Source organism: Corynebacterium felinum (assembly GCF_030408755.1).
In the GTDB taxonomy this organism is placed as follows: domain Bacteria; phylum Actinomycetota; class Actinomycetes; order Mycobacteriales; family Mycobacteriaceae; genus Corynebacterium; species Corynebacterium felinum.
The window spans coordinates 2,017,960-2,133,302 of the sequence record NZ_CP047209.1 but is presented as its reverse complement, the minus strand read 5'-3'; the positions used below and the strand labels follow the sequence as shown (position 1 = coordinate 2,133,302).

The window sequence follows — 115,343 nt, the reverse complement described above, 5'->3', positions numbered from 1 at the left end:
CAAGGCAGTCACTTATTCCCACCAATTCGGCTACGTGAGCAAACGGTAACACCCCCGCACCGGATACAAGATGAGAACAGCTAGCAACCCGTGGAATGTATGTGGTAGTCTTCACCTTGAAAGTGTTTCTTTCTGCCTAGATTATTGACTTCAAAACATCTCTATTCTAGCAGGTCAAGAAGCACTTTCTTTACTTTTTGCTCACCTTTTCACCCCACACCCATGAAAAATCCGGGCTAAGGAGAATAATAAACTTTTCGCCTGTATTGACGGAACGATTATCCGAACAGATCGCGTAGCGAGTAAGAACCCGAAAACCGCCATGACCTGATGCATTCCTCCAACGGACCTGACCCCCGTTTGGTAGACACCTGATTTCCCGCTTGTATGAGGTGGGAGGAAGGTACTGTAGTTTTATGCCAAGGTTTTATTCAGATGAGTTCAAGCGTGACGCTGTTGCGTTTTATGAGAACTCGGAACTGTCTCTAGCGAAGGCCGCTGCTGATTTGGGGATTAATCGGCAATCTCTGCATACGTGGGTCAAGGATTTGGGCACTGGTAAGCGTTCTCGTGTTGCGGTGCAAAAGCGGCAAGCTCAGGCAATTTCTGAAGCTGAACGTATCCGTGAGCTTGAGCGTGAGCTGCGTAAAATGACTGAAGAGCGTGATATTTTGCGTAAGGCTGTTAAATATTTCGCGGAAGAGACAAATTGGTGATCCGCTTCCAGTTTGTCGAAGACCATCGAACCGATTATTCGGTCAAGCGGATGTGTGAGGTGCTGAAACTTAATGCCTCATCGTTTTACAAGTGGCGCAAAGCTCGTGCTGTTCGTAACACTAAAACGTGCGAGGACTCGTTGTTGGCGGTGCGTATTCTTTCTGTGTTCAACCAGTTCAATGGCTGTTACGGGGCGAAACGTATCGCGGCTGAAATTTCCGATCAGTATGAGCCTGTTAATCATAAACGTGTTGCTAGGTTGATGGCATCGATGAATCTGCGTGGGTACAGCAAAAAACGCAAGGTCAAAACCACTATTTCCAGGAAAGATCGCAGTGTTTTCCCGGATCTGGTCACGCGTAATTTCACTGCTGATCGCCCGAATAAAGTGTATGTGGGTGATATCACCTACCTACCGATTAAAGGTGGTGGGAATATGTATCTGGCCACAGTTATTGATTGTTTCTCCCGTAAACTCACCGGGTTTGCGTTAGCTGATCACATGCGCACTGATCTTATTGGTGAAGCACTCGCCATGGCAAAAGACCAGCGTGGGTCACTAAAAGGTGCGATTTTCCATTCAGATCATGGAAGTGTGTACACCTCACAGGTTTTCCAACAGCAATGTAAATCTCTTGGAGTGACCCAGTCCATGGGTGGTGTTGGCACGAGTGCGGATAACGCGCTTGCAGAGTCGTTTAATGCCACATTAAAACGTGAAGTCCTTCAAGATCGGAAGGTCTTTGACACCATGCTCCAATGTCGAAAAGAAGTGTTTTCTTGGTGTGTCAGGTACAACACCACACGTCGGCACAGTTACTTGAAATACTGCGCCCCCAACACTTTTGAAGCGCAAGCATTTGCGCTAAAATCTATCTCAGCAATCACCGCTTAAATGTGTCTACTTTTCGGGGGTCGCGCCCAACATCGAAGAAAAACACCCCTGTACCAACTATCCTTAATCGACATCAGCCGGATCTCTACATGCCATCCTGGTTATTTGGCTAATCTCCTCATCTGAGTCGAACCCTCACACACAAACCAATAGACACTCTTTGTGGGTACCTCATGCATCCGATTCAGCGCTGAAGGGAGAAAAGGTCGAGTGACGAACTTTCCGAGCAGAGCTTAAGACTCATACTCCAAGGTGATAAGCGCTATGGGGATGTGAGGAAAAAGCTCACAAGAACCGCAAGCACAGCAGCACACACGCTCGCTGTGATCTCGTTAATAAAGCCACAAGTATCGCCATTGAGTCCCTCAAATCGCTTCACACAATGGCGGGCAAGAACCACAGCCACCCCCAAGCACACAAGCACGCACACAGCGAAAACACCCGCGCCGACCAGCACGGGAAACCCTGCGAGCGATGCAATGCCGGCACCAAGGCCAATTACCACCAGCGACCACAACACAATAGCTTTGGTCGGCACAGTACCGACCACCATCGCCGCAAAACCGGTAGGTTTCATTGGTGAAAAACGCACCGACCCGCCAACCATTGTGCACAACCGACCCACCACCGGAATGACAAAAACCACCACCGACACACCAGCTGCACTCAACTGAGCAATCGAGGCGATCTGTACCAGCATCACCAGCAACGCCGAAGCCATACCAATCAACCCCGCATGCGGATCTGCCAAAATCTCCCGCGCCCGCTCAGGGGGAGCATAGGACCCCAGCGCATCAGCGACGTCGGCAAGCCCATCGAGATGCATGAAACGTGTCAATAACTGCCACGCCACCACAACGAGCGTCCCACACAACAAACCGGCAGAACCCAGCAGTGACACGCACACAGCAAGCAACGCACCTACTGCCCCCAAAACCACCCCAACCACCGGCAAACTCATCATCACACGACCACCCGTCGTGCGATCAAACGCGGTAGCCCCTTTCAGTGGAAGCACCGTCAGCCAACTCAACGCAGTTGCAGGACCCTCCACCACAGCCGGGCCATGCTCACCTTCAACAAAAAACGCCTTATCGCTCACAACGCACCCTCAAAAAATCAACCCCCCACCTTCTTCAACTGCGAAAGTGGGGGAGTGCAGACACTAATCAGCGAAACGATCCTCAGGGACCGCATCCTTACCCGACACCGCAGCAGACTCAAACGTCGCCATATCATTCATAATGTTCGCAGCCATCACCAACAACGGATACGCAGCAGCAGCGCCAGAACCCTCACCCAAACGCATACCCAACTGCAGCAACGGCTTTAAACCCAAATACTCCAAAGCAAACTGATGTGCAGGCTCAGCCGACTGGTGACCAGCCACCATCCACTTACGCGCACCCGGGGCAAGCCGATCCGCCAACATCGCAGCAGCAGTAACCACAACACCATCCAAAATGATCGGGGTGCGACGAACCGCAGCCTGCGCCAAAAACGCTGCCATAGCCACCAGCTCAGGGGAAGTCACCTTGCGCATAATCGCTAAAATATCACCCTTATCGCCACGCGCACGGAACATCGCATCCCGAACCACAGCAACCTTCCGCTTCCAGCCCTCGTCATCCACACCAGAGCCGCGGCCAGTAACAACCACAGGCTCATTATTCGTCAACAACCCCACGATCACAGCAGAAGGCGAAGTATTACCAATACCCAAATCGCCAGCCATCAACACATCAGCGCCATTATCAATCTCCTGATCCGCAATACGCTTACCCACCTCAATCGCAGCAACCAACTGCTCAGGAGTCATCGCATCCTCAACATCAATACAACCCGAACCACGACACACCCGCTCCGGGCCAGAAACATCATGATCAAGCGAAATATCAGCAACCCGAATACCAATCCCCGACGCATTCGCAATAGCATTCACACCAGCGCCACCAGCATTAATATTCACCGCCATCTGAATAGACACTTCCTTCGGATACGGTGACACCCCCTTGATCGCAATACCATGATCGCCAGCAAAAACAACCAAACGAGGCTGCACCAACTTACGCGGCGGCACCTGCCGCTGACACGCGGAAAGCCACACCCCCACATCCTCCAAACGCGCAAGAGAACCCGTCGGCTTCGTCAACGTCAACTGCATCGCACGCGCAGCATCCGCCACCTGCTCATCAGGAGCCTGGACACGAGGGAAAAAATCAGCAGGTTGCATATCAGAAATCACTCAAAACCTTTCAACACAGATGCATCAAGCCCCACCAACACACAACGGAGCAGACACCATCAAGCGGAAAACAAACAACGAAAAACACACGCGCCCATGACATGCCAAGCAATAAAACACGCAGCAGAAGAACAGTGTTTAAACGTCCTTTAATACTAGCGCCTGACCAGCAATAACAAGGACAACTCGCTCACAAACATCAGCAAGCTGAGCATTCAACGCCCCCAACTCATCCCGAAACAACCGGCCAGAATAATGCTCAGGAATCACACCCAAACCAACCTCAGGGGTGACCAACACCAAATCCTGCGCATCCGGGAACCTATTAACGGCGTCGACAAGCGACGCGCACACAGGAGAAACAGACCCCCGCGGCAACTCCCACGCCTGCTCACGATCAATCACATGAGTCAACCACGTACCCACATCATCAACCATCACCGCGCCACCGGGCGGATCACGCAACAACTCAACCGCATCCACCGAATCCTCAGTCACCCAATGCGCCGGCCGCCTAGCAACATGATGCGAAATCCGCGCAGCAAAATCCTCATCACCCGGCCACGGACGCGCCGTAGCCACATACACACAAGGGCCAGGCCCAATAAGATCCTCCGCAAAAGCGGACTTACCCGACCTAGCCCCACCTAAAACCAGCGTGCGCACACAAACCTGACTTACGCGCTCACCTTGTCGCCAATACTGACCTTCGGCTTCGGAGTACGCCAACGATGCGGCTGAGTAGCACGACCAAAAGCGTAAAAACCAATCGCAGTACCCGACTCAGTAGTATTCGGGAACTTCGCACGAACCGCACGCGAAGCAGCACGACCCAACATAATGCCCTCAACCAAGAAACCAAGCATGACAACCATGGCAATCGTCGACACAATCGTCGAAGCCGTCGGGAAACGCGACGTAATTACCATGATCAACAACAAACCAAGAGCAAACGGCATCACAAAATTATTCAAATAGCGACGCGAATCAATGAAATCACGCACAAACGCACGCTCCGGGCCCTTATCGCGAGCCAACAAATAACGCTCATCGCCACTATCCATACCGCGCTGAGCAGCACGCTGACGCTCCCTACGGGCATCCTTCTGAGCCTTCTTATAGTCCTTCCACTCCTGTGGCGACATCGAAGCCTTCAGCTCCTTACGCTGCTTCCTCGTCTCACCCAACGTCGCCGCCGGACTATAACGAGCCTCAAACGTGCCAGGCTGCGCCTTCGCCTGCTTCAACGAAGGAGTCGGCCGCCCCTTCTTCGGGGTATAAGCCTTCGACTGCTTCTTTGGTTCCTCAATGTTTGAATTCACGAAAACCAGAGTACTAAGTTTTGTCAACGTTTACGAAAGTCACAGCCGAAGCAACCAGTGAAAAAATAAACCAACCAAAAAACAGGTTAATTACCTGCACAGTTAAGGCAGAACAAGGACTAATTGTGAACTTCGTCTAGCCAGAAGGGGGCACAAGCGTGCATAATGGGGCGAAGATAAAAATTTGAAAAACATCACATGCGCCCCGACAACGTTCGCACACGCACAACCGCACCAGCGGCAACGCGAAGCATACGACGTCGAAACGCAGACGATGCATGATCAACTTCCACATAAAAGGAGCACAACAACAGTGACTGCACCCGCATCCAACACTGGTGTCATTCTTACCGAAGCCGCAGCGGCGAAGGCTAAGGCACTTCTCGACCAAGAAGGCCGCGACGACCTCGCACTCCGGATTGCCGTACAGCCAGGCGGCTGCGCCGGTCTGCGCTACCAGCTTTACTTCGACGACCGCGCACTCGACGGCGACAAAGAAGACATCATCGGAGGCGTGCGCCTCGTTGTAGACAAGATGAGCGTGCCATACCTCTCCGGCGCAAAGATCGACTTCGCCGACACCATCGAATCCCAAGGCTTCACCATCGACAACCCCAACGCAGGCGGATCCTGCGCTTGCGGCGACTCCTTCAACTAAAAACGCCACACAGACGATGAACACGCACGGGTAAAAACACCTACCCAAACATCACGTGTGACATAAAGCCAGAACCATCAACGCACACCACGTGCACCGACAGTTCTGGCTTTTTGCGTTCCCACCACCAGTCAACGGATAACCGCACAAATACACCCATGCGTGCTGTTAAAGACCCTTGACAGCACAACACCGCCTCACACACAGCAGTGTGAAGCGGTGTTCTTATGCGCACAATGCACTAGGGGCGAGAAATACCTGAACCACCTCGAAGCGCTCGCTTAACTACGACACGAGGGCAGTGCTGGAAGATCGCGCAGGCGGGCATCCTCGCTACAAGTAGACAGGATAATCGCGCTGCTCAATACCTGGATCAATGCGCTTTTCCACGAAAATGCCATGCCAGACCATGAATGCCAACACCGTCCACAAACGACGAGAATGATCACTCACACCCTGACGATGCTCAACCAGCATCTCCATCACGGCCTTCTTATCAAAAATCTCATCAGTGCCGGAAGCCGAAATCGTATCCTGCGCCCAGCCATACAGCTCATCGCCAGCCAACCAATGACGCATCGGGACAGGGAAACCCAACTTCTTCCGGTGCAGCACATGCGGTGGAACAATCTGCTCCATGGCCTTACGCAACGCATACTTCGTGGTGTTATTCGCAATCTTCAAGTCATGCGGAATGGACTCGGCAACCTCGAACACGACCTTATCCAAGAACGGAACACGCAACTCCAACGAATGCGCCATATTAATCTTGTCCGCCTTGACCAAAATATCGCCACGCATCCACGTAAACAGATCCAAATGCTGCATCCGTGCCACAGGATCCATATGACCACTCTGCGCATAAATAGGTGCCGTCACCTCGCGGTGATCCCACTCTCGCTTCGCCCACGGAATAACCCGCTGCATCTGCGCGAAATTAAAGGAACGAGCATTACCGTAATAACGCTCTTCCATTGTCATCGAACCACGCTCAAGCAACGACTTGCCCTTCATGCCCTCAGGCAACACCTTCGACAACTGGCGCAAACCCTTACGCAAAGGCGAAGGAATCATTTCAAAAGGAGCAAGCGACAAAGGCTCCTTATAAATGGTGTAACCACCAAAAAGCTCATCTGCACCCTCACCGGAAAGTACAACCTTCACATGCTTACGAGCTTCCTGAGCAACGAAATACAACGGAACCAACGAAGGGTCAGCTACAGGATCATCGAGATACCACATGATCTTCGGAATAGCATTGGCATACTCTTCCGGAGAAACAATCTTGACAATATGCTCCACACCAATAGCAGCAGCCGACTCGGCAGCAACATCAACCTCAGAATAACCCTCACGCTCAAAACCAGTGGTAAAGGTGAGCAGATCAGGATTATGCCGCTTCGCTAAAGTCGCGATCGCAGTGGAATCAATGCCACCCGACAAGAAAGAGCCCACCGTGACATCAGCACGCATGTGCTTCTCAACACTGTCCTCCAAAGCGCGCGCAATCCGATTAAACAGATCCTGCTCTTGGCCAGCAGGAACCTTCTGGGCACGGAATTGCGGGCGGAAATACCGAGTCTGCTCAACCTTTCCGCCAGGGGAAACAAACGCAAAGCACCCCGATTCAAGACGACGAATCTCAGCGTGTAAGCTCTCAGGCTCAGGCACGTACTGCAAATCCACGTAATGCTCAATAGCTCTACGGTCAAGCTCTAAACCTAGACCAAGGTGCTCTGCCATCTCCAGAATGCACTTCTTCTCTGAAGAAAAAGCCGTACCGGCCGAAGTGGTCGCATAATACAGAGGCTTAATGCCAAACTGGTCACGCGCAAGGAACAAACGCTGCTCCTTGGTATCCCAAATGGCGATACCAAACATGCCACGCAGATGCTCCACCACATGTGCACCCCAATGGTGGAAACCAACAACAATTGGTTCGCCATCGCCAGAAGTGTTGAAGGTGTAACCCAGGGCGGACAGCTCCTCGCGAAGCTCAATGTAGTTATAGATCTCGCCATTAAAGGTCATGGCATAGCGATCCGGCTCGCCCTCAGGTCCCCAACGAAGCGGCTGGTGAGAATGCTCAAGGTCAATGATCGACAACCGGTTAAAGCCAAACACAGCATGCTCGTCATGCCACGAACCAGCCTCATCAGGTCCTCGGTGACGCATGCAGGGAAGTGCTTTTTCAATAGCAGAAACAAACTGCTTGCCTTGGGCGCCGGCAGTGAGCACGCCGAGAAGTCCACACATATTAAGGGTCAAGCCTCCTATATAAAGAGAAAATTCTTGAATAAGAATACTCCACAATACCGCCACGCACCGGTACAGACGTGAAGACAAAACCAAACGCACGTCATTAGTAAGCCAGCATGCGGGCAGACCCTACGCGCATTGTGGATCTCTCACAGACGTCGCAACGCAAAAAACGGCGTGTCCAGTAGTGGGGTGACGCCTGACGACGCCGCTAGTGTGAATCCGTGAAAGCTAAAGGTTCCCAGACTAGCGGGGGAGGGGTGCGAAGAACATCGCGTGCCAACGTTGTGGGAACAAAGCTGGTGCCCCCACCTCCCGGGTCATTCGAAAAAGAAAACACCATGTTCAAGGCCTTTCGGGGGCTCAATCTGCACCACACTGGCGGGGGTAAAAGGTCAGTGGGAGTGTGGGCATACGAAAGGATGATAACGCCCACCAGATTTGTGAAATGGGTAACAGACTACTGGCAGCTCACGCTTTAATAACGTGCAATAAGGCATGTACAGGCCAATAAACGGAAGAACCGGTAGAAAATGAGCGTGCGAAAGACAAAGCGCGAAAGTTCCTGAAAATGGCACGTTATGCGCTATCCTGCGAAGATAGACATGGGCGCACAACTGCGCATGCCCACACCGCTACAGAGCAAAAAGATACTGGAGTAGGTGAGGGGCGAATGTGCGCATGTAAATGTCGCCCGTTGAAGAGAACTAGTGTTTAAAGGAAGGCAGACGCGCGTGGAACAGCAGCACAAGCGTGGCTTTGGTCGCAAAGCATTGCTCGGCAGTGTTTTGGGTCTTGGTGGCCTCGCCCTAGCAGGATGTGACGTGGCAGCTCCAGAAGGAGCGCTGGGTTGGTTCCTAGGCATGGGCTGGCCGAAGGGTATTACCCCTGAAGCAACCGCAATGTATAACTTCTGGGTTTGGGTTTGGGTTTGTGCCTGGATCATTGGCTTCATCATGTGGGGCCTCTTTGTCTACGGCATGTTCGCTTGGTCTGCCAAGCGCGCAGAGAAGAATGGCAAGGGTGAATTCCCACGTCAGACCCAGTACAACATCCCGGTTGAGTTGGTTTTGACCATCGCTCCAATCTTGATCGTGATGGGTCTGTTCTTCTTCACTGTTCAGACTCAGGATAAGGTCACCGCTTTGGATAAGGATCCAAAGGTTGTCGTTGACGTCACCGCTTACCAGTGGAACTGGAAGTTTGGTTACCAGAAGGTTGCCGGCGAACTGACCAAGGATGGTAAGGACTACGACGGTATCGATAAGGAACGCCAGGATATCGCAGAGGCCTCCAAGATTGATCCAAACGGCAACAACCCAATCAATGGTCGTTCCAAGTCCGATGTTTCCTACTTGCACTTCAACAAGATCGAAACCCTCGGCACCACCGAAGAAATCCCAGTGTTGGTTCTTCCTTCGAACACAGCCATTGAGTTCCAGCTTGCATCTGCTGACGTAAGCCATGCGTTCTGGGTTCCAGAATTCCTATTCAAGCGCGATACCTACTCGCACCCAGAAGCTAACAAGCAGGAGCGTCGCTTCCAGATCGAAAAGATTGAAAAGGAAGGCGCATTCGTCGGCCGCTGTGCTGAAATGTGTGGCACCTACCACGCGATGATGAACTTCGAACTGCGCGTTGTTTCTCCAGAGAAGTTCGCTCAGTACCTAGAGTTCCGCAAGGCTAACCCACAGGCACAGAACTCCGAAGCTCTTGAGTCTATCGGTGAGGCTGGCTACGCTACTTCCACCGCACCATTCAACTCCGGTCGCGTTGACACTCGTGACGGCGCTAACGCCCGCGACAACCACGGCGCTTAAGAAAGAGGAAGGTAAAAGAACATGCGCGGAACCGCAAAAATCATGTACGGCATGACTGCCTTCTTAGGCATTATGTCTCTGATCTACTTCTTCTCCACCATGTACGTGGACGATTCGGGCAACCGTTTCATCGAAGGGGCTGGCTCTTACAACTTTGAGTGGGCTGGTGGCGTCTCCATGATCCTGGCCACCCTGTTGTCCCTGATGCTCGCCGGATACCTGCACTTCACTGACAACCGCATTGATATTCTTCCTGAAGACTGGGAAGAGGCGGAGATCTCTGACGGTGCTGGTACCTTGGGCTTCTTCTCCCCATTCTCGATCTGGCCAGCAGCTATGTCCGGTGCAGTCGCAGTACTCGGCTTCGGTATTGTGTTCATGCACTACTGGATGATCATTATTGGCGCTATCCTTCTCATTTACACCACGACCATGCTGAACCTGCAGTACGGTCTTCCGAAGGAAAAGCACTAGTCTTTCTTTGACACGAAGTTTCACACCACCTCCCTTTCCACCTTGGCAGCTACACAGCCGGCGGAGAGGGAGGTGGTTTTTGTCGTCGTATGAAGTTCCACAAAAGTTCCCAGAAGATTCCAAAATTTTTTTTGGGGGAGATTGCGGGGGTAATCAACCGATAAAACCGCAGGTAGTTGAGGGGCAAACTTAAGTATGAGAATTCTAGAAATTCTCGCTCAACGATGTGAGATAACTCTCAACAAATAGCAGTATGGATTTTGCCCAAAGAGTACATTTTTATGTTCAATAAAGTTTCTAGCTTTTCAAGACTGCGAAGAAAATAGCTTTTGACCTGCTTGTATTCTTCTAGCCACTTTTTTAAGGCAGGGGGGACGTGTAGGGAAGAATAATTTTCCCCCAATGGAACCGTTTTTAACAAAGATGACGCGGTCGAAAGTTCTTGGAAAAACCTAGGCGCGTGACGTGACTTTAGCAAGGCAAAAGGCCATACTAGATAGCGTGACGAGCGCAATTGGAAACCCAGATATGGCAGCAACACCACGTGTTGCGGCACTGAACCGCCCAAATATGGTCAGTGTCGGCACGATCGTGTTCCTGTCTCAGGAATTGATGTTCTTCGCCGGCCTGTTCGCGATGTACTTCACATCGCGAGCCAACGGTATCGGTAACGGCTCTTGGGAGCATGGGGCAGATCATCTGAACGTCCCTTACGCAATGGTTATTACAGCCATTCTGATCTCCTCCTCCGTTACTGCACAGTTCGGCGTCTTTGCTGCAGAGCGCGGTGATGTGTTCGGTCTGCGTCGTTGGTACGCAGCGACCATCCTGCTTGGCTCTATCTTCTTGCTTGGTCAGGCATACGAGTACTACCACCTGGTAGAGCACGGCCTCACCATTCCAGGCAGTGTCTACGGATCTACCTTCTACATCACCACCGGCTTCCACGCCGCACACGTGCTTGCAGGTGTGCTTGGTTTCGTAGTGGTACTCCTCAGGATTGCAAAGGCGAAGTTCACCCCGGCTCAGGCAACGGCGGCAATGGTTGTGTCTTATTACTGGCACTTCGTTGACGTTGTGTGGATCGGCTTGTTCATCACCATTTACTTCATTCAGTAGGCCGTATCGGCCACGAGACGTAGCTTCTTCCACACGGCGTTCAACACGCGGGGAAAGTCCCTATTTATAGCGTGTTGAATGCATGATGTGGGGGAGAGGACACGTCGGGAATATGGCCTACAGCCCTTCACTTTCCATGATCGAGACATAAGGAAAATGATGGATACCAACCCCCAGACCCCCGAGATGGTTGCAAAAACCACCTCGGCCAACGCAGCTAAGAAGGCGAAGTCGCGCCGTAAGGCACGCCGCACTCTAGCTGGCGCTATGGCACTTGCCCTAGGTCTGACTGGTACCGGCATTTTGGTTAATGCTGTTACCCCAGACGCGCAGGTTGCTACCGCTCAAGCTGACGAGCAGGCTCTTATCCAAGAGGGTAAAGACCTGTACGACGTCGCCTGCGTTACCTGCCACGGTGCAAACCTTCAAGGTGTTGCCGACCGCGGTCCATCCCTCATCGGCGTTGGCTCCGGCGCCGTTTACTTCCAGGTTCATTCTGGCCGTATGCCAATGCTTCGCAACGAAGCACAGGCTGCACGTAAGACTCCTCGATACACCGAGGCTCAGACTCTCGCTATTGCGGCATATGTTGCCGCCAACGGCGGTGGCCCTGAGATCGTGTACAACGAAGATGGTACCGTGGCGCAAGAATCCCTGCGTGGTCACCAGTTTGATGGAAAGATCAACCCAGCTGACGTAGCTCGTGGTTCCGATCTTTTCCGTCTAAACTGTGCATCTTGCCACAACTTCACTGGTCGTGGCGGCGCACTTTCCTCCGGTAAGTATGCGCCTTACTTGGATCCTGCTAACGAGCAGGAGATTTACCAGGCTATGTTGACTGGCCCTCAGAACATGCCGAAGTTCTCCGATCGTCAGCTTTCGGCTGATGAGAAGAAGGACATCATCGCCTTCATCAAGGCAGCTAAGGAAACTCCATCTCCTGGTGGTTGGAGCCTCGGCGGCCTCGGCCCAGTGGCTGAAGGTATGTTTATGTGGCTTGTTGGAATCGTGGTCCTCGTGGCCGCCGCTCTGTGGATTGGATCGCGCTCATGAGCAATAACAACGAAAAGAAATACACGGACAAAGAGTTGAACTCTATGTCGAACGAAGAGCTGGCTCGCCTCGGCACCCAGCTTGATGACGTCACCGTTGCATACCGCAAGGAACGTTTCCCAATCGCTAACGATCCTGCTGAGCAGCGTGCAGCTCTCGCAGTAGGTGTGTGGTTCGCTATCGGCATCATCGCAGCTATCGGCTTCTTGGCCGTTTACTTGGCTTGGCCTTGGCATTACAAGGGCCACGGTGATGACGGCCTGTGGATGTATACCCTATACACCCCACTGCTGGGTCTGACCGCTGGTTTGGCTATTCTCTCCTTGGGTATTGGTGTTGTTCTTTATGTCAAGACGATCATCCCTGAGGAAATTGCTGTTCAGCGCCGTCACGACGGTCCTTCTGAAGAAGTTGATCGCCGTACGATCGTTGCTTTGCTGAATGATTCTTGGGAAACCTCGACCTTGGGTCGCCGTAAGGTGTTGCAGGGTCTGATGGGCCTGGGCGGTGTATTGGCCGGTTTGGTTGTTATCGCTCCTCTTGGCGGTATGGTCAAAAACCCATGGAAGGCTGGCAAGCTCGGCATTCAGGGTGACGGCACCTTGTGGACCTCCGGCTGGACCTTGGCTAATGAAGGTGTCAAGCTGTACCTCGGTCGCGATACCGGCGCATTGGCTGTCAAGCACGCTTCTTCTGCAGGCGAGCACTACACCACTCAGGGTGTTACCCGATTGGTTCGTATGCGTCCTGAGGATCTGTCTGCAGCTGCTATGGAGACCGTATTCCCACTTCCAGCTGATGCTGTTAACGATGGGGATAAGTACGATCCACATGCTGAGGTTTACGAAACCCACATGCACTCGATCCACGGCCCACGTAACGCTGTGATGCTGATCCGTCTGCGTTCTTCTGACGCAGCGAAGGTTATTGAGCGTGTTGGCCAGGAAGAGTTCCACTACGGCGATTACTACGCCTACTCTAAGATCTGCACGCACATTGGTTGCCCTACCTCCCTCTATGAGGCTCAGACAAACCGCATTTTGTGCCCGTGCCACCAGTCGCAGTTCGACGCGCTGCACTACGGCAAGCCTGTCTTCGGCCCTGCCGCACGTGCTCTGCCACAGCTGCCGATCACCGTTGACGAAGAGGGATACCTCATCGCCGCAGGTAACTTCATTGAGCCTGTCGGCCCGGCATTCTGGGAGCGTAAGTCCTAATGAGCACTAAACTCGCTGAAATCGGCAATAACATTGACTCGCGATACACCGCCGCTGCGGGTATTCGCCGCCAGATTAACAAGGTCTTCCCAACGCACTGGTCGTTCATGCTTGGTGAGATCGCACTGTACAGCTTCATCATCTTGCTGCTGACCGGTGTTTACCTGACCTTGTTCTTCGATCCATCTATCACCAAAGTCATCTACGACGGTGCATACCTCCCACTGAACGGTGTGGAGATGTCCCGTGCGTACGAGACTGCTTTGAATATTTCCTTCGAAGTTCGCGGTGGCCTGTTCATCCGCCAGATGCACCACTGGGCTGCCTTGATGTTCATGGTCTCTATGACCGTGCACATGCTGCGTATCTTCTTCACCGGCGCTTTCCGTCGCCCACGTGAAGCCAACTGGATTATTGGTTGCGTGCTGCTGCTACTGGGTATGGCTGAAGGCTTTATGGGTTACTCCCTGCCTGATGACCTGCTTTCCGGTGTTGGTCTGCGTATTATGTCCGCGATCATCGTGGCACTGCCAATCATTGGTACGTGGCTGCACTGGCTGATCTTCGGTGGCGACTTCCCATCCGATTTGATGCTGGATCGCTTCTACGTTGCTCACGTGTTGATCATCCCAGGCATCATCCTTGGTCTGATCGCAGCTCACCTCGCGCTGGTGTGGTACCAGAAGCACACCCAGTTCCCTGGACCAGGTCGTGCTGAAAACAACGTTGTTGGCGTTCGTATTTTGCCACTGTTCGGTATCAAGGCTGCCGCATTCGGTTTGGTTACCGCTGGCGTTCTCGCCCTCATGGCGGGCCTGACCACCATCAACGCAATTTGGATGCTTGGCCCTTACAACCCTGCACAGGTTTCCGCTGGTTCCCAGCCTGACATCTACATGCTGTGGACTGACGGTTTGGCTCGTGTCATGCCAGCTTGGGAGCTCTACCTCGGTAACTACACTGTCCCTGGTGCATTCTGGGTAGCTTTGCTCTGTGGTCTGATGGTTGTTGTTCTGGTTGCTTACCCATTCATTGAGCAGAAGATCACCGGCGACACCGCTCACCACAACCTTCTGCAGCGCCCACGCGACGTACCAGTTCGTACCTCGCTTGGTGTCATGGGTATTGTCTTCTACTTCCTGGTCACCCTTTCTGGTGGTAACGACCTGTTTGCATACCACTTCCAGGTTTCCTTGAATGCAATGACCTGGGTCGGGCGTATTGGTTTGATCATCTTGCCTCCACTGGCTTACTTCGTCACCTACCGCATCTGCATTGGCCTGCAGCGTTCCGACCGTGAGGTTCTCGAGCACGGTATGGAAACCGGTGTTATTAAGCTCATGCCGAATGGTGCGTTCATTGAAGTTCACCAGCCACTTGGTCCGGTCGACGAGCATGGTCACCCAATCCCGCTGCCTTACGCCGGTGCTCCTGTTCCAAAGCAGATGAACCAGCTTGGCTTCTCTGGTGAACCTGGCCGTGGCTCTTTCTTCAAGCCTGATAGCGAAGAAATCGCTGCCAAGGCTGCGAAGATTGAAGAGGAAAACCACCACGAGCAGGTTGAGATGCTGGCTAACCTGAATAAGGCTAACCGCGCAGCCGATGAGGAAAACGGTCTCGTCTAACATTTTCCACTCTGCGCTCACCTAAAGGCGCCCTTCCACGCACGGAAGGGCGCCTTTTACGGTTCGCCCGACATGGGCATGTTCTTAAGGGTGTGAGTCCCTGATAGTGAAGGTGGTTTAACTATGTAGCTGATGGCAACTGCAGCATCGTGAGGTGTTGTGGGGAGGAAGCTTCAAGCGAAATCCTGCACCGAGGTATACGAATCACATATAAGGCGCGCTGATCTGGGTAAGGCTGCCGAAGAAGTCGAAGCCCGTTCCATCGAAGTGGTTAGTGTGTAGATGTGGCGGTTGTAGGAGGAAAGAGCATGTTCTTAATCGGGGAGGCCTGTCACAGACTGTGCCAAGTAGGTGTGGTAAGCCCTGTTGTGGGTTGGTGTGGTAGGAGTCAGCCGAGGTCATAGTACTCGTGGGAGACACCGCGGTCCGCGGTAGCCCTTATGGTGGGTGAGCGAGGAAGGACTGAACTTTACATTGTTGAGTATGGAACCTGGATTGTAGTTATGCATAACGGTGAAAGCTGCCAACCACGTGTGTGTGGGCATTATGGGGAGGATAGGGTGAATCCCGACGATAGCCATGGTGTGCCTAGTTGTGTGTCTGCCGATGTAGGGGAAGTGTCAACTGGTGCGGGTGCTGATCTGTGGGATCAAGTCTTTTCAGGTGGCAATCTCCGCACTGCATTAGAGCGGGTTAAGACGAATAAGGGTGCTGCTGGTGTGGACGGGGTAGGTGTTGAGGATATTGACGTTTATCTGCGCGAACACTGGAGTGGCATTCGTGAGCGTCTTGACGCGGGAACGTATAAGCCGTTGCCGGTTCGTGAGGTGATGATCCTAAAGCCTTCGGGTGGTTGGCGTATGCTTGGTGTTCCGACTGTTGTTGATCGTGTGATTTGTCAGGCGATCGCGCAGGTACTTACGCCTATCTTTGATGTGGGGTTTGTGCCTGTGTCTTTTGGTTTCAGGCCTCAACGTAGCGCACATATGGCGTTAAAGACCGCACGTGGGTTTCTTAACGAGGGGTATGTGTGGGTTGTTGAGGTTGATTTGTCGAAGTATTTCGACACGGTTAATCACGACATGTTGATGTCGAGGGTGGCTCGTAAGGTTGACGATAAGCGCGTGTTGAAGCTTATTCGGGCGTATTTAAACGCTGGGATTATGGCTGATGGTGTTGTTCGGTGTAGTGATGCAGGGACTCCGCAGGGGTCACCGTTATCGCCGTTGTTGAGCAATATCATGTTGGATGATTTTGATCATTATCTTGCATCTAAGGGCACGAAGTTTGTTCGTTATGCTGATGATATTCGGGTCTTTGTTCGTTCCAAGCGTGCTGCGCAGCGTGCGCTTGCCCAGTCTGGGAAGTTTCTGGAGGGGAAGTTAAAGCTGCGGGTTAATCAGGAGAAGTCCACTATTTGTCATGCGATTAAGGCGGAGCTTTTAGGCTATGGGTTCTATCTGGTTCGTGGTGATCAGTATCGGTTTCGACTTACTAAGGCCACGAAGGTGAGGGTTTTAGCCCGAGTGAAAGAGCTTACGGCAAGATCGTGGTCGGTGTCGATGGAGTATCGCATTGACCGGTTAAACAAATATTTGCGTGGATGGCTTGGTTATTTCGCGTTGGCGGATGCGAAGGTGTTTCTTAACCGGCTGGATGAGCATCTTCGTCGTCGACTGCGGATGTGCGTATGGAAGCAGTGGAAACGTATCCGAACGCGGATACGGAACCTCTGCCGCTTGGGTGTGGATAAACAAAAGGCCTATGAGTGGGCTAATACCAGTAAGTCCTACTGGCGTATCGCTGGCTCGTGGGTGCTTACAACCACGCTTACTAATGCGTATTGGAATGACCAGAACCTCGTATCAGCCGTGGCGTATTGGAACTATAAGCACAGTCAATACTCTGTATTGGTGTAAGGAACCGCCGTATGCGATGAACCGCACGTACGGTGGTGTGAGAGGGCTGCCGGGAAACCCGGCACCCTACTCGATTATGCAGAAACAAACGGTGTCAAACAGCACGCCAACGCCCATCGGCGGCACACAATAGCTGCAGCATTTGGCATGCATTAACAACCCGCATCGCTTATCGTTAACCACTTGATTAAACGCACGTTGTGGCTGCCTGAGGTCAAAGGTGCGTTTACCTGCCTACCAAGTCATCATGCTCATCGATAGTGCTTCATAGCTAATCCGAAGTTGCCTCCATCTAGTTTGATGGTGTTCTCTGTCTTAAAGCTGGAAATTTCATGTCACCTGTGCACATCTAAAGCCCCACAACACCGCCGCCAATACTTGTAGGACTTTGTATGAGGTGAGTGAGACAATAAAGGCCGCTAAAGGTTGCAGTCAACCACAATGGGGGTTTGTGCGAGTGGTTTTGGAGGGTGTGGTTTGGTTGGGTGCCGGCAGTGTTGCCGACGCAAGACTTGAGTACGTGGTTTCCGCGGTTGCTCTTCCTTATACCTATATATAAGGAGCGATATTTTTCACACGCAGTTATTCTCACACCCGAGTGTGTGAGAGCAAAACCGCTAACCTTCCCACTTTTAGCGTGGTTTAGAACGCGCAGGCACAAGTTTTTCGTGTGAAACTGCGAATGTGAATTTATGGGTGTGAGGTTCAAGTGCTTTGAACGGAACGTAGGTTTTTCATTCTTCCGGCTTGTGTTGTGCGCTTTTCACTAATGCATGGTTGGTGGGCAAGCGTTAGATCCAGTGCTGTAGTGAGGGGTGTCCATGAGATCTTTTTCGGTAGTGGGCTTAAGTTTGCAACGACTGTGGCTGAGGCTTCGCTCGGCCATGCTACCTACGTTTCGGCGCTGCGGGTGGCTGTGCGCCCCTTACGTCCATAAATCTGCGGTCTGGGGTCTTGTAAAGTCCTTGTGTGTTTAAGGGACGTGTATGGCGAATTAGGGCGTGCAGGGGCGTAGCTTTGAACCTGTGAGGTTGGAGAATTTCATGGGGATGGAGGGGGTGGCTGCGAGGATTGCAATCGGTTGGGGTCGTTGGATTGTGGCGTGTTGTGGTTCGCTCTGGTGACTGTCGTGGATGGTGTGAATTGGTGCAATCTGTGCGCATTTTTGGTGATTATGGGACGTAAATTAAGTAAAGTTAACTACTGTTACTAGTGGGATGAAGTTCTGACAGTGGTCAAGGTGGGTTCGGGCAACTGTTTGAGGGGTTGTTGAAACGACAGGGAAGGGGTGTCGGATGGGCAAAAGTGGCCGAAAATGCTCATATGTGAGCCAAATCACAAAAAATGATGTCGGGCTGCGAGTTGGCCTTGAAATGCCGATCACATTCACAACTTTGTAACGATTTGATAACGGAGCAAAGCGCAGGTTATGGGCCACTTTGGTAACAATTTGTTATAAACCTGACGTCAGATGAGTTGCGCGCAGCCGACCAGCGTTTAGGACGGAAACGGCTACCGATAAGGGGGGTAAAACCGAAAAAATTGGGTTAAAGAATGGACACGGTTTGTAATCATTTCGTAACCTGATTGAGACATTTGAAAAAGCCAGAAGCGAGACAACAGCTTCGCACGGTCTAGAAAATGCGAATCAATACGATCGCGTTGAAGGATCGTCAGACCGTCAGTGAATAGAAAGAGATCGCTGACACAAGGTCTGCAAAAACAAAGTATTGGAGAATCATTCGTGGCTAAGCACCGTCGTCAGTCCAGCACCGTCGCCCGCAATGCAGCGGCCGTCACTGCAGTTGCAGCAGTTACTACCGTGGTAGTACCAACCGCAGAGGCGGCACAGGTTGTCGTCCCCGGCACCGGCATTTCCGTCGAAGTTGCAGGCATCGAAAACGTTCAGGGTATTGCGAACGTACCTGGCATCGATCAGTGGATCCCTTCCCTTGCGGGCCAGGGTGGTGCAGCAAACTACTCCGCTCTCGTTGAGGCACCTAAGGTTGAAGAAGTAAAGACCCAGTCCGTGGGCGAGGCTGTTCTTGCAGCTGCTCGTTCGAAGATTGGCGCTCCTTACGTGTGGGGCGCGAAGGGTCCTAACGCATTCGACTGCTCCGGTCTGACCACTTGGGCATACGAGCAGGTTGGTAAGAAGATTCCACGCACTTCTTATGCTCAGGCGGCTCAGGGTCAGCGTGTGGCATATCAGGACTTGCAGCCTGGTGACATCGTGGTGTTCTACTCCGGCGCTTCCCATGTGGGTATCTACGCTGGTAACGGCCGTGTGGTTCATGCCGTGACTCAGGGCACTCCGTTGCAGGAGGCTCCAATGGGCAATATGCCTTTCCATTCTGCAGTTCGTTTCTAGTTCTGTTTTGCTTATCCTCGCCCCCGGACGTGTTCTGTAGGCGAGGATTTTGCGTATCGACGTCGTTTCAATGCTGGCGTGTGGTCAAGGCGTGAGCGTCGTTGCTTGTGCGCTGTTCATGTTTTTCATCAGGGGTGGCTGTCCGTGTTGGGTGGGGGAGCGCGCTGTGGAATAATCACAATTTCCACTTCAGTCACAACTTTCATGGAGGTGTCTTGTTCTATGATCTCCATGCTTTATAGTTGTTGTGGGACAAATTAGTTCACCCTGTCAACTTTTATTTTCACATTTATTTAGTGAGAGGTTTTTACTCGTGCGTGCCTTGCGGAAGAGTGCAGCGATTCTTTTCACCGTGTCGGTTGTGGCTACGGTTCCACTTGTATCGGCCCCAGCACAGGATATTGATGCGTTGATCGCCGAAATGGATCGTATTTCTGAAGATGCCACGGCGAAAAGTGAGCAGGTCAAGCAGTTAGAGGATGACTTGAAGGCTGCCGAGGAGGGGCTTGGTGCTATTGAGGACAATGCTCATCGGGCGACCGAAGCCGCTGATCAGGCGTTGGCTCGTCAGCGGGAGTATCAGGAGAATGTGAATCGAATTGCGCAGGCGAAGTATCGCGGTGTGGTGAAAGATCCTGTGAAGCAAGTGATCGGTTCGCATAATCCGCAGCATGCGATTGATCGTTCCGCGTATTTAACGACCTTGACGTTGAATACTGAGAAGACCGTTGGGGCGTTGATGGATTCGACGGCTGAGGCAAATGAGGCGCGTAACCATGCTCGTCAGTCTTTGGAAGAGGCGCGTTTCAAGCGTAATAATCTGATTGCTCAACAGCAGAAGCTGGAAAAAGAGCAGGAAGATTTGAAGGCTCGTATTGAAGAGATCAAGAATCGTGTTGATTCCTTGAGCCCGCAGGATCGTCAGCGGTGGGTTGAGAAGAACGGCCCGATTGAGTATTCCATTGCTGGTTTGTTGGGTTCGAATGAATCTGGCATGAGTGCGCTGCAGGCAGGTATGACAAAGATTGGTTCCCCTTATGGTTGGGGTTCTACTGGTCCGGATGCTTTTGACTGCTCGGGCCTGGTGGTGTGGTCGTATATGCAGCAAGGTAAGGTGCTTCCGCGTACGTCTCAAGCGCAGATGGCTGGCGGTGTGCCTGTTTCCCGTGCGGATTTGCAGCCTGGCGACGTCGTTGGTTTCTATCCGGGCGCCACACATGTCGGCATTTACGCTGGTAATAATATGATTTTGCATGCTTCGGATTATGGAATTCCTGTTCAGGTTGTGAGCATGGATTCCATGCCGTTCTACGGTGCGCGTCGTTACTGATGCGTGTTTTGTTGGTGACGAATGATTTTCCGCCCACTGTGGGCGGAATTCAGTCGTATTTACGGGATTTTATTGCCACACTTCCAGCGGAAGATGTGGTTGTTTTTGCGTCTACCCAAGATGCTGAGTTGGCTCAGTTGTGGGATAGCGCAGCGCCTTATCGGGTGTATCGGGCGAAGACGAGGGTGATGCTGCCAACGCCGCGGATTGCACGTCAGATGCAGGAGATTATTGCAACTGAGAATATTGATGTGGTGTGGTTCGGGGCTGCTGCGCCGTTGGCGGTGTTGGCACCGGCTGCGCGGCGTGCTGGTGCAAGTCGTGTGGTGGCTTCAACCCATGGCCATGAGGTGGGCTGGTCTATGATTCCTGGTGCTCGTCAGGTGCTGGGTTTTATCGGTCGGCATTGTGATGTGGTGACGTATATCTCGGAGTATACTTTGCGCCGATTTCGTCGGGCATTTGGTGATGTGGAGTTCGCGTGGTTGCCTTCTGGTGTGGATACGTCGCGTTTTCGCCTGATGGATGCTGCGCAGCGTGAGGTGGTTCGCCAGCGACTCGGTTGGGATTCTGACACGCGCTATGTGGTGTGTATTTCGCGTTTGGTGCCACGCAAGGGACAGGATGTGTTGATTCGTTCGTGGCCGAAGGTTGTTGAGCGCTTTCCGAATGCTGAATTGGTTTTTGTCGGTGGGGGTAGTTTTGAGACGCGGTTGCGGAAGCTCGCTGCTGGAGTTTCACGAGTGAGTTTTTGGGGCCGTGTTGATGAGTCCGTGATGGAGGATGCAGTGCATGGTGCTGATGTTTTTGCCATGCCGTGTCGCACTCGCGGTGGGGGGTTAGATGTTGAGGGTTTGGGCATTGTGTTTTTGGAGGCACAAAGCGCGGGCATTCCGGTGATTGCTGGTGATTCTGGTGGTGCGCCGGAGACGGTGACGCCCCAAAGTGGTTTTGTTGTTAATGGCCGCGATTGTGATGAGGTTGCTGATCGTGTGTGCGCGTTGTTGGCGGATGAATCGTTGCGTCATTCCATGGGGCAGGCTGGCCGTGAGCATGTGGAGAGTACGTGGGCATGGCCTTTAATGGCTTCACGTTTACGTGCTGTTTTAGGTTTTCGGCGGTAAGTGCTGCGTATAATCTCTTAGGTTTTAGAAATAGTTAACACTGGCTGGTGTATGTGAGAGCATGCACATTTTTGGGCGAAAAGGTAAAACTCCGTACATGTCGACAACTGTCACCGTTGGTTTTGATATTGGTGGGACCAATATGCGTGCTGGTGTGGTGAATGATCGGGGCGAAATTATTCATGCCTTGGCTGTTCCTGTGCCGGATTCCGCTGAAGGTCTTGAGCAAGGTATTGCTGATTTGGTGGCGTCTTTAGGGCGTGAGCACTCTATTGGTGCTGTGGGTTTCGCGATTGCTGGTTTTTTGGATCCTAAGTGTGAGGTGGTGCGTTTTGCGCCGCATTTGCCGTGGCGGGATTATCCAGCGAAGCGGAAGCTGGAAGAGTTGTTGCAGTTGCCTGTTCGTTTGGAGCATGATGCGAATTCAGCGGCGTGGGGTGAGTTCCGTTTTGGGGCTGCGCAGGGTAATCCCAATTGGGTGTTATTTGCGTTGGGTACTGGTATTGGTGCCACGTTGATGCATGAGGGGGAGATTTATCGGGGTGCGTTTGGTACGGCACCTGAGTTTGGGCATCTGACGGTGGTTCCTGGGGGGCGGGAGTGTGCGTGCGGTAAGTCGGGTTGTTTGGAGCGGTATTGTTCGGGTTCGGCTTTGGAGGAAACTGCGCGTGAGATGTTGGTGGCGCATCCTGATGTGGCTACGGCGCTGCGAGTGGATGATTGTTCGGGTAAGCGTGTGATGCGTTTGGCTGGCCTCGGTGATGCGTTGGCGTTGATGGTGGTTGAGGATTTTGCGTGTTGGCTGGGTTCTGCTTTGTCGATGGTGTGTGATGTTCTTGATCCTGGCGCGATTGTGATTGGTGGGGGTGTAAGTGGTGCTGCGGATTTGTATTTGGATCGTGCGAAAATGGTGATGGCGCAGCGGATTGTGGGTGCAGGTTTTCGGCCGCTTCCTACCGTTTCGTGTGCGCAGCTGGGTGGGGATGCGGGTATGATTGGCGTGGCAGACCTTGCACGAAAGTTGTTGTAAGGATTTGGGGATGACAAAGGAGCGGGCGAGTCGCTAATGAAAAATAAGTGGTATTGGGCGTTTAAGAATATTTTTTTCGGCCCGATCTTGCGGATTTATAATCGCCCGGTGATTGTCGGCGCGCAGAACATCCCGGAGTCGGGGGCTGCGGTGTTGGCGTCGAATCATCAGTCTGTGATGGATTCTTTTTTCTTGCCGTTGTTGTGTAAGCGTCAGATTACTTTCCCTGCGAAGCAGGAGTATTTTACGTCTCCTGGTGTTGTGGGGCGGCTGCAGAAGTGGTTTTTTACTGCTGTGGGGCAGATTCCTTTGGATCGTACGTCTTCGGATGCGTTGGAGGCGTTGACTAATGCTGCTTCTTCGGTGTTGGGGGCGGGGGAGTTGTTTGGTATTTACCCTGAGGGTACGCGTTCCCCAGATGGTCGGGTGTATCGCGGCAAGACGGGTATGGCGCGGGTTGCTTTGCTTTTCGACGCCCCCATCATCCCCGTTGCGATGGTCGGTGCCCGCGATGCGAACCCTATTGGTTCGTGGGTGATTCGCCCTAAGAAGGTTGAGGTGCGGATTGGTGCTGCTATTGATCCGGTGGCGTTTGTGGTGTCCCAAGGTCTGGAGCGGGAGAGCCATGAGGCTGCTCGTGTGTTGACTGATCATGTGATGCGGGTGTTGGCTGATTTGGCTGGCGAAGAGTATGTGGATGTGTACGCTTCTGAGGTGAAGAAGTCGTTGGAAGAGGGGAAGGGTTATCCGCCGGGAGCACAGCGTAATTAGCTAGGATTGAGTGTCGTGTGTAGTTCATGGGAATGTTGACAACTTCCTTTTGGGGCTAGTGAATTGTTAGGCTTAAAACTTTGATAGAAATTTCACGAGCATTCCATTCCCTTTCTGGTACACCAGTGGATTAGGAGGGGGTGTGTAGCACGACACCTTTGAAGGGATTGTATGCCTACCCCGCAGACGATGACTAAGCAGCGTATGGCGTGGCCGGATGTTGCGCGGGGTATTTCTATTCTTGGTGTGATGATTCTTCACGCCACGATGGAGATTCCTGGCGGCTTGGATACGCCTCTTGCGCGGGTCAATGATTTTATTGCGTCGTTGCGGATGCCGTTGTTTTTTATGGTGTCTGGTTTTTTCGCGGTGAAGGTTTTTGGTTTTAGTTTCAAGGATCTTCTGCTGCGCCGTTTGTGGTTTTTGGCGGTGCCGTATGTGCTGTGGAACCCGATCGAGGTGCTTGTAGCTTCGGTGCGGAATATGGTCATTGGCGGGGCGAGTATGCCTGGGGCACAGTTTGTGTTTGAGGCGATGTATACAGCGCAGAACATGTACTGGTTTTTGTATTTGTTGGTGCTTTTTACTGCGATTTTGTGGCTGACTAAGTGGTTGCCACAGTGGGTGCGTGTGCTGATTCCAGTGGTGGTGATTGTGTTGACACCGTGGATAATTCAGGTGCCTATTTTGGTGATGCCTCGTATTTTGGCGTATTTGCCTCCGTTTTTGTTGGGCGCGTATTTGCGTGACTGGATTGTGCAGTTTGCCCAGCAGGCAAATCGTTTTCCTGTTGTGGCGGTTTCTTTGGTGTTGGCTGCTGTGAGTTTTTGGCTGCATGCTCAGGATTTTGGTTATACCTATAAGCCGGTGCGCGATGTTGTTGTGAGTTTGATTTATTTGCCGTGCGCGATTGTGTGTGCGGTGTTGTTGGCGAAGGTACCGCTTGTAGGTGCTGGCGTGCAGAAGGTGGGGCGTAAGACGTTGGTGGTGTATTTGGGTCACCCGTTGGGTTTGAGTGTTGGTTTGGTTCTGATGCATTGGGCGGGGTTGTTGCAGTGGGATCAGCCGATGGTGTTGGTGGCTATGGCTTTGGGTTTTTGTGTTGCTGGGTCGGTTGTGATGTTTGCTGTGAGTAAGTCGCGTGTGTTGGGTTGGTCGATTTATCCGCCGGCGATTGCTCAGTATTTTTCGTCTCCTCGGTTGGTGGAAGTAGAATCAAGGTCCTGATGAAAACGAAGATTCTGCTCAGTGCGTTGCTGATTTGTGCGTATGTTGGTGCGGCGGCTTTCGATTTTTATCCGTCGTTTATTGCGCCTTTGGTGTGCCTCACGATTGCTGGGGTGTTCTTTTGGCCGTCTCGGAAAAAGTAGGAAGCGGTGTAAGGGTTTTGCGCTATTTTTATGACACTGAGTTTATTGAAGATGGTTCGACGATCGATTTAGTGTCGATTGGGATTGTTGCTGAGGATGGCCGTGAGTATTATGCGGTCTCGACTGATGCTGATCATTCGCGAGCAGGGGCGTGGGTGCGGGAGAATGTGTTGAGTCAGTTGCCGAATCCTTCGTCGCCGTTGTGGCGGAGTAATGAGCAGATTAAGTCTGAGATTGTTGCGTTTTTGCGTCAGGGTTCTTCTGCTGCTGAGTTGTGGGCGTGGGTGGGCGCGTATGATCATGTTGTGCTGGCGCAGTTGTGGGGTGATATGCGTGGGTTGCCGCGGGAGATTCCGCGTTTTACGCGCGAGTTGAAGCAGTATTGGGAGTTTGCTGGGTGTCCGGTGTTGCCGCCTGTTCCGGATGGTAATCATGATGCGCTTATCGACGCTCGGCACAACCTTGCGAAGTTTCGCGCATGTGAAGCTCAACTTCCGCTTGGAAAACGCAATAAAATATCTATCTAGGATTTAATGCAGCATTTGAATTGCTAACCTTGTCTTGCGGGGGCAATTGAGGATAAGTGGATTGGGGGCTGGTTGTTTCTCGTGCTAAACATATGGGTGTGAGTTGGACAGTTGATATTCCTAAAGAAGCCCTTCCGGACCTGCCACCATTGCCTGATGGTCTGCAGCAAAAGTTCGATGATGTTATTAGCCGTGATGCAAAGCAGCAGCCCACGTGGGACCCTGCTATTGCCGCGAATGTGCGCAAGATTTTGGAGTCGGTGCCCCCGATTGTTGTGGCGCCTGAGATACGTGAGCTTGAGCGCCACTTGGCGGATGTTGCTTTAGGTAAGGCATTTTTGCTGCAGGGCGGTGACTGTGCGGAGACTTTCGAGTCCAACACTGAGCCTCATATTCGCGCCAATATTAAGACGTTGCTGCAGATGGCTGTGGTGCTTACTTACGGTGCGTCTACCCCTGTGGTGAAGATGGCTCGTATTGCTGGCCAGTACGCGAAGCCTCGTTCCTCTGATCTGGACGGCAATGGTTTGCCTAATTACCGTGGCGATATTGTCAACGGTGTGGAGGCAACCCATGAGGCGCGTCGCCATGATCCTGCCCGTATGATTCGCGCGTACGCGAACTCTTCGGCGGCAATGAACTTGGTTCGGGCTTTGACCACTTCTGGTACTGCGGATTTGACTCGTTTGACGGAGTGGAACCGTGAGTTCGTGGCGCAGTCGCCTGCTGGTGCCCGCTACGAGGCTTTGGCTCAGGAAATTGAGCGCGGTCTGGATTTCATGAATGCCTGTGGTGTGAATGATGATTCGTTGCGTTCTGCTTCGATCTTCGCCTCCCATGAGGCTTTGTTGGTGGATTATGAGCGTGCGATGTTGCGTTTGGCTACCGATGAACAGGGCAATACAAAGCTTTATGATCTGTCTGCTCACCAGTTGTGGATCGGCGAGCGTACCCGTGGTTTGGATGATTTCCATGTGAATTTTGCGGCACTGATTGCCAACCCTGTGGGAATTAAGATTGGTCCGACGTGTACTCCTGAAGAGGCTGTTGCTTACGCTGATAAGTTGGATCCTGATTTTGTTCCTGGACGCCTGACTATGGTTGCGCGTATGGGCCACGATAAGGTTCGTACAGTTTTGCCTGCGATCATTGAGGCTGTGGAGGCTTCGGGGCATAAGGTTATTTGGCAGTCTGATCCGATGCATGGGAATACCTTCACCGCGTCTAATGGTTACAAGACGCGCCATTTTGACAAGGTTATTGATGAGGTTCAGGGCTTCTTTGAGGTCCACCGCTCTTTGGGCACTCACCCTGGTGGTATTCATATTGAGTTCACTGGCGAGAATGTGACGGAGTGCCTTGGTGGCGCTGAGGATATTACGGATGTGGATCTTCCTGGCCGCTACGAGTCGGCCTGTGATCCTCGCCTGAATACTCAGCAGTCGCTTGAGCTTGCGTTCCTTGTTGCGGAAATGCTGCGTAACTAGCGTTAATTGTATGCGTCAAAGCCCCTTTATCGTGGAATGCGATTCAGGGGCTTTGAGCATTTGTGTGTGCTGCTTCAGTGGTAGGTTGAGAAATCAGGTGACTTAAGCGAAACGCTAGTGACGTGCTGATAGGGTGTTGATGCGATTGTTTTCAACCGTGGAATATGCTCCAAGGTGGGTGGTTTGTGGATGAACAGCACAGACGATAATTACACACAGGGCGAATCCGACATCGTGGCTCCCTGCTAGTTGTTGCAGGAAAGTCCACTGAAGTTCGAGATGGTTGGAGTGGGGCAGGAGGTCATCGAGGTAGCTGAAGAGGGTACTGGTGCACACAGCCCAAATTGTAAGAACGTAGTGTTTGTGGGCGTAGAGGATTATGGTGCACGGAACAAGCCATACCCAGTGGTGTACCCAACTCACAGGTGAGACGGCAAGCAAGGCGAACGCGATGATGCAGAAGCTCATCTGAGCCTTGCAGTTGCGGGCGGCAAAATAGGCGAGTGCTGTGGTGATAATCGCGGCATAGGGCCAGTAGTTGCTGAGTCCGGCGCGGCTGAGGCTTGCTTTGAGGGAGTGATTTTCGGTGTAGTGTTCAGCACCGATACGTCCGGCGTCGAAAAGCACGTGGGTGAAGTAGTCAATGCTGGAGTCGGGGGCACACGCATACGCAACAAGGGTGGCGGCGCCGAAGCCGAGGCACATGCCGATGATAGCTGCGTAGTTGCGCCGAGCAAGAAAATAAAGGACGAAAAATCCTGGGGTGAGCTTGATTGCTGCGGCGATGCCGACGAGCACCCCGCCGATCAGGCGAGCGCGGGTGTGCGGTGCGCATCCGAGGCAGCCGTAGACAACAAAAAGCAGCAATACCAGGTTGATTTGCCCATACAGGAGTGTGCTGTGAACTGCGCCTGTGCACAGTGCGAGCACAAAGAGGCCGACTTTTCCCCACGGGTGGGTAAAGAGGGTTAGTGTGGGGTAGCTGCGTGCAACGATGCGGATGCTGGCATAGAGGCTAAGAAGGCTGACGCAGGTGAACAGGGGTGTAGCAATCGGCAGCCCAAGCCATGCCAGCGGGCTGAAAACAAGGGCGGCGAATGGGGGATAGGTAAACGGCAGGGGCGCTTCGAGGGTGCGGTAGACCTGATGGTAGAGGTTATCGCCATCAAGCAGGGCGTGTGCCCCGAGGCGGTAGACATCAAGATCGACCATGTAGCGGCCTGTAAGCACCCACGTGCAGCTGATGATGATCAGCGCAGGCACCCACATGGTGCTTATCGACGCCCCCACCCGACCCAGGTGACGCGCACTGTGTTGCTGTGGTTGGGGTTTAGAAGGTAGAGAGCTCAATGTCTGATCCTGGGACGGCGGAGCTAAACGAGCTAGGCGATTGGTAGTACACGCGGCTGCGCCCGGTGGCACCGGAGGGCAGTTTCACCTGGAAGCCGGCGTCGTGAAGAATCCGGCGGGCCTCAGACACTCGCTTGCCCACCACGTTGGGCACATCCACTTCCGCAACCAGGACGATGGTCACTGGCGTGGTGGAGCCGTCGATAAGCGTGCCAGGTGCAGGGATGACAGTGTGCACTTCGGAGGCGGATGCGCCGGAAATATTGGAGTCGCTTGCGCGGGTCACAGCCTCAACACGCACACCCGCTTCAGCTAATGCGCTGCGCGCCTCGGATTCGCTCATGCCCTCAACTTCAGGGATCACACTCGCTGTGGAGATCACAACGGTGACTGAGGAACCCTTCGGGTGCGCAGTACCAGCTTCAGGGGATGTTTCAATCGCACGATCGCCTTGAACCTGCTCGTCAAAACGATGCTGAATTTCAACCTTAAACCCGGCCTCTTCCAGCATCTGAACGGCCTCATCCGCATCCCTATCGCGCACGCTTGGAATATTGATCGGCTCGGGGCCCTTCGAACGGAACACAGTGACCTGAGTTTTCGTATTCACCTCAGTACCCACCGCAGGCTCTACTCTGACAATCTCGCCCACCGGAACGGTATCGGAGTATTCCTCACCCCCTTCAGCCGCTGTCAGCGAATGCTCAGCAAGAACAGAAGGATAATCCTTCACCTTTTCAAAGGCAGGAACCGTAGGCTTGCCCCTCGACACCAAAAGGGTGACAACGTCACCCTTTACTGTGCTACTCCCTGCTGAAGGATTCGTGCCTATCGCAGACTCCGCAGGAATCTCATCGTGATAAATTAACGAGACTTCCGAGGAAAACCCCGCCTCCTGTAATGCGGCTGTCGCAGCAGTTTTCTCCATCCCCAGCACTTGGGGAATCTCACCATAACGGCCCGAACCATACCACCACGCACCCACGGCAACACAGCAGGTGAGCACCATCGCCACAATAAGCCACAGCACCAAACCAACCTTGCCCCTATTGCTCACCTCAGGCTTTGTGTTTTCGACGGCTGCAGGCGCGAAATCAGGCATCGGCTCAACTGCACGATTGTGCACATCGGGGGTAATTCGTGGCTGCATCGCTGTCTCAGGACTCAAAGATGCCGCAGCTGCCCCAGCCCCAGCCGCAGCTCCTGCGGCAGGGGCGGTGGAACCAGCAGCGTGTGCACCCTGAGGATTCACTGGGAACCCGTGAGCATCCAAGACTCCCGTTTCCTCCGGAACGCTACCCGTACCCGCCACAGGTGGAGTTGGCGGGAAAACCGTGGTGGGCATTTCCAGCTGATCAGGATCTGTAATCACCTCAGTGACACCTTCCGCGGAAGGATCCTGCTTCGGAATAGCAGTGGTGAACATCTCCGTGTGATCATCAGTGCTGATCATTTCCGTCGCCGCCCGAAACGCGGCAGCATTCTGGGGTACGGGAACAGTGAAAGCGGGAAGGGCAAGCTCGTAGGCGACGTCGTCAAGCGCAGCAAGAAACTCAGTCGCATCCGCAAAACGCTCATTCGGATCAAAAGCACAGGCGGAAGCAACAAGCTCATCAATGAGCTTCGGAATGCCCGAAATCTTCGAACTTGGGGCAGGCACAGGGGAATCTAGACGCGCATACGCGTGCTCAATCTGATTCTCCCCACGAAACGGTGTCGAGCCCGTTAGCAGCTCGAAGAGCACAATGCCCGCCGAATACACATCAGAAGCCTCAGTAATATCATCCCCAGTCACCTGCTCCGGGGAGAGATACGATACCGTGCCAACAATCTGATTACTTGCCACAGTTGACGCGGAAGCAGCACGCACCAAACCAAAATCCGACAACTTCACCTGGTGCGTAGCCGAAATCAAAATATTGTCCGGCTTCAAATCACGGTGCACCATGTTTGCCTCATGCACCACACGCAAACCAGTCAACACCGCGCGCATCACAGCAACAGCAGCATGCGGCGGCATCGGCCCACGCTCAGCCAACAACTCGCGCAACGTACCGCCAGTAATCAGCTCCATGATGAGGAAAATATGCTCACCCTCAGAACTGAAATCGTACACACCCACCAAATTGGGGTGCGACAACCGCGCCATACTGCGCGCCTCACGGCGGAAACGCTGACGGAAGACGGGATCGTGAACATAACGAGCGTCCATGACCTTCGCAGCAACATGACGACCCAAGCGCGTATCTAGGCACCGATACACGGTCGACATGCCCCCGCGCGCAATCGGCGCCTCAATACGGTAACGCCCTTCGAGTAGTTCACCCATCTTCAACTGCATGCACACCAGTATTCCTGAAATTTTTGCGGACCGGTAACTGCGACTGGCGAAAAAGTCTTGCTATGTTAGCTAGTGTGAGTTCACAACAAGTACCTGCAAATGTTTTGCCCGAAGGAACCGAGCTGCTCAACGTACCCGAATACGCTGATCGCCTCGGGGTGCCCGTCACCCGCGTCTTTGACCTTCTTGGCGACCACAAACTGATCTGCGTTTTCGACGACGGGGTCAAGAAAATTCCCGCCGACTTCCTTTCCGCAAAAGGAACAACCAACAAATTCGTTCCCGGTGTCATCGCCTTGCTTGCCGACGGCGGCTACACCGACGAAGAAATCTTGCGCTTCCTCTTTACTGAGGATCAATCCCTGCCAGGGCGCCCCATCGACGCGCTGCACGGGCACCTTGCCCGCGAAGTCATGCGTCGGGCACAAGCAATGGCACTCTAACGTCTGCGCACGCAACACCAGTGCCTTAAGGCCGGCGCCATTCATCACTGAAAATATCAACCCCCACCACCTTTCCACGCGATTTCGAGGATACCTGTAACGGTAACCGACGTAGCATTCTAGGTGGCGGGGGTTTTCTATACCCTTGGCACCACATGTAATGACGTGTTGTCTCGTGGCATTGCCGTGGCAGACGCTATTGAGGGGGTGACAAGAAGGCAGTGGGGTAGTGCGCGGAGGATGAAACCCATCAAACAGGGAGCCTATTAATGTGTGGGGATTGATTGAAAATTAATAGTTAGAGTTTCAGTGCAGTGGGTAAAAATTGACCTGCGGTTTTCGGAAAAGCACTTGCTCTATCTCTAACTGTTAGCTCGTCCCCGTGATCCTGCGCCTGCCTGGTCTGTGGCTTTGAGTGGGTAAGTGTGGGCATTGTGGGATGGTCACTCGACCTTTATGCGAGGAGAGTGGTGAAACCGAAGGTGTAAGGATGTAAAAGTCGAGTTGGGGGAATAAGCCATTGGGATGGGACACGAAACCGTGCGCATCACAAGGCATGTGGTGCGGGGATAGTGGAGTGAAACGGCTGTGTATACAAACGAAAGTCGAGCACGATGAGAATAACCGTGCTCGACTATGAATTAACTCACGTGTTTCCAGGTGCGTGATGGCCCCTAGGAACCTGATGCCACACTAGGTGCTCAAGCAATAATTGTCAGACTACTTGTGAATGGTTTCTAGGAAGGATTCATGAGTATGGAAGTTCATGTTGTGGCTTCGTCGTTTACCCCCGCGCAGCAGCGTGAGATTGCGTTGCGTTATGTCAAGCTACGGCGGGGTGAGAAGACTCCTTATGCTGAAAGTTTAGGGCTGCGTCCGCATGTGATTCGGAAGTGGATTTCTGCGTTGGCTGATGGTGATCTCGACAATGAGCGTTTTCCCCGTAAGACTGGGAGTATGACAAAGCGTGATATTTCAGAGGTACAACGACTCCGAGAGCTTTTAGCCCAGCAGCAAGCCCAAGCCGAGCGGGAACAGGAAAAGTTGGTTCGTAAGCTTGCTGAACATAGCGCTCAAGCTGAGCGTGATCGGAAAGAATTTGCCCGCCAACTTGCATTAAAAGATGCTGAGGCTAGTAAGTGGGAAAAGGCTGCTGATGCGTTGGGAAAAGCTATTGCCGTCTTGCACGATCTTGGCGAGCCACACGGCAAGGCGGAAAAATCCTCACAGTAGAACAACAAGAACGTTTCGATGCGTTCGTAACCGAAGATCTTTCCTTGTTCTACGCTTTGGTTGATTTGACCATACCGAAAACACGATGCCACAAGCTTACTGGCTTGCGCCTTCTAGCCTGCATGAACGCCTTCATCCAGGCTATCGACGCAAGCACAACCCCACCCCGCATCGGTTGCGGCGTAAAGACGTGATGCTCACAGACCAGGAACGTACACTGATCTGCAAACAACTTGATGCCACACCAGAAGTACCCATCCAACAGGTGTACTACCAGCAGTGGGATCACGGGCAGGTCTTGGCAAGTTTAAGCAGCTACTACCGTATGTCAAAGACACCTACGTGTGTCAGCCGTGGACCTAAAACCACCGCTGTGCGTGTGAGTAAAACACCGCGGACAACCCCGCCACAGCTTGTTGCGACCAAACCGTATCAAACCCTGGTGTGGGATATCACCACACTGCCACTTCTTACACGAGGGCACAATACGTATCTGCACTGTGTTGTGGACCTGTATTCACGCGCCATCGTCGGATGGGGTATTGATGACCAGCCCAACACCACTGTCGCCGAAGAAATCTTCACCCAGATCATCGCCACTGCTACCAAACAAGGCCATCAGGTTGAAATGATCCATTCCGATAACGGGACTTCAATGAAATCAAGAAAAATGCAGCAATTCTGCCAAACCCATGGCATTGTTCGATCACATTCACGCCCACGCATCAGTGACGATAACCCCCACGTGGAATCATCCTTTGCCACCTTGAAAAACGATCCCACCTACCCGAAAGTTTTCGAGGATAAAAACCACGCCCGAAACTGGATACGCACCTGGGTAGACTACTACAACACCACACGCGCGCATTCAGCACTCGAGTTTTTCACCCCACACCAAATACTAACCAACACCTGGAAAGGAACCTGGGCAATACGCAACTCCGCCAAACAACGGCTCTACGAACAAAACCCCACACGATTTAGACACCAACGCCCACGCGTACGCACGCCTGAACCTGAGGTCTACTTCAATCTCACCAACACCCCCGAGCACCAAGGAAACACAACCCTCATCAACGAATTAATGCAATAACACACACCTACAAAACACCCCCAACTACCCCCAATTTTCACAAGTAATTGACAATAAGCGAGGCTGTGCGCCACTACTGTGTTCAGCCAATTCAGTGCCGCTAGTGGGGCGCGGGAAAAGCCATCGTGCGCCCACCCAACCAATTAGCGTGAATGTTGCCATCCATAAGGGGTTGTACAACTGGTGATTACCCGAACCTGTAAAAGCCAGCGCAACCACGACAGATGCAGCAACCACGAACTGCTTGACATAGCGCGATGAAGAAAAAGTACCCACCAGGCTCAGCACGCTGGCGTAATACCACGGCAAGGTCACGGCATTGAACGTAAACATCACCATATACATCACGGTGGTGCCAATGATTGGTCGAGAACGGAAAAACCACCAGCAGGCCACAAAACCACCGGCCATGACAAGCATGGACAGCTTCCTAGTCACCGCGACTACGTCGTTAAAGGGGAATGGGTTGAAAAAAATCTTGCCGAAATTTGCAATATGCCCAGCAACAAAAGAGGGGAATGACAAAGGATTAATGACTTTTGTATTACCCGTTAACGCCGCAATCCAACCCCAGGAAGCACCCGAGACCGATGTAATCAGGGCAACAATCGCCACCGTTAATACGGCACCGCCGATCGCAGCAACGAAAAACGCCACCCATTTCTGTGCTGGAGTTGGGGCTTTATTCACCCAAATCCACACCACAAAAGGTAAACAAAACGCAGCCGTAGCCTTCAAGGACATCGCAACTGCGATCAGCGCAATGCCGAAGAAGAATTCGCCTCCATTTCGCGAACGAAGAGCAAGCCACAGCCCGATCGAGACTAACCCCACCATCACTGATTCGTTGTGCATGCCGCCAACCATGTGAATGATCATCACGGGATTGGCTACCCCCAGCCACAGCGCGAAACCCGGATCGGCACCCAATTGCTGTGCAATCTTGGGCACCGCCCATATGATGGCGGCGAAACCGAGCAGACTGATCAGCTTGAATACGTATGTTCCGGCTAAGACGTTGTCGCCGACAACACGGGTGACCCCCTCACCGATCCACAGGTGAAGTGGCCCGTAGGGGGTAGTAGTGTTACGCCAATCGTGGGAAACCTCAAACAAAATAGCATTCGGGTTCGCTGAGGGTCCTTGGGTGTAAGCGTCAAAGCCGTCCCTGAGCAAACTTCCCTGCATGAGGTAGGAATACACGTCGCGCGACATCATGGGTGCGGCGGCGGCGAGCGGTGCAAGCCACCACGGCACAATTCGGCGCACCACGGCAACATCAGCGTGGGCTTTACCCAGCAGCAGCCACGCAATGACAAGGGTGGTTGTGCCCACCCATAACGTTACGTTCGACAACGCCGCACCGTGGCCGAAGCTTAAGAATTCAAGCCCGAACCATTCCAGGGCGCTGCCGCGTTTTTGCAGAGACCCCCCGCCGAAGGACCCTAAAAACATCAGAGTGGTCGCACATAACCCCAGCTTGAAGCTTATCGACGCCCAATCGCGGTCCCGAGAATCCACCGGCCGCGCACCATTACACTCAGTTACTACAGCCACCGGGCGGTCGCCTTCAACGCCAAACGTTCCAGCAGTGCATAAGTGTCGGAATCAATAGTCGCCCGAGACAAATGCTCCAGACCTGCTGCGGTTAAAGCAGAAATCTGCTCCTCAATAGCATCATGAGCACCCGTTGCGCGGATAGCAGCCGTAAGCTCAGCAATCTCTTGCGGATCTGTAACATTGCCCACCCCTTGGCGGATCAGCTGCGCAGTAGGGGCGTCGGCAAGCTTCAAAGCAGTCGAGAGCAATACCGTACGCTTGCCCTCCCGTAAATCATCACCCGCAGGTTTACCCGTGATGGCCGGATCACCGAAAACCCCCAACTGATCATCACGCAACTGAAACGCTACACCAATATCCGTGCCAAAAGCACGCAACGCAGAAATCAACTCCTCGTCAGCACCGCCTAACGCGGCACCAATATGCAACGGACGTTCAATCGTATACGCCGCCGTTTTAAAACGATTCACATTATGTGCCAACTCCACATCCTCACTACCGGAAGCCTCCAACGTGATATCCAGCAACTGCCCGCCAATAACCTCCGTGCGCATCCCGCGCCACGCCGGCAACGCCCGCTGAATACCAGCAGCAGAAATCCCAGAACCATGGAACAAATCATCAGCCCACACCAGAGCCAAATCGCCGACCAAAATCGCCACCGAATGACCAAAATGCCCACTATGGCCCATCCACTTGCGATCCACATGACGCGCCTCAGCAACCCTGTGCACAGTAGGATGACCGCGTCTGGTGTCAGAAGAATCAATAATGTCATCGTGAATCAGCGCGCAGGCCTGAATCAGCTCCAAAGACGACACAGCGCGCAACACCGCCTCAGAATCCTCTACACCCGAACGTTCACCCCCAGCGGCAATGAAACCAGCCCACGCAAACAACGGGCGGATTCGCTTCCCCCCGCTTAAAACATAATTCTCTAACAGCTCCACGGCGCGCGACACAGGAGCACCAATACGGGCAATATCATCACGCTGCGCAGAGAAAAACTCCTGCACATGCTGCTCAACCAGCGCTGGAATAGCTTCAGCCTGCAACGGTTTCGTCACTTTAAGACAAGTCCTCACACTCAAAAGGGAAAAAGGGGTGAAACAAAATACCCCAAGCTAGTCGGCCATATTCTGTCCACGAGGGAAAATAAATAGAAATTTCGGGGCACGAAAGTCCCAGAAACCTAACTCTAACTTCTAAGATACCTAGGCATGGCAGCAACACCTACCCCCGCACGATACCAACGAGCAATCACCGACGTAATCACCGCCCCCGCCCCCGGAAGAATCCCCTTCTCCGTCGAATTCATGCCCCCACGCACCGACGAAGCAGAAGCCCGCCTATGGAAAGCTGCCGAAGTATTCCACGACCTCGGCGCAGCATTCGTCTCCGTCACCTACGGTGCAGGCGGATCCTCTCGCGACCGCACCCTCCGTATTGCCCACGAACTCGCGCACCACCCACTGACCACCCTCGTCCACCTCACCCTCGTCGGACACACCGAAGCCGAACTCATCGAAATCCTCCAAGGCTACGCCTCAGCAGGACTCAGCAACCTGCTCGCTCTACGCGGCGACCCACCAGGAGGCGACCCACTCGGCGACTGGACCAAAATCGACGGCGGATACGAATACGCTGAACAGCTCATCCGACTGACCAAAAACCTCCCCGAAACGCAACACTTCCAAGTCGGCATCGCATCCTTCCCCGAAGGGCACTACCGCGCACCCACACTTGAAGCCGACACCGAATTCACCCTCAACAAGCTGCGCGCCGGGGCGGAATTTTCCATCACCCAAATGTTCTTCGACATCGACTACTACCTGCGACTGCGCGATAGGCTGGCCGCTGCCGACCCAGAACACGGCACCAAGCCAATCATCCCAGGTATTATGCCAATCACAAGCCTGCGTTCCGTACGCCGTCAAATCGAACTCTCCGGCGCGTACCTACCACCAGCACTCGAAGAACGCCTCGTGAAAGCCGCCGGTGGAAACGAAGAAGCCAACCGTGATGAAATCCGAAAAGTAGGCATTGAAGAATCCACCATCATGGCCGAACGCCTCATCGCCGAAGGTGTGCCCGACCTTCACTTCATGACGCTTAACTTCGCCCGCGCAACCCAAGAAGTCCTCCACAACCTCGGAATGGCCCCAGCCTGGGGGCCAGAACTCGGCCACGACGCCGTGCGCTAAAACAACGCTACAACCGCAATCGGAAAGCGCAACAAAGTTGAGAAAAACTCACGCCCTCAGCTGGTTACACGCAAGGACTATCCTGCTACCAGTTGGGGGCGTCGACAAGTATAAGGCAACTCAGCGCCCACGCCTATGGGCACGACGATGCAGTCGCGTGCAAAATAGCAAAAGGACGCTCATCGCCAGCAAACAACATTTGGCGAACAAAATCCTCAAAACCAAACCGACGATACAAACGAAACGCACCATTATCCTCCCCAGCAACCTCAGGGGTGGACAGCAAAATATGCTCCGACTGCGACTTCGCAATCAAGCTAGACAGTAGCTGAGTACCGATACCCTTGCCCTGCGCCTGCGGGCTGACATGAATCTCAGTCACTGAAAAATACTGACTCAAAATATTAAGCTGCCTCGGTGAAGCACCCCCCTGAAGTCGCAACGCACGCCGCACCTCCCGATCCCACCAATGCTCAGGCCTCCCCAGATAGCCATAAGCAACACCAAGAATATGCGTGTTGTTATGCGCAAGCACAGCGTGAAAATTCTTCTCCATCACCGCCGCGCGCCAAGCAGTAATCCGACTGTTTTTCATCGCAGGGTCGTAGCCCATCGCCTTGATATACACATCCACCAATGAAGGACACAGCACAGAAAACTCGTGGGGACTCAGGCTTTGGTAATAAACAGTCACATAAACAATCGAACCACGTTTAACCCGCGATTGCGAAGAGTAGCGCACAAAACACAAACGCACCCATCTCACACGTTCTGCACAAGGCCCACACTCGGAGCCGTTAAGGTGCCTATATTTGCTGGACAACCCCACAGCTTCAAACAACTGTTCTATAATAGGGGTAGGTCATGTTCGAGGCATTTTCTACACTTCACAACTAAAAAGCGACCAGGAAAACTACGCACCACATTCGGCACACGGTCAAGAGCACCAGCTCTGTGGACTACCCACGGTGCAGGCGCACAAATAGGAAAGAAAGGAGCGTCACATCATGAACACCGTTGTTTCTGCTACTACCCGTTTTGCCACCCGCAACAACGCAAGCGGCCAGTACATGCACCGCGCCCACTGGCTCATCGCGGAAGCCGTCACATACCGCAAACAACAACGCTACGATCTAGCACTCGATTCCGCCTATCAAGCAGCATTGCGTACAGCAGCCGCAGCTGTGGCACTGAGTCCTGTTGCGCGCCGGGTACGCAAACCAGCTTCGGCATGGGCGCAGCTGCGTCTCGTGGGCAAGGATGCTGCAGTGTGGGCGGATAAATGTGAGAAATATTCCAAACTTCGCTCCCACGCCCTTTCGGGGATTACAACAGATATAGATGTTGCACAGGTAGATGCACTGATCAACCTCGTTTCTGAGTTTATTGATGCAGTGGAGACACAGTCTGGCAGTTCCCCTGCCGCAGCCTAGGCTGATATTTTCTGCCCTCGTTGGTCAAGTGGGGAACTTTCCTACTACGCTTGACGTTAGATGAAGTAGAACAACCTTTTTCTAAGTGTGAAGTACCGTCACCAGCTGCAGAAGTGTTATATTTCGGCAGTGTTGTCACCCGCTAGTATTGTGTGGGTGGCGGTAATTTACGCCGACACTGTAGTTACGCGGATCCAGGGAGGAATAGTGGCACTTTCCGAACATGAGCAGAAGATGCTTCGGGAAATTGAGCAGTCGTTGCTGGCGGAAGACCCGCAGTTTGGCAAGTCTGTTGCGGCCGAAAGCTTCGGGGGCTCGCAAGGTGGTGTTACCTTGCGGGGGATTGCTGTTATTGTGATCGGCTTGGTTTTGCTCGTTGGCGGTGTGGCTATGAGCCAAATTTCGCTCTGGCTTGTCGCGGTCAGTGTCTTAGGTTTCATGGTGATGGTTGCTGGTGGCATGTGGATGCTGCGCAGTGGCGGTAAATCTCCAGTGTCCGTAACTAGCAGCCACCGTACAGGTTCGACTTCCCAAGGAAAGCTGGGGGAGCGGATGGAAGATAACTTCCGACGCCGTTTTGAAAACTAATCCTTAGACCAACATTTCCCCCATGCTTTCCATCATCTGAGGCGAAGAAAGTAGGGGGAAATAATAAAGGCACCGTAGATCTGCCGTGATTTACGGTGCCTTTATGTAATTGTGAATCGGGACGCTTGGCGTATCGCCTAACGTGGGCGACGCTCGCAGCCTACGCCGTCACCATCGCGATCGAGCCTGCTATGGAAACCAGCTTCGTGGCTACGAATCGGGCGGCCAAGTGCACGCCAGACCTCACGGCAATTACGGTAGTAAGCCTGAGGTGCAGGTTGCGGGGCAGGAGGTGGGGTGACCGCACGTGCCGCAGGTGCTGGCCGCGGTGCCGGTGGGGCAGGGGGAGCGGGTGGTGCAGGTGGCGCTGGGGGTGCTGGGGGTGCGGGTGGCGCTGGGGGCTGGAAAGGATTCGGGATCAGGCCGTGATGCATAGCCCACTGCACCGCGCCACCAATAGCGGCAATGGTTACTGCGATACCAGCGCCAATGCCAGCGATAGCCCAAGGACTCAGTCCTTGCTCCTGCTGGGCTTCAGTGGTGTCTTGGGCATTAGTGGTGGCATTGTTTTCTGACGTTGTGTGGTTTGCCGCCGTGGTTGTATCTGTGGTGGCAGTATCAGGAGATGCGCCTTGCTGGGAGTCGGTAGAAACAATCGTTGCGGTGGTGGAATCCTGGGCAAAACTGACAGGGGTACCGCTGAATGCGACTGCTAGTGCCGTGGTACATGCGAGGAGAGAAGAACGAACTTTCATCAACAATCCTTTTGGTGTTGCTGCTGATCAGCATGGAATTTTTGGAATGACTTCCTTGTAGAAGTACAGAAAAATTAACACAATATGAGTGCAGATTAGGGCAAAACTAAGTTTTGGTTGAAAATTACCTCATTTTGGGGTGTGTCTTCGGTGGATTTTCTACTGAAAAATCAGTTTTTCTGTGCTTTAAAGGGGGTAAGGCTCAAGAGTGCGGTGCGGTGATGCAGGGGGTTTGGTGGTTGAGTTGAGCACTTGGTGTGGGGGCGGGGGAGGTTTGTAGTGATGGTGGTGGTGAAGGAAATTTGGCGCCAGCGGGTATGGGGGTAAATGAGATGGAATTGCGCAAGCTGGGAGATGAAGAATGTCTGTCAGGGTTCATAGTCACATCCCCCACTTTCCCCCACTGGGGATTCCCCACTTTCCCCCACGGCCGAGAAGGGGGGTGTTGTTGTTATGTACATCTGTTGTGCTTATGAAAGTTGGCGGGGGTAAATAATCGTTTTATAAGCGCAGTTCTTAATGGGTTCCTACTGTGTGTAACCATTAGTGTGGGGCTAAGGAATTGAACAGGATTGGGAAAACTGGGACACAAGGGGTATGGGGGAACATCGGTAATAGAGTGAATAGTGGGGCTATTTTGAGGGAAATCTACTTCTGATGCAAAAAAATTCCCCACCAGAAAAGTGCAGCTTAAGCTATGTTTTTTGGACCAATGTTGGCAGATCTGCTTGGGTGGTGAGTTGAAAGTGGGGAAATGTGGGGTAATGTGGGGGGCGTAGAAAACGGAGGCGGTTGTTCGCTCAGCCGCTTCTGTATCTCACAGTCGTTAAGCAGTTTGAGGGAAGGTGGGTACCGTGACATGTTTCTTGGCACCTACACTCCCAAGCTTGATGACAAAGGTCGCCTAACCCTTCCCGCAAAGTTCCGCGAAGATCTTGCGGGTGGATTAATGGTGACAAAAGGGCAGGATCATTCCCTCGCTGTTTATCCCAAAGACGAGTTCATTCGGCGGGCACGCAAAGCTGCTGAAGTGTCTCGTACCAATCCGGAAGCCCGAGCTTTCATCCGTAACCTCGCTGCGAGTGCGGACGAACAGCGCCCCGACGGCCAAGGACGTATCACATTGTCGGCAGCACACCGTGAATATGCGGGGTTGACCAAAGAATGTGTGGTCATTGGTTCGATGGACTTCCTCGAAATTTGGGATGCTGCCGCGTGGGCGCGATACCAGGAAGAAACTGAAGCGGCTTTTGCAGCCGCCGACGATGACATTCTTGGAGGACTCCTTTAACGCACGGGTGGAGTGCGCGTAAGAACTCCACCGCTGAACCTACAACCGCATAAGAGAAAAGCTATTTAAAGACCACGCATTGTTCTGGTGTACTTCCCCGATATCAGAGCGGCGACCTTCCCAAGAAGCATCACGGTACTTGGTTTTCTTTTCATGCAACACAGGGTTAGTGGTGGGGCTCTATGCGCACTACGCAATTGGGCTATTGGGCTACTGGTGACCCAGCACCAGTAGGGAAGAAGTACATTACGCAATCGCTAAAGTGCGTGAACAACCAGTAAGGAAGAGGGGGACTTCATGGCAGAAAAGTCTTCACACCGGGCAGACCTTCAGGCCAACTTTGGTCATGTTCCCGTTTTACGCGACCGCGTCACCGAACTTTTGGCACCAGCGGTTGAAGAAATGGGCGACCAAGCCGTCATCATCGACGGAACCCTCGGCGCCGGCGGGCACTCTGAATTCTTCCTGAAAAGCTTTCCACAGGCCTACGTCATCGGCCTTGACCGCGATATCAACGCGCTGACCGCAGCACGTGAGCGACTAGCCCCCTTCGGCGATCGATTCGTCGGCTTGCACACCCGCTTCGACCAATTTCTGCCACTCATGCAGGAAGAAGCAGAAAAGGGAAACACTGCTTGCCGTATTGGCATCGAGGTTGGCATCACAGGTGCACTGTTTGATCTAGGTGTGTCGTCCATGCAGCTTGACCAAGTCGATCGTGGCTTTGCCTATCGCGTTGATGCGCCATTGGATATGCGCATGAACGACACCGAGGGGATCACTGCTGCCGATATCCTCAATACTTACTCCCATGGGGACATCGCGCGAATTTTGAAAACTTACGGAGATGAACGATTCGCAGGCAAGATCGCCAGCGCGATTGTGCGCGAGCGTGAGAAACAACCGTTTAGCACCTCCGCGCGTTTGGTCGAACTGCTCTACGCAAACATTCCTGCGGCAACACGCCGTACCGGTGGGCACCCAGCTAAACGCACATTCCAAGCATTGCGTGTGGAAGTCAACCGTGAGCTGGAAGCTATCGAAAATGTCATCCCGCTGATCACCGACCTGTTAGTGCCAGGTGGGCGCGCGGTGTTCATGTCGTACCAGTCTTTGGAAGACAAGATCGTGAAGAAGTTCTTCACTGAATTAACTACCTCGAAAACCCCTGCCGGGTTGCCGATGGATCTGCCCGAGTACGCAGCGAAATTCGAGCTGATTACACGCGGCGCAGAAAAAGCAAACGAGAAAGAAATCGAAGAAAACCCTCGATCAGCCCCCGTGCGGGTCAGGGCTATTCAGGCAAAGAAAGGAGCACGGTAACCCATGAATACAACGCAGCTGCCGCGCACCTATTCCTCCCGTGACTACAGTGGCGATCTGGATCGAAACACTACCCATCGCTCGAGCGTTATCGATGCCACCCGTACGCTACCTTCGCCTGAACGTGCCCGTACCGCAACCCCCACGCGACGAACTGTGGCGGCCCCGAAACGGCGCTTTCAGCACAAAGGTGGATCGAAACAGCAATTCACGTACCGTGGACGCAGGGTTGAACGCCCCAAAGCCGACCGCGGAAAGATTCGCTTCACCATTTTCATCAGCATCATCGTGATGCTCGGCGTGTGTGCAGCAACCCTGCTGTCTGGTGTCTCGACCGACCAGTCGTTCAAAATCTCCACTTTGAAGCACAACGAACAAATGTTGCGCAATCAATTGGAAACCCTCAATAGGGATCTGCAACAAGCATCTGCGACCGCTGAAATTGCACGTCGTGCGCAAGAAATGGGCATGGTTGTACCTGACCAGCCAGGGATCTTGGTGCGCAATGAAAACGGCGACATTGTCGAACAGCGCCCTGCAACCGACGCAACACGCCCTATAGTTGATGTCAATGGGCAACAGATTCGCCCGCGTCTTGTCACGAGCGATCCGAAGCTGACACAAGAAGTTGCGCCGAATCTCAACCCTGTACCGCAGGTGGTCCCCATGGTGCCCAATGTGGCCCCATACCCTGCAAATCACTAAGGCAACACCGGATGATGAGGGCATATTAAGGCCGTGAACCAGAGGAGATCCGACGGGCCGGGACGAGACGAGTACTCGTCCCGGATTCGTCGTAGGGAAGAAAGCTACAAGCAACAGCGCGTAGGACAACTCAAAGCCACCACCGTGCCCGCAGGATCGCCCGCATCACAGCGCAGAGCAGGTGGCGGCGTCGACAAGCCAGTGACGCAAAAAGAAATGATGGCGACAAGGCTGCGTGCAGTTCGCATCCTCGCCCTCTTTTTGTGCGCTGTTCTCATTGGACGCATGGCGTGGGTGCAGTTGGTGTGGGGGCCAGACCTTTCAGAAAAAGCCTCAGTGCAGCGCACCCGTATCTACACTGACCCTGCGCGGCGCGGCGAAATCGTCGACCGTCAAGGCCAGCAACTTGCATTCACCATGCAGGCGCGCTCACTGACAGTCTCGCCGAACGTGTTGCGCAAAGAGCTGCGCTATACCGCAGAAAACGATCTGATCGAAGCAGGCCAGTGGTCGGGAATTCCCGCCGATCAGCGGGAAAACGCGATTGATAAGAAGGTTGAGGGTTACCTAAAGCAGTACGCTGATGAAATCCCGAAAGTGATCGCGGATAAAGGGGCATCAGCGCACGAAGTCAATAGCAAAGACATTTTGGACAAGCTGGAAGCTGATTCCACGTATGCTGTGCTCGTGCGCAATGTTGACCCCGACGTGGCGGTAGAAATTTCGCGCACCTATCACGGCGTCGCCGCCGATCTACAGGACATTCGCCAGTACCCCAATGGTGCAGTTGCCTCAAACGTCATTGGAAAAATCAGCCAAGATGGGCAGGGCCAGTTCGGGTTTGAGGCGTCGAATGATTCCCTGCTTGCCGGTGTGAATGGTCGCTCCACCGCAGATGTATCCGCGTTGGGTCAAGTGATTCCAGGTACCTTGCGTGATCAGGTGCCCGCCACGCACGGCGCAAGCGTGACATTAACCTTGGATCTTGATTTGCAAACTTATGTGCAGCAGCAACTCGAGCAAGCCAAGAGTAATTCAGGGGCGAAACAAGCCAGCGCAGTTGTGCTGGATGTAAAAACTGGTCAGGTTCTTGCAATGGCCAACACCGACGCCATTGACCCCACCGGTGATATTCAACGCCAGCTCGACCGCGGTAAAGAATTTGGTAACCCAACAATTTCAGCCCCGTTTGAACCCGGTTCGGTGGCGAAAATTATCACCGCCGCTGGTGTCATTGAAGATGGCTTAACAACCCCTGACGAGGTGCTTACCGTACCAGGCAGCATTGACATGGCTGGGGTCAACGTGAAGGATGCATGGCCGCACGGCCCCACACCGTTTACCACAACCGGCGTTTTTGGTAAGTCGTCAAACGTGGGTACTTTGATGCTGGCCCAGCGCTTAGGCGAGGAACGTTTCGATCAATTGTTAACCGATTTCGGAGTGGGCCGCCCCACCGGAATTGAGCTCCCATCCGAGTCGGAGGGTTTGCGCCCACGATTCGAGCAATGGTCGGGCGGCACGTTCGCAAACTTGCCTATTGGCCAAGGCATGAGCCTTACCTTGATTCAAATGGCTGGAATTTACCAAGCGTTGGCCAATGGGGGAGAGCGGATTGAACCTCGCATTGTTGCCGAGATGAAAGATTCTACCGGTGAGGTCATTGAGCAGCCGGAGCCTCGCCGCGTCCGGGTGGTGAAGGAATCTACTGCACGGACGGTTATTGATATGTTCCGGGCGGTTGTCCAACAGGATCCTACTGGTGTGCAGCAAGGTACCGGTGCTGGTGCGGCGATTCCTGGTTATCAGATCTCAGGCAAGACGGGTACCGCACAACAGGTGGATCCCAATACTGGGGCGTATTCGCACTCTAATTACTGGATTACTTTTGCAGGCATCGCCCCTGCAGATAACCCACGCTATGCGGTGGCGTTGATGCTGGACCGCCCTGTGCGTGGTGTGCATGGGGAAGGTGGGCAATCGGCTGCGCCGTTGTTCCATGACATTGCTAGTTGGCTGTTGGATCGCGATAACGTTCCATTGAGCCCACCACAAGAAGGGCAACTTATCTTGGAACCGCGCTAAAAGTTTTTGTTTCCTCACTATAAACGCGCTCGTTCATGAGGAGAGTTGGCTGCGTTGCATCCGCGCGACGAGTGCGACGAGTGTGTGCAAAGCGAAGGAAAATGTGAGGGTGCTCATTGTTTGGTGCAGGATGCTTTGCCTGAACTTAACGCCGAGTACACTTCTCTTTTGGTGTGTGGCATTCTTCGTGCATCTTTGGTGTGCGTTGTGTGTTTGATTGTTCGTGTTGTTTCTGTAGTTTTGAGTGTTTCTTATCGCCTTGGAAAGGGGAGTCCTACATGTCCGAAAAAGATGTGGTTTCGAAGCCGAAGATTTCCGAGCTTGCTGCACTTGCGCAAGCAAGGGTTGTCAACGCAGATAGCTTTGATGGGCTGGACTGCTTGATTTCGGCAGTGAGTTTGGACTCCGCTTCCGTAGCACAGGGTGAACTGTTTGCGGCGTTGCCGGGCACTCGGGTGCATGGTGCGCAGTTTGCTGGGGCAACCCAGGCATCGGCAATTCTGACCGATGCGGCAGGTGAGTTGATCTTGGCTGAGGAAGGGGAAACTCGGCCTATTCTTGTGGTCGATAATGTTCGTGCGGTGTTGGGGCTTGTCTCTGCCCGTGTATACAACGATCCGTCGGCGCAGCTGACTGTGCTGGGAGTGACGGGCACGAGTGGCAAGACGACAACGAGCTATCTTCTTGAAGCTGGGCTTTTGGCTGCGGGGAAGTCGGTGGGTTTGATTGGCACGACTGGCACGCGGATTAATCGTCGCTCTATTCCGACGTCGTTGACTACTCCTGAGGCGCCGACGTTGCAGGCGTTGTTTGCTCAAATGGTGTCGGAGGGTGTGACGCATGTGGTGATGGAGGTTTCTTCGCATGCGTTGTCGTTGGGGCGTGTGCAGGGTGTGAAGTTTGATGTGGCTGGTTTTAGTAACTTGTCGCAGGACCATCTGGATTTCCATCCGACGATGGAGGAGTATTTTGAGGCGAAGGCTGCGTTTTTCCGCCCCGGGTCGCCGTTGGCTGCGAAGGCAGCAGTGGTGTGCACTGATGATCAGTGGGGTGTGAAGATGCTTAACGTTGCTGGGGCGGGGGCGAAGGAGTTGTCGACTAAGCATGAGGCTTTTTATGCGGCAACTGATGTGGTCACTGAGCCTACGGGGGCGCAGCGTTTCCGTTTTAATGGCATGACTGTAGCGTTGCCGTTGCCGGGTTTGTTTAATGTGGCGAATGCGTCGTTGGCGTTGGCGATGGCGGATTGTGTTGGCGTTGATCTTGAGTTGATGATTGCTGGGCTTGCCGACGTCGGTGTGCCCGGTCGTATGGAGCGCATCGATGCGGGCCAGGATTTCTTGGCTGTGGTGGATTATGCGCATAAGCCTGCTGCTGTTGCTGCGGTGTTGGATACGGTTCGGGCGCAGGTTCCTGGCCGGGTTGCTGTGGTGATTGGCTGCGGTGGTGACCGTGATGCGTCGAAGCGTCCGATTATGGGTGCTGAGGCTGCTCAGCGTGCTGATTTTGTGGTGGTCACTGATGATAATCCGCGTTCGGAGGATCCGGCTGCTATCCGCCAGGCGGTGTTGGAGGGGGCGCGGTCGCAGGATTCAGATGCCGAGGTGGTTGAGATTGGTGATCGTCGTGAGGCGATTCGTGCGGCGATTGCGTGGGCGAAGCGTGGCGACGTCGTGGTGGTTGCTGGCAAAGGTCATGAGGTTGGGCAGTTGATTGCTGGTGTGAATCATCATTTTGATGATCGCGAAGAGGTGCGGGCTGCTTTAGAGCAGCAAAAGGCACAAGATTAGAAGACGAAAACGAGAAGGTATCGAGCAATGATTGCATTGACGTTGGCGCAGGTCGCCCAAGCTGTGGGGGGTCGAGTTGACCATGGCACGGGTGATGAATTGATCACCGGTGGGGTTGAGTTTGATTCCCGTAAAGTTGGGCACGGGGATTTATTTGTTGCTATTCCTGGTGCTCGGGTGGATGGCCATGATTTTGCGCAGCGTGCTTGTGATCAGGGGGCGGTTGGTGTGCTGGCCGCGCGTCCTGTTGGTGTTCCTGCGGTGATTGTTCCGCCTGCGCCGGATGAGCTTGGTTCGGGGAATTCCTATGCTACGGAGCATGATTCGGATGGCAGTGTTGCGGCTGTAATTTTTGCTTTGGGTAGGCTGGCGCGTGCTGTGCTCGATCGTTTGGATGCACTGACTGTTATTGGTGTGACTGGTTCGGCGGGGAAGACCTCGACGAAGGATATTGTGGCAACGTTGTGTTCGCAGCAAGGGCCGACGATTGCACCGCCGGGGAGTTTTAATAACGAGATTGGTCATCCTTATACTGCGTTGCAGTGTGATGAGGAGACTGAGTTTTTAGTGGCGGAAATGAGTGCTCGTGGTATTGGTCATGTGGCACATTTGGCCACGATTGCGCCTCCGCAGATTGGTGTGGTGCTCAATGTGGGTACTGCCCATGTGGGGGAGTTTGGTTCGCAGGAAAATATTGCGGTGGCGAAGGGCGAGTTGGTGGAGGCTTTGCCTGCTTCTGGTGTGGCTGTGCTGAATGCCGATGATCCTTTTGTTGCGGCGATGGCTAGTCGTACGCGTGCTCGGGTGTGTCGTTTTTCTGCTCGCGGGCCTGCGGATGTGTGGGCGAGTGATATCAGTGTTGATGCGTTGTCGCGCCCGCGGTTTGTTCTTCATGCAGGTGAGCATGAGGCTGAGGTGCAGTTGCAGATTTTTGGTCTGCATCAGGTGTCTAATGCTGTGGCGGCTGCTGCTGCTGCGTTGGCTGCTGGTGTTGAGTTTTCTGATGCAGCTACGAGATTGTGTGAGCATCGTTCGGCGAGTGCGCATCGCATGGATGTGCGTACCCGTGAGCATGACCAGGTTGTTGTGATTGATGATTCGTATAATGCGAATCCGGAGTCGATGCGGGCGGGGCTGCGTTCGTTGGTGGCGATGAAAAAACCGGAAGCCCATGCGATTGCCGTGTTGGGGCCGATGAGTGAGCTGGGTGAGAATGCGGCGGAAGATCACGCCGAGATTGCTCGTTTTGCCCATGAGATCGGGGTGAGTTCGCTTATTGTGGTAGGGGACAACCCCAACAGTTTAGCGGTTGTTGAAGCAGCTTCGCAGTGTGGTGTGCCGACTTTTTCGGTGTCCGATACTACTGAGGCTGCGCGCATTGCCCAGCAGATTATTGAAGCTGGGGATGTGGTGTTGGTGAAAGCCTCGAATGCTTTCCGTTTGTGGACAGTAGCCGAGGCTGTTCTTGCTGGAAACCCCAGTGAGGAGAGGAAGTCGCACGCTGATGGTGCTGAGGGTGATTCTCAGTCGCTATCATGTGCGTGTGTTGGAGAAAAGACAGTGACGAATAGTTCTTTAAGCGGTAACCGAAAGCAGGATGCGTAAGCCATGACCCAGATGATTCTCGCCGGGGCAATTGGCCTTTTGGTATCCATTTTTATTACTCCTGTTTTGATTCGGAAGTTTAGTGCTGTCGGTTTAGGTCAGGAGATTCGTGAAGAGGGTTTGAAGTCGCACTTTAAAAAGCGTGGCACCCCAACGATGGGTGGCATTGCCATTCTTATTGCGATCACCGTGTCGTATGTTGCTACCTCGATTTATGGTGAGGTAACTAACTTGGGTGGTTTTACTGCCTCGGGTTTGTTGGTACTGGGTTTGACGCTTGGCTTGGGTGGTTTGGGCTTTGCCGATGACTTTATCAAGCTGTACATGGGTCGAAATTTGGGTCTGAATAAGAAGGCGAAGTTGATCGGCCAGTTGGCTATTTCTTTGGCTTTCGGCGGGTTGATCTTGTTGTTTCCCAATCAGGATGGCTTAACCCCTGGCTCGACTCATTTGAGTTTCTTGCGTGATCTTGACACCGTTGATCTTGCTTTTGGGGGTGGGGTTATTGGCATTATTTTGTTCCTGGTGTTCATGTACATCCTCATTTCGGCGTGGTCTAATGCGGTGAATTTGACTGATGGGCTTGATGGTTTGGCTGCCGGTGCGACTGCTTTTGTGTTGGGTGCTTATGGTGCGTTGGCGTTTTGGCAGTTTAGGAATTCCTGTACTCAGGTTGCTGTTCCAGGTTGTTACGATGTGCGTGATCCGCTGGATTTGGCTATTTTGTCGGCTGCTGGTTTGGGCGCGTGCGTGGGCTTTTTATGGTGGAATGCGGCTCCGGCGAAGATTTTTATGGGGGATACCGGTTCGCTTGCGCTGGGTGGTTTGGTTGCTGGTTTGTCGGTGGCAAGTCGCACTGAGCTGCTGATGGTTATTGTTGGTGCGCTGTTTGTGATCGAGGCTGCGTCTGTAGTAATTCAGGTGGCGGGTTATAAGGCGAAGAAGATTCGTATTTTCCGGATGGCTCCGTTCCATCACCACTTTGAGGCTGGGGGTTGGGCTGAGACGACGGTGGTTGTTCGTTTCTGGCTGATCGCAGGTGTTGCTGCGCTGTTGGGTGTGGCGATTTTCTATGGTGAGTGGCTGAGCTACGGAGGGATCTAGAGCTGATGAATCTTGAGGGAAAGATTCTGGTTGCCGGTGCTGGTATTTCCGGTGTGGGCGTTGCCCAGATGCTGGTTAATCTTGGCGCGGATGTCACCGTGGTTGATGGGAATGAAACAGCACTCGCGCGTGCCTGTGAGGTTACGGGTGCTCGTGGCATCTCGCTTGTCGACGCCATGGCAACGCTTGCTGATTTCTCACTGGTGGTTACCTCTCCTGGTTGGCGCCCGTCGACGCCGCTTCTAGTGGAAGCTGCTGCCTGTGGCATTGAGGTGGTTGGTGACGTTGAGTTGTGTTACCGCCTTGATTGCGCGGAGGTGTTTGGGCCGAAGCGTACGTGGATGGTCATTACCGGCACGAATGGTAAGACGACGACGACTGCGATGCTTGCGGCGATGATGGTGCAGTCTGGTGCGCAGGCGTTGGCGGTGGGCAATATTGGTGTGTCGGTGGCTGAGGCTTTGCAGCGTGGCACAAAGTGTTCGGGTGATCCGGATGATGCGTTGGATGCCGATACTCGTGTGGATGTGTTGGTGGCTGAGCTGTCGAGTTTCCAACTTCACTGGTCTTCGCAACTTCGCCCAGATGTGGGTGTATTGCTGAACCTTGCCGAGGATCATATTGATTGGCATGGGTCGATGGAGGAGTATGCCACGGCGAAGGCGAAGGTGCTGAAAGCCCCTATTGCTATTGCTGGGATTGACGATGAGTATGTGCGCCGTTTCCTCACGCCGGACACCATTAGTTTTACTCTGAATCCGCCGACGCAGGGTCAGCTGGGGATTTCTCAGGGCCATGTGGTTGATTGCGCGTTTGGCACTGACTATGTGTTGGCTTCGTGCGAGGGTATTCAACCTCCTGGTCCTGCGGGTCTGTATGATGCGTTGGCTGCGGCTGCTGCTGCGCGCGCGCAAGGGGTATCCGCTGAGGATATTGCTGCGGCGTTGGCGTCTTTTACGGTTGCTGGTCATCGCGGTCAGATTGTGGCGCAGGCGAATGGTGTGATTGCCATTGATAACTCTAAGGCGACGAATCCACATGCTGCTGATTCTGCGCTTGCTGGTCATGAATCGGTGGTGTGGGTTGCCGGTGGGCAGCTGAAAGGTGCCGAAGTATCGGACCTGGTGGCTAAGCATGCTCAGCGTCTCAAAGCTGTTGGTCTGCTTGGTGTTGATCGGGAGGTGATTGCTCGCGCCGTCGACAAGCATGCTCCTCATGCGAAGGTGATGGTCACAGACAGCACTGACCCAGTTGCTGCGATGGATGAAGTGTGTGCGTGGGCTGCCGCTGAGGCTGTGGCGGGGGATGCCATCGTTCTTGCGCCTGCTGCTGCTAGTTTGGATATGTATACCGGCATGGGGCAGCGTGGCGAGCTCTTCACCGAAGCAATATCCAAGTATCTTGGGTAAAAGATGCGCACTATCGGCGAGTGGTGCACAGTGCGCCTGTCGCGGGTAGCATCGCGGCAAGGTGTGTTCGCCTTCGCTGGTTTTGGGTTTGCGTCATGCGCCCTTGTGAATGTTCGACCAATGAGATGAGGATTAGACGATGACAGCGCGAACACCTGCAAGCGGACAACCTCAGTCTCGTAGTCTGCCGGAATCTCAGCTTCGCACGAAGAACACTCAGGGCAGTGGTGGCGGTGGTTTTTGGGATGCGCTTTCTGCGCGCCGGAAAGATATTTTCGCCCGCCCATATTTTGACTACTTCAACATTTTGATTGTGGTGTTCATGCTGGCCGCGTTCGGCGTGGTTATGGTGACCAGCGCGTCGATGTCGTGGTCGGTGACTGAAAATGGCAGTGTGTGGGCATTTCCTGTGCGCCAGGCCGTTTTAGTGTGTTTGGGTTTGGTGGCCATGTGGATGGCGATGCGGATGCGCCCCCAAACTGTGCGCAAACTCAGCTGGGCACTCCTTATTGTGTCGATTGTGCTGTTGATTGCGGTGCTGATTCCTGGTGTGGGTACAGGCATGGAGGAAAAAGGCTCGCAGTCGTGGATTGTGGTTGGCCCGCTTCGTCTCCAGCCATCTGAGATTGCTCGTGTCGCTATTGCGGTGTGGGGTTCGTCCCACCTCGCTGGTCATAAGCCTGAGTTTAAGAGTTGGAAATCTCCATTTTCTTCCTTCTGTCTCGTTGCTTTAACCATGACGTTGCTGATTCTGGCCGAAGCTGACGTGGGTATGGCGCTGACCTTCTTGATGGTTGTGATCTTCCTGCTGTTTTTCGCCGGCATTAATGTGCGCATCATCGGTCTTATCGCTGGTTGTATTACGGTGGGTTTGGCGTCGTTGATTTTTTCCGGCTCCTTCCGTTCGCACCGCTTTAGCGTGTATTTCGATGCACTATTTGGGCATTTTGAAGACACGAAAGACACTGCTTTCCAGTCGTATCAGGGTTTCCTTTCGCTTGCCGACGGGCACCTCACCGGTGTGGGCATTGGCCAGTCCCGCGCGAAGTGGTTCTATCTTCCTGAAGCAAAAAATGACTTTATTTTCGCTGTGATTGGTGAGGAACTTGGTCTTGTGGGTGGTGCGATCGTGATCGCTTTGTTCGCATGGCTAGGTTATGTCGGTTTCCGCGTGGCTATGCGCAGCGAAAATCAGTTCCTCGGTTTGCTTGCCGCGACTCTCACCTCAGGTATTGTGGTGCAGGCTTTTGTGAACATGGGCTATGTCATTGGTTTGCTTCCAGTCACTGGTATCCAGCTTCCACTGATTTCTTATGGTGGTACGTCTGCGGTGATTACGTTGGCGGCGATGGGCTTGTTGGCTAACTGTGCCCGCCACGAACCCGAGGCGATTTCGGCGATGCAGGCGTATGGTCGCCCAGCGTTTGAAACGCTGCTGTTGTTGCCGGAACCAACCTTGGAGGGGTTGGAATCTCCTGCGAAGGTGGGGCTGCGTCCGCGTCAGCGCAGCAATGAGGAGGCTCATGCGCGACCATCCACGGCTCGTGATGTACCTCCAGCATCCCCGCGGGGTGCGGATGCGTATCCTGAGCGTGAGGTCCGCCGTAGTTTGCCGGATCGGCCGAGGGCTGGATATGCGCCGCGGGCTTCACAGCCACGTGCACATGGTGGGTACCGTGGGGGACAGGGAAGTAGCCGGGGCGGTTATGATTCAGGTGGAGTCGACCCCCGTGATTCCCGTGGTGCGCGCGGGCTAGGGCGTAGTACCGGTGGTGAACAATTACCGCGTGGTGGCCAGCGTGGACGTCCCCCACTACGCAAGAAGGGGCCGCGGCGTCGACCGCATCGGCCTTTTTAACAGTGGCCCCACACCCAAGGTGTGGGGCTTGTTCTTCCTCCTACAGGGCGGATTCTTGTGGCGGGGTGGTGCACACATTGAGCTTGTGGGCACAGAAGCTTTTCCATCGATGTGTTGTCCAGGTTGGCTGTTTGTGTACTTTCCCAGATTCCCTGCGAGTTGTTTTTAGATTGTCCCAGCATATTCTCAAAGAATCATGGAATTATGAATGTTTGGGGATTGATTGATAATTACACTTAGAGTTTCAGCACAGCTGTTCAAAATTGACCTGCGGTTTTGTTGGTAGCATGTGCTCTATCTCTAACTGATAATTTGTTCGCTACCAACTCAGTCCGTGCTCAGGTGTTGGAAGTGGTAAAAGTGCTGGAGGGAAATGGGCTAGTCATTTAGGCTCTGTTGCGCGGGAAAGCGCCGCTAAAAGTTTGGGCCCGCCTAAGCGCCATTGCGGATGTGCGCAAGCCCTTTGAATTGGTGGAATCCACCTCGGAAGACAGTGCACAGGCAAGATTTTCCATTTCACTTGGTTGCCAAGACAAGGTGTGCCACTATCTGGGCGGAAGTTTTAGCTAGACTAATAGACACTATGACAAAAAACAGCTTAGACGTCGTTGTCGCTGGCGGCGGCACCGCAGGACATATCGAACCAGCACTTGCGGTAGCTGCTGAACTACGAAAGCGCGGCGCCAATGTGATTGCCCTCGGCACCGCCAAGGGCTTAGAAAAAGACATTGTTCCGGCCCGCGGCTTTGAACTTCAACTCATTAGCCCCGTCCCAGTTCCGCGAAAAATCAATCTTGACCTTTTCAAACTGCCGTTAAGGCTGATAAAAACTATCGGTGAAGCACGGCGGATTTTACGCAACCATAATGCCGATATCCTCATCGGTTTCGGCGGTTACGTATCAGCACCGGGTTATCTGGCGGCACGCAGTCTGGGTATTCCTTTTATTATCCATGAGGCGAATGCCCGCGCAGGTCTTGCCAATAAGCTGGGCGAAAAACTTGGGGGTTTAGGCTTAAATGCTGTTGCAGGTTCCGGTATGCCCGGCAAGGTGGTGGGTATACCGATCCGCACTGGATTGCATAGTGAAGCAGATAAGGCAGCTGCCCGCGAGCGTGGCTTTCAACTCTGGGGTCTTGATCCTAGCCGTCGTACCTTGGTGGTTACTGGTGGGTCCCAGGGAGCGCAGTCGCTGAATGTTGCGGTAGAAAAGAATGCGGACGCGCTGATTGCATCGGGGTGGCAGATCCTGCACGTGTATGGTCCGAAAAATACTGCGCCCACCCCGCGTGAACATCTTCATGCGGTGGCCTATGTGGATGATATGGCTGCTGCCTACCAGGTGGCTGATGTGATTGTGTGTCGTTCCGGCGCAATGACAGTTGCAGAAGTCACCCATGCAGCCGTACCCGCGGTGTATGTTCCGCTGCCGCACGGCAATGGTGAGCAGGGGCTGAATGCTTCAGCTGTGATCAAAGCTGGTGCAGCAGTGCTTGTCGACGACCGGAACATCGCCGACCAGCTTGTTGCGACCGTCGACACGCTCATAGCCGACGACCAGCAGCTAGGACGCATGCGCGAAGCCGCCCGAAACTCAGGAGTAGGCAACGCCGCCGAAACCATCGCCGACATTGTTTTTGACATCACCGACACACACCGAGCAGAAACGGACACACACTCATGAACACACCTTCAGTAGACCTTAGCCGCGTGCATTTGGTGGGCATCGGCGGCGCCGGAATGTCTGGTGTGGCCCGCATTCTTCTCAATCGTGGCGCAACCGTCTCCGGCTCGGATGTGAAAGATTCCCGCCCGCTTCTAGCATTGCGCTCTATGGGTGCGAAGATCGCGGTCGGGCATGCTGCTGAAAACCTGCAGATGACCGGGCAGCTGCCGACGGTAGTCGTCACCAGTTTTGCTGCCATCCCGAAAGATAACCCCGAACTCGTTGCCGCTGCTGAGCACAACATTCCTGTTATTCGCCGCTCCGACCTGCTCGGCGAGTTGATGCTGGGCAGTACCCAAGTACTGATCGCCGGAACGCACGGCAAAACCTCCACCACCTCCATGGCCGTGGTTGCCATGCAAGCTGCGGGAATGGACCCTAGTTTCGCCATTGGTGGGCAGCTGAACAAGGCGGGCACGAACGCTCACCAGGGAACCGGCGGCTGCTTTGTGGCAGAAGCCGACGAATCGGACGCCTCCCTGCTGCGCTACTGCCCAGATATTGCGGTGGTGACCAACATCGAGCCTGATCACCTTGATTTCTTTGAAACACCCGAAGCATATTTCCAAGTGTTCTCCGATTTCGCTGATCGTTTGAGTGAGACCGGCACGCTGATTGTCTGCCTTGATGATGCTAACGCCGCAACGCTCGGTGAGAAGAAGAAAGATCAGCTCAAGGTGCTTGGCTACGGCACTCAAGAGGCCTGCGCGAAGCACCCAGATATTGCCCATACTGTGGTCAGCGACGTGACAGTCGGCGATAAGTTCACCCACGCCACTGTGCAGGTGGGTGGGCATACGGTTCGCCTCGACCTGCACATTCCGGGCATGCACATGGTGCTCAACGCAGCTGCTGCAATTACCGCTGGCGTGGTTGCGGGCGGGGAACTGGATAAACTGGTCGAAGGTGTCTCCGATTTCTCCGGTGTGCGCCGACGCTTTGAATTCTACGGCGAGCATCGTGGCATCGAAGTGTACGACGATTATGCGCATCACCCCACCGAAGTGCAAGCTGTGCTGCGTGCGGCGCGCGAAAAAATCAACGCCCGCGGCACCGGTCGCGTGGTTGTGGTCTTCCAACCGCACCTGTACTCCCGCACCATTGAGTTCCAGCAAGAATTTGCTGATGCACTTTCGCTTGCCGACGCCTGCGTGGTGCTCGATATTTTCGGTGCGCGTGAGAAGCCGGTGGAGGGAGTTGATTCGCGCATCATCACGGAAAAGATGAGCATTGACGCGATCTACGAACCTAATTTCTCCGCTGTCCCTGAAACCGTGGTGGGTCTGGCACAACCTGGTGACCTCGTGCTCACGATGGGCGCTGGATCTGTGACTATGTTGGCGAGCGAAATCATGTTGGCGCTGACACACCACGATGCGAAAAACCAGTAGGCGCTCATGGCAAAAAAGATTGTCATTACCGCGCTGATTTGCGTGCTCGTGGGTGCAGCTGCCTTTGCTGGTGCTTACTTTTACCCGGTGTTGAAGGTTCAGGAAGTTGTTGCCACAGGGCAACAGTCCACCACTGAGGAAGAAATCAACGCTGTGACCGCTGAGCTTGAGGGACAAAACCTTCTGCGGGTCAACACTGAGGAAATCGCTCGTAAAACCAGCGCCCTTCCGTGGGTGGCCAAGGCGAAGGTGAGCACGAAACTGCCGAACCAAGTGGTGATTGACATTCAGGAACACCAGGCAGTGCTGTACGCGCCGCGCGAGGATGGGGATCATCTGATCGATACCAATGGCAAAGTTTTTGTCATTGATCAGCATCCTGAAGGTGCGGTGGCTGTGACCGGCACCCGTGAGGACGACGAACGGATGTATTCCGATATTATTTCTGTTCTTGCCGCCTTGGGGGATCACAATAGGGTCCACATCAAGGAGATCAAGGCGCAGAAAGCAGAAGCGCTTTCACTTGTTCTCCACGATGGCCGGGAAGTGTACTGGGGATCGAAAGAAAATAGTCACGATAAAGCTGTCGCCTTTGGTGTGGCTTTAAGCCGTGGTGAACAACGCCTCGATATTTCTGGGGCTCCTGTGATCGCGGTGCGCTAAGTATTCGATGTGTCATACTCACGCCTGAATACTTTCCTTACTATCCGGTAGGAAGGGTATGCAAGCGTGAGTATTCTTTTTTCTAAGATTGGGGAGGATTAAGGATTTTGCTGGGGGTTGCCGCAAGTTGAAGGAGCTTTCCTGAGAAATAGTGCGGTGCGCAAACAATGTGGGGGCTGAGATTGGTGTGAGTGTACAGCGGTTGTTGGCATGAGTTGGGGCTGGGCTGTGGTGGGCTCCTGTGGTGGGGTGGTTGATAGGGGGGGGGCTATCGTGCGGTTTCCCGGGTGGAGTTGAACTGTGGGGTTGGGTTTAAAGTGGGCGTGAGGGGAGTCGGGGGTAGCGCAACCGACACATGTACATAAGAGAAAACTGTGAAATTGGGCACGTTTTCTTAAGCGTTTGTGTTGGGGAAGGGGGCTATTCTCAGGTGCTGAGGGGTGGAAAAGGGGGGTTCGGGGGCATGAAATAAACGCACGTCAAAAGTCTAAAGTTGAGGTTTAGACTGCCGACACGCCGCCGAAAATGAACCAAAATTTTTCTCAACAGTCGGCCAATATGGAACGTACATAACTTTGAAACCAGTTCACCCCAGTAATCAACAAGGTGGTGTGGTTGCCGTCGCATGGGTTGAGCGGGTTTCAAGCACAAAGTTTTTGGCAAACCTCAAAACGTGGAAAGGCGAGTCTTTCTTTATGACTTCCCCAGATAACTACCTCGCCGTTATCAAGGTTGTAGGCGTCGGTGGTGGCGGCGTCAATGCTGTCAACCGAATGATCGAAGAAGGCCTCAAGGGCGTGGAGTTTATTGCGGTGAATACCGACTCCCAGGCTTTGATGTTCTCCGACGCCGACGTCAAGCTCGACATTGGACGTGAAGCAACCCGTGGCCTCGGCGCTGGCGCAAATCCTGAGGTGGGGCGCCAGTCGGCCGAAGACCACAAGAATGAGATCGAAGAAACCCTCAAGGGTGCCGACATGGTCTTTGTCACCGCAGGTGAAGGCGGTGGCACCGGCACCGGTGCTGCGCCAGTGGTTGCGTCCATTGCGAAGAAGCAAGGCGCACTGACCGTGGGTGTGGTCACTCGCCCATTCAAGTTTGAGGGTCAAAAGCGTACCCGTCAGGCGCTTGAGGGTATTGAAAAGCTGGCTGAGGTGTGCGATACCCTCATCGTGATCCCGAACGATCGCCTGCTGCAGCTCGACACTGACAACCTCACCATGATGGAGGCGTTCCGCGCCGCCGACCAAGTGCTACATAACGGTGTGCAGGGTATTACCGACCTGATCACCATCCCAGGTTTGATCAACGTTGACTTCGCAGACGTGCGCTCCGTCATGTCTGAAGCGGGCTCCGCTTTGATGGGTGTGGGTTCGGCTCGTGGCGAAAACCGTGTGATGGAAGCTGCTCAGCAGGCGATTAACTCCCCGCTGTTGGAGTCCACCATGGAAGGTGCGAAGGGTGTTCTGCTGTCGATTGCGGGTGGATCGGATCTTGGTTTGCATGAAGTGAACTTGGCCGCCTCCATGGTTGAGGAGAAGGCTGACCCTGAGGTGAACCTGATCTTCGGTACCATCTTCGACGATAACCTCGGTGACGAGGTGCGTGTGACTGTGATCGCCACCGGCTTCGATTCCAAGAGCGTTGCGGCTGCACGTCAAAACTCTGCTCCATCTACTCCTGTGGCGTCTGCCACATCGGCACCAACTCCTGCGCCTTCGCACGCGCAGGAAGTAACCCCGGCACCTGCACCTGAGTCTTCTTCCTTGTTCGGTCGCGAAACCGCTGAAGAGTACGATGCTCGTCACCGTCGCAGCGAGTTCCAGCCGAGCTACCGTGAGGAGCGCAACGGTGGGTTGTTTACAAACCGTGAGCAGACCCATCCGCAGCCACAGCAGCACACTCAGGCTCCTTCCGCGCCGCACACTCCTGCGCAGCCAGCAGGCCGCGGCGATGATGATCTGGATGTTCCTGATTTCATGCGCTTCTAGTCGCTGATTTTTCGTCTGTTCCGCTGCCCTGCGTCTTTATGGTGAGGGGAAGTCAACCTAAAAGTTCCAAGGGGAAGTGTGTGAATAGCGCAACTACTCAGTCTCATAACGGCTCGACTCGTCCTGTGCAGCAGGTATTTACCTCCCGCTCAGGCGGTGTGTCGCTGGCCCCCTATGAGTCATTCAATCTCGGCGATCATGTCGGCGATGACCCGGAAGCGGTCGCTAAAAATCGTGCGCGCTTGGCGCGGGTGTTGGGTCTTGACCCATCTCAGCTTGTGTGGATGGAACAGATTCATTCCAATACGGTGAAGGTGGTCGTCGACAAGCAGCAGGGGCCGGTGCCAGCCGCGGATGCGATTGTGACCACAACTCCCGGTTTGGCGTTGTGCGTGCTGGTTGCCGACTGCGTTCCCGTCTTGCTTTGCGACGTCGAAGCCAAGGTCGTTGCCGCCGTCCATGCTGGTCGCATGGGTGCCCGCAACGGGATTGTGCGCGCAACGGTCGAGAAAATGCGTGAACTTGGGGCCAAGCCCCAGTCCATCCATGCCCTGTTGGGTCCCGCAGCATCGGGCCGTCATTATGAGGTGCCGCGTGCCATGGCTGAGGATGTGGAAAAGCACCTTCCCGGTTCAATAACGACCACTGTCAAGGGGACTACGGGTGTTGATGTGCGTGCCGGCTTGGTGCGTCAATTGTTGTCTTTGGGGATTAACGCTATTGATGCTGATCCGCGTTGCACCATTGAAGATTCCACTTTCTTTTCCTACCGCCGCGAAGGCACTACGGGCCGCCAGGCTGGGGTTATTTGGCTCACCGAACAGTAGGAATAGTTTTCAGCTGCGCCGTGAGAAAAGCATAAATGTCTGAGGTAGCTCGGCGGCGGTGATGAACCACACGCCGCACTGCGATGAAACTTAGGTGCGAGTTATTCGCAGATCAGACAGATTGCCTCGTTACACACCAGGCGGATTACCTCGTTACGCACCAGGCGGATTGCCTTCTTACACATCAAGCGAGTGGAAATGACGCAGCGATGCGGTGGGGGTGCGGGTAGAGGGAGGGGAGTTTGAGCGTGTAATTCTGTTGTAGACACCTGGTGTGTAGGGGTAGGGGGTGGGCCGTGGGGTGAATCATTGTGGGGTTTGGATAGGCGTGCACACATCTGACAAACATCTCAGTGTTGGCCTATCAGAATTTTCGTATACTCACATCTTTATTTATTGCGTAGCGTGGCAGCTTAGATGCCACTAGCACTATTGCTTGCAGATACTTTGATCACTTTAGTTTCTGTGTTCAATGATGCACGGCTATTCAAAGTGCGGGGACAGTGAGCGGGTGTGGAAAAAAGACCTCTTTCCCTACAGCATTCGGTTGCATCGCTGGGATCGCGAGTGGGGGAGAAGCGGTGTGAAGGGGTTAGTGGTTTGTGTGCTTCGTTGCGGTCTTCGAGTGGCGGGGAAAGGTCGAAGGGGGAGCAGCAGGTGTGCCATTGTCGGCGTGTCGGGCTTAGATGAAGAAAAATTCATCAAAAATTTTGCACGCGGATTTTCACTAAAATCTTCGGGCAAAAATTGTACAAGTTGACCCTTGTTTTGGTAGCCTGAGCGTTGGTTTTGTTATCAACCTGTAATCTATAAGGGTAGCCTTGATTGTGGATTTCAACATGAAACTACACAAACAAAAACATCACCGTTGCTTCTTTTGGGCGTGTTTGTACGAAACCAACGAAAATCAAAACGATAGTCTGACTTTAGGAAGAGTTTCCCCCTCCCTTGCACAGCGGGTAGAGGAACGCAGTTTCATCTTCGTTCTTGGTGGCCCCACGCAAAGGATTACCGAAGTGTTTCTGAAATCCCCCCTCTATGTTGAAAGGTTTTAGCCTATGTCTTTAGTGAACAAGACCAAGCGATTCTTTGGCCTGGACTCCGAGGCCTATGCCTACGATCACGACGACGCATACTACGATGACGTACCACGCTACGAAGGTACCGCCGCTTATGCACCAGAGCGCTCCTACGAACCAGCGCCTAGCTACAGCGAATACCGTGAAGAGCGCCCAGTGCATCACGAAGCATCTATCGTGACCGTCAAAATTTTCCAAAACAACGATGCAGTCAAGATTGGTGAGCCTTTCCGCGACGGTGACGCAGTAGTCTTCGACCTCTCTGCGCTCCCAGCTGAAGGTGCCAAAGGTATCATCGACTTCGCGGCGGGTCTGTGTTACGCCTTGCGCGGACACATGGTGAAGCTCGACGGCCGCATCTTTGCAATCACTCCAGAAAACTCCGCACTGGAAATCGAACAACTGAAACACGCCGCTAACCTGTACTAATCGCCGACGAACCTTCGTCAACGTCTGCTACAAGTCGCTGCTTGAATACACAACGAAAGCAGCGGTACAGAACACACGAGCGTTCACCAAACAGATGAACACGAGGGTCTTGCACTAAGAGGGTAGATCAGGCGATGGGGATAGGCTTAGTGGGTCACCGTAACCAAGGATAAAGCGCACCGAACGTGCGCCTCCTTGAAAGGTTTCAGTGCGGTGACAAAATATGGAAACATACGGAAACTTTTTCAAACTCCGCTTCGTTGCACTAGTGTGACAGCGGAGTTTTCTTAATATCTAAACACTCAGTGTTAAGCGGAAGGCGTGAATATAAACAGTGGAAACCCTCAAAACCTTTCTAGTCATTGCAATCGATATCTACTTGCTGATCCTGATTGCGCGCATCTTGATCGAAATGATCGTCACTTTCTCCCGTAACTATCAAGCGCCTAGCTGGTTCAACCGACTTGCAGAGTCCATCTTTATCGTCACCGATCCGCCAGTAAAAGCGCTCAGGAAACTGATTCCACCTATTCGGTTGGGTGCGGTCGCGCTCGATGTGTCCATTCTGGTGTTGTTCTTTGCGCTCCAGTTTGGCCGTATCGCAATTATTAATATTCTCTAAGAATCCCCCTGGTGGGTTGGAAGAGCAACAAGTACGTACGCGACAAAAAGTGACATCGCAGAAGAAAAATTTGGTTCTGTCCCAAAAAATGGGGCAGAACTTTTTTTATTCAGGATTGGCGATAAGTCGGAAGCCGTGCACCCCGACTGGCAAAACTGAAAAATTACCCGTTAGGTGCACAAATGCTTCATTGTGAGGCGGTAGTAGACATGACAATTTATTGGTGAAACTACCGCAGTTGCGTGGTGTCAGATGTGCTGATTGTGGCCAAATTGTAACAATTTCGTGATTTTTCGGGTTTTTCCGTCTAGGGTTGTAAGCAATACAGCATCTGCAACCGATCGTTGGGGCACACGCCCTGTGTTAACGGTTGGTAAGAAAAGTGGGTTATTGTATTTTTTGAAAAGCTAGGCCTTGTGCGTTCGTGCGCGCGAGGGTCGTTCAAATCTCGAAGGGAAAACTCCATGCCGCTGACTCCAGCCGATGTGCACAACGTCGCATTCAGCAAGCCGCCAATTGGCAAGCGCGGCTACAATGAGGACGAGGTAGATCAGTTCCTGGATCTGGTTGAGGACACTCTCGCCGAAATTCAGGAAGAGAACGAAGATCTGCGCCAGCAGGTTGAGGAACTGAAGGCAGAACTTGCCCAGTCCCAGTCTCGTTCTACTCCGTCTTCTGCTCCTGCTGCTAAGGGCGTGAACGAAACCGCTATCCGTGCCGAAATTGAGCGCAAGATTAAGGCTGACTACGAGCGCAAGCTTAACGACGCCCGCGCAGATGCCGCTAAGGCTGATGCAGATGCCCGCGCTGCTAAGGCAGAAATCGAAGCAGTGAAGGCTGAGCTGAGCACCGCTAAGGCTGCCGCTTCTTCTGCTGCAGCAGGCCCTGTGGCTGCTGCTTCCGTGGCACCAAGCACTGCTGCTTCTGCTGATACTCATGTTCAGGCTGCTCGTGTTCTTGGTTTGGCGCAGGAAATGGCCGACCGCCTCACCAGCGAAGCGAAGGTTGATTCCAAGTCGATGCTTGATGATGCCCGCGCAGCTGCTGAGAAGCAGGTTGCCGATGCTGAAGCTTCCGCAAAGGCTGCCTTGGAGGATGCACGTGCTCGCGCCGCGAAGCAGGTTGCTGAGGCTTCCGCTACCGCTGACCGTCTGGTTAATGAGGCGAAGGCTAAGTCTGAGCAGACTTTGACCGATGCTCAGGTTCGTGCATCTGCCCAGATTAAGGCTGCTGAGGATAAGGCGAATGCCCTGCAGGCTGATGCTGAGCGTAAGCACACTGAGATCATGGCAACCGTCAAGCAGCAGCAGAATGCTCTTGAGGCTCGTATTGCTGAACTGCGCACCTTCGAGCGCGAGTACCGTACTCGCCTGAAGACTCTGCTGCAGTCCCAGCTCAATGAGTTGGAATCGCGCAGCTCTGCGCTTCCAACCGAAACTGACACCAAGTAATTCTTCACTTCTACTCACGCGCCGCCCTGATGTTTCAGGCGGCGTGTGGGTTATGTGCCAGTCAGGTGTGTTTATCGCGCCGGTCTGTGGCAGATACTGACGTTGTGTTGTGTACTCGTGTTGTATTGTGTGCTCCCCGTTGCGTGCGGGGAGTTTTTTTACATGATCCCCTGAGCAGCGCAAGGGGGTTGTGTGCGGGGGCTTCGAGGTTTCGACAATCCTTTATATGCTGCGCTATACTTTCAAATCACTATGGGCACAGATCCTAGCTATCACTAGGGGAGCCTTCCGGAAGAACGAGCGTGTGTTCATTATGTACAGGCTTTAGTAGAACTGGGCGGGTAAGACCGTTATCTCCTTTAAAAACGAAGAGGGGTGCATATGCACCCAAGCAGGGTGGTACCGCGCCTTTGTGGCGTCCCTGCACACGAACGCAGATTGTGATTGTTTTTAAAGGAGAATTTTTTTATGTCCGATATCGGAAAAGTCTATCCACGTGTGGATATGACTGGGGGTTCGTCGCGTTTCCCTGATATGGAACGTGAGGTTTTGAAGTTTTGGGCTAACGATAAGACGTTCCAGGCTTCGATCGATAATCGTGAAAACGCTGGCGAGTATGTTTTCTACGATGGCCCTCCGTTTGCTAATGGTTTGCCACACTACGGCCACCTGCTGACCGGTTATGTTAAGGACATCATTCCTCGCTACCGCACCATGAAGGGCGACCTTGTGGGTCGCGTTTTCGGTTGGGATTGCCACGGCCTGCCGGCTGAGCTGGAAGCTGAAAAGCAGCTTGGCATCAAAGATAAGGGCGAAATCGAATCGATGGGCTTGGAAAAGTTCAACGAATACTGTGGCACGTCCGTTTTGAAGTACACCGAAGAGTGGAAAGAGTATGTCACCCGCCAGGCACGCTGGGTGGATTTTGAAAACGGCTATAAGACCATGGATCTCAACTTCATGGAGTCTGTAATGTGGGCGTTTAAGACTTTGTACGACAAGGGCCTGATCTACCAGGGATTCAGGGTTTTGCCTTATTCCTGGGCAGAGCACACACCTTTGTCTAATCAGGAAACCCGCTTGGATGATTCTTATAAGATGCGCCAGGACCCAACCTTGACGGTGACCTTGCCAATCACTGGTGTGAAGGAAGGCTCGCAGGCTAACCCTGCGCTGGTTGGTGCTTCCGCTCTTGCGTGGACCACCACGCCGTGGACCTTGCCGTCGAACCTTGCGCTGGCAGTGAACCCTAGTGTGACGTACGCTCAGGTTGAGGTTGGCGAAGGTGGCGTTGAGGAATTTGTGGGCCAGCGTTTCCTGCTTGCTGAAAACCTCGTGCCTTCTTTTGCTAAAGAACTTGGCGAGTACACCGTTGTGTCCACTCACCTCGGTGCTGAGCTGGTTGGTTTGACCTATGAGCCAGTGTTTGGTTACTTCCGTGATCACCCTCATGCTTTCCAGATCTTGGGTGCCGAGTACGTGACCACTGAGGATGGTACCGGTATCGTGCACCAAGCTCCTGCTTTCGGTGAAGACGATATGTTTGTCTGTGAAGCTGCGGGCATCGAGGTCGTGATCCCCGTGGACATGGACGGCAAGTTCACCTCGCTTGTCCCTGAGTACGAAGGCCAGCTGGTTTTCGATGCAAACAAGGACATCATTCGCGATTTGAAGGCTGCGCATCGGGTAGTTCGCCACCAGACCATTGAACACTCCTACCCACACTCGTGGCGTTCCGGTGAGCCGTTGATCTACATGGCTTTGCCTTCGTGGTTCTTGGCGGTGACGAAGTTCCGCGATCGTATGGTTGAGCTGAACCGTGATGAGATCGAGTGGATGCCAGCGCATATTCGCGATGGCCAGTTTGGCAAGTGGCTAGAAGGTGCACGCGACTGGAATATTTCCCGTAACCGCTACTGGGGTTCCCCAATCCCTGTGTGGGTTTCGGACGATGAGAACTACCCACGCGTGGATGTGTACGGTTCTTTGGATGAGCTGGAGCGCGATTTCGGTGTTCGCCCCACCTCCTTGCACCGTCCGTTCATTGATGAGCTGGTGCGTCCGAATCCTGATGACCCAACGGGTAAGTCGATGATGCGTCGCGTGCCTGAGGTGTTGGACTGCTGGTTCGAGTCCGGTTCGATGCCTTTCGCCCAGAAGCACTACCCCTTTGAGAACAAGGAGTGGTTCGATACTCACTCCCCATCGGATTTCATTGTGGAGTACTCCGGCCAGACGCGTGGCTGGTTCTACACCCTGCATGTGCTGGCCACGGCACTGTTTGATCGCCCCGCATACAAGAAGGTTGTCGCGCACGGCATCGTTTTGGGTGATGATGGCCTGAAGATGAGTAAGTCGAAGGGCAACTACCCGAATGTTAATGAGGTTTTTGACCGTGACGGTTCGGATGCGATGCGCTGGTTCTTGATGTCGTCGCCGATTCTGCGTGGCGGTAACCTGATCGTGACTGAGCAGGGTATTCGCGAGGGTGTGCGCCAGGCTTTGCTGCCGATGTGGAATGCGTATTCCTTCCTGCAGCTGTATTCCTCGAAGCCTGCCCAGTGGTCGGTGGAGTCTACTGATGTGCTCGATCGCTACATTCTGGCGAAGCTGCATGATCTGGTTGCGAACACCAATGAGGCGCTGGATAACACCGATATTGCGCGTGCCTGCGATGAAGTGCGTTGGTTCTGTGATGTGCTGACGAACTGGTATGTGCGTCGTTCTCGTGAGCGTTTCTGGGCTGGCGATCAGCAGCATCCTGAGGCTTTCAATACTTTGTACACGGTTTTGGAGACGCTGACTCGTGTGACTGCACCGTTGCTTCCGATGGCTTCTGAGGTGATCTGGCGCGGCTTGACCGGTGAGCGTTCGGTGCACCTTGCTGATTTCCCTTCCGCAGATGCTTATCCTGCCGATGATGCGTTGGTGCGCACCATGGATGAGATTCGTGGTGTGTGTTCGGCGGCGTCGTCGGTACGCAAGGCGCATAAGCTGCGTAACCGTTTGCCGCTGCCGAAGCTGACTGTGGCGTTGCCGGAGTCGGCGCGTTTGGAGGAGTTTGCGGCGATCATTCGCGACGAGGTGAATGTGAAGGCCGTGGAGCTGACCGATGATGTTGATTCGGTGGGTCGTTTCGAGGCTGTTGTCAACGCTAAGGTTGCTGGCCCGCGTTTGGGTGGCGATGTGCAGCGCGTGATCAAGGCTGTGAAGATGGGCAATTACGAGCACACTTCGGCTGGCACTGTGCTTGCCGACGGCATTGAGCTGTTGGCGGGCGAGTTCAGCGAGCGTTTGGTTGCGGCTGATCCGAAGTCGACTGCCCAGATTGATGGTGTGGGCGGCTTGGTTGTTCTCGACATGAATGTGACTGAGGAGCTTGAGGCTGAGGGTTGGGCTGCGGATGTGGTTCGTGGAATCCAGGATGCTCGTAAGGCGAGTGGCTTTGAGGTTTCTGACCGCATTAGTGCAACGTTGTCGGTGCCTGCCGATAAGGTTGAGTGGGCACAGCGCCACAAGGACTTCATCGCAGGTGAGGTTTTGGCTACTTTGTTCAGCATCGTTGAGGGTGAAAACTTCGACCACGAAGTGGTCAAGGGTGTAAGCGTTTCGGTAGCGAAGGTCTAAACTCTCAGCACGAGTGGCCGGGTATGTATAACAGCCTGTCATCATCTTTCTCTGTGACTAGGGAAAGCTATGGTGGCAGGCTGTTTTTTTTAGGTGATGGATGGTGTGTATTGTGTGCTGTTCATCGTGCGGTTTCGCCCGTGGGTTTGCTCGGGGAGTCCACGGTGGCGTATACGCCGATGAAGGAGGAGGGAGATGTGGGAGAAAAAATCGCGCCTTGAGCACAGCACATTAAGCGCAGGCTTTGTGGTGCGTGTGTTTTAGGCGCGGTGTGTTTCTAGTGTGAGAGATTGCCGAGCACTGGTGCTGGTGGTGGAGGGGGAAGTGGTGGAAGTTGGAGCAGGCGCGGATCAAAGGGTGGGATTCTCAGATCGATGCGTGGGGGTGGGGTGTAGGTGTCGAGGTGGTGCAAGATGACATCAGCTTGGAACTTGGTGCCTGCTTCGTTGAGGTGGAGCGGGAGGTAGTCGTCGCGTTCGGGCGCGTCGAGCACAGTTTTGATGTAGCGCTGGTTATCGGGGGCGCAGGAGCCGTGGCCTTGGGAACCTGTGAATACATCCACGTATTCTGCGGTCATCAACGGTGCGGTGAGTTCCATGGCTCGGTTGAGTGCGATGTTGTAGGCGCGTTGGTTGCTCGCAGGGAATGCGATGCGTACGGGGAAGCCCCACCGGTTGGTGTCGACGAGGCAGTGCATGTCGTCAGAGCCTACCACTTCGGGGTATCCCACGAGCAGGATGCGGGCGTGAGGTGCCAGTGCTCGTACTCGTGCCATTGATGGGCTGAGCCGGCGGAAGTATTCATCGGGGGTGATGATCGCTGGTGAGCCAAGCAGCCCGTAGTCGCGATACCCGAGCCACGCTTCGTTGCCGCCGATAGTGATGGTCACTACTTTGGTGTTGGGGCCGAGTGCGCCTGCTTGCTCAGCGCGGTCGATGAGCATGGGCATGTTGGAGACGCGGGGTTTTTCGGTGCTGTCTTCGACGATGACGGCACCGGAGCAGGAGAAGTTGGCGAAAGATGTGAATCGTGAGGCTACGCGCACTGGGTAGGAATTGTCGCCGTGGCGGCAGCGTTCTTCTTCGCTGCGGGATTCAAACTGTTCCCTAGTGGTGGGGTTTCCGGCATAGGAGTCGCCTAGTGCCACGTATTCGGCGCCACCTCGTGGGATCTTGTGAATGGGTGGGTGTTGCGTACCCGGTTGAGGGGCTGCGGGTTGGGCAGTGGCATTGGGGAGGGTCACGCAGATCGAGAGTGTAACGGCGGTGGTGAGTGCGCCGATATATTTCTTCATGGATAGTGCGCTCATAAGTATATAAAGATAGCTTAAGTGAAAACCATTCGCCAATATGTATATGTGCAGGTGAAAGCTTTGATTACGGTGGGTTTATGGGTGTGCTTTGTGCAGTAAAGTCTCCTGGTGTGCATGCTTTGAATCTCAGGAGTTTACTTCTACCTCACCTGTATCACGGTGGTTGGGTGAAGGGGGTGTGCTTTATGGTTCATATGTGTGCTCCTCTATGATCACTTGTGTGACCAAGACCTCATCTGATCTGAGTAGATCCCCCCTGCTGCCTGCACTGATTACTGTTGGTTCGGGCTTAAGTTTGTATACCGGTGCAGCGATTGCAGTGGGGCTGTTTGCGGTGTTGCCCCCAGCTATTGTGGCGTGGCTGCGCGTGGCGTTCGCTGGGGCGATCATGGCCGTCTTGTTCCGGCCTAGTTGGGATACGTTTTTTGGTGACAAAATCACGCTCGCCGCTGCCTATGGCGCGTCCATGATTTTCATGAACATCTGCTTTTATAACGCAATCGAGTCGATCCCCTTGGGCACCGCGGTGGCGATCGAGTTTGTCGGCCCCATTGTGGTCGGCGCGCTGACGTCCAAAACACTCAAACACGCTGCGGCTTTGGTGCTTGCGGCTGTGGGGGTGTTGCTGATTTCAGGTGTGCAGTGGACTGATAATGCGGTCGGTGTGCTGTATGCGTTGGGCGCTGCTGCAGGTTGGGGTGTGTATATCTGGGTGGGGTTGAAGTTGTCGCGCCGGGTGGAAAGTCATAAGCAGACGCAGAAACTGTTGGCGGCGGGGTTGCTGTATGGTGCATTTTTCGCGCTGCCGGTGGTGTGGTGGGTGTTTCCCGATAAGGTGGCGATGGACCCAGCAATGGTGGTGGGTTTGGCTGCGGGGTTGGCGGTGTTGTCGACTGTGGTGCCTAGCTCGCTTGACATTATTGCTATGCGCTTGTCGACGCCGTCCCTCTACGCCGTTTTATCGGCACTGATGCCATTGGTGGCTACTGTCTGCGGTGCGGTGATCTTGGGTCAGTTCCTCACAGTGGTGGAGATGGTGGGGGTTGTGGCTGTAATTGTGGCGGTGTTGGTGCGTCGATAAGCGGGTGTAGTGTGTGCTGCGCACCGTCATGTTAGCTAGAATGTTCGATATGTCGAGGCGTTGGGTTTTGCATATTGATATGGATGCGTTTTTCGCATCTGTTGAGCAGCTGACCCGTCCCGCTTTGCGGGGACGCCCAGTTCTTGTGGGGGGAATTTCGGGCCGTGGTGTGGTCGCGGGCGCATCGTATGAGGCGAGGGCTTTGGGGGCGCGTTCAGCGATGCCCATGTTTCAGGCAAAAGCTTTGGTGGGGTTTTCCGGCGTGGTCGTTGCCCCGCGGCATGCGGTGTATGCTGCGGCCTCGCGGAAGGTGTTTGAGCTGGTCAAGCAGGAAGCTGGGGTGATTGAACAGCTCAGTATTGATGAGGCTTTTATGGAGCCTGCGGAGCTCGTTGGGGCCAGTGAGGATCAGGTGCGTGCGTGGGCACAACAGTTGCGTGCAAAGATTCGGCAGCATACCGGTTTGCCCAGTTCGATTGGTTGTGGTGGTGGGAAGCAGGCTGCAAAGATTGGTTCGGGTATGGCAAAACCTGATGGGGTGTACGTGATTCCACCTGAGCGTCAGGCAGAGATTTTAGGCCCATTGCCAGTGCGCAAGTTGTGGGGTGTGGGCCCAGTAGCTGAGGTTAAGCTCGCCCGCGTGGGAGTGGAGACGATTGCTGATTTCGCGGCCCTAGAGCCGCGGGAGGTCGAAAGCGTGCTGGGCAAGGCGGTGGGTGTGGCTTTGTGGGAGGTTGCGCGGGGGAATGATACAAGCCCGGTGATGCCCCGAGCGGAGGCAAAGTCGGTGGGTGCTGAGTACACCTATCCGAAGGATTTGGTGTCGAAGGCACACATGGATCAGGCGATTGAACGGGCGTTTGTCAAGGCGATTGCTCGGTTGCGACGTGATGGCCGGGGTGCGCGTACGGTGAGCGTGAAGCTGAAATTATCGGATTTTCACACGGAGTCGCGTAGTCACAGCTTTGTGTATCCCACGGAAGATGAGCAGGCGTTGCGCCATGCGGTGGGTTTGTTGGTGCGCTACCCCGATGAGGTGGGGCCGATTCGGCTGGTGGGTGTATCTTTTTCTAATTTGGAGTATCCCAGCCAAGAGATGCTGTTTCCGGAGCTGCTGCCGGTCAAACCGGTGGTGGTGAAGGAGGAGGATTATGAAACTGGTGTGCGTAGTGCGCAAACTAGTCATGCTGAGGTGACGGTGGTTGATGATGCAGTGGCGGAGTCGACGTCGTTGGGGCAGTGGTTTTCGACCCAAGATGTGTCCCATCCTGAGTTCGGGCATGGGTGGATTCAGGGCGCGGGGCATGGGATTGTCACGGTGCGTTTTGAAACCCGCGCCTCGGAAAAGAGTTTTATTAAAACGTTTCCGGTGGATGATCCGCTGCTGGAGCCTGCTGATCCTTTGGTAAGTTTGGATTGGCCGGAGGTTTTTGCCACTAGTGACCACGACGAGTAGATGCATTTGGCACAGTAGCTATCTGCAGTGTTGTTTCACACTTTAAGTGGTGTAGTGTATCCGTGTTGTTCGAGGATGCTGATGGTTGTATCACATCGCCCTGAATTGCGAAAAGGATGCGTGACTGTATGCGAACTGTGCCCTATTTCCAGCGAGATGACCTCCGTGTTGTCCTCAAGTGGTGGGATATTGTTATTCTCACCGTGATTTTCTTCGGCAGTGCGATTGTTTCATCGACTATGGCTTTTTTCTCAGCTGCGCCGGATGTTGGTGCTTCGGTGGAGGATTTTGATTCTGCAGCGAATTATTATGCGCTTGCGATCCAGAGTGTGCAGTTGCTCGTGGGAGTAGTGTATTTGTGGTTGCGGCGTTTCGATTTCCGTTTGTGGAAGCTGCATCCCACGTTGAAGGGCACGGTTGTTGCCGTGCTGTTGTTCTTTTTCTTGGGTGTGCTTTTCGACGTCGCCTATTGGTGCGTTGATGTTCTCAGCCGTGCTGAGCCCACAGCTGGGCACGGGATGATTGAACAATCAGGCGGAGTCTTCGGACACCTCGATGTCTCCTTGGTGATTTATTCTCTGTTCAATGGCCTGTATGAGGAATTGTTTTTCCTAGGCATCTGCCTCATGGTCACACCCCGATGGCGGACGGCAGCTTTTGTGTTTTCCCTCGTCATCAGGATTTCGTTCCACACTTATCGGGACTGTTTTCCGCGCTGTGTATTGGGCTCATTGTGGGTGTGGTGTACTTCGTCCTTTTTAACCGAAGCAAGGACAAAAACCTCTATCCCTTTGTCTTAAGCCACGCATTCGCCGACATGTTTGGCCTCGGAGCAGTGGGTTTTCTCGCATCCTTCTAAACCACTAGCGCACTTCTTATCTCCTCTACCCGAAAGCCAACTCGACTCTTTCCTCTCCACCAAACCTCCAAGCGGGGCTGAATGGAGAAAAGGTCGAGTATGCATACCCCAACACCACAACAGTGCTGGACGCAAAACTCTCCGCAGCTTCTCGACCTTTTCTCCCCACAGGCAGAAAACACGTATGCACAGAAGGAATCAGTCGAGTGATCTCTCGGCAGACAACCACCAGATACCTAGGCTCTTAAGCCACGCGCCAACCATCAACTCGACTCTTCTCACCCCAGGGAAGAAAACAAGGCGCGCCACAGCATAAAGGTCGAGTGGGCCCACCAGGAGGCTCTCGAATCCACACCAGGAGGATTCCGAATCAACGAACAACTCGACCTTTCCACCCATCGCGCCGGGGATTGCACGGCAACTGTGTGGAAAAGGTCGAGTTGGTACAACGGGCAGCCACAATCACGCTGTGGCGTGGAGATCTGAGATCACTACTCGACCTTTTCGCGCCAAGAGAAGCGAAATGCTTCGACGCAAGGTGTATCAGTCGAGTGACGGAAAATGAGTGGTGGAAAAGCAACGTGACCAGAAAAGCAAAGCAGGAGCTAAAAAGCTCATTCGATGGAGGGGAAGAAAGCACAAAAGCGCACCCTCGATTAAAGGTGCGCCGTGAAAAATACGAAGTGTTAGAACAACGTGAACGGGCTGATACCTGTTGCAATCGCAATCGCTAACAACACACGCGCCTGCGGAGCACGGAAATACGAAGAACCCACAGCCCCCTTCGACTGCAACGTCGCCCCGCCACCGGCACCACCATAGGTGCCAGACACATCGCCACGAGGAACACGAGTAGTAATCACCACAGGAATGCCCTGATCCAACGCCTTCCCCAAAGCAACAGCCATCGCAGTACCCACATTGCCAGAACCCATCGCCTCAACAACCAGTCCCTGAGCACCAGCGGCGAGGGCGGCGTCGACAAGCGTGCTGGGAGCACCCGGGTATGCGTGAATAATATCGACACGCACATCAGCCAGCGGAACCGGAGCAACAAAATCAGCACGCGTAGGCTCCTCAGGAGCATTCGTAGCAAAAGCCAACTCATCAGTCGTGTGCCACTTCGTTGCGCCACGAACAGGTAAAACCGCATGGCCAAACACAATGAGCACACCAATGTCGCGCGCCGAAGAATCAGCAGCAATCATGATCGCCTCAAACAAATTACCCGGGCCATCAGCCTCAGGATGATCGAAAGGTTTCTGCGAACCCGTAAACACCACAGGGCGGGAATCGCCGTGGAACGTATCCACAGCAATCGCAGACTCCTCCATCGAATCAGTGCCATGCGTGACCACCACTCCCAACACGGAAGGATCATCAAGCGCATCATGGCAAGCGGTGACAATCTCATCGATATCGGCAAACGTCATCGACGAAGAATCCAAACGATTTAATTCGCGGACCTCAATATCCATCTGCTCAAAACGGGGGCGAATAGCCGCAACCAACTCATCACCCGACACAGTAGGGATCAACATGTTCTGGGAGTCATGGGTGCATGAAATAGTTCCACCCGTAGTCAACACCACCACCTTCGGGCGGGCAGCAGAATCATCAGATGAAGGGCTTGCGGAAGAATGTAAGTCGAAAGTCACTGTTTAAGATTGCCACAGAACACCATCACGCACACCCTAAAACACCGAACCTGTCACCACAAAGCACACACGCCCCACATTGAGTAGCACAACTGACTGGAAAACGGGCGTCCATGGAACGCTCATGAGTGCACAAATTTCACGTATCTCAGGGCTCCTAATTTGCCTGAAAGTACAGTTCAGGAGATATGCGCAGGTGTGGTGATGGTGGTGCAGTGAACTGCATGGAATGCCTCAAACAGGACAGGGAGCAAGCAGGTACAGGAAGTGAGACAAAAAGCGCAAAAGTCGCATGTGTTCAAGAATTTGGAAGCATCGACGGAAGTGAACTACGGGTAGGAAAAGCATCGGTAGACAATTAGTGAATGCCAAAGCAAAGATGAAAGAAGGGGCAGAGACAAGTAGCATGGTGGACGAGACACACGGTGCCTATTTGTAGACGACCACGCGTTGCTCACGGTAGGATTGAACGTTCAGTTTGCACATCGTGATTTGTTCGCACACCCGATAGCGAATATTGATCAACGCAGAAACACATAAAAGGAGTAATTCCCTGTGAAGTTTTCCAAGCTGACCGCCACCACGGCAGCAGTTGCAGCAACCATCGTGCTGAGCGCATGCTCCAGCGACGGTGCAAACACCAGCAGCTCAGCAAGCAGCTCTGCAGCTTCTGCAACCCAATCTGCAAACGTTCCCTCGGCTTTGCCCACGGTTGAAGAACTCAACGCGATCCTTGCATTGGCTTCCGACCCTGCGGCACCGATCGAAGAAAAAACCCAAACGGTCCAAGGTGGCGAATCTGCCCCAGAGCTGTTTGAGGTCATGACCCACTCCAAGATCGAATCCGGCGCTAACTTCCAAGTAGTCCAGCCCATCCTGCCTGGCTACACCGCCGACTCGGTGCTGGCAACCGTGAACTTCATCCTCCCTGACCGGGAGGCACAGCCAGCAGAAAACGTGGAGTTTATCTTCGAAAACGGGCGTTGGAAGCTTTCACAGTCGTGGGCGTGTACGTTGATTACCAACACTGTTGCACCTGAGCAAGTTCCACCAATGTGTCACGCTGCACTGGGTAATGAGGTTCCGCCACCTGCTGATGCACCACCAGCAGACGCGCCACCGGCAGATGCTCCTCCGGCTGAAGCACCGCCAGCGGAAGCGCCTCCTGCGGATGCACCAACGCAGTAATGCGTCAGTAGAAGAAAAGTAATCTGCCCCTAGTAGCCACATAGTTTGTGATTACTAGGGGCAGATTGTTATTTCTAACATAGTGCTTTTGAAAATCACCGACTAGGCTATGGGGCATGAAACGATTCAGTGTTATCGCCCTCAGTACGATTGCTGTCCTCGGATTAAGCGCGTGCTCAGCAGATTCCGGTTCCAGCAGTGTTGAATCACAGGCGCCAGACTCCTCACAGGTATCCGCTTTTGTTGAAGAATGTGGAGTACAGCCAGATGGATTCGCGCCCGCACAAGAAGGGCTGCCCGAGGAAAAAGCGCAGAAGGATGTTACAGTTACGCTGAAAACAAATGCCGGTGATATTCCGCTGAATCTTCACGCGGAAAAAACACCCTGCACAACCGCGATCATTGCGCATTTGGCGAAGTCGGGTTTTTATGACAACACCGTATGCCACCGCATTACAACTGAAGGCATTTACGTTCTACAGTGTGGTGACCCCACCGGTACTGGCTCAGGTGGCCCAGGTTTCCGTTTTGCCGACGAATACCCTGTGGGTGAAAAGGCCGATAACCTGTACAAAGCTGGCACCCTAGCCATGGCTAATGCGGGCCCGAACACGAATGGTTCCCAGTTCTTCCTAAACTACAAGGACTCCCCACTGCCCCCGAACTACACTCTCTTTGGTGAGGTGTCGGAAGAAGGCATGGCTGTGTTGAAAGAAATCGGCGCAAAGGGCGCACAGAATAAAGCTGCTGATGGGCCACCACTCGACGAGGTTGTCATTCAAAGCGCCGAAGTGAAATAACAAAGTGAAGTAACAAAACAACCATAACCCCTTGGCAGCACCACGCGTGAAGGAATGAGTATCTTTTCATGCCCGATGCTGCAAGGGGTTTTCGGTGAGGGACTAGCGGAATTCCACGGTGAGGGTGGATTCTTGAACAACATCCACCTCAGAGCTCTCTTCGCCGTACACCACCTGAGTGCTGGTGGCAATCTTGCCGGAAACCGGCAGCGGGGACCCAAGATCCACTTTCAGTTCGCCCTCGGTCGCTGATTCGGTATGCACCACCTTCAGCTGCTTCCCATCAGCATCCAGTGCGCCCAGCGAGGGGCGCTGTGCCACATCCACACCCAACACAACGCTCGTGCTGTCGGCGTCGAAAGATTTCAGGGTGTAAGTAACGGTTTGAAGATAGGTTTGGGCAGCTGCCTGCACCCGCGATTCTACTGTCCACGACGCACCGACACCCACAGCAGCCTCAGGGAAGACCACAGGAAGGCCAGTGAGGGTGAGTAGGTGCTGTTCCACCAACGCCCGCGCATTGTCGGTGGCTTGGGTGGGGGCGGTGAAGTTCACGGAAGAAATCTCACCAGTATCAGAAGCGAACCAACCAAAACCGAAGCCGCGGGCAGTGGCAAGATCCTCATTCAGGCTTTCTTTAGTGGGGGTGACAAATTCTGGGGTGTTGAGCTGAACAAACACACTTCGCGTTGAGGTGGAATTCTCCGCCTTCTTCGTCACCACGGTGGCGGTACTGTGCAGCACCCGCGGTTCAACTGCTTCCGCCTTGAGCGGTGCTGGTGTGTGGCCGGAATCTTTTCTGCGCAGTTCCTGGCTAAACCCGTCGCCGATGAGCACCTCGACGGTGCGGCGATTGTCGATGTCTGCGAATCGAAGAGGAGTTTTCGCCCCTGTGCCTTCATTGATCACGGTGACACGAGGCTGGGCGATTTCTATACCCACCGCTTCCTCAACGGGCACCTGCGGGCTGGAATCATAGTTGCTGCAGCCCGAAAGTCCCAGCATAAGGCTCAAAGTGACGATGGGGATTAGTATGTGGCGGCGTCGAAAAGCGTGCGTGTGTGGCATGTTTTTCTACCTTACCTGCCTGAAGAAAACGGGGCGAGGTGGCGCAAAGGGGTGTTTCTTTGAAAAGATAGGGGACGTGACTGTAACAGACAGGAGAATTACACGAAGATTTGTCCCATTGATGGTGGCTGTCATCGCCGTGGTCGGAATCATCGACCAAGCAACGAAGGCACTCATGCTGAATCTGCTTCAAGACGGCAACATTATTTATGTGATCGGCGACTGGTTCCGCTTCCGGCTTTTGTTTAACCCGGGCGCGGCTTTTTCGATGGGGGAAAACGCAACCTGGCTGTTTACATGCTTCCAGATCGCTTTCTTAAGTGGAGTTTTAATTTATTCGCCGAAGGTGCGGGATCGTTTCACCGCGCTGTCGTTGGCGTTGATCGGTGGCGGGGCATTAGGCAACTTAATTGATAGGTTGTTCCGTGCTCCCGAGTTTTTCATCGGACACGTTGTCGATTTTATTTCTGTGGGCAATTTCGCTGTTTTCAATATTGCGGATGCGGCGATTACTACGGGTGTGGCGCTTTTTATTGTCAGTATGGTGGTTGAGGATTTGCTGCAGCGTCGTGCGCAGGCGAAGGCTGATATCACTGCGGTTTCGCCAGGGGGTGAGAAATGAGGCAGTCGCGGACATTGCCGGTCCCAGAGGGGTTGGCAGGTATGCGGGTGGATGCGGCAGTGTCGAAGCTGTTGGGTATTTCGCGCACGCTTGCAGCAGAGTTGGTTGCTGATGGGGATGTTACTGTCGACGGCCATGTTGTGGGCAAATCTGACAAGCTTGTCGACGGCGCGCTTCTCGACGTCGTCTTGCCCGAGCCGAAAAAGCCACCGATGCCGAAAGAAGAGCTCGTCGAAGGGCTCGACATCCTTTATTCTGACGAAGACGTTATCGCAGTAAACAAGCCTGTAGGTGTGGCAGCGCACCCCACTGTTGGGTGGGAAGGCCCTACTGTTGTCGGCGGGTTGGCGGCAGCTGGGTTTAGGATTTCCACCTCAGGCCCGCCGGAGCGTAAAGGTATTGTCCAGCGCCTGGATGTGGGCACCTCGGGTGTGATGGTGGTTGCGGCTTCTGAGCGCGGCTATTCTGTGCTTAAACGCGCTTTTAAGGAGCGTACGGTGTCTAAGACGTATCACGCCTTGGTGCAAGGGCACATGGATCCACTTCAGGGAACTATTGAGGCCCCTATTGGGCGGCATCCTTCTTCGGGGTGGAAGTTTGCAGTAACCAGTGAAGGCAAGCATGCCGTGACGCATTACGAAACCCTTGAGGCTTTCGCCGAGGCGTCATTGTTAAAGATTCACTTGGAAACTGGGCGTACTCACCAGATTCGTGTGCATACGTCGGCAATGAATCACCCGTGTTGTGGTGACCCAATGTATGGTTCCGATCCGGTGTTAGCTAAGCGTTTGGGTTTGACACGGCAGTGGCTTCATGCGGTGACTCTTGGTTTCCAGCACCCTGCGGATGGGCGTTGGATGGAGATCACCTCCCCGTATCCGCCTGACCTTCAGCACGCTTTGGATGTGCTTCGGCACGGTAATTGTTAAAAGGATGAGCTCGAAAGGGTGTGATGGAGCAGATTCGCAGCCTTTGAGGGGTTTTTCATGGTGAAAACAGCTACCATGTGCAAGTATGAAGACCAATGAAGGAACCATCGATCGCGTTGTGCGCATCGTTATTGCTGTTATCGCCGCCTATTTTGCTTATACCAACCAAGGTGCGTTGGCGATTGTTTTGTGGGTGGTAGCCGCCATTATGGCTATCACCGCAGTAGTCGGATTCTGCCCGCTGTACCGTATCTTTGGGGTGTCCACCTGTAAGCTCAAGCACTGATAAAGTCCACCTCCTCACATTCCCCCCTGCGCCCGATTAATCCACGGACAAGCTGTGGGGGGGAGTGGGATGTGGCTGTGCCACGAGACTATTGAATGCACTAGCGTAGGTCCGCATTATCTGGGGGAAGTGTTGCCCGAAGGGCTACACTAAACACCCATGGATAGTGTGGACCGTTGGCGTTACGGAATCAGTATTACCTCGCTCGTGATTATTTTCAGCGCGGTGGTGTACATGGGGGATAAGGATTACGTAGCCAAACCCATGGGCATAGGTTCCGATACTCTCGGCCCCGATAGCGATGAGACTTTTTCTGAGTACCACCAGCGTGCGGTGAGCACCGTCGCGACAGCGCTGGAAGAGCATCCGCATGACCACGCATATGGGTTGGTGTGTTTTAACCAGCAGCTCAGTGCCCCGGACGCGGCTGCCACAGTGGCGAAACTTCAGCGTATCAATGGGCTACAAATCGGCGGTTACCCCATCGTTGGCATTCCAGCCCCCGTCAACATTGGTCTGGCGCAGCACTTTGTGCAGCAAGCTGAACTCAAACAGCTCGACTCCAACGATATTCGTTGCGTTGTCGCCCACGATGAACCCACACAGTTTTCTGCACTCCAGTCCGATCCGCGGGTCGCCAGCATCGAGGTGCTCCCGCCGGATGCTGCGTGGGGAAGATTCAGCGTGAAGCCTGTGCTCGGCGCACATCACGACGCACCGTGAGCACGGCGTCGATACGCTAAAAATTTTTAGCGCGCCGTTTTTTCTTCCACGCCCCGCTGGCGATGATGACGCAACACATCCCACATGTACAGCGCCACTGCCACCCAAATAATGGTGAACCCAACCCAGCGCACCGGCTCAATCACCTCATCGACCACGTACACAGCCCACAGCATCTGCATCGTCGGCGTCATATACTGCAACATTCCCACCGTGGACAGCGGGATCAGGCGCGCACCCATGCCGAACAGCAACAACGGCACCGCAGTGACCACACCCGTAGCCACCAGCAGCAGCGCATTGCCCGTGCCCGCATGCCCAAACGTTGCCTCCCCAGTCCACTCTAAAAACACCAGGTAACCCAGCGCAAAAGGTATGAGCAACACAGTTTCAGCAGTCAGGGACACAGTTGCCGGCAGCTCCACCTTCTTCTTAATCAGCCCATAAAAACCAAAACTTAAGGCCAAACCCAACGCCATAATCGGCGGCTGACCCGCAAACACCGTCAGCACCACAACCGCCACCACCGCAAGCAGCACACTTACCGACTGTGTAAGGCGCATCCGTTCACCTAAAAATGCAATGCCCAACACCACGTTGACCAGCGGGTTAATGAAATAGCCGAGCGCCGCATCAGCAACGTGCCCCGAATTTACAGCAATCACGTAAATCAACCAATTAAGCGCAATGAGCACGCTTGCCAGCCCCAACCGCGCCCAGGTGCGCGCGGATAAACCTCTGAGCGCCGACCAGCTTTTCGACGCCGTGACAACGCCGACCATCAACACACCCGTCCACACAATGCGATGCGCAATAATCTCTGTTGGTGCGGCAGGCGCAAGCAACGGGAAAAAGGCGGGGAACAAACCCCATAACATATAAGCCAGCACCGCATAGATCATGATTGAACATTCTAGCTTCTAGCAGCACGTTTCGCGCATCTAAGAAATTTCTAGCCAAACTGCATAACCCGATTAAAGGGAAAGTGGGGGAGTAAGTAAAACAACAAAATCTCAAGTATTCACCTCTTCGCAGGTGGGCAGCCGAGTGTACAAGCCGATAGTTTCACCACCGTGAGTGCCACACACAAACCATTAGACACTCTCAAAAATAGAAGGGGAAACACACACGCCCAGTGTGAAGTCTTTATATATTGGGGCACAGAACTACCCACAGCACAACCCCACGGGAGGTTTAATGCGCACACGTATTTTCACAGCACTCGCCACCTGTTGCGCCGTGATACTTTCTGGCTGCGCGTCACCACAGGACACCCAATCTGCACACAGCACGACTACTGAAGAAACCTATCCCTTTGAAACGTGGGAGTCACCACCCAAACCCACCATGATCCCCCTGCCACCAGACAGGGAATACGTTGAGGCCTTCGACAAGTTTGACCCCAACAACACCCTGTACGATCTGTGCGACACCTTCAGCCCAGAAGAACTCGCAGACATCGGACTCGAAAAAGCAACTGTAACGAGTAGGGACTCGTCTCCGATGATTGATTGTGGAATGAGCGAGGTTCACACAACCGACGGTATTCACGGGGTGTTTAGTGTATCAACTCATTTTGCGCGCTATTCCTGGATGCGTGATCACGGGTTGATTATTGACGCGACATTCCCCGGCATTGATGAGCGCATCTACTTCAGCAACCTACCTCAAGAAGATGATGACAAATACTGTGATGCTGCTATCAGCACGAAACATGGGCGAATCAGTATCGCTTTTTCACACACTGGTAAAGCCACACCAACGAAGGATGAGTTGTGTTGGAAGGCTTATGAAACCCTTGAAAAACTACGCACCAAAGGCAACTTCACCTAAACACCCCAACCAACAACCACCACCATTTACCCCCGCATAGGGGAGGATAGTGTGGGTGGGAAAAAATTTTGGGAACGCAGACCCTGATTTTCCAGTCTTTATATATAGGGCACAAAACCCTAGGCCAACACATGTGTTTTAAGAGAGGACTTTATGCGTACACGTATTCTCACAGCACTCGTTGCTTGTGGTGTGGCGGTATCTGGCTGCGCACCACCACAGGACACCACCGAGGCTGCACACAGCACGACTACGGAAGAAACCTATCCCTTTGAAACGTGGGAGTCGCCACCCAAACCCAGCATGATCCCCCTGCCACCAGACAGGGAATATGTTGAGGCATTCGACAAGTTTGACCCCAACAACACACTCTACGATCTGTGCGACACACTCACCTCAGAAGAACTCGCAGAGATCGGACTAGAGAAAATTTCTATGACAAGGAAAGACTCATCTCCCTTCATCGATTGCGGCATGAGCGAAGTCCATACAACCGACGGCATCCATGGCTCTTTTAATGTGACTACTCATTTTGCGCGCTATTCCTGGATGCGTGATCACGGGTTGATTATTGACGCGACATTCCCCGGCATTGATGAGCGCATCTACTTCAGCAACCTGCCACAAGGAGATAAAAAAATCCATTGCGATGCTGCCATCAGCACTCCCCATGGGCGTATCAGCATCACCTTCGGGCACACAGGTAGAGCCACACCAACGAAGGATCAGTTGTGTTGGAAGGCGTATGAAGCACTTGAAAAACTACGTACCAAAGGCAACTTTACCTAAAACCCCAACCAGCCACCAACCACCACCTTTTACCCCCGCATAGGGGTGGAGAGTGTGGGAGGGAAAAGATTTGGGAACGCACAGCCTGATTTTCCAGTCTTTATATATAAGGGAACAAAACCCTACGCCAACACACATCTTTGGGAGGATTAATGCGCACACGTATTCTCACAGCACTCGTTGCTTGTTGTGGTGTGGCGGTATCTGGCTGCGCACCACCACAGGACACCGGGGCTGCCCACACCACTACTACAGAAGAAACCTATCCTTTTGAAACCTGGGAGTCACCACCCAAACCCAGCATGATCCCCCTGCCACCAGACAGGGAATATGTTGAGGCCTTCGACAAGTTTGACCCCAACAACACACTGTACGATCTGTGCGACACACTCACCCCAGAAGAACTCGCAGACATCGGACTAGAGAAAATCACCTCAACAATTAGAGAATCTAAACCTCTAATTGATTGTGGCATGCGCGAAGTCCATACAACCGACGGCATCCATGGGGCATTTAATGTGACTACTCATTTTGCTCAGTATTCATGGCTTCGCGATCACGGGTTGATTATTGATGCGACGTTCCCCGGTATTGATGAACGCATCTACTTCAGCAATGTTCCTCCTTTTGACACAACGGATCATTGTGATGCTGCTATCAGTACGCCCCATGGGCGCATCACGATCACTTTTTCACACACTGGTAAAGCCACACCAACGAAGGATGAGTTGTGTTGGAAGGCTTATGAAACCCTTGAAAAACTACGTACCAAAGGTAACTTCATCTAAAACCCTCAGCACCAACCACAAGCACCCCCAAATGAGGGTGCGCTTTCTGGGTGGGAAAAAATTTTGGGAACGCAAAGAACCTTTTCCCAGTCTTTATATATAAGGGCACAAAACCCTAGGCCAACACACATCTTTGGGAGGATTAATGCGGACACGTATTCTCACAGCACTCGTTGTCTGTGGTGTGGCGGTATCTGGCTGCGCACCACCACAGGACACCCAATCCGCGCACAGCACGACTACAGAAGAAACCTATCCCTTTGAAACCTGGGAATCGCCACCCAAACCCACCATGATCCCCTTGCCATCGGACAGGGACTACGTTGAAGCTTTTGACCAACATGATCGTACTCAACAACTGTACGAAATTTGCGATTCGCTATCACCTGAAGATCTAAACGCGATTGGGTTGGAAAAAACCGGCGAAACCAGAAGGGGGTCTAACCCAATTATCGATTGCGGAATTCGCGAATTACGTCCTAATGATGGGATTCATGGGGTTTTTAATTTCACCGCCGATTTTGTTCTTTTCGATTATTTACACAGTTTAGGGCTAATCATTAATGCGACTTTCACAGGCATTGATGAGCGAATCTTCTTCAGTCACCTGCCACAAGGAGACGAAGGGGATCACTGTGATGCGGCCATCAGCACACCGCATGGGCGAATCAGCGTCACCTTTACTCATACAGGTAAAGCCACACCAACGAAGGATGAGTTGTGTTGGAAGGCTTATGAAACTCTTGAAAAACTACGTACCAAAGGAGGATTCCAATGACCCTTTTCATGGATAAACAACAAATCATCGACAGCGTTCACACCCTTGAACAACTTAGCAACGACGCAAAAGTGGCGTCGCAGTATTCCCTCAAAGGTAATCTGCAGGGTTTTTCTTCGGTGAGTGGTTTAGACCAACTCGGGGAACAACACGGTCGGGTTCTTCATGGTGGGGCTGGTAGTGCTCACGCAATGTTGAAGGCGTTTGAACGTCAAGTGAAATGGTTGGAAGAAAACCTCTATGCCAACTACTACTCACTTTCAGGCATGAACCGGTTTGCCACCGATGAGTTCGACCGCATCCTGGAAGAAACCGGAGTCCCAATGTTTCCCAGGGTCTATTTCCCTACCCGCCCTGACCTAGGATTCGAAGGATTCAACTTCCCACCACCAGTAGTCCATCAAGCAGCAAGCTTAGAACAACTTGCTTCAGCTCTTGCTTCCACCAACAACGCAGCAGCGATAGAAGCAGCAGATATTTGGGGGAGTTTGGCACGTGATGCCACTGCGATCAGCGACCGGTTAAACAGCGTGGCCAGTGAACTGATCGCAGCAAACAAAGGCACCCCCTTTGAAAAAGCAAACACCGCTATTACTACCATGGCGCAATCAGGCATGAACTTTGCTCAGAATGCAGCACTGATGGCACAATCTACCACCGCGCTATCAGCAATCGCACCAGGGTTTGCCCCGCAGGTGACAGCAGCAGTTGCTAAAGTCAACGCACTCCGCGCCACCCAAGGAGGCATCGTTGTTGCCCAACAAGCAGAACAACTTTTCCTCCAAGGCTTCCGTACAGCCCTTGCAACCGCAGCAACCGCAGCAATGCCTGTAACACGCCACCTGATGGAACCTGCACCCGCAGGCGCAGGCGGGGGAAGCACAAACGAAGCAACCAGCACAATCTCCACCACCAACTGGGTACAGAATACCCAACAAGCAGCTAGAGAGCTTGACCTTGAACCCCACGAACTCGCCGAACGGGTGTTAGATCAGGTAGCAACCCAGCAATCCGCGCTAGGGCTGGACCCTACAACTATTAACCCACTTAATGCCCACCAACACCCAACCACACACAGCGGTGTTGGTAGCGGTACTACTTGGGGTGCAGGTGCAGGTGCAGGCTATGGTGGTGGTTCTTATGCTGGTGGCACAGCACAGTCACACATTACCGGTGGAAACACGCAGCATAATAGGGTGTCGCATACGATGCCGCACCAATCTGGTAGCAACCATGTTGGAGGAACCAACACCACCACCGGCACCGGTGGTGGCAGAGGCACAGGTACAGGTGCAGGTGGGTATGGTGCTGGTGTTGGTGGTTCTCATCGCCCGGGTGGCTCGCACACTGGTAGGGGACACAACCCAACCGGCTCTGGCGTCGGTTCCGGTTCGGGTTCGGGCTCTGGTTCGGGTGGTGGGTCCCATCGGGGTCACAGCCCCTACAACAATGGACAAGGCACAGGAAACAATTCCAATACTGGTGCTGGTACTGGTGGTGCTGGTGGTCGTGGATCAACGATGGCAGGCGGGGCACCCATGGGCGGTGCTGGTGCCGGTGCTGGTGGTGGGCAGCAGGCGAATAATCGCAAGCGTACAACCAACCGGACACGACGCACAGCGGTTAAAGGAGTACTCCAACAAGCAGAACGGGATAAAAACCTCCTCGACCTTCTAGGCGAAGCACCCAAAGTAGTCCCCCGCGTCATCGGCGCAGACGTATTCAAACCCCGCCACGAACGCGACAAATAACAACACAAAACGCCCCAGTTTTCCGTATAAGAAAACAGGGGCGTTTTTGGTGAAAAACTCACAACAGTTCCACCCAACAACTGCTGACATAGTCATGACGTCGGCAAGCAGCTTAAGCCCAGTACGCCCAAGCAAAAAGTCCCCAATTCTGTCAAAGAAAGTAAAGCTCGTGCACTCTTGGAGTCTGCACAACGCAGCAAAGCCATCTCAACTGGGCTAATGCAGGCATACACAAAACGCACTAGAATCACGCCCATGGCCAAAAAATCATCCTTCGTCCACCTGCACAATCACACCGAATACTCAATGCTCGATGGCATGGCGAAGGTTGACCTGCTGGCACAAGAAGTCAAACGCCTCGGCATGCCCGCCGTAGGCATGACCGACCACGGCAACATGTTCGGCTCCGACGCCTTCTATCATTCGATCACCAAAGCCGGCATCAAACCAATCATCGGCATCGAAGCCTACCTAGCACCAGGCAGCCGATTCGACATGAAACGCCAACGCTGGGGCGAAGAACACCAGAAATCCGACGACGTTTCCGCATCAGGCGCATACCTACACCAAACCATGATCGCCGAAACAGCCGAAGGGCTTCACAACCTGTTCTACCTATCCTCCATGGCCTCCTATGAAGGACAACTGGGCAAATGGCCCCGAATGGACGCCGAACTGATCGCCGAACACGCCACCGGCATCATCGCCACCACCGGATGCCCCTCCGGTGACGTGCAAACCCGATTACGCCTAGGCCAATTCGACAAAGCCCTTGAAGCCGCAGCCATGTGGCAAGACATCTACGGCCGCGACAACTACTTCCTCGAACTAATGGATCACGGCCTCGACATCGAAAATCGAGTGCGCAGCGAACTGCTGGAAATCGGCCGCAAACTCAACCTGCCACCACTAGTGACCAATGACTGCCACTACGTACTGGAATCGCAAGCCCATGCACACGAAGTGATGCTGTGCGTGCAAACCGGTAAAACCATGCAAGATCCGGACCGATTCAAATTCGACGGCACTGGCTACTACGTGAAAAGCGCAGAAGAAATGCGCGAACTATGGGACCACATGGTTCCTGATGCCTGCGACAACACCTTATGGATTGCCGAACGCGTCCAAGACTATTCCTCAGTATGGGAGCCCCACACACACGACCGCATGCCCATTGCAGACGTGCCCGAAGGACATACCCCCACATCGTGGTTACGCCACGAAGTGATGGCAGGTTTGCAAGAGCGTTTCCCCGGCAAGGAAGTTCCGCGCGAGTACATTGAGCGCGCCGAATTTGAAATCAACGTGATCGATATGAAGGGCTACCCTTCCTACTTCCTCATTGTCGCCGAACTGATCAAACATGCCCGCAGCATCGGCATTCGTGTGGGACCTGGTCGTGGTTCGGCCGCAGGCGCACTGGTGGCCTATGCGCTGACCATCACCAACATTGATCCCATCGTGCATGGTCTGCTGTTCGAGAGATTCCTCAACCCGGAACGTCCCTCGGCACCCGATATCGATATCGACTTCGACGACCGTCGCCGCGGCGAAATGATCAAGTACGCCACGGACCGTTGGGGTGAAGACAAGATTGCCCAGGTGATCACCTTCGGAACGGTGAAAACAAAACAGGCGATTAAAGACGCCGCCCGCGCACTCTATGGACAACCGGGCTACCAGATTGCCGACCGCATCACGAAAGTCCTACCGCCACCAATCATGGCGAAAGACATCCCGCTGGCGGGAATCATGGACCCTGAACACCCGCGCTACACCGAGGCAGGGGAGGTTCGTCAACTCATTGAAGTCGACCCTGACGTCAAGCGCATCTACGAAACCGCGCGAGGCCTCGAAGGCGTCGTCCGACAGGCTGGCGTACATGCGTGTGCGGTCATTATGGCCTCAGTCCCACTCCTGGATTGCATCCCAATGTGGAAGAGACCCGCTGACGGTGCCCTGATTACAGGCTGGCCGTATCCTGCCTGTGAAGCCATTGGTCTGCTCAAGATGGACTTCCTTGGTCTGCGTAACTTGACAGTTATTGGCGACGCATTGGAAAACATCAAACTCAACCGCAATGAAGATATCGACCTAGAAACACTCGACACCGACAACCCAGCAGTGTATGAGTTGCTGTCACGCGGTGACACTCTAGGCGTGTTCCAGCTGGACTCCGGCGGCATGCAGGAACTGCTCAAGCGCATGCAGCCAACCGGCTTTAACGACATCGTGGCATCCCTAGCGCTCTATCGACCAGGTCCGATGGGCGTGGGCGCGCACCTAGATTATGCCGACCGCAAAAACGGACGCAAACCAATTACGCCGATCCACCCTGAACTGGCGGACGCATTGAAAGACATCCTGGATGAAACCTATGGTCTGATCGTGTATCAGGAGCAGATCATGGAGATTTCTCGTAAGCTCGCCAACTACACTGCTGGTGAAGCAGACGGTTTCCGTAAAGCAATGGGTAAGAAGAAACCTGAGGTGTTGGCGGCAGAATACGAGAAATTCTTTGCCGGATGTTCCGCGAACGGTTTCTCCAAGGACGCAGTGGATGCACTGTGGGGTGTTATCGAGCCGTTCGCAGCGTACGCGTTTAACAAGTCGCACGCTGCAGGCTACGGGCTGGTGTCGTACTGGACTGCGTATTTGAAGGCAAACTACGCAGCCGAATACATGGCCGCATTGCTCACCTCGGTTGCCGATAAGAAAGACAAGATGGCGATTTACCTCGCGGACTGTCGCCACCAAGGTATTTCGGTGCTGTCGCCAGATGTGAACGAGTCGCGCTTTAACTTCATGCCAGTGGGTACAGATAATATCCGCTTTGGTTTGGGCGCGGTACGAAACGTGGGTGAAGATGTCGTTGCATCGATTGTGAAAGAACGCAAAGCCAAAGGCTTATATTCAGATTTCTCCGACTATCTGGACAAGATTGAGCTGACCGCCTGCAATAAGCGTGTGACAGAATCGCTGATCAAAGCGGGTGCCTTCGACTCGATGGGTCATTCCCGAAAGGGATTGATGATGATCTTCGAGGACGCAGTCGATGCGGCTATTGGCCCGAAGAAAGCGATGGACAAAGGCCAGTTCGACCTGTTTTCAGCCTTCGGCGATGCTCCCGAGGAAGTAACAAATGCCTTTAGCATCCAAGTGCCGGATGATGCCTGGGACAAAAAGCACCAATTAGCGCTAGAGCGCGAAATGCTGGGCTTGTACGTGTCTGGCCACCCGCTGGATGGTTTCGAAGAGGCGTTGGAAGCCCAAGTGAATACGCCACTGTCGTTGATCGCCTCGGGTGAAGTATCACATGGGCAGGAAGTTGAAATAGGCGGCATTATTTCGTCTGTGGATCGCCGCATGTCGAAAAAGGATGGTTCACCGTGGGCGATTGTCACGATTGAGGATCATCACGGCGTTCAGGTTGAGCTGTTGGTGTTCAACAAGATCTATGCGATTGTGGGTCCGCAGATTGTTGAGGACAACATTGTGTTGGTCAAAGCGCATGTAACGATTCGCGACGAACGCATTGGTGTGTTCTGTGATGATCTGAAGATTCCTGAACTCGGCCCCGGCAACGGCGCAGGGTTACCCTTGCGATTGACGATGCGCACCGAGCAGTGCACGATGGACAATATTGCCCGGTTGAAGAGTGTGCTCGTAGCCAACGCGGGTGATTCAGATGTGTACTTGAATTTGGTCGATGGCGATGAGTCACATGTAATGATTCTGGGCGATCATCTGCGCGTGAAGCGTACAGCTAGTTTGATGGGTGATTTGAAGGCAACCTTAGGACCCGGCATTTTGGGTTAGAGTTTACAAAAAGCGCCCGCTGTTGCTGAAAACCTAGCAACGAAGGGCGCTTGTGGTCCTAGAGGGTGTGTAGCCACACACGAAAATAAAAAGGGGCCTGAAGAAAAAATTTTGAGACCCCAACACTGTGAATGTGAAAATGATAATTAACGTGCGCGGTTGAGTATCTCGAAAAGTTCAGAGCTGCCAAAAGCAACCTCAAGCGTCTTGCGAACACTTTCAATCCCGCCACGGTAGAACTTGTACGCCAACATGCCGACAAAGCCCACGGCACCAAGAATGACGAACACGTCAATTGGGGTGCTGCCAGTTAACGATGAACCCTTATGCTTATCGGAATTTCCGGGAACAGGAGGCTTTGAACGCGGTGTGCTCACAGTGCCACTGGTGACAGTTGATTTCTCATCTGTCGTAGAGGTCGAGTAATCAGAAGTATCGGACGAAGCACTGGTTTCCGATTTCGTCGCAGTTGCGGCGATTTCAGTGGGGCTGGCGAAAGCTGGAGTCGAAGAAAAAGCGACAGCAGTGGCTATGCAGAGTGATAAAACGCGACGATTCATTACTTTAAACGCACGCCCATCTGAGCCAGAATGGAGCGGACAGTATCACGCATGCCAGGAACGAACTTCACCACAGCCAAAAATAAGGTCACGGCAGGACCCAATACACCGATAATCGCGCTCACCAAGCTCAAGTGATCGGTGGTCATCGACCCCAGACGTTCCAATCCACCTTTCTTATTAAAAGAAGAGAACTTGTTCTTATCCTTGTCTTCGTCAGGATTGGAATTGTTGTTTTTATCAGCAGGCTTCGAGCTTGACCCCGACTGATCCTTAGAACCAGCGGCGTCCTTGTCACTGGTATCGGAATCCTTGGAAGCATCAGTAGGATCTTCAGGGGCCGTTTCCTTCGAAGCCCCAGAACCTGAGGTCGTTGCACCAGCCGAAGAATCAGAAGCAGGTGCGTCGGCGGCAAAGGCAGGTGCGGTGGAAAGCGAAAGTACGCAAGCCGTGGCGGTGGCAATGCTCAATGTGCGGAAAGTACGCAAGTCAAAACTCCTAGGACATGAATTAAGGAAAGTTAAGCATGAAGTGGACACGCGTTTGAACCCAAACGCACTATAGGAGTCCACACTAGCAGCTAGACTATCGACTCGAAACCCTTTCTCGTTTCAACCCAAAAACTTCGCAACCGCAATGCCATCCCATTAAACCCAAACCCCCCATTTTTTCGTGTACCCACCACGGGTCTAAGCTTAGTGGCTATGAACAAAACAGTAGAAACTCGGCTCTTGGCATCCCCAGCAGAAATCCATGCTGCTGACATTCAACTCGCCCAAGCGCGAATTTCTGCAACCATTGCGCCCACCCCACTGCAATACTGCCCACGCCTGTCCCAAATCACAGGCGCAGAAGTGTACCTCAAGCGCGAAGACCTCCAAGACGTACGCTCCTATAAAATCCGCGGCGCAGTCAACTCGATCAGCCAGCTATCTGACACGCAACGCGAGGCTGGCATCGTCGCAGCTTCCGCAGGAAACCACGCACAAGGTGTGGCTTTCGCCTGCCGCAGCATGGGAATCAAAGGCCGCATCTTCGTCCCAGCCGCAACCCCGAAGCAAAAACGCGACCGCATTCTCATCCACGGCGGTGAAATGGTCGAATTGGTCGTCACCGGCGCGAACTTCGATGAAGCAAACCAAGCGGCACATGAATACGCCGAAGCAACTGGTGCAACAATCGTGGAGCCTTTCGCTGCGCGCGATACTGTGATCGGCCAAGGTACCGTCGCCGCCGAGATCCTCTCCCAGCTGTCTACGATGGGTAAAAATCCGGACACTGTTGTCGTTCCCGTCGGTGGGGGTGGGCTGATCTCCGGTATCTTAAGCTACCTTGCGGAGCTTTCCCCACGTACTGCTGTTGTGGGTGTCGAACCGGAAGGTGCGGCAAGTCTTGCCGCAGCCTTGAAGGCAGAAAAGCCAGTCACCCTTGAAACTGTTGATCCTTTCGTTGACGGTGCCGCTGTCAAACGCATCGGTGATATTAACTACGAGATCATCGATGCAAACCTTGGTCGCCTCCATCCCATGACTGTGAGTGAAGGTGCGGTGTGCACCGAAATGATCGAGCTGTACCAAAATGAAGGCATTATTGCTGAACCAGCTGGAGCATTGTCCGCAACCGCGCTCCACGACCTTAAACTCACCCCCGGTGAAGTAGTAGTGTGTATCATCTCCGGTGGCAACAACGACGTGTTGCGCTATGCCGAGGTAGTGGAGCGCTCGCTGGTGCACCGTGGTCTCAAGCACTACTTCTTGGTCAACTTCCCTCAAGAACCAGGGCAGTTACGCAGCTTCCTTAATGACATCCTCGGCCCAGACGACGACATCACCTTGTTCGAATACCTCAAGCGCAACAACCGTGAGACAGGTACAGCACTGGTAGGTCTGCAATTGGGTAAAGCCTCCGATTTCGATGGCCTCAAGCAACGCATGAATGCTTCCCGCATCGATTGTCGCCACCTTGAGCCAGGAACGCCAGAATACGAATTCGTGGTTAGTTAACGATCACCTCACCAAAGGTGCTGCACCACTCAAAAGCATAAGGTGCACAGGATCGTCCAGTGTCTGGATGGACTAAGTTTGTAGTGCTCATATTCGCGCGGATAAAGCCCTGATCTCCTCGCAGCACCAGCCAGCCATCCTCCACCATCACGCTCGTAGCGTTGATGGGGTGGGTGCGCTTGGCGCGGATGATCGCCCGGTAGCCATCCCACACTTGCTGGGAGTGCGGTGTTTTGTCGACGTCGAAAAGCAAAGCAGCTGACTCGAACGTTGACTTCGCCAACGGATCAGGCGCGGGGGTGAAAAAGCCGCGATCTTTGAGCATTTTCGCACGGCCAGCTCGAGTGTGTTGCCGCGTGCTCTCGTCTTGGTGATCACAGAAGAACGGAAATGGTGTGTCAGCGGCATATTCTTCCCCCATAAACAGCATCACGGGCGCATCAAGAGCAGCGATAAGTGCAAAAGCACAGAGCAAGGCAGGGGCATCAAGGCGCATGCTCGGGCGATCGCCAAGCGGACGGTTACCCACACTATCGTGGGTTGATGTGTACACCACGCTGGGATAGCGCAACCGAAGTTCCTGTACTAACTCATCCACGCTGCCGCCATGCTCTACACATCGGCCAAGAGCAAGCATCAGTTCATCATTCCACTGGCACGTGACAGGAAGATCAGCACGATCGCGCAAATCTTCCGCACAAATCCAGCCATCCAGCAAGGCGAAATCAGTCAATAATTCCTCCTCAGCAAAGGTGTGAGTGGCGTCAAGCCGCAGCCCATCAACCCCCAAATCCAACCATTGGCGTGCTGCATCAAGGATGAAAGAACGCACTTTGGGGTTACGCACATTAATCTGTGCACCCCACGGTGTGCGTTTTTTCAACGTGTACGGCCCGAACGTGTCGGTATAGTTGCCCTCCGGACCGAAGTGGTTGTACACCACATCGAGAATCACAGCGATTTGGCGTTCATGCGCTGCGTCGATGAGTCTGCACAGCCCTGCCATGCCCCCGTAACCTTCGTGCACCGCGAACCAGGACACGCCATCATAACCCCAGTTAAAGTTGCCGGAAAAAGGCTGGATTGGCATGAGCTCGATTGCGCTGACCCCTAGCGCGCAAAGGTAGTCGAGGCGGGCAATCACCCCGTCGAAATCACCGGCGAAAGCCCCCACATGAAGTTCGTAAATCACATCAAAACAAGGCTGTGCAAGCTGGTTGTACGCACGCGAACGAGTCGTGATCAGGCTGGGATCAACCACCGCGCTCAGCCCGTGCACGCCGTCGGGTTGTGCTTGCGAGCGCGGGTCAGGCAGCACCGCTGCGCCATCCACGCTGAAACCGTAGCGGCTTCCGGCAGGAGGCTGAGGTAGACGAATGTGAAAACTGTCGCCGAAGCGCTGCATTGGGTAGTCGCTGCCATCAAGATGCAGGGTGCAGGTGGATGCGTTTGGTGCCCAGAGGCTTAAGAGTTTCATCCTTCCTAGATTAAACTGTGTGATCATGTATTGTCGCCCAGTTGCTGACGTGGAATTTTTCAATGAACTTGAAATCAAGCGCAGCAAATTCTTAACTTTTATCCGTCGGGTCGAAAATGAGTCCGATGCGCGCGCGTTTATTGCTGAGCTCAAATCGCGTTATCCGGATGCCCGGCACCATTGCAGTGCCTACATTTATCACGTTGAGGGCGCTCATCCTGTCGAGCGTTCCTCCGACGATGGGGAACCATCCGGCACTGCGGGAACTCCGATGCTCGATGTGTTGCGCGGAAGTGGTCTGTTAGATATTGCCGCGGTGACGGTGCGCTATTTTGGTGGGGTGAAATTAGGCGCAGGCGGGCTGGTGCACGCATATTCAGATTCCGTTTCCGCATGCCTTAAGCGTGTCGACGCCGTCACCCGCACCCAAAAAGAACTCAACGTTGTCTCCTTCCCCCACGCCGATGCGGGCCGATGGGAGTCAGAACTGCGTGCACGTGGAGTAGATATTCGTGACGTATCCTATGGGGCTGAAGTGACCTACACCTTGGCTTGCCCTATGGGCGGAAGCGCCATGCTCAATGACATGCTCGCTGCCCTCACTCAAGGAACAGTGGTGGCTCAGTCGGTGGGCACCGACTGGGTAGAATAGTAACCATGACTTTAACTCCTCGTCCACGAAACCCTATTGAACAGCGCAAACAGGATGTTCGTAAGTATTCGCGCAATGCGGTTGTCTCCGTCGCTGGTGGAATCGGCGGTGGCATTGTCGCCGCTCTAGTTTTTTCCAGCAGCTTCTGGCTGATCCTTGGCCTGATTGTGGCTGTGGTCGGGGGAGTAGTGAATTACAACAAAGTGAAGCAGATCATCAACCACAAGGATAATTTCTGATGGACGCAGTCAGGATCGACTCGTGGGTCTGGGCAGTACGCCTGATCAAAACCCGATCCTTAGCTGCGGAGGCGTGCAAAGCGGGGCATGTCAAACTCAACGGCAACTCAGTCAAGCCTTCCCAGCAGGTTGTACCAGGTGATATGGTCAGCGTGTGGAGCGATCACCGGCTGAAAAAAGTTGAGGTGGTCACTACACTGAAAAAGCGGGTAGGCGCGGAGATCGCCCGCACCTGCTACGTGGACCACTCGCCACCCCCGCCCCCGAAAGAAATCATTGCATCCATGCCTAAGCGCGATCGGGGAGCAGGACGACCCACCAAAAAAGAACGTCGAGATATTGATCGCCTCTTAGGGCGCGGATAACTTTTGACACACCTTGAGCCCCTGGGAAACAGGATAAGGGAATCCTGTTTCGCAGGGGCTCAAGTAGAGTGTGTGCCTTTGGTGCGTCACACACTAGGCGCAGTGATGATTGTGTGTTGCCCTAACGCTTCGGGAAAGTGCCCCACGATGCTGGTGGGAAATCTACATTGAATCCCCGGAAGAAATCGGCAATGGCAAGAGCCCACACATGGATGAAATCGAAAAACACACGCTCTCCTTAGAATATGTGTAAAAAAAACTAGTGTCTTAACCCTAACTGAGAAACACAGTCACAGACGACTACAAAACACCTTTCAACGCCTCAAGATTGCTGCGCAGTCGCTGCTCTCGTTTCCCAGTCGTGGCAGTCCGCTCAATATGCTGCTCACCAAACTTTGCAAGCAACAAATCATCAAGAATGCGAACCTGCCCCGGTTGGAAACGATACCGCAACGCACGCCGAACTTTCTCAATATTGCGATCCGTTAATAGATCCTTCAACTGGCCAGCCGTGCGAATCCCATGCGCATGCAACAACTCCTCCAACCACTGGTAGCTGGAAATCCGCGACTGCGGAATCCTATTGCCCTGAATCATGGCAATAATGCCAGGCAGTGTCTCAGCACTAAACTCCACATCCAAATCAGTACTTAAAGCATTCGGCTCCTCGAGCGCTGCAATCTGATCAAACTGCTGATCCGCCAACTCAATCAAACCAGCAGCCAACGTAAAGGCACGATCCACCTCCGGCGGAAGCGTCCCCTCACGCCGCTTATAGCGAATATCATGCTCAAACTCCGCCCACGCATGCTGCAGCACAGTGCGAATCTGAACCTCAAACTCCACCCCCTCGTAAGCGGCAAGCGACGCCGCACGGGCGTCGACACGCAAAATCAAATGATGCGAACCGTAACCAAAGGACCCAGACACCCGCGTCTGCGCCGCCTTATCCACACTCCGCAACACCTCAAACTCATCCTGCAACGCATCAATAATCTGCGGAATCTCCGTCGAATGATACGTAGTAATCCGCACCCCCACCACATCATGAATATCATTCCACGGATCCGGATACAGCAACTGCCCATCAGCACGCTTCTTCTTCGCCTTCGCCCGCAACGACCGCCACTGCTTAATCCGAACACTCACCTGATCAAAGGCCAAACCCGCATCGTTCAACACATCTTCGACCGCATCAGCAAAATCCATGACTGCCGACGGATGGGCAGCAACAAATTCCTGATAGCGATTATGTAAATCCGAAAGAGTAGACACAGACGCTATTTTAGGAGCAACGCAAGAATTCCTGCATACTCACCTTTTCCACAGCCGGCTTTTCCGCAACCGCACACGGCGGCTTTTCCGAAGGAAAACCCTGCGCAAAATACACCGCAGAACCCACCAACTCCACCGGTTGCGACCAACACTGCATCAAACGATGCACCGAATGCGTCCCCACTGCGAACAACACCAACGACGTCGGCGCAAAGTAACACACATCCATCCCCGCCAAATCACACAAATGATAATGCAACACACTAAACGTGCGCGGGTGCGCTAACCACGCTGGGGCAGGGGAATGGCGAAAAGCAACCTGCAAACCAGGCGAATCCACCCCCGTCAATACCCTTGAAGGGCGCGTGCGCACCGCAACCCCCGGCGATTCCAACTCCGCTGCAATCATCGAATCTGCCGCACGATTCCACACCTGCCGCAAACTCAAACCCATCGCACTGATCTGGTCATAAGACAACGGAGCCTCATTGATCACCAATCCCGCCCGTAACGTCGCACTCAAGGCGATAGGCGCACGCGCTGAAGGCGAATCACACGATTCCAAATGCAGCCGTAACACTAGCTTTTCACTCCCAACCTACAGAACACTTTGATCAAGACAATGAAGGAAGAACCCTCATAAAATAAGACTCAAAAAACGTCCCATGCGTTCCCAAACAGGGGCGAAAACACTACTACCCCCGTTCATAAGCGGGGGTAGTAGGCATATTTTAGCGGGTGCTAAAACGGGGGTTGGAGATCAACGTCAAGACCCAAAACCTCAAACAGCTTCGTCGACTCCCACATCTGAATCGACTGGCCTTGCGTTATTAATTCTTCAGCACGCTTTTGCTTCGACGTCACCGAATCCCACGGCCCCATCACCAACAGGGTGGTTTTCTTGGTCACATTCTTTGCCACAGTAGCGCCTGCATCCGCCATCTTCTGCCACAACAAGCCCTTATCAAAAGGCTCAAAATCACCCGTCAGCACCGCGATATGACCAAACAACGGGTGGGTGGGATCAGCATCCGGATTCGTCTCTGGAATCACTTCAGGAGCAGCAGCTTTCGACCACTTCGCCGAACGCGCAGCAGTTTTCTTCGCCGGAGCTTCCTTCGCTTTCGCTGCAGGAGCGTGGGAAAGAACCACTGACGGTGGCTGCGACAGCACCGGATACACCCGAGCCTGCTCAAGAGTACCCAGATCAAAACCTAGAGCAGCAAATACTGAACGAATATCCCCATGCACGTGCGCGCGCTGTGCAAGAGCAACAAGAATCTCCGCACAGGCACGAGCATCGGAGCAAGCATCATGGTGCTTCTCTAGATGCGCACCCACATGCTGTGCCACTACATTCAGCCGATGCGATGAAATGCCCAACTTGGCAGCCCGAGACGCTGCAAGAGAGCAAGCAAAACGCCACTTCGGCGCGTGTACACCAGCGGCTGTACAGGCCCGCAAAAAAGCGGTCATATCAAATTGGGCATTATGTGCGACCACGACATTCTGGCCAACAACCTCAACGACCTCGGTGAGAACCTCAGCAAAAGTTGGCGCAGTGGCCACATCAGCCTCCACGATCCCGTGGATCTGCGTATTAATCTCGGCAAACCCTGGAATTGGGGGCTGGCACAGCCACGAATGAGTGTCCACAACCCGCCCATCTTTGACCACAGCCACACCCACCTGACAGATGGAGCCCCAATCATCGTTGGCGGTTTCAACATCGATGCCGCAAAAGTCAAGGCCCATCACCGCAGGGGATTCGCCCCGCAGTGCGGCCTGAACAGCAGCCACAAACGCCTCAGCAGCCTCAGCGTGGTTAGGCGGGAACTCCACCACGTGCTCACCCACCTGAACCACGCCAGGTACAACAGCGGTCGGCAGGCGCAACAGCTGTGGTTGCGCCAGCGGAATGCTGCGCTCCTGGCCGTACAGGGCAGCATGAAGGGGGGAATGCGAAATGCGGATAGCAACAGGGGAAACATCTGCCACCCCGCCTAGAAGCGAAATAGTCAATTTACATCTTTTCGTAAGGTTTATGCGGCGTGTATTCGTCCGCAGGGCTTAAGGGCAGGGGCGTAGAGGCTGACGTGCTCTCACCGCAATGGCAATCCTGATCATCATCACAATGAACAGGGGGGTCTACCTGACGGAAGATACTAATCGAACGCGAAGGAACCGTAAAAGTAGCACCCGAAGCAATAACCGTGTCCTCCACTGGGTAACCCGTGGGCTCTGCAGTATCCACGATAAGCTTCCAGCTCGCCCCAAACTGCTTAGAGGGCAGGGTGAACTCGATGTCATCGTAGTGGGCGTTGAACATCAGGAGGAAAGAATCATCAACGATCTTTTGCCCTCGGCGATCCGGCTCCGTAATCGAACGGCCATTCAGATACACCATCAGCGACTTACCGAAAGCAAACTCCCAGTCGCCTTGGGTCATCAACTTACCCGAGGGTACCAGCCACGCAATATCGCGATCGGGGGCATCTGATCCAAGCGGGCCACCGGCAAGGAACTGGCGTCGCCTAAATACCGGATGATTGCTACGAATCCGGATCAAACGTTTGGTGAACTCCACCAGCTCTTTGTTTTCGTCGACCAGTGACCAATCCATCCAGCCGAGCTCATTATCTTGGCAGTACACATTGTTATTGCCATGCTGGGTGCGGGCACACTCATCACCGTGGGCGATCATCGGCGTGCCCTGACTGAGCAACAATGTGGTGAGGAAGTTGCGGCGCTGCTGAGCACGCAGTCGGCAAATGGACATATCCTCAGTGGGACCCTCGACACCGCAGTTCCACGAGCGGTTGTGGGATTCACCATCGCGATTATCCTCACCGTTTGCCATGTTGTGCTTGGAGTTGTAGCTGACGAGATCGTTCAGGGTGAAGCCGTCGTGGGCGGTAACAAAGTTGATGGAGGCGGTCGGGCGTCGCCCATTGTGGGCGTACAAATCCGACGAACCTGTGATCCGGGATGCGAACTCGCCCAAAGTCGAGGGCTCGCCGCGCCAGAAATCACGCACCGTGTCGCGGTACTTACCGTTCCATTCCGTCCAAATAGCGGGGAAGTTACCCACCTGGTAGCCGCCTTCGCCGACGTCCCACGGTTCCGCAATGAGTTTCACGCGGGAGACAACCGGATCTTGCTGCACCAGATCGAAGAAGGTAGCCAGCTTATCGACGTCGTGAAGCTCGCGCGCTAAGGTCGAGGCAAGGTCGAAGCGGAAGCCATCGACATGCATCTCTGTGACCCAGTAGCGCAGCGAATCCATAATCAGCTGCAAGGAATGCGGATCGCGCACATTTAAGGAATTGCCGGTGCCTGTGTAATCCATGTAGTGCGCCTTATCACCATCAACAAGGCGGTAATAGGCTTCGTTATCAATGCCGCGGAAGGCGATGGTCGGGCCTAAGTGATTACCCTCCGCGGTGTGGTTGTACACCACGTCAAGGATGACTTCGATGCCCGCCTCGTGGAACGCGCGCACCATGCTCTTAAACTCCCGAACTGCGCCACCAGGTTCCTTATCTGCCGCATAGTCTTGGTGGGGTGCGAAAAAGCCGAAAGTGTTATATCCCCAGTAATTGCGTAGCCCAAGCTCACGCAAGCGATCGTCTTGCAAAAACTGGTGTACCGGAAGGAGCTCAATTGCGGTGATGCCGAGTTTTTTCAAATAACCAATGATCGCAGGGTGCGCCAAACCCGCGTACGTGCCCCGCAGTTCTTTGGGAACATCGGGGTGCAGCATTGTCATGCCTTTGACATGCGCCTCGTAAATAACCGTGTCCTGATAAGGGGTTTTCGGGGCACGGTCATTACCCCAATCGAAGAACGGGCTGCACACCACAGAAAGCATGGTGTGGCCGAGTGAATCCTCAGTGTTTCGGGAGTTGATGTCATAAGGCTTGGTGATGTCGTAACTAAACAACGAAGGGTGACCATCAAATTCACCCTCGAAAGCCCGCGCGTAGGGGTCAACGAGTAATTTGTTGGGATCGCAACGTTTGCCCTGGGCCGGATCGTAAGGGCCATACACTCGGTAACCATAGCGTTGGCCGGGCAAAACACCAGGAAGATAGCAATGCCAAATATGGGCATCGACTTCTTCTAAAGGTATGCGTTCCTCAGCGCCGTTGGCATCAATCAGGCAGAGTTCTACCTTTTCTGCCACGAAAGAAAACAGCGCAAAATTGGTGCCCGCACCATCGTACTTCGAACCTAAGGGGTAGGCATCGCCTGGCCAGATTTTTCGTGCCGATTCAATCATGGGGAAATATTTTAGCCCTTTGAGTATTCAATTCCAGTGGTGATCAACGCCAAACCGGCCAAAAATTCTTCCTCCATGCCAATAGTCTTGTGCTGTTGAATTTCAGACTGCTCCAAAACGGTGGCGCCCATCACAAAATGAAGGGCGGTGGCCGCCGCCATGCGGGGTGCATTTTCGCCTAAGGAAGTTGAGAGAATGCCGGTGACTTCTTCGCGAAGTTGCGGGTCGATCAGTGCTGCAGAAATTAATTCCGCCCCATCCCGGATCGACAACATTGCTGCACGCAGGGAGGAGCATGCTGCATCAAAAGAGGGAGGGGAGGAAAGCAAGAAGTCGGAAAGGATTTCCCGCGCGGTGGCGTCGATAAGCGCTTGCTTGTTTTTGAAATGCCAGTATAAAGCCCCTGGGGCGACGTTGAGTTGCGTGGCCACGCGACGCATCGTCATGTCGGCGAGGCCGAAGTTGCTCAAGATGGATAAGCTGGCGGTAATGATGGAATTCTTGCTTAGTTGCACCTAGTCCATCCTAGTCCAGAACTGGCGATATTACGTGTAGCAATCGCAGGTGAGTGAAAAAACACGCTGCTTGGGGGCTTGCTGGGAAGTTTCTGGAAAAAGCCTGTGAAGCATCGGGATTCTGAAAAATGGGTGTTATGCTTGGGACTCGAAACTTTCATGAATAATTTTTTAAGGAGTAGTGCTCTCGTGAAAACCCTCTACAAGAAGACTGCTGTTGCGGTCATTGCAGCAAGCGCTTTGGTATTGGCCGCCTGTGGTTCTGAGGACGCAACGTCTTCCACTCCTTCTACCAAGGCTGCTGCCGCAGCAAAGCCTACCGGTGCTACGTCCAAGGATGAGAAGCCAACCGAGTCGCCTGCTGAGGTCACCAAGACCGAAGACCCAGCCCCAAGCGAAAACGCTGAGCAGCCACCTGCACCAGCCCCTGAGGTTCCAATCGAACCACCATCACCACTGCCAGTGGCAACCCACCAGCCGGTGGCCGGCGGTGGCCCAGCATCCCCTGAAGATGCAGCTGCCATCGAAGGTTTGATCCGCGGTATTGATAACCAGCACACCCTGCGTGGCTACATGAAGTACATTCCGGACAACACCTGTCGTCGCGTGATTGACGCTAACGGTGGCCAAGCTGCGCTGACCTTTGACCAGATCCCTGATCTGCCACTGGAGCAGTACCCTGGCTTCGCGACCGCCAAGGCTCGTATTGATAACGTGGCAGAGATCAAGGTCGACGGCGAAGCTGCCTCCGCATTAGTGACCGCTTCTGCAAGTGGCGAGACCAACACTGCTGTTCAGCGTTTCGTCCGCGAGGATGGCCGCTGGTTGTTCTGCGACTAATTTTTTCTACTCCGATATATATAAGGAGTAGCAGCCGTGTGAGATGTGTTCATACGGCGGTGTGAACACGGGAATCCATAGGGTTCCCGTTTTTACTATTCGGTGACCTAGCAGTGATCTTTGTGAAAATAAGGGGGGTGTCAAGGCTTGTGTCACGCGCTGCCTTTCGGTGAATATATGCGGGTGCTGATAGCCTTGGATAATTATGCAGCGAATTTCTCCTAAAGTCGGGGCTTTTGCCCGCGTTGTGGTGATTTTTTGTATCAGCTATGCCCTTGCGGGTGGCGTGTGGGCGTGGTTGCGCCCGCACTATACGGCAACTGTGATTAATGATGCTCAAGTGGAGTTGAGCCATACTCCGAGTGTGGAATTCGCGAACCATTTTTGGTTACTTGGTGGTTGCATTGTATTGGCGCTGATCCTCGCTGGGCGCATGTATTCACGCACCTATGAATACCGTGGTATTGCGATGATGCTGTGGTGTGGTGTGTGGGCTGCGGTGGGCAGTGGAGTATTTATCGCGGTGGGGTTATGGGTTACTCCGCTCATTCATAATGTGGTGTCGATTGACAATGCTGTGGTGGGGCAGGAGTACTTTTATGTTCCTGCTTTGGATGTCCACCCTGTTGTGTTTGTGGTGCCGGCATTAGTTGCGATGTCGCGTTATTGGTTGGCGGAGTTTATTTATGGGGATATCTTAGGGCCATCCGACGGCGCAGTTGCCGGAGATTTCGGTACTGATGTGGTCGATTCCGTTGAGGATGTGGTGGATCGCAAGTTGGAGGTTGAACACTAGCTGCGCTTGGGTCAGTCCAGCGTCGGCGTGCGCAATATATTCCACGCGGATTTGGAGTCCGTCGGCATCAATGTGGCAAAAAGCTTTGGTTTCGGGGTGGTCTTCGTTCCATTTGTTGCACACGAGTGCGGCGCGAATGTAGTCCTTGTCGGGGTTGAGGTTGGCTTCCCAGTGGCCCTTGATGAGCATGCTGGGGCCGGGTTCGACGAATGCTCCGATGAGGATTTCGTTGATCCATGCGAGGATCATGTTGTCGCCGTCGTGTGTTTTTTCGATGCCGATGTCACTGAGCCCGTCGCGGATGCGTTCGAGGGTGATGTCGCTGGGGTAGTGGTTTTCGAGTAGTTCTGGGAATTCGGTGGTGAAGTTTTCCACAGCTAGGAGGGTGGATTCGGCGGCGGTGCGGATGAAGCCAACGAGTTGGTTTTTTGATGCTCGGCAGGCTGTGGCGAGGCTGGTGCCGAGTTTGATGTGGATGGTGGCGTCGTCGCTGATGCTGATGTAGGCGGTGGGTCCGACGCGTTCGGAGTTCCATGCGTCGACGGCTTTGGTGAGTGTGTTGATGTCGGACAGGTCGAGGTTGCCGTCGATGGTTGCTTCGGCGATGAGGTAGCGCGGGTGGTCGGCGCTGAATGTGAGCATGAGTGTGTGGTTTGGCCAGTGCATGCTGGCGATGCGCGTGGGTTGGTCCTCTGAGCGCGGCGTAGGGTCGGGTTCGGCTGCGTGGCGTGCGTGGCGCGGTGTGCTTGTCGACGTCGGCGCGGGGTCGGGGAGAAGAATGTAGTCGTATCCTGCTTCTTCGAGGGCGTCGATGACAAGTTCGGCGCTCACGTCGTGCGGGAGGTTGGGGTTCACGTCTATCCTTCTGTGTGGCTTCGGGGGGTGCCCGAAGGTTTGTCCGTTAGGGGGTGACGATGAGTTTTTTGAAAACTTATCGCATATAATTTCTTAAACTGCATACCATACTCTCAAAGATTTGGGGTTTGAAGAAAGTGCTCAACGTCATCGACCTTCGTGGCCGTGTCCCTTCTCCTGCGCTTCTGCGTCGCGTGTTGCCTCGCGGTGGAACTGATATCAATGCGGTGTTGCCTGTGGTGTCTCCGATTGTTGACGAGATCCGCCGTCGAGGGGCCGAAGCTGCGCTTGAATATGGTGAGAAGTTCGATTCTAGTCGCCCAGACAGCATTCGTGTGCCTCAGGAGGTGATTGCGCAGGCTTTGGAGCAGTTGGATCCGGCTGTGCGTGAGGCTTTGGAGGAGTCGATTCGTAGGGTTCGTACGGTGCATGCTGATCAGAAGCCGCAGTCGCATACGACGGTGTTGCACCCGACTGGTTCGGTTACTGAGGTGTTTATTCCGGTGGCTCGGGTTGGTTTGTATGTGCCTGGTGGTAATGCTGTGTACCCGTCGTCGGTGATTATGAATGTTGTTCCGGCTCAGGAGGCTGGGGTGGGTTCGTTGGTGGTGGCGTCGCCTCCGCAGGCGGCTTTTGGTCATTGGCCGCATCCGACGATTTTGGCTGCGTGTGCACTTTTGGGTGTTGATGAAGTGTGGGCTGTGGGTGGTGCTCAGGCTGTGGCGTTGCTGGCGTATGGTGATGAGCAGTTGGATCCGGTGGATTTGATTACTGGCCCTGGCAATATTTATGTCACTGCTGCGAAGCGTTTGGTTCGTGGTGTTGTGGGTATTGATTCAGAGGCGGGGCCGACGGAGATTGCGGTGTTGGCTGATGCTTCGGCGAATCCGACGTGGGTTGCTTACGATTTGATTAGTCAGGCGGAGCATGATGTGTTGGCTGCTTCGGTGTTGATTACTAATTGTGCTGAGTTGGCTGATGCGGTGAATGCTGAGGTGGCTGCCCGCTATGAGGTGACGTTGAATGCGGATCGGGTGAAGCAGGCTTTAACGGGGCAGCAGTCGGGTATTGTGCTTGTCGACGACCTTGAGACGGCCATCATTGTTGCTGACGCGTATGCCGCTGAGCATTTGGAAGTGCATACGGAAAATGCCCGTGAGGTTTCTGAGCGCATTACGAATGCGGGCGCGATTTTTGTTGGTGGTTATAGTCCGGTGCCGTTGGGTGATTATTCGGCTGGCTCGAATCATGTGTTGCCCACCAGTGGTTCGGCGCGTTTTAGCGCTGGGCTATCGACGCATACTTTCTTGCGGCCGGTGAATTTGATTGATTATGATGCTGCGGCTTTGGAGGAGATTTCTTCAACGGTGATCACTCTTGCCAATGCTGAGGCTTTGCCAGCTCACGGGGAGGCTATTCGTGCTCGTTTTGTGTCTGTGGAGGGTGATTCCTAATGGTTTCTTTGGCTGATTTGCCGTTGCGTGAGGAGCTTCGTTCGGAGAAGGCTTATGGTGCCCCGCAGTTGGTGGTGCCGGTGCGGTTGAATACGAATGAGAATCCGTATCCTCCTTCTTTCGCGTTGATTGAGGAGCTTGCTCATGAGATTGCTCAGTCGGCGGGGGAGTTGAATCGCTACCCGGATCGGGATTGTGTTCAGTTGCGCCAGGCGTTAGCTGAGTATGTTTCTCAGCAGACTGGTGTGTCGGTGACACAAGATAATGTGTGGGCGGCGAATGGTTCGAATGAGGTGCTGCAGCAGTTGTTGCAGGCTTTTGGCGGTCCGGGCCGTAAGGCTTTGGGTTTTGACCCGAGCTATTCGATGCATCCTATTTTGTCGAAGAGTACGCAAACTGAGTTTGTGTCCTTGCCGCGTGATCCCAACTTTGACATTGATATTGATGCTGCGGTTGCTGGGATACAGGAGCATGCACCTTCGGTGGTGTTTGTCACCTCGCCCAATAACCCCACAGGTGGGGTGACGCCGTTGGCGGATATTGAGCGGATTATTGAGGCCACGCCTGGCATTGTGATTGTTGATGAGGCGTATGCGGAGTTTTCTAATTCCCCTTCGGCTTGTGAGTTGTTGGCGAAGTATCCGTCGAAGCTTGTGGTGTCGCGTACGATGAGTAAGGCCTTTGACTTTGCTGGTGGTCGTTTGGGCTATTTTGTGGCTGATCCTGCTTTTGTTGAGGCTGTGATGTTGGTTCGTTTGCCGTATCACTTGTCTACTCTTTCGCAGGTGGCTGCGATTGTGGCTTTGCGTCATTCGAAGGATACGTTGGCTACGGTTGCTGCGATTGTGGATGAGCGTAAGCGTGTGCAGAAGGCTTTGGAGGATCTGGGCTTTTTGGTGGTTGAGAGCGAGTCGAATTTCTTGTTCTTTGGTACTTTTGCCGATCAGCATGGGGCGTGGGAGAAGTTTTTGGATCAAGGTGTGTTGATTCGTGATGTGGGGGTTGCGGGTTATTTGCGGGCTACGATTGGTGTGCCTGAAGAAAATGATGCGTTTTTGGCGGCGGCTGCTGTTGTTGCTGCGGATGTGATTGGGACAGGAGTGGAAGGTTAAAGTGGCTGATCGTGTTGGGTCTGCGTCGCGGACGACGAGCGAGTCGGATATTTCGGTAACGATTAATTTAGATGGTTCCGGCCAGGTGAAAGTGGATACTGGCTTGCCGTTTTTTGATCACATGTTGACAGCTTTTGGTGTGCATGGTGCGTTTGACTTGCAGGTGCATGCGAAGGGTGATGTGCATATTGATGCTCACCATACGGTTGAGGACACTGCGATTGTGTTGGGTCGCGCTTTGGCTGATGCTGTTGGTGATAAGCGGGGTATTCGTCGTTTTGGTTCGTTCCTGCTTCCGATGGACGAGACGCTCGTTGAGGCGGTGGTTGATTTTTCCGGTCGTCCGTATTTTGTGATGAATGGTGAGCCAGAGCAGATGATTACTTCAGTGATTGGTGGGCATTATGCGACTGTGATTAATGAGCACTTTTTTGAGTCGTTGGCCCTGAATTCTGCGATTACGCTGCATGTGAATTGCCGGTATGGTCGTGATCCGCATCATATTACGGAGGCGGAGTTTAAGGCTGTTGCTCGTGCAATCCGTGAAGCAGTGGAGCCTGATCCTCGTTTGACGGGTATCCCTTCGACGAAGGGTGCGCTGTAGAATTTTCGAAGCGTAAGTGGTGTGAGTGCCTGAGTGGTGCTCGCACCATTTCTTTTTGCCATCCACATTGTTGGGATTATCGTGCGCTGAGCTCATTCGACTAATCCATGGATGACCTTTGAGTTTTGCGCTCTTTAACATGCGAAGATCGAGTTTCAGCAGAGCCCTGCTTTCGTGTGGCGCTGCTCTAGTGTGGTTACTCGACTGATTCGTGTGTGGGTCTTTGGATTGGCACCCCTGGGAGGGTAAGAGTCGAGTTCCCTTGTTTCTGGTGGGGCGGATTGGAGTTTGCTGGGGTAGTCCGGGAGTGGTTACTCGACCTTTACGTGTGAGCCCTTGGGTTTTAGGGGTGTTGTGAATGTAAAGGTCGAGTTTCTGCAGAGCCCTGCTTTCGTGTGGCGCTGCCCTAGTGTGGTTACTCGACTGATTCGTGTGTGAGCCTATGATTTGGCACCTTTGGGAGCGTAAGAGTCGAGTAACCCCGTATCCGAGAGCTGTAACCCTGGGGTGGGCGTTAGCCTGAACGAGGCAACTCGACTCATGTGCTTGCAACCCGTCGGAAAGACCCCATGGGAAGAAGAAAAGTCGAGTAGCCCTCAAAGTGCGTTGGCAAGCGGGATTTACAAAAGGAAAGGAAGCTTCTGTAGTTATCTGTCGTGGGCGTACGGAGCTGTCATTTTTCGCGGTTGGGGTTTTGTAGTTTGCCACGACAATACGCACCAACCTGCACAAACGCGCAGCGTGATGTGTATCAGGGGGTAAGGAATGTGTGGGCTGTGGTTGTTAGGTGTTAGTGTTTTGTTAAGTGAATACACTTCGGCAGGTCAATGGTTTTATACCCACGCTTATTGCTGTTGCGGCGGCTTTTGGTAGCTGGTCTTTGCTGCTACCGGTGGTGCCTTTGGCGGTGTTGGAGTCCGGGGGATCGGCAGTGCTCGCGGGTGCGACGACTGGTGTTTTTATGGGGGCGACGGTGGTCACGCAGGTGTTTACACCGCGGGCGCTTCGTCGGGTGGGCTATACCCCAGTGATGATTTTTTCTGCCGTGATGCTCGGCATTCCAGCGTTATGGTACTTGCTCAGTGTTGATCCGGTGTCGCTGCTTGTGGTGGCGGCGTTGCGTGGTGTGGGGTTTGGGGCGTTGACTGTGGCGCAGTCGGCGTTGATCGCGGAAATTGTTCCAATGAGTCATTTGGGGCAGGCGACAGGTGCGATGGGTTTTACGATTGGTTTCGCGGAATTGGTGCTGCTTCCCTTCGGTGTGTTTCAGGCGCAGCGCTGGAGTTTTGAGTCCGTGTACGTCACTGCTGCCTGTGTGGCTATGGTGTCGGCGTTGATGTGTGCGTTTATTCCGCGGGTGATAGCGGCGCAGGTGTCGGCGTCGACAAGGACTGTTGCGTGGGTGCGTCTTGTGGCGCCGGCGGTGGCGATTAGTGTTGTGGCGATGGGTTTTGGTGCGATTTCATCGTTTTTACCTGGGGCGATGGAAGCGACGGTGGCGTGGTCGGCGGCTATGTTGGCGGTGCTGGGTGGTGCGCAGATGCTGACGCGTTATCTTGTGGGCATTGTTGCGGATCGCCGTGGGGAGGCGGGTACTGTACTCATTTTTGCGCTGTGCCTTTCCACAGCTGGGCTGACACTAATTGCGGTGACGCTTGTATTTAGTTTGCCGAATATTCTGCATATTGTTGCGGCGGGGCTGTTTGGTGCAGGGTTTGGTGCGGTGCAGAATGAGGCGATGCTGATGATGTTTCAGCGAGTGCCCAAGGAGCGGATTGCGCATGCTTCCGCTGTGTGGAATATGAGTTTTGATGGGGGTACTGGGACGGGTTCGTTGGGGTTGGGTGTCATTGCTGTGTGTTGTGGGTTTTCGTCGGTGTTTTTCGCGGCGGGGCTACTGATCGTATTCGGGCTGGTTATTGCGGTTGCTGACCGTGTTAGGCTGGGGTAGATGAACACTGCAGCTAATGATAATTACTGGCTTGTGTACTTGATGTTTATGTTCGCGGGGCTGCTCGTGGGCGGGACGTGGAGTGCGTATAAGCAAAACAACACGATGATGACCGTGATTCTGGGTGGGCTGGCGGTGCTGGCTGCGGGCGCGGGTATTGCGTGGGCGATTGGATGATCAGGGGTTTCCTTCCGCTTTCTTGTGCTACTGCTGCCGCTTTTGGTGCGCTTGCGTTGATGTTGCCGGTGATCCCGCTTGCGGTGATTGCGCAATCGGGCAATGAGACGTTGGCGGGTGCGTCGACCACTGTGTTTATGGCGGCAACTGTGCTGACTCAGTTGTGTACGAATGCGGTGATTGCCAAAGTTGGTTATCGTGCGGTGATGATTGCGGCTTCGCTGTTGTTGGGGCTGCCCACGTTGGCGTATATCGTGAGCATGGATCCGGTGGTGTTGATGTCGGTTGCTGCTGTGCGCGGGGTGGGGTTTGGTTCGTTGTGTGTGGCGCAGTTTGCACTGATCGGACATTTGAGTCCGCCGGGCATGCTGGGCAAGGTGTCGGGGATGATTGGCTTTTTTACTGGTGGGGCGCAGATGGTGGCTGTTCCCGCCGGGCTGTGGCTTGTCGACGTCACCAAGGGGTACACCCTCGTGTTCAGCGTGGGTGCTGCGATTGCGCTTGCAGCGGCGGCGTTGGCGTTTTTCATTCCGTCGCCGAGCCCGGACGAGTTGAACGAAGAGGTGGAGTTCAATGATGATCCACGCATTTACCGGCGTCCGCGCCCGAACAGTCTTGTGGTCACTATTGTTCCGGCTATTGCAATCGCGAGCGTGTCTATGGGCTATGGTGCGGTTTCGAGCTTCTTGCCTGCGACGCTGAGGGAAGTCGATTCCGTATCGGGTGCTACTTTTGCCGGTGTGTTGCTTGCTGTCGGTGGTGGGGCCCAGATGATTTTCCGCTACCTTTCGGGTGTTCTTGCTGATAAGCGCTCAAGCCCGGGGGCGACGATGATCCCTGGGCAGATCATGGCAATCTGTGGCTTTGTGGGCTTTGTTGTTGTGGTGGAATCTGGGTGGTCGCTGTGGTGGCTGTTTATTCCCGCGTTTTTATTTGGTGCAGGTTTTGGGCTTGTGGCTAATGAGGCATTGTTGGAAATGTTTATGCGCGTGCCGCGGGCAAAGGTGGGGCAGGCGTCAACGGTGTGGAATGCTTCCTTTGATACCGGCACTGGTGTGGGTGCGGTGACATTGGGGTATGTGGCGAGTGTGCAGGGGTATTCGGGGGCATATGTGGTGGCTGCGGGACTGGTGGTTTTTGGCGTGTTTGCTGAAATTGCTGATCGTGTTCACAACCCTGAGCACCGCTAGGGTAGTTTAAATTTCATTATGAAAAAGACAGTTGCACTTTTAGATTACGGTTCTGGCAATCTGCGCTCCGCGCAACGGGCAGTGGAAAGGGTGGGGGCACAGGTGACTGTGACCTCTGACCCTGAGGTGGTTTTGGCTGCTGATGGCCTTCTGGTTCCGGGTGTGGGGGCTTATGATGCCTGTATGGAAGGGCTGAAAAAGGTGCAGGGCCCGCGCATGATTGGGCAGCGTTTGGCAGGTTCGTGCCCAGTGATGGGTATTTGTGTGGGGATGCAGATCATGTTCGACAAGGGGGTGGAACATGGGGTGCAGTCGCAAGGGTGTGGACAGTGGCCCGGCACCGTGGAAAAACTGGATGCTAGGGTTTTGCCGCACATTGGTTGGAACACGGTTGAGGCGGGGGCTGGTTCGGAAATGTTTGCTGGTTTAGATGAGGCGACCCGATTCTATTTCGTGCACTCTTATGGGGTTTCACGCTGGGAATTTGTCCCTGATGGTTTGACCACTCCACCATTGGTGTCGTGGTCGACGTACGAGCAGTGCCGCTTTGTGGCGGCTGTGGAGAATGGTCCGTTGTGGGCGACGCAGTTCCACCCTGAGAAGTCTGGTGATGCGGGCGCGCAGTTGTTGGAAAATTGGGTGAAGTCGCTGTAGCGAAAATGCTCGCGACAATATTGCTAGACTTTGTTGCATGACTTTTACCCTCCTTCCCGCGGTTGATGTTGTTGGTGGTCAGGCGGTTCGCCTCGACCAAGGTGAAGCTGGAACTGAGAAATCTTATGGTTCGCCTTTAGAATCGGCTCTGCGCTGGCAGGAGCAGGGTGCAACATGGTTGCATTTTGTGGATTTGGATGCGGCGTTTAACCGTGGTTCGAATCATGATCTGATGGCTGAGATCACCAAGGCGTTGGATATTAAGGTGGAGCTCACTGGCGGTATTCGCGATGATGCTTCCCTTGAGCGGGCGCTGGCAACGGGGGCAAGCAGGGTTAATATTGGTACGGCTGCGCTGGAGAACCCTGAGTGGATTGCCAAAGTGCTGGCTAAGTACGGGGATAAGGTTGCTGTAGATATTGCTGTGAAGCTTATCGACGGCGAATGGCGCACCCGCGGTAACGGCTGGGTCTCCGATGGCGGGGATTTATGGGAGGTTCTTGAGCGTTTGGATGCACAAGGCTGCCAGCGCTTCGTGGTCACGGATGTGAGTAAAGATGGAACCTTAACTGGGCCTAATATTGATCTGTTGCGTGATGTCGCTGCCGCCACTGATGCGAAAATTGTGGCCTCGGGTGGAATTTCATGCCTTGATGATGTTCTTACTCTTGCCAAATATCAGGACGAGGGTATTGATTCCGCCATTATTGGCAAAGCCTTGTATGAGGGGCGCATTAATCTTGCGGAAGCTTTGAGTGCCCTATGATCGACATCCCGGGCCTGTACCGGATTGCTGTGGAAGTAGCCCAGCAGGCAGAACAGGCGTTCATCAATGGCATTGGGGCTAGGCCCGCCCTGTTGAAAGACGCAGGCGATTTTGCCACCGATGTGGATTTGGAAATCGAACAGCTCGTGCGCACCAAGCTGGTGGAATTGACCGGCATCCCCGTGTATGGGGAGGAATATGGGGCGTTGGATTGCACCCTTGACCAGCCTATGTGGGTGGTTGATCCGGTGGATGGGACGGCTAATTTTGCGGCCGGAAATCCCATGTGCTCCATTTTGATGAGCTTGGTGGTTAACCGTCGTCCCGTTGTGGGTATTACGAGCCTGCCCTTGACTAGGCAGCGTTTTGGGGCCTATGACTCATCGCCGCTGTTTATCAATGACCAACCCCAACCTGCATTGGTTGAGCGCCCAGAAATTGCGTGCCACGTGGGGTTCTCCTCGGTATCCTCGCGGAGTAATTCGCAATTCCCAGGTCTTATGCGCCATGGTTTTTTGGCGGAACTGACCAAAACCTACCTGCGCCCGAGGATTACGGGTTCCGTTGGAGTGGATCTCGGTTTCACAGCAGCGGGAATTTTCGCAGGTGCTGTGAGTTTTAGCCCGCATCTATGGGATAACGCGGCGGGTGTGGTCTTAGCGCAGGCAGCTGGGGCTTTGGTGACGGATCTTCACGGTGACCCCTGGCAGATTGATGCACCTGGGGTTGTGCTGGGAACACCACGTGCACATGCCACAATTCTTGAGACGATGCATACCGTGCGCACACAATTTACGCATGAGGATCTCAGCCAAGAATTCGATACCTAAGAATACGCAGCTGCCACGACGTGGCGTGTGGCACTAGAGTTAGTCCAACAAGAACAACAAACAAATTTTTTTCACTAAGGGTGTGAACAAATCCGTGGGCGTAGCAATTCGAGTAATTCCGTGTCTGGATGTGGACCAAGGGCGAGTGGTCAAGGGTGTGAACTTCCAGGGCCTGAAAGATGCCGGTGACCCCGTCGAACTTGCCGCTCGTTACGATGCCGAAGGCGCAGACGAACTGACTTTCCTCGATGTGTCCGCATCCAAGCACGGCCGAGGAACCATGCTTGACGTTGTACGCCGCACAGCCGAGCAGGTCTTTATCCCTTTGACTGTAGGCGGGGGAGTGCGCAGCGTAGACGACGTCGACGAGCTCCTGCGTGCCGGTGCGGACAAAGTCAGTGTGAATACCTCCGCGATCGCACGCCCAGAATTGCTGCGCGAACTCTCGCACCGCTTCGGTGCCCAATGCGTGGTCTTAAGTGTGGATGCGCGCCGCAACCCTAAGATGCCTTCGGGATTTGAAGTCACCACCCACGGCGGCACCAAGAGCGCGGGATTAGACGCCATTGAATGGGCGCGCACTGGCGAAGATATGGGGGTGGGAGAAATCCTGCTCAACTCCATGGACGGCGACGGCACCAAAGCAGGCTTCGACATCGAACTAATTGAAAAAGTTCGCGCAGCCGTGTCCATCCCCGTCATCGCCTCCGGCGGGGCAGGCAAAGCAGAACATTTCCCACCAGCAATCGCAGCAGGTGCCAATGCGGTGCTTGCAGCCTCCATCTTCCACTTCCAAGAAGTCTCCATCGGTGAGGTCAAAAAAGCAATCGCACAGGCAGGTTACGAGGTGCGCAATGCCTAAACCAGAAGAATGCCAGCTCGATCCCGCCATTAAAGATCGGGTACGCTTCAACGCCGAAGGATTAGTGCCCGCAGTGGTGCAGGCGTCGACAAGCAAAGAAGTGCTGATGATGGCATGGATGGACGAGCACGCCCTCGCCCACACACTCGCAACCCGCCAAGGAACCTATTTTTCACGATCCCGCAACGAATACTGGATCAAAGGCCTCACCAGCGGAAACACCCAAAAAGTGGAAGCCGTGCGCCTCGACTGCGACGGCGACACCCTGCTGATTCTCGTCGAGCAAACAGGAGGAGCCTGCCACACAGGTGATCGCACCTGCTTCGACGCCGACGAACTGCTGGGAGAAAACTAAACCATGAAAAAGTCAGTAGCAGCCAGCCTCAGCATCGGTGCCGCAGCGCTCATCCTCTGGGCAACATCCCGCATGACCTGGATCAACGTCGAAGCCTTCGATGATAAATCCGGAGCGAAAAGCCTCACCCTGCTCGGGGCGCAATGGGCAAGCGAAACCGTGATTCTCTCCTTCGTGCTCGGCGCAGCCTGCCTCGCTGGTCTTAGCCTCAAAACTCTCGGGCGACGCATCGTCGGCGTGATCACCACACTCGTGTGCGTGTTAGCCAGCTACTCGATTCTTCAACACCTCATCACCACCCCCGATGCCGCGCGCGCCCTCAATATTTTAAGCGCCCCCTCGGCAAACACCGCGCAACCCACCCAGCTTGCCACCTGGGCGGAAATCACCGCAATCAGCAGCAACCCACTGCCTGCCAGCATCGCGCTGATCGCCATGGCTGTGGGCATCGTCTCAGGTGTTGTCCTCGCACTGAAACCAGGGGTAGCAAAAACCAGTAGCGCCTACGAACGCAAGTCACAACGTGAACAACGAATCGTCCACGACCTCGACACCGACCCCGACTCAGGGCGCGTGCAATGGGATGCACTCGACGCCGATATCGACCCGACCGACCGCGAGTGAGGGCACCCCTCAATTTGTACACCCCCCATTAGGGGCGATAGCCTTGAACAAACGTTTTGAGTTTCAACACACGTAGGGATAACAGTTGTGACTTCCGTCTTCGACACAATAATCGCTGGCGTCAAGGAAGACGTTGCAGCGCGCGAAGCCGTGGTCTCCTTTCGTGAAATCAAAGAGTGCTCCCGCACACACGCACCCCCACCCAGAGACGTCATGAAAGCGCTGCGCGGGCCAGGGTGCAAACTCATCGCTGAAATCAAACACGCAGCACCCCACGTGGGCATCATCGCCCACTTTGACCCAGTGCATCTCGCCCACGAATTTGAAAAAGGTGGGGCGGCATTAATCGCCTGCCACACAGAACAACGAAACTTCAAAGGCTCTTTAGAAGAAATGGCGCTGGTGCGCAGCAACGTCACCGTGCCGATACTGTGCCGCGATTTCATCATCGACCCCTATCAAATTCATGAAGCACGCTGTTTCGGCGCGGACATGATCCCCCTGCGCGTCGGAGCCTTAGAACAATCACATCTTATTTCCCTCCTTGATCGGGTGGAATCCCTCGGAATGACCGCACTGGTCGAAGTGCGCACCGTCGATGAAGCAACTCGCGCCCTCGAAGCAGGCGCACAAGTCATTGGGGTCAACGCCCGCGATTTTGAAACGATGCAGCTGAACCGGAAAGCGTTCGGCGAAATCGCGCCTGGGCTTCCGCATTCGGTGATCAAGATCGCGCTCTCTGGTGTGCGCAGCCCCGCCGAACTCTACGACTATGCAGCCTCCGGTGCCGACGCCGTGGTCATGGGACAGTCGTTGGTGACTGCCGACTCCCCAGGGGCGTTTACCCGCGCCCTTGTGTGTGCTGGTCTGCACCCAGCCTGCCCCGGACGGGGACAGCAGTAAAGCGTGGGGATCTTGTACCGCTCAGTGTGATCTGATGCGGATTCTAGTGCCGCCAACGATGGCCTCAAGGTGCTTGCTCAGCAACTGAATGGCAACAGGGTATCCTGTGTCAAGGCACCGTGGACTCTGACCGAACTGCACCCACTGAGTGTGGTTACTAACGCATGAACCCTAGGGAACCTCGGGTGGTGCTGTGGTTATGCCATATCCACAGCGTGTCAGCGGTGAGCACACAGTGCGTTGGTTCGGTTAGGCGGAAAGTACACAAAGTTAATGAAAGCAACTCATTGGAGCGTGACGTGATTATATCCACCTTGGCCCAAATACCCTCACCCCCACAAGGCGTGTGGTACTTAGGACCCATCCCTTTACGAGGCTATGCCTTAAGCATTATTTGCGGAATTATTATCGCCCTGTGGGTGGGGCGTAAACGCTACGCAGCTCGTGGCGGCAACCCCGATGTAGTTTTAGATGCCGCAATTGTTGCCGTGCCTGCGGGCATTATCGGCGGGCGTTTGTACCACGTGATCACCGATAACCATAAGTATTTCTGTTCAGACTGTAACCCTATTGATGCGCTGAAAATTACCAACGGTGGATTAGGTATTTGGGGTGCAGTAATTGTGGGCACGCTTGCGGTGTGGGGCTATTTGCGTTTCAAGAAAGTTCCTTTTGCACCTTTTGCTGATGCCCTAGCCCCTGGGGTGGTGCTCGCCCAAGGTATTGGGCGCTTGGGTAACTGGTTTAATCAGGAGCTTTATGGTGCTGAAACCACCGTTTGGTGGGGCTTGGAAATCTACTACCGTGTGGATGAAGCAGGAAACTATGCGCCGATGACGGGTCGTTCGACCGGTGAGGTGATTGCCACCGTGCATCCAACGTTCTTGTATGAGTTGGTGTGGAATGTTGCGGTGTTTGTGTTCCTGATCTGGATGGATCGAAAGTTTAAGCTG

At 53.8% G+C, this 115,343-nt stretch carries 102 protein-coding genes (2 of these 102 only partly in view); 77 read left to right on the top strand and 25 right to left on the bottom strand.

All coding sequences use genetic code 11. The annotated features are described in order from the left end of the window. Positions 1–115, bottom strand: the beginning of a protein-coding gene (locus tag CFELI_RS09080) for an IS1380 family transposase (protein WP_290258967.1). 1,439 nt of this gene lie to the left of the window's left edge; only the first 115 of its 1,554 coding nucleotides appear in the window; it begins with the start codon at positions 113–115; its stop codon lies off the left edge, out of view. A 301-nt stretch (positions 116–416) separates the two neighbouring features. Here CFELI_RS09080 and CFELI_RS09075 point away from each other — a divergent pair. Continuing rightward, positions 417–1,612 (top strand): IS3 family transposase gene (locus CFELI_RS09075; protein WP_374724700.1). Its coding sequence is split into 2 segments (ribosomal slippage): positions 417–702 and positions 702–1,612, totalling 1,197 coding nucleotides; the frame shifts between segments, so codons are not numbered across the junction. Between the two features lie 262 nt (positions 1,613–1,874). On the opposite strand, the gene CFELI_RS09070 is transcribed toward CFELI_RS09075, so the two are convergent. The 4 genes from CFELI_RS09070 to CFELI_RS09055 all read right to left on the bottom strand — a co-directional run bounded on the left by CFELI_RS09070 (position 1,875) and on the right by CFELI_RS09055 (position 5,179). Continuing rightward, on the bottom strand, positions 1,875–2,714 hold the full coding sequence (locus tag CFELI_RS09070; protein WP_277104076.1) for an adenosylcobinamide-GDP ribazoletransferase: 840 nt from the start codon (positions 2,712–2,714) through the stop codon (positions 1,875–1,877). 63 nt (positions 2,715–2,777) lie between these two features. Beyond that, on the bottom strand, positions 2,778–3,845 hold the full coding sequence (gene cobT, locus CFELI_RS09065; protein WP_277104077.1) for a nicotinate-nucleotide--dimethylbenzimidazole phosphoribosyltransferase: 1,068 nt from the start codon (positions 3,843–3,845) through the stop codon (positions 2,778–2,780). A gap of 150 nt (positions 3,846–3,995) precedes the next feature. Then, positions 3,996–4,523, bottom strand: a complete 528-nt coding sequence (locus tag CFELI_RS09060; RefSeq protein ID WP_277104075.1) for a bifunctional adenosylcobinamide kinase/adenosylcobinamide-phosphate guanylyltransferase — start codon at positions 4,521–4,523, stop codon at positions 3,996–3,998. A gap of 11 nt (positions 4,524–4,534) precedes the next feature. Continuing rightward, positions 4,535–5,179, bottom strand: a complete 645-nt coding sequence (locus tag CFELI_RS09055; RefSeq protein ID WP_277104074.1) for a DUF3043 domain-containing protein — start codon at positions 5,177–5,179, stop codon at positions 4,535–4,537. 313 nt (positions 5,180–5,492) lie between these two features. Between CFELI_RS09055 and CFELI_RS09050 the strand changes: the two genes are divergently transcribed. Continuing rightward, positions 5,493–5,837: a HesB/IscA family protein gene (locus tag CFELI_RS09050; protein ID WP_277104073.1), complete on the top strand. Its 345-nt coding sequence runs from the start codon at positions 5,493–5,495 to the stop codon at positions 5,835–5,837. 333 nt (positions 5,838–6,170) lie between these two features. Here CFELI_RS09050 and asnB read toward each other — a convergent pair whose 3' ends face one another. Beyond that, positions 6,171–8,093: an asparagine synthase (glutamine-hydrolyzing) gene (asnB, locus tag CFELI_RS09045; RefSeq protein WP_277104072.1), complete on the bottom strand. Its 1,923-nt coding sequence runs from the start codon at positions 8,091–8,093 to the stop codon at positions 6,171–6,173. 737 nt (positions 8,094–8,830) lie between these two features. Here asnB and ctaC point away from each other — a divergent pair. From ctaC to CFELI_RS08965, 16 genes are all read left to right on the top strand, one after another. Then, on the top strand, positions 8,831–9,916 hold the full coding sequence (gene ctaC, locus CFELI_RS09040; RefSeq protein ID WP_277104071.1) for an aa3-type cytochrome oxidase subunit II: 1,086 nt from the start codon (positions 8,831–8,833) through the stop codon (positions 9,914–9,916). A gap of 21 nt (positions 9,917–9,937) precedes the next feature. After that, complete coding sequence (gene ctaF, locus CFELI_RS09035) at positions 9,938–10,390, top strand: aa3-type cytochrome oxidase subunit IV (protein WP_277104070.1); 453 nt, start codon at positions 9,938–9,940, stop codon at positions 10,388–10,390. Positions 10,391–10,891: 501 nt separating this feature from the next. Then, positions 10,892–11,509 carry an aa3-type cytochrome oxidase subunit III gene (ctaE, locus tag CFELI_RS09030; protein ID WP_277104069.1) on the top strand — a complete coding sequence of 206 codons (618 nt, stop codon included), beginning with the start codon at positions 10,892–10,894 and terminating at the stop codon, positions 11,507–11,509. Positions 11,510–11,665: 156 nt separating this feature from the next. After that, on the top strand, positions 11,666–12,562 hold the full coding sequence (gene qcrC / locus CFELI_RS09025) for a cytochrome bc1 complex diheme cytochrome c subunit (protein ID WP_277104068.1): 897 nt from the start codon (positions 11,666–11,668) through the stop codon (positions 12,560–12,562). Further along, a complete protein-coding gene (gene qcrA / locus CFELI_RS09020; protein WP_277104067.1) occupies positions 12,559–13,779 on the top strand; it encodes a cytochrome bc1 complex Rieske iron-sulfur subunit in 1,221 nt (406 codons plus the stop codon). The genes qcrC and qcrA overlap by 4 nt, the downstream gene beginning before the upstream one ends. After that, positions 13,779–15,404: a cytochrome bc1 complex cytochrome b subunit gene (gene qcrB / locus CFELI_RS09015; protein WP_277104066.1), complete on the top strand. Its 1,626-nt coding sequence runs from the start codon at positions 13,779–13,781 to the stop codon at positions 15,402–15,404. The genes qcrA and qcrB overlap by 1 nt, the downstream gene beginning before the upstream one ends. Before the next feature lie 596 nt (positions 15,405–16,000). Beyond that, positions 16,001–17,323 (top strand): group II intron reverse transcriptase/maturase, encoded by a 1,323-nt coding sequence (ltrA, locus tag CFELI_RS09010; protein WP_290258975.1) that lies wholly within the window; start codon positions 16,001–16,003, stop codon positions 17,321–17,323. Between the two features lie 1,744 nt (positions 17,324–19,067). Next, entirely contained in the window at positions 19,068–19,694 is a 627-nt protein-coding gene (locus CFELI_RS09005) for a C40 family peptidase (protein ID WP_277104981.1), read from the top strand. A 313-nt stretch (positions 19,695–20,007) separates the two neighbouring features. Further along, positions 20,008–21,024 (top strand): C40 family peptidase, encoded by a 1,017-nt coding sequence (locus CFELI_RS09000; RefSeq protein ID WP_290258974.1) that lies wholly within the window; start codon positions 20,008–20,010, stop codon positions 21,022–21,024. Continuing rightward, a complete protein-coding gene (locus CFELI_RS08995; protein WP_374724740.1) occupies positions 21,024–22,148 on the top strand; it encodes a glycosyltransferase family 4 protein in 1,125 nt (374 codons plus the stop codon). Before CFELI_RS09000 ends, CFELI_RS08995 begins: the two co-directional genes overlap by 1 nt. Before the next feature lie 97 nt (positions 22,149–22,245). Beyond that, positions 22,246–23,178, top strand: a complete 933-nt coding sequence (locus tag CFELI_RS08990; protein WP_277104983.1) for an ROK family protein — start codon at positions 22,246–22,248, stop codon at positions 23,176–23,178. 36 nt (positions 23,179–23,214) lie between these two features. After that, positions 23,215–23,949, top strand: a complete 735-nt coding sequence (locus tag CFELI_RS08985; protein WP_277104984.1) for a lysophospholipid acyltransferase family protein — start codon at positions 23,215–23,217, stop codon at positions 23,947–23,949. Between the two features lie 171 nt (positions 23,950–24,120). After that, positions 24,121–25,176, top strand: coding sequence for an acyltransferase family protein (locus CFELI_RS08980; RefSeq protein ID WP_277104985.1), 1,056 nt, complete (start codon positions 24,121–24,123; stop codon positions 25,174–25,176). Next, positions 25,176–25,319 carry a hypothetical protein gene (locus tag CFELI_RS08975; protein WP_277104986.1) on the top strand — a complete coding sequence of 48 codons (144 nt, stop codon included), beginning with the start codon at positions 25,176–25,178 and terminating at the stop codon, positions 25,317–25,319. Before CFELI_RS08980 ends, CFELI_RS08975 begins: the two co-directional genes overlap by 1 nt. A gap of 17 nt (positions 25,320–25,336) precedes the next feature. After that, positions 25,337–25,846 (top strand): polyadenylate-specific 3'-exoribonuclease AS, encoded by a 510-nt coding sequence (locus tag CFELI_RS08970; protein WP_277104987.1) that lies wholly within the window; start codon positions 25,337–25,339, stop codon positions 25,844–25,846. A gap of 98 nt (positions 25,847–25,944) precedes the next feature. After that, positions 25,945–27,333: a class II 3-deoxy-7-phosphoheptulonate synthase gene (locus CFELI_RS08965; RefSeq protein WP_277104988.1), complete on the top strand. Its 1,389-nt coding sequence runs from the start codon at positions 25,945–25,947 to the stop codon at positions 27,331–27,333. A 114-nt stretch (positions 27,334–27,447) separates the two neighbouring features. Here CFELI_RS08965 and CFELI_RS08960 read toward each other — a convergent pair whose 3' ends face one another. Beyond that, positions 27,448–28,683: a glycosyltransferase 87 family protein gene (locus tag CFELI_RS08960; protein WP_277104989.1), complete on the bottom strand. Its 1,236-nt coding sequence runs from the start codon at positions 28,681–28,683 to the stop codon at positions 27,448–27,450. Beyond that, the gene (locus CFELI_RS08955) at positions 28,664–31,024 is read right to left on the bottom strand and encodes a protein kinase domain-containing protein (protein WP_277104990.1); all 2,361 of its coding nucleotides are present in this window, start codon (positions 31,022–31,024) and stop codon (positions 28,664–28,666) included. Before CFELI_RS08955 ends, CFELI_RS08960 begins: the two co-directional genes overlap by 20 nt. A gap of 62 nt (positions 31,025–31,086) precedes the next feature. Between CFELI_RS08955 and CFELI_RS08950 the strand changes: the two genes are divergently transcribed. The 3 genes from CFELI_RS08950 (at position 31,087) to CFELI_RS08940 (ending at position 33,793) form a co-directional block, all read left to right on the top strand. After that, complete coding sequence (locus CFELI_RS08950; protein WP_277104991.1) at positions 31,087–31,467, top strand: Rv2175c family DNA-binding protein; 381 nt, start codon at positions 31,087–31,089, stop codon at positions 31,465–31,467. Between the two features lie 750 nt (positions 31,468–32,217). Beyond that, positions 32,218–32,700 (top strand): hypothetical protein, encoded by a 483-nt coding sequence (locus CFELI_RS08945; protein ID WP_290258973.1) that lies wholly within the window; start codon positions 32,218–32,220, stop codon positions 32,698–32,700. A gap of 85 nt (positions 32,701–32,785) precedes the next feature. After that, positions 32,786–33,793 carry a DDE-type integrase/transposase/recombinase gene (locus tag CFELI_RS08940; protein WP_290258972.1) on the top strand — a complete coding sequence of 336 codons (1,008 nt, stop codon included), beginning with the start codon at positions 32,786–32,788 and terminating at the stop codon, positions 33,791–33,793. A gap of 24 nt (positions 33,794–33,817) precedes the next feature. On the opposite strand, the gene CFELI_RS08935 is transcribed toward CFELI_RS08940, so the two are convergent. Together CFELI_RS08935 and CFELI_RS08930 are read right to left on the bottom strand one after the other, a co-directional pair. After that, entirely contained in the window at positions 33,818–35,314 is a 1,497-nt protein-coding gene (locus CFELI_RS08935) for an alpha-(1->6)-mannopyranosyltransferase A (RefSeq protein WP_277104612.1), read from the bottom strand. Between the two features lie 26 nt (positions 35,315–35,340). Continuing rightward, positions 35,341–36,420 carry a polyprenyl synthetase family protein gene (locus tag CFELI_RS08930; RefSeq protein ID WP_374724739.1) on the bottom strand — a complete coding sequence of 360 codons (1,080 nt, stop codon included), beginning with the start codon at positions 36,418–36,420 and terminating at the stop codon, positions 35,341–35,343. Positions 36,421–36,573: 153 nt separating this feature from the next. On the opposite strand from CFELI_RS08930, the gene CFELI_RS08925 reads away from it, so the two are divergent. Further along, positions 36,574–37,557: a methylenetetrahydrofolate reductase gene (locus tag CFELI_RS08925; protein ID WP_277104574.1), complete on the top strand. Its 984-nt coding sequence runs from the start codon at positions 36,574–36,576 to the stop codon at positions 37,555–37,557. Between the two features lie 133 nt (positions 37,558–37,690). On the opposite strand, the gene CFELI_RS08920 is transcribed toward CFELI_RS08925, so the two are convergent. Continuing rightward, positions 37,691–38,251, bottom strand: a complete 561-nt coding sequence (locus CFELI_RS08920; protein ID WP_277104575.1) for a GNAT family N-acetyltransferase — start codon at positions 38,249–38,251, stop codon at positions 37,691–37,693. A gap of 313 nt (positions 38,252–38,564) precedes the next feature. Between CFELI_RS08920 and CFELI_RS08915 the strand changes: the two genes are divergently transcribed. Next, on the top strand, positions 38,565–38,990 hold the full coding sequence (locus CFELI_RS08915) for an SAV_6107 family HEPN domain-containing protein (RefSeq protein WP_277104576.1): 426 nt from the start codon (positions 38,565–38,567) through the stop codon (positions 38,988–38,990). A 207-nt stretch (positions 38,991–39,197) separates the two neighbouring features. Continuing rightward, positions 39,198–39,578, top strand: a complete 381-nt coding sequence (locus CFELI_RS08910) for a DUF3040 domain-containing protein (protein ID WP_277104577.1) — start codon at positions 39,198–39,200, stop codon at positions 39,576–39,578. A gap of 137 nt (positions 39,579–39,715) precedes the next feature. On the opposite strand, the gene CFELI_RS08905 is transcribed toward CFELI_RS08910, so the two are convergent. Beyond that, a complete protein-coding gene (locus CFELI_RS08905) occupies positions 39,716–40,333 on the bottom strand; it encodes an excalibur calcium-binding domain-containing protein (protein ID WP_277104578.1) in 618 nt (205 codons plus the stop codon). Between the two features lie 859 nt (positions 40,334–41,192). On the opposite strand from CFELI_RS08905, the gene mraZ reads away from it, so the two are divergent. The 18 genes from mraZ to ileS all read left to right on the top strand — a co-directional run bounded on the left by mraZ (position 41,193) and on the right by ileS (position 67,309). Next, entirely contained in the window at positions 41,193–41,624 is a 432-nt protein-coding gene (gene mraZ / locus CFELI_RS08900; protein WP_277104579.1) for a division/cell wall cluster transcriptional repressor MraZ, read from the top strand. Positions 41,625–41,921: 297 nt separating this feature from the next. Continuing rightward, positions 41,922–42,947: a 16S rRNA (cytosine(1402)-N(4))-methyltransferase RsmH gene (gene rsmH, locus CFELI_RS08895; protein ID WP_277104580.1), complete on the top strand. Its 1,026-nt coding sequence runs from the start codon at positions 41,922–41,924 to the stop codon at positions 42,945–42,947. A gap of 3 nt (positions 42,948–42,950) precedes the next feature. Then, positions 42,951–43,652 carry a cell division protein FtsL gene (gene ftsL / locus CFELI_RS08890; RefSeq protein WP_277104581.1) on the top strand — a complete coding sequence of 234 codons (702 nt, stop codon included), beginning with the start codon at positions 42,951–42,953 and terminating at the stop codon, positions 43,650–43,652. Between the two features lie 219 nt (positions 43,653–43,871). Beyond that, the gene (locus CFELI_RS08885) at positions 43,872–45,737 is read left to right on the top strand and encodes a peptidoglycan D,D-transpeptidase FtsI family protein (RefSeq protein WP_277104614.1); all 1,866 of its coding nucleotides are present in this window, start codon (positions 43,872–43,874) and stop codon (positions 45,735–45,737) included. A 278-nt stretch (positions 45,738–46,015) separates the two neighbouring features. Beyond that, complete coding sequence (locus CFELI_RS08880; RefSeq protein WP_277104582.1) at positions 46,016–47,527, top strand: UDP-N-acetylmuramoyl-L-alanyl-D-glutamate--2,6-diaminopimelate ligase; 1,512 nt, start codon at positions 46,016–46,018, stop codon at positions 47,525–47,527. 27 nt (positions 47,528–47,554) lie between these two features. Next, positions 47,555–49,132, top strand: a complete 1,578-nt coding sequence (locus tag CFELI_RS08875; RefSeq protein ID WP_277104583.1) for a UDP-N-acetylmuramoyl-tripeptide--D-alanyl-D-alanine ligase — start codon at positions 47,555–47,557, stop codon at positions 49,130–49,132. A gap of 3 nt (positions 49,133–49,135) precedes the next feature. Further along, entirely contained in the window at positions 49,136–50,236 is a 1,101-nt protein-coding gene (mraY, locus tag CFELI_RS08870) for a phospho-N-acetylmuramoyl-pentapeptide-transferase (RefSeq protein ID WP_277104584.1), read from the top strand. 5 nt (positions 50,237–50,241) lie between these two features. After that, complete coding sequence (gene murD / locus CFELI_RS08865) at positions 50,242–51,645, top strand: UDP-N-acetylmuramoyl-L-alanine--D-glutamate ligase (protein WP_277104585.1); 1,404 nt, start codon at positions 50,242–50,244, stop codon at positions 51,643–51,645. Between the two features lie 139 nt (positions 51,646–51,784). Next, positions 51,785–53,503, top strand: a complete 1,719-nt coding sequence (gene ftsW / locus CFELI_RS08860) for a putative lipid II flippase FtsW (protein WP_277104586.1) — start codon at positions 51,785–51,787, stop codon at positions 53,501–53,503. A 583-nt stretch (positions 53,504–54,086) separates the two neighbouring features. Beyond that, positions 54,087–55,187: an undecaprenyldiphospho-muramoylpentapeptide beta-N-acetylglucosaminyltransferase gene (gene murG / locus CFELI_RS08855; protein ID WP_277104587.1), complete on the top strand. Its 1,101-nt coding sequence runs from the start codon at positions 54,087–54,089 to the stop codon at positions 55,185–55,187. After that, positions 55,184–56,620, top strand: a complete 1,437-nt coding sequence (gene murC, locus CFELI_RS08850; protein ID WP_277104588.1) for a UDP-N-acetylmuramate--L-alanine ligase — start codon at positions 55,184–55,186, stop codon at positions 56,618–56,620. The genes murG and murC overlap by 4 nt, the downstream gene beginning before the upstream one ends. 6 nt (positions 56,621–56,626) lie before the next feature. Continuing rightward, positions 56,627–57,283 carry a cell division protein FtsQ/DivIB gene (locus CFELI_RS08845; protein WP_277104589.1) on the top strand — a complete coding sequence of 219 codons (657 nt, stop codon included), beginning with the start codon at positions 56,627–56,629 and terminating at the stop codon, positions 57,281–57,283. Positions 57,284–57,978: 695 nt separating this feature from the next. Then, complete coding sequence (gene ftsZ / locus CFELI_RS08840; protein WP_277104590.1) at positions 57,979–59,274, top strand: cell division protein FtsZ; 1,296 nt, start codon at positions 57,979–57,981, stop codon at positions 59,272–59,274. 38 nt (positions 59,275–59,312) lie between these two features. Next, positions 59,313–60,101, top strand: a complete 789-nt coding sequence (pgeF, locus tag CFELI_RS08835) for a peptidoglycan editing factor PgeF (protein ID WP_374724738.1) — start codon at positions 59,313–59,315, stop codon at positions 60,099–60,101. 1,058 nt (positions 60,102–61,159) lie between these two features. Continuing rightward, on the top strand, positions 61,160–61,609 hold the full coding sequence (locus CFELI_RS08830; RefSeq protein ID WP_277104592.1) for a cell division protein SepF: 450 nt from the start codon (positions 61,160–61,162) through the stop codon (positions 61,607–61,609). Positions 61,610–61,943: 334 nt separating this feature from the next. After that, positions 61,944–62,231, top strand: a complete 288-nt coding sequence (locus tag CFELI_RS08825) for a YggT family protein (RefSeq protein ID WP_277104593.1) — start codon at positions 61,944–61,946, stop codon at positions 62,229–62,231. Between the two features lie 464 nt (positions 62,232–62,695). Continuing rightward, the gene (locus tag CFELI_RS08820) at positions 62,696–63,682 is read left to right on the top strand and encodes a DivIVA domain-containing protein (protein ID WP_277104594.1); all 987 of its coding nucleotides are present in this window, start codon (positions 62,696–62,698) and stop codon (positions 63,680–63,682) included. Positions 63,683–64,150: 468 nt separating this feature from the next. After that, a complete protein-coding gene (ileS, locus tag CFELI_RS08815) occupies positions 64,151–67,309 on the top strand; it encodes an isoleucine--tRNA ligase (protein WP_277104595.1) in 3,159 nt (1,052 codons plus the stop codon). A gap of 277 nt (positions 67,310–67,586) precedes the next feature. On the opposite strand, the gene CFELI_RS08810 is transcribed toward ileS, so the two are convergent. Next, positions 67,587–68,603, bottom strand: a complete 1,017-nt coding sequence (locus CFELI_RS08810) for an SGNH/GDSL hydrolase family protein (protein ID WP_277104596.1) — start codon at positions 68,601–68,603, stop codon at positions 67,587–67,589. Positions 68,604–68,841: 238 nt separating this feature from the next. Between CFELI_RS08810 and CFELI_RS08805 the strand changes: the two genes are divergently transcribed. The 3 genes from CFELI_RS08805 to CFELI_RS08795 all read left to right on the top strand — a co-directional run bounded on the left by CFELI_RS08805 (position 68,842) and on the right by CFELI_RS08795 (position 71,958). Beyond that, positions 68,842–69,702, top strand: a complete 861-nt coding sequence (locus CFELI_RS08805) for an EamA family transporter (RefSeq protein WP_277104597.1) — start codon at positions 68,842–68,844, stop codon at positions 69,700–69,702. A gap of 40 nt (positions 69,703–69,742) precedes the next feature. Further along, positions 69,743–71,158 (top strand): DNA polymerase IV, encoded by a 1,416-nt coding sequence (locus tag CFELI_RS08800; RefSeq protein ID WP_277104615.1) that lies wholly within the window; start codon positions 69,743–69,745, stop codon positions 71,156–71,158. 128 nt (positions 71,159–71,286) lie between these two features. Continuing rightward, complete coding sequence (locus tag CFELI_RS08795; protein ID WP_277104598.1) at positions 71,287–71,958, top strand: hypothetical protein; 672 nt, start codon at positions 71,287–71,289, stop codon at positions 71,956–71,958. 745 nt (positions 71,959–72,703) lie between these two features. On the opposite strand, the gene CFELI_RS08790 is transcribed toward CFELI_RS08795, so the two are convergent. After that, complete coding sequence (locus CFELI_RS08790) at positions 72,704–73,675, bottom strand: asparaginase (RefSeq protein WP_277104599.1); 972 nt, start codon at positions 73,673–73,675, stop codon at positions 72,704–72,706. Between the two features lie 555 nt (positions 73,676–74,230). Here CFELI_RS08790 and CFELI_RS08785 point away from each other — a divergent pair. Both CFELI_RS08785 and CFELI_RS08780 read left to right on the top strand, forming a co-directional pair. After that, positions 74,231–74,863 carry a WKL family lipoprotein gene (locus tag CFELI_RS08785; RefSeq protein ID WP_277104600.1) on the top strand — a complete coding sequence of 211 codons (633 nt, stop codon included), beginning with the start codon at positions 74,231–74,233 and terminating at the stop codon, positions 74,861–74,863. Between the two features lie 116 nt (positions 74,864–74,979). Continuing rightward, the gene (locus CFELI_RS08780; protein ID WP_277104601.1) at positions 74,980–75,663 is read left to right on the top strand and encodes a peptidylprolyl isomerase; all 684 of its coding nucleotides are present in this window, start codon (positions 74,980–74,982) and stop codon (positions 75,661–75,663) included. A gap of 102 nt (positions 75,664–75,765) precedes the next feature. Here CFELI_RS08780 and CFELI_RS08775 read toward each other — a convergent pair whose 3' ends face one another. Then, complete coding sequence (locus CFELI_RS08775; protein WP_277104602.1) at positions 75,766–76,731, bottom strand: hypothetical protein; 966 nt, start codon at positions 76,729–76,731, stop codon at positions 75,766–75,768. 76 nt (positions 76,732–76,807) lie between these two features. Here CFELI_RS08775 and lspA point away from each other — a divergent pair, with 76 nt between their 5' ends. From lspA to CFELI_RS08755, 4 genes are all read left to right on the top strand, one after another. After that, complete coding sequence (gene lspA, locus CFELI_RS08770) at positions 76,808–77,353, top strand: signal peptidase II (protein ID WP_277104603.1); 546 nt, start codon at positions 76,808–76,810, stop codon at positions 77,351–77,353. Then, entirely contained in the window at positions 77,350–78,282 is a 933-nt protein-coding gene (locus CFELI_RS08765; protein ID WP_277104604.1) for an RluA family pseudouridine synthase, read from the top strand. Before lspA ends, CFELI_RS08765 begins: the two co-directional genes overlap by 4 nt. Before the next feature lie 85 nt (positions 78,283–78,367). Continuing rightward, positions 78,368–78,568 carry a YgaP family membrane protein gene (locus tag CFELI_RS08760; protein WP_277104605.1) on the top strand — a complete coding sequence of 67 codons (201 nt, stop codon included), beginning with the start codon at positions 78,368–78,370 and terminating at the stop codon, positions 78,566–78,568. 159 nt (positions 78,569–78,727) lie between these two features. Continuing rightward, a complete protein-coding gene (locus CFELI_RS08755) occupies positions 78,728–79,291 on the top strand; it encodes a hypothetical protein (RefSeq protein ID WP_277104606.1) in 564 nt (187 codons plus the stop codon). Between the two features lie 26 nt (positions 79,292–79,317). Here CFELI_RS08755 and rarD read toward each other — a convergent pair whose 3' ends face one another. Then, the gene (gene rarD, locus CFELI_RS08750; protein WP_277104607.1) at positions 79,318–80,193 is read right to left on the bottom strand and encodes an EamA family transporter RarD; all 876 of its coding nucleotides are present in this window, start codon (positions 80,191–80,193) and stop codon (positions 79,318–79,320) included. Between the two features lie 295 nt (positions 80,194–80,488). Between rarD and CFELI_RS08745 the strand changes: the two genes are divergently transcribed. The 6 genes from CFELI_RS08745 to dnaE all read left to right on the top strand — a co-directional run bounded on the left by CFELI_RS08745 (position 80,489) and on the right by dnaE (position 89,049). After that, positions 80,489–81,124, top strand: coding sequence for a hypothetical protein (locus CFELI_RS08745; RefSeq protein WP_277104608.1), 636 nt, complete (start codon positions 80,489–80,491; stop codon positions 81,122–81,124). Positions 81,125–81,277: 153 nt separating this feature from the next. Next, on the top strand, positions 81,278–81,913 hold the full coding sequence (locus CFELI_RS08740) for a DUF3558 domain-containing protein (protein ID WP_277104609.1): 636 nt from the start codon (positions 81,278–81,280) through the stop codon (positions 81,911–81,913). Positions 81,914–82,065: 152 nt separating this feature from the next. Further along, positions 82,066–82,701, top strand: coding sequence for a hypothetical protein (locus tag CFELI_RS08735; protein ID WP_277104610.1), 636 nt, complete (start codon positions 82,066–82,068; stop codon positions 82,699–82,701). Between the two features lie 145 nt (positions 82,702–82,846). Next, complete coding sequence (locus CFELI_RS08730) at positions 82,847–83,479, top strand: hypothetical protein (protein WP_277104611.1); 633 nt, start codon at positions 82,847–82,849, stop codon at positions 83,477–83,479. Next, the gene (locus CFELI_RS08725; protein ID WP_290258971.1) at positions 83,476–85,230 is read left to right on the top strand and encodes a hypothetical protein; all 1,755 of its coding nucleotides are present in this window, start codon (positions 83,476–83,478) and stop codon (positions 85,228–85,230) included. The genes CFELI_RS08730 and CFELI_RS08725 overlap by 4 nt, the downstream gene beginning before the upstream one ends. Positions 85,231–85,485: 255 nt before the next feature. Then, a complete protein-coding gene (dnaE, locus tag CFELI_RS08720) occupies positions 85,486–89,049 on the top strand; it encodes a DNA polymerase III subunit alpha (protein ID WP_277103198.1) in 3,564 nt (1,187 codons plus the stop codon). A 146-nt stretch (positions 89,050–89,195) separates the two neighbouring features. Here dnaE and CFELI_RS08715 read toward each other — a convergent pair whose 3' ends face one another. Together CFELI_RS08715 and CFELI_RS08710 are read right to left on the bottom strand one after the other, a co-directional pair. Continuing rightward, positions 89,196–89,609, bottom strand: coding sequence for a hypothetical protein (locus CFELI_RS08715; RefSeq protein WP_277103199.1), 414 nt, complete (start codon positions 89,607–89,609; stop codon positions 89,196–89,198). Further along, positions 89,609–90,097 (bottom strand): hypothetical protein, encoded by a 489-nt coding sequence (locus CFELI_RS08710; RefSeq protein ID WP_277103200.1) that lies wholly within the window; start codon positions 90,095–90,097, stop codon positions 89,609–89,611. The genes CFELI_RS08715 and CFELI_RS08710 overlap by 1 nt, the downstream gene beginning before the upstream one ends. 216 nt (positions 90,098–90,313) lie before the next feature. Here CFELI_RS08710 and ilvA point away from each other — a divergent pair, with 216 nt between their 5' ends. After that, positions 90,314–91,612 (top strand): threonine ammonia-lyase IlvA, encoded by a 1,299-nt coding sequence (gene ilvA, locus CFELI_RS08705; RefSeq protein ID WP_277103201.1) that lies wholly within the window; start codon positions 90,314–90,316, stop codon positions 91,610–91,612. Here the strand turns inward: ilvA and CFELI_RS08700 are convergent. After that, positions 91,605–93,116: an alpha-amylase family glycosyl hydrolase gene (locus CFELI_RS08700; RefSeq protein ID WP_290258970.1), complete on the bottom strand. Its 1,512-nt coding sequence runs from the start codon at positions 93,114–93,116 to the stop codon at positions 91,605–91,607. The two genes, ilvA and CFELI_RS08700, sit on opposite strands and share 8 nt — an antisense overlap. On the opposite strand from CFELI_RS08700, the gene CFELI_RS08695 reads away from it, so the two are divergent. From CFELI_RS08695 to CFELI_RS08685, 3 genes are read left to right on the top strand one after another with little or no spacing between them, the layout of a single operon-like run. After that, entirely contained in the window at positions 93,115–93,741 is a 627-nt protein-coding gene (locus tag CFELI_RS08695) for an IMPACT family protein (RefSeq protein ID WP_277103203.1), read from the top strand. The two genes, CFELI_RS08700 and CFELI_RS08695, sit on opposite strands and share 2 nt — an antisense overlap. A 5-nt stretch (positions 93,742–93,746) precedes the next feature. Continuing rightward, complete coding sequence (locus CFELI_RS08690) at positions 93,747–93,980, top strand: hypothetical protein (protein ID WP_277103204.1); 234 nt, start codon at positions 93,747–93,749, stop codon at positions 93,978–93,980. Further along, a complete protein-coding gene (locus CFELI_RS08685) occupies positions 93,980–94,345 on the top strand; it encodes an RNA-binding S4 domain-containing protein (RefSeq protein ID WP_277103205.1) in 366 nt (121 codons plus the stop codon). The genes CFELI_RS08690 and CFELI_RS08685 overlap by 1 nt, the downstream gene beginning before the upstream one ends. 300 nt (positions 94,346–94,645) lie before the next feature. Here CFELI_RS08685 and CFELI_RS08680 read toward each other — a convergent pair whose 3' ends face one another. The 5 genes from CFELI_RS08680 to CFELI_RS08660 form a co-directional block, all read right to left on the bottom strand. Then, on the bottom strand, positions 94,646–95,620 hold the full coding sequence (locus tag CFELI_RS08680) for a GTP pyrophosphokinase (RefSeq protein ID WP_277103206.1): 975 nt from the start codon (positions 95,618–95,620) through the stop codon (positions 94,646–94,648). Between the two features lie 10 nt (positions 95,621–95,630). Further along, entirely contained in the window at positions 95,631–96,185 is a 555-nt protein-coding gene (locus CFELI_RS08675; protein ID WP_290258969.1) for a hypothetical protein, read from the bottom strand. A 176-nt stretch (positions 96,186–96,361) separates the two neighbouring features. Continuing rightward, positions 96,362–97,642: an exonuclease domain-containing protein gene (locus CFELI_RS08670; RefSeq protein WP_277103208.1), complete on the bottom strand. Its 1,281-nt coding sequence runs from the start codon at positions 97,640–97,642 to the stop codon at positions 96,362–96,364. A gap of 1 nt (position 97,643) precedes the next feature. Continuing rightward, a complete protein-coding gene (glgX, locus tag CFELI_RS08665) occupies positions 97,644–99,902 on the bottom strand; it encodes a glycogen debranching protein GlgX (RefSeq protein WP_277103209.1) in 2,259 nt (752 codons plus the stop codon). An 11-nt stretch (positions 99,903–99,913) separates the two neighbouring features. Continuing rightward, on the bottom strand, positions 99,914–100,417 hold the full coding sequence (locus tag CFELI_RS08660; protein ID WP_277103210.1) for a TetR family transcriptional regulator: 504 nt from the start codon (positions 100,415–100,417) through the stop codon (positions 99,914–99,916). A gap of 189 nt (positions 100,418–100,606) precedes the next feature. On the opposite strand from CFELI_RS08660, the gene CFELI_RS08655 reads away from it, so the two are divergent. Beyond that, positions 100,607–101,257 carry a hypothetical protein gene (locus tag CFELI_RS08655; RefSeq protein ID WP_277103211.1) on the top strand — a complete coding sequence of 217 codons (651 nt, stop codon included), beginning with the start codon at positions 100,607–100,609 and terminating at the stop codon, positions 101,255–101,257. Between the two features lie 205 nt (positions 101,258–101,462). Continuing rightward, positions 101,463–102,053, top strand: a complete 591-nt coding sequence (locus CFELI_RS08650; protein WP_277103212.1) for a hypothetical protein — start codon at positions 101,463–101,465, stop codon at positions 102,051–102,053. Here the strand turns inward: CFELI_RS08650 and CFELI_RS08645 are convergent. Next, on the bottom strand, positions 101,955–102,908 hold the full coding sequence (locus tag CFELI_RS08645; RefSeq protein WP_277103213.1) for a YbjN domain-containing protein: 954 nt from the start codon (positions 102,906–102,908) through the stop codon (positions 101,955–101,957). The two genes, CFELI_RS08650 and CFELI_RS08645, sit on opposite strands and share 99 nt — an antisense overlap. Positions 102,909–103,045: 137 nt before the next feature. Here CFELI_RS08645 and hisD point away from each other — a divergent pair, with 137 nt between their 5' ends. The 14 genes from hisD to lgt all read left to right on the top strand — a co-directional run. After that, on the top strand, positions 103,046–104,362 hold the full coding sequence (gene hisD / locus CFELI_RS08640; RefSeq protein ID WP_277103227.1) for a histidinol dehydrogenase: 1,317 nt from the start codon (positions 103,046–103,048) through the stop codon (positions 104,360–104,362). Next, on the top strand, positions 104,362–105,474 hold the full coding sequence (locus CFELI_RS08635) for a histidinol-phosphate transaminase (RefSeq protein ID WP_277103214.1): 1,113 nt from the start codon (positions 104,362–104,364) through the stop codon (positions 105,472–105,474). Before hisD ends, CFELI_RS08635 begins: the two co-directional genes overlap by 1 nt. A 1-nt stretch (position 105,475) precedes the next feature. Further along, positions 105,476–106,078 carry an imidazoleglycerol-phosphate dehydratase HisB gene (hisB, locus tag CFELI_RS08630; RefSeq protein WP_374724737.1) on the top strand — a complete coding sequence of 201 codons (603 nt, stop codon included), beginning with the start codon at positions 105,476–105,478 and terminating at the stop codon, positions 106,076–106,078. An 805-nt stretch (positions 106,079–106,883) separates the two neighbouring features. Continuing rightward, positions 106,884–108,029, top strand: coding sequence for an MFS transporter (locus CFELI_RS08625; RefSeq protein WP_277103216.1), 1,146 nt, complete (start codon positions 106,884–106,886; stop codon positions 108,027–108,029). Beyond that, positions 108,030–108,206: a hypothetical protein gene (locus CFELI_RS08620; protein ID WP_277103217.1), complete on the top strand. Its 177-nt coding sequence runs from the start codon at positions 108,030–108,032 to the stop codon at positions 108,204–108,206. Beyond that, on the top strand, positions 108,203–109,396 hold the full coding sequence (locus CFELI_RS08615; protein WP_277103218.1) for an MFS transporter: 1,194 nt from the start codon (positions 108,203–108,205) through the stop codon (positions 109,394–109,396). The genes CFELI_RS08620 and CFELI_RS08615 overlap by 4 nt, the downstream gene beginning before the upstream one ends. An 18-nt stretch (positions 109,397–109,414) precedes the next feature. Continuing rightward, positions 109,415–110,050: an imidazole glycerol phosphate synthase subunit HisH gene (hisH, locus tag CFELI_RS08610; RefSeq protein WP_277103219.1), complete on the top strand. Its 636-nt coding sequence runs from the start codon at positions 109,415–109,417 to the stop codon at positions 110,048–110,050. 37 nt (positions 110,051–110,087) lie between these two features. Next, a complete protein-coding gene (gene priA / locus CFELI_RS08605; protein WP_277103220.1) occupies positions 110,088–110,816 on the top strand; it encodes a bifunctional 1-(5-phosphoribosyl)-5-((5-phosphoribosylamino)methylideneamino)imidazole-4-carboxamide isomerase/phosphoribosylanthranilate isomerase PriA in 729 nt (242 codons plus the stop codon). Continuing rightward, positions 110,813–111,646 (top strand): inositol monophosphatase family protein, encoded by an 834-nt coding sequence (locus CFELI_RS08600; protein WP_277103221.1) that lies wholly within the window; start codon positions 110,813–110,815, stop codon positions 111,644–111,646. Before priA ends, CFELI_RS08600 begins: the two co-directional genes overlap by 4 nt. 94 nt (positions 111,647–111,740) lie before the next feature. Further along, positions 111,741–112,508 carry an imidazole glycerol phosphate synthase subunit HisF gene (hisF, locus tag CFELI_RS08595; RefSeq protein WP_277103228.1) on the top strand — a complete coding sequence of 256 codons (768 nt, stop codon included), beginning with the start codon at positions 111,741–111,743 and terminating at the stop codon, positions 112,506–112,508. Continuing rightward, a complete protein-coding gene (gene hisI / locus CFELI_RS08590; protein ID WP_277103222.1) occupies positions 112,501–112,863 on the top strand; it encodes a phosphoribosyl-AMP cyclohydrolase in 363 nt (120 codons plus the stop codon). Before hisF ends, hisI begins: the two co-directional genes overlap by 8 nt. Before the next feature lie 3 nt (positions 112,864–112,866). Beyond that, positions 112,867–113,487: a TIGR02234 family membrane protein gene (locus tag CFELI_RS08585; RefSeq protein WP_277103223.1), complete on the top strand. Its 621-nt coding sequence runs from the start codon at positions 112,867–112,869 to the stop codon at positions 113,485–113,487. An 87-nt stretch (positions 113,488–113,574) separates the two neighbouring features. Continuing rightward, positions 113,575–114,390 carry an indole-3-glycerol phosphate synthase TrpC gene (gene trpC / locus CFELI_RS08580; RefSeq protein WP_277103224.1) on the top strand — a complete coding sequence of 272 codons (816 nt, stop codon included), beginning with the start codon at positions 113,575–113,577 and terminating at the stop codon, positions 114,388–114,390. A 299-nt stretch (positions 114,391–114,689) separates the two neighbouring features. Further along, positions 114,690–115,343: the 5' portion of a prolipoprotein diacylglyceryl transferase gene (lgt, locus tag CFELI_RS08575; RefSeq protein ID WP_277103229.1), read on the top strand. Its footprint extends 300 nt past the window's final position; only the first 654 of its 954 coding nucleotides appear in the window; it begins with the start codon at positions 114,690–114,692; its stop codon lies off the right edge, out of view.

Bases quoted from the DNA above. Each gene is read 5' to 3' on its own strand.
- cobT (WP_277104077.1), bottom strand. From the start codon at position 3,845: ATGCAACCTGCTGATTTTTTCCCTCGTGTCCAGGCTCCTGATGAGCAG.
- asnB (WP_277104072.1), bottom strand. From the start codon at position 8,093: ATGTGTGGACTTCTCGGCGTGCTCACTGCCGGCGCCCAAGGCAAGCAG.
- ctaF (WP_277104070.1), top strand. From the start codon at position 9,938: ATGCGCGGAACCGCAAAAATCATGTACGGCATGACTGCCTTCTTAGGC.
- qcrC (WP_277104068.1), top strand. From the start codon at position 11,666: ATGATGGATACCAACCCCCAGACCCCCGAGATGGTTGCAAAAACCACC.
- qcrA (WP_277104067.1), top strand. From the start codon at position 12,559: ATGAGCAATAACAACGAAAAGAAATACACGGACAAAGAGTTGAACTCT.
- qcrB (WP_277104066.1), top strand. From the start codon at position 13,779: ATGAGCACTAAACTCGCTGAAATCGGCAATAACATTGACTCGCGATAC.
- CFELI_RS08995 (WP_374724740.1), top strand. From the start codon at position 21,024: ATGCGTGTTTTGTTGGTGACGAATGATTTTCCGCCCACTGTGGGCGGA.
- CFELI_RS08990 (WP_277104983.1), top strand. From the start codon at position 22,246: ATGTCGACAACTGTCACCGTTGGTTTTGATATTGGTGGGACCAATATG.
- CFELI_RS08985 (WP_277104984.1), top strand. From the start codon at position 23,215: ATGAAAAATAAGTGGTATTGGGCGTTTAAGAATATTTTTTTCGGCCCG.
- CFELI_RS08980 (WP_277104985.1), top strand. From the start codon at position 24,121: ATGCCTACCCCGCAGACGATGACTAAGCAGCGTATGGCGTGGCCGGAT.
- CFELI_RS08975 (WP_277104986.1), top strand. From the start codon at position 25,176: ATGAAAACGAAGATTCTGCTCAGTGCGTTGCTGATTTGTGCGTATGTT.
- CFELI_RS08955 (WP_277104990.1), bottom strand. From the start codon at position 31,024: ATGCAGTTGAAGATGGGTGAACTACTCGAAGGGCGTTACCGTATTGAG.
- CFELI_RS08950 (WP_277104991.1), top strand. From the start codon at position 31,087: ATGTTAGCTAGTGTGAGTTCACAACAAGTACCTGCAAATGTTTTGCCC.
- CFELI_RS08945 (WP_290258973.1), top strand. From the start codon at position 32,218: ATGAGTATGGAAGTTCATGTTGTGGCTTCGTCGTTTACCCCCGCGCAG.
- CFELI_RS08940 (WP_290258972.1), top strand. From the start codon at position 32,786: ATGCCACAAGCTTACTGGCTTGCGCCTTCTAGCCTGCATGAACGCCTT.
- CFELI_RS08925 (WP_277104574.1), top strand. From the start codon at position 36,574: ATGGCAGCAACACCTACCCCCGCACGATACCAACGAGCAATCACCGAC.
- CFELI_RS08915 (WP_277104576.1), top strand. From the start codon at position 38,565: ATGAACACCGTTGTTTCTGCTACTACCCGTTTTGCCACCCGCAACAAC.
- CFELI_RS08905 (WP_277104578.1), bottom strand. From the start codon at position 40,333: ATGAAAGTTCGTTCTTCTCTCCTCGCATGTACCACGGCACTAGCAGTC.
- mraZ (WP_277104579.1), top strand. From the start codon at position 41,193: ATGTTTCTTGGCACCTACACTCCCAAGCTTGATGACAAAGGTCGCCTA.
- rsmH (WP_277104580.1), top strand. From the start codon at position 41,922: ATGGCAGAAAAGTCTTCACACCGGGCAGACCTTCAGGCCAACTTTGGT.
- ftsL (WP_277104581.1), top strand. From the start codon at position 42,951: ATGAATACAACGCAGCTGCCGCGCACCTATTCCTCCCGTGACTACAGT.
- CFELI_RS08885 (WP_277104614.1), top strand. From the start codon at position 43,872: ATGGCGACAAGGCTGCGTGCAGTTCGCATCCTCGCCCTCTTTTTGTGC.
- CFELI_RS08880 (WP_277104582.1), top strand. From the start codon at position 46,016: ATGTCCGAAAAAGATGTGGTTTCGAAGCCGAAGATTTCCGAGCTTGCT.
- CFELI_RS08875 (WP_277104583.1), top strand. From the start codon at position 47,555: ATGATTGCATTGACGTTGGCGCAGGTCGCCCAAGCTGTGGGGGGTCGA.
- mraY (WP_277104584.1), top strand. From the start codon at position 49,136: ATGACCCAGATGATTCTCGCCGGGGCAATTGGCCTTTTGGTATCCATT.
- murD (WP_277104585.1), top strand. From the start codon at position 50,242: ATGAATCTTGAGGGAAAGATTCTGGTTGCCGGTGCTGGTATTTCCGGT.
- ftsW (WP_277104586.1), top strand. From the start codon at position 51,785: ATGACAGCGCGAACACCTGCAAGCGGACAACCTCAGTCTCGTAGTCTG.
- murG (WP_277104587.1), top strand. From the start codon at position 54,087: ATGACAAAAAACAGCTTAGACGTCGTTGTCGCTGGCGGCGGCACCGCA.
- murC (WP_277104588.1), top strand. From the start codon at position 55,184: ATGAACACACCTTCAGTAGACCTTAGCCGCGTGCATTTGGTGGGCATC.
- CFELI_RS08845 (WP_277104589.1), top strand. From the start codon at position 56,627: ATGGCAAAAAAGATTGTCATTACCGCGCTGATTTGCGTGCTCGTGGGT.
- ftsZ (WP_277104590.1), top strand. From the start codon at position 57,979: ATGACTTCCCCAGATAACTACCTCGCCGTTATCAAGGTTGTAGGCGTC.
- pgeF (WP_374724738.1), top strand. From the start codon at position 59,313: ATGGTGAGGGGAAGTCAACCTAAAAGTTCCAAGGGGAAGTGTGTGAAT.
- CFELI_RS08830 (WP_277104592.1), top strand. From the start codon at position 61,160: ATGTCTTTAGTGAACAAGACCAAGCGATTCTTTGGCCTGGACTCCGAG.
- CFELI_RS08820 (WP_277104594.1), top strand. From the start codon at position 62,696: ATGCCGCTGACTCCAGCCGATGTGCACAACGTCGCATTCAGCAAGCCG.
- ileS (WP_277104595.1), top strand. From the start codon at position 64,151: ATGTCCGATATCGGAAAAGTCTATCCACGTGTGGATATGACTGGGGGT.
- CFELI_RS08810 (WP_277104596.1), bottom strand. From the start codon at position 68,603: ATGAAGAAATATATCGGCGCACTCACCACCGCCGTTACACTCTCGATC.
- CFELI_RS08800 (WP_277104615.1), top strand. From the start codon at position 69,743: ATGTTCGATATGTCGAGGCGTTGGGTTTTGCATATTGATATGGATGCG.
- CFELI_RS08795 (WP_277104598.1), top strand. From the start codon at position 71,287: ATGCGAACTGTGCCCTATTTCCAGCGAGATGACCTCCGTGTTGTCCTC.
- CFELI_RS08780 (WP_277104601.1), top strand. From the start codon at position 74,980: ATGAAACGATTCAGTGTTATCGCCCTCAGTACGATTGCTGTCCTCGGA.
- CFELI_RS08775 (WP_277104602.1), bottom strand. From the start codon at position 76,731: ATGCCACACACGCACGCTTTTCGACGCCGCCACATACTAATCCCCATC.
- CFELI_RS08765 (WP_277104604.1), top strand. From the start codon at position 77,350: ATGAGGCAGTCGCGGACATTGCCGGTCCCAGAGGGGTTGGCAGGTATG.
- CFELI_RS08760 (WP_277104605.1), top strand. From the start codon at position 78,368: ATGAAGACCAATGAAGGAACCATCGATCGCGTTGTGCGCATCGTTATT.
- CFELI_RS08755 (WP_277104606.1), top strand. From the start codon at position 78,728: ATGGATAGTGTGGACCGTTGGCGTTACGGAATCAGTATTACCTCGCTC.
- rarD (WP_277104607.1), bottom strand. From the start codon at position 80,193: ATGATCTATGCGGTGCTGGCTTATATGTTATGGGGTTTGTTCCCCGCC.
- CFELI_RS08745 (WP_277104608.1), top strand. From the start codon at position 80,489: ATGCGCACACGTATTTTCACAGCACTCGCCACCTGTTGCGCCGTGATA.
- CFELI_RS08740 (WP_277104609.1), top strand. From the start codon at position 81,278: ATGCGTACACGTATTCTCACAGCACTCGTTGCTTGTGGTGTGGCGGTA.
- CFELI_RS08735 (WP_277104610.1), top strand. From the start codon at position 82,066: ATGCGCACACGTATTCTCACAGCACTCGTTGCTTGTTGTGGTGTGGCG.
- CFELI_RS08730 (WP_277104611.1), top strand. From the start codon at position 82,847: ATGCGGACACGTATTCTCACAGCACTCGTTGTCTGTGGTGTGGCGGTA.
- CFELI_RS08725 (WP_290258971.1), top strand. From the start codon at position 83,476: ATGACCCTTTTCATGGATAAACAACAAATCATCGACAGCGTTCACACC.
- dnaE (WP_277103198.1), top strand. From the start codon at position 85,486: ATGGCCAAAAAATCATCCTTCGTCCACCTGCACAATCACACCGAATAC.
- CFELI_RS08715 (WP_277103199.1), bottom strand. From the start codon at position 89,609: ATGAATCGTCGCGTTTTATCACTCTGCATAGCCACTGCTGTCGCTTTT.
- ilvA (WP_277103201.1), top strand. From the start codon at position 90,314: ATGAACAAAACAGTAGAAACTCGGCTCTTGGCATCCCCAGCAGAAATC.
- CFELI_RS08695 (WP_277103203.1), top strand. From the start codon at position 93,115: ATGTATTGTCGCCCAGTTGCTGACGTGGAATTTTTCAATGAACTTGAA.
- CFELI_RS08700 (WP_290258970.1), bottom strand. From the start codon at position 93,116: ATGATCACACAGTTTAATCTAGGAAGGATGAAACTCTTAAGCCTCTGG.
- CFELI_RS08690 (WP_277103204.1), top strand. From the start codon at position 93,747: ATGACTTTAACTCCTCGTCCACGAAACCCTATTGAACAGCGCAAACAG.
- CFELI_RS08685 (WP_277103205.1), top strand. From the start codon at position 93,980: ATGGACGCAGTCAGGATCGACTCGTGGGTCTGGGCAGTACGCCTGATC.
- glgX (WP_277103209.1), bottom strand. From the start codon at position 99,902: ATGATTGAATCGGCACGAAAAATCTGGCCAGGCGATGCCTACCCCTTA.
- CFELI_RS08650 (WP_277103212.1), top strand. From the start codon at position 101,463: ATGCAGCGAATTTCTCCTAAAGTCGGGGCTTTTGCCCGCGTTGTGGTG.
- CFELI_RS08635 (WP_277103214.1), top strand. From the start codon at position 104,362: ATGGTTTCTTTGGCTGATTTGCCGTTGCGTGAGGAGCTTCGTTCGGAG.
- CFELI_RS08620 (WP_277103217.1), top strand. From the start codon at position 108,030: ATGAACACTGCAGCTAATGATAATTACTGGCTTGTGTACTTGATGTTT.
- CFELI_RS08615 (WP_277103218.1), top strand. From the start codon at position 108,203: ATGATCAGGGGTTTCCTTCCGCTTTCTTGTGCTACTGCTGCCGCTTTT.
- hisH (WP_277103219.1), top strand. From the start codon at position 109,415: ATGAAAAAGACAGTTGCACTTTTAGATTACGGTTCTGGCAATCTGCGC.
- priA (WP_277103220.1), top strand. From the start codon at position 110,088: ATGACTTTTACCCTCCTTCCCGCGGTTGATGTTGTTGGTGGTCAGGCG.
- CFELI_RS08600 (WP_277103221.1), top strand. From the start codon at position 110,813: ATGATCGACATCCCGGGCCTGTACCGGATTGCTGTGGAAGTAGCCCAG.
- hisI (WP_277103222.1), top strand. From the start codon at position 112,501: ATGCCTAAACCAGAAGAATGCCAGCTCGATCCCGCCATTAAAGATCGG.
- CFELI_RS08585 (WP_277103223.1), top strand. From the start codon at position 112,867: ATGAAAAAGTCAGTAGCAGCCAGCCTCAGCATCGGTGCCGCAGCGCTC.